Annotated in this window: 100 protein-coding genes and 1 pseudogene; 40 read left to right on the forward strand and 61 right to left on the reverse strand. The window is 64.6% G+C overall.

Features of this window, described 5'->3' with window-relative positions; genetic code table 11:
* Positions 1 to 568: 568 nt before the first annotated feature.
* The 4 genes from AB0L63_RS21575 to AB0L63_RS21590 all read left to right on the forward strand — a co-directional run bounded on the left by AB0L63_RS21575 (position 569) and on the right by AB0L63_RS21590 (position 2,256).
* Complete coding sequence (locus AB0L63_RS21575; protein ID WP_364503929.1) at positions 569 to 1,456, forward strand: helix-turn-helix transcriptional regulator; 888 nt, start codon at positions 569 to 571, stop codon at positions 1,454 to 1,456.
* Complete coding sequence (locus tag AB0L63_RS21580) at positions 1,453 to 1,650, forward strand: DUF397 domain-containing protein (protein ID WP_364503593.1); 198 nt, start codon at positions 1,453 to 1,455, stop codon at positions 1,648 to 1,650. Before AB0L63_RS21575 ends, AB0L63_RS21580 begins: the two co-directional genes overlap by 4 nt.
* Positions 1,651 to 1,662: 12 nt before the next feature.
* Positions 1,663 to 1,890: a DUF397 domain-containing protein gene (locus AB0L63_RS21585; RefSeq protein WP_364503596.1), complete on the forward strand. Its 228-nt coding sequence runs from the start codon at positions 1,663 to 1,665 to the stop codon at positions 1,888 to 1,890.
* Positions 1,891 to 2,058: 168 nt separating this feature from the next.
* A complete protein-coding gene (locus AB0L63_RS21590; protein ID WP_364503599.1) occupies positions 2,059 to 2,256 on the forward strand; it encodes a hypothetical protein in 198 nt (65 codons plus the stop codon).
* 55 nt (positions 2,257 to 2,311) lie between these two features.
* On the opposite strand, the gene AB0L63_RS21595 is transcribed toward AB0L63_RS21590, so the two are convergent.
* The 6 genes from AB0L63_RS21595 to AB0L63_RS21620 all read right to left on the reverse strand — a co-directional run bounded on the left by AB0L63_RS21595 (position 2,312) and on the right by AB0L63_RS21620 (position 10,334).
* Entirely contained in the window at positions 2,312 to 3,058 is a 747-nt protein-coding gene (locus AB0L63_RS21595; protein WP_364503602.1) for a succinate dehydrogenase/fumarate reductase iron-sulfur subunit, read from the reverse strand.
* 2 nt (positions 3,059 to 3,060) lie between these two features.
* Positions 3,061 to 5,001 (reverse strand): fumarate reductase/succinate dehydrogenase flavoprotein subunit, encoded by a 1,941-nt coding sequence (locus AB0L63_RS21600; protein WP_364503605.1) that lies wholly within the window; start codon positions 4,999 to 5,001, stop codon positions 3,061 to 3,063.
* Positions 5,002 to 5,031: 30 nt separating this feature from the next.
* Positions 5,032 to 5,862 carry a hypothetical protein gene (locus AB0L63_RS21605; RefSeq protein ID WP_364503608.1) on the reverse strand — a complete coding sequence of 277 codons (831 nt, stop codon included), beginning with the start codon at positions 5,860 to 5,862 and terminating at the stop codon, positions 5,032 to 5,034.
* A gap of 499 nt (positions 5,863 to 6,361) precedes the next feature.
* Positions 6,362 to 6,652 (reverse strand): hypothetical protein, encoded by a 291-nt coding sequence (locus AB0L63_RS21610; RefSeq protein WP_364503611.1) that lies wholly within the window; start codon positions 6,650 to 6,652, stop codon positions 6,362 to 6,364.
* 225 nt (positions 6,653 to 6,877) lie between these two features.
* Complete coding sequence (locus AB0L63_RS21615) at positions 6,878 to 7,972, reverse strand: alpha/beta hydrolase (RefSeq protein WP_364503614.1); 1,095 nt, start codon at positions 7,970 to 7,972, stop codon at positions 6,878 to 6,880.
* 406 nt (positions 7,973 to 8,378) lie between these two features.
* The gene (locus tag AB0L63_RS21620; RefSeq protein ID WP_364503617.1) at positions 8,379 to 10,334 is read right to left on the reverse strand and encodes an acyl-CoA dehydrogenase family protein; all 1,956 of its coding nucleotides are present in this window, start codon (positions 10,332 to 10,334) and stop codon (positions 8,379 to 8,381) included.
* Between the two features lie 384 nt (positions 10,335 to 10,718).
* Between AB0L63_RS21620 and AB0L63_RS21625 the strand changes: the two genes are divergently transcribed.
* On the forward strand, positions 10,719 to 10,952 hold the full coding sequence (locus tag AB0L63_RS21625) for a hypothetical protein (protein ID WP_364503956.1): 234 nt from the start codon (positions 10,719 to 10,721) through the stop codon (positions 10,950 to 10,952).
* On the opposite strand, the gene AB0L63_RS21630 is transcribed toward AB0L63_RS21625, so the two are convergent.
* Positions 10,934 to 12,115 (reverse strand): ATP-binding protein, encoded by a 1,182-nt coding sequence (locus tag AB0L63_RS21630; protein ID WP_364503620.1) that lies wholly within the window; start codon positions 12,113 to 12,115, stop codon positions 10,934 to 10,936. The genes AB0L63_RS21625 and AB0L63_RS21630 overlap by 19 nt on opposite strands.
* A gap of 169 nt (positions 12,116 to 12,284) precedes the next feature.
* Between AB0L63_RS21630 and AB0L63_RS21635 the strand changes: the two genes are divergently transcribed.
* From AB0L63_RS21635 to AB0L63_RS21645, 3 genes are all read left to right on the forward strand, one after another.
* Positions 12,285 to 12,551, forward strand: a complete 267-nt coding sequence (locus tag AB0L63_RS21635; RefSeq protein WP_364503623.1) for a hypothetical protein — start codon at positions 12,285 to 12,287, stop codon at positions 12,549 to 12,551.
* 401 nt (positions 12,552 to 12,952) lie between these two features.
* Entirely contained in the window at positions 12,953 to 13,615 is a 663-nt protein-coding gene (locus AB0L63_RS21640) for an NlpC/P60 family protein (protein ID WP_364503626.1), read from the forward strand.
* A 50-nt stretch (positions 13,616 to 13,665) separates the two neighbouring features.
* Entirely contained in the window at positions 13,666 to 14,085 is a 420-nt protein-coding gene (locus tag AB0L63_RS21645) for an RNA-binding S4 domain-containing protein (protein ID WP_364503932.1), read from the forward strand.
* 19 nt (positions 14,086 to 14,104) lie between these two features.
* Here AB0L63_RS21645 and AB0L63_RS21650 read toward each other — a convergent pair whose 3' ends face one another.
* The 5 genes from AB0L63_RS21650 to AB0L63_RS21670 form a co-directional block, all read right to left on the reverse strand.
* Positions 14,105 to 14,236 carry a hypothetical protein gene (locus AB0L63_RS21650; RefSeq protein ID WP_364503629.1) on the reverse strand — a complete coding sequence of 44 codons (132 nt, stop codon included), beginning with the start codon at positions 14,234 to 14,236 and terminating at the stop codon, positions 14,105 to 14,107.
* 66 nt (positions 14,237 to 14,302) lie between these two features.
* Entirely contained in the window at positions 14,303 to 14,692 is a 390-nt protein-coding gene (locus AB0L63_RS21655) for a hypothetical protein (RefSeq protein ID WP_364503632.1), read from the reverse strand.
* A gap of 56 nt (positions 14,693 to 14,748) precedes the next feature.
* Complete coding sequence (locus tag AB0L63_RS21660) at positions 14,749 to 16,431, reverse strand: fatty acyl-AMP ligase (RefSeq protein ID WP_364503635.1); 1,683 nt, start codon at positions 16,429 to 16,431, stop codon at positions 14,749 to 14,751.
* Complete coding sequence (locus AB0L63_RS21665) at positions 16,428 to 22,673, reverse strand: SDR family NAD(P)-dependent oxidoreductase (protein WP_364503638.1); 6,246 nt, start codon at positions 22,671 to 22,673, stop codon at positions 16,428 to 16,430. Before AB0L63_RS21665 ends, AB0L63_RS21660 begins: the two co-directional genes overlap by 4 nt.
* A gap of 65 nt (positions 22,674 to 22,738) precedes the next feature.
* The gene (locus tag AB0L63_RS21670) at positions 22,739 to 23,056 is read right to left on the reverse strand and encodes an acyl carrier protein (RefSeq protein WP_364503641.1); all 318 of its coding nucleotides are present in this window, start codon (positions 23,054 to 23,056) and stop codon (positions 22,739 to 22,741) included.
* Positions 23,057 to 23,233: 177 nt separating this feature from the next.
* Here AB0L63_RS21670 and AB0L63_RS21675 point away from each other — a divergent pair, with 177 nt between their 5' ends.
* A complete protein-coding gene (locus tag AB0L63_RS21675; protein WP_364503644.1) occupies positions 23,234 to 24,187 on the forward strand; it encodes an MBL fold metallo-hydrolase in 954 nt (317 codons plus the stop codon).
* A 28-nt stretch (positions 24,188 to 24,215) separates the two neighbouring features.
* Here the strand turns inward: AB0L63_RS21675 and AB0L63_RS21680 are convergent, their stop codons facing one another.
* Positions 24,216 to 24,854, reverse strand: a complete 639-nt coding sequence (locus AB0L63_RS21680) for a Uma2 family endonuclease (RefSeq protein WP_364503647.1) — start codon at positions 24,852 to 24,854, stop codon at positions 24,216 to 24,218.
* A gap of 590 nt (positions 24,855 to 25,444) precedes the next feature.
* Between AB0L63_RS21680 and fadD5 the strand changes: the two genes are divergently transcribed.
* Entirely contained in the window at positions 25,445 to 27,016 is a 1,572-nt protein-coding gene (gene fadD5, locus AB0L63_RS21685; protein WP_364503650.1) for a fatty-acid--CoA ligase FadD5, read from the forward strand.
* A 222-nt stretch (positions 27,017 to 27,238) separates the two neighbouring features.
* On the opposite strand, the gene AB0L63_RS21690 is transcribed toward fadD5, so the two are convergent.
* Positions 27,239 to 27,847, reverse strand: coding sequence for a TetR/AcrR family transcriptional regulator (locus tag AB0L63_RS21690; protein ID WP_364503653.1), 609 nt, complete (start codon positions 27,845 to 27,847; stop codon positions 27,239 to 27,241).
* Positions 27,848 to 27,967: 120 nt separating this feature from the next.
* Here AB0L63_RS21690 and AB0L63_RS21695 point away from each other — a divergent pair, with 120 nt between their 5' ends.
* Positions 27,968 to 28,678, forward strand: a complete 711-nt coding sequence (locus tag AB0L63_RS21695; protein ID WP_364503656.1) for a methyltransferase domain-containing protein — start codon at positions 27,968 to 27,970, stop codon at positions 28,676 to 28,678.
* Position 28,679: 1 nt separating this feature from the next.
* Here the strand turns inward: AB0L63_RS21695 and AB0L63_RS21700 are convergent, their stop codons facing one another.
* Positions 28,680 to 31,052, reverse strand: coding sequence for a lysylphosphatidylglycerol synthase transmembrane domain-containing protein (locus AB0L63_RS21700; protein ID WP_364503659.1), 2,373 nt, complete (start codon positions 31,050 to 31,052; stop codon positions 28,680 to 28,682).
* Positions 31,053 to 31,432: 380 nt separating this feature from the next.
* Here AB0L63_RS21700 and AB0L63_RS21705 point away from each other — a divergent pair, with 380 nt between their 5' ends.
* Positions 31,433 to 32,278 carry an SDR family NAD(P)-dependent oxidoreductase gene (locus AB0L63_RS21705; RefSeq protein WP_364503662.1) on the forward strand — a complete coding sequence of 282 codons (846 nt, stop codon included), beginning with the start codon at positions 31,433 to 31,435 and terminating at the stop codon, positions 32,276 to 32,278.
* A 1-nt stretch (position 32,279) separates the two neighbouring features.
* Here AB0L63_RS21705 and AB0L63_RS21710 read toward each other — a convergent pair whose 3' ends face one another.
* Together AB0L63_RS21710 and AB0L63_RS21715 are read right to left on the reverse strand one after the other, a co-directional pair.
* Entirely contained in the window at positions 32,280 to 33,047 is a 768-nt protein-coding gene (locus tag AB0L63_RS21710; RefSeq protein ID WP_364503666.1) for an SDR family oxidoreductase, read from the reverse strand.
* Positions 33,031 to 33,810, reverse strand: a complete 780-nt coding sequence (locus AB0L63_RS21715) for a 2OG-Fe(II) oxygenase family protein (RefSeq protein WP_364503669.1) — start codon at positions 33,808 to 33,810, stop codon at positions 33,031 to 33,033. Before AB0L63_RS21715 ends, AB0L63_RS21710 begins: the two co-directional genes overlap by 17 nt.
* Positions 33,811 to 33,885: 75 nt before the next feature.
* On the opposite strand from AB0L63_RS21715, the gene AB0L63_RS21720 reads away from it, so the two are divergent.
* Positions 33,886 to 34,128 (forward strand): GDSL-type esterase/lipase family protein, encoded by a 243-nt coding sequence (locus AB0L63_RS21720; RefSeq protein ID WP_364503672.1) that lies wholly within the window; start codon positions 33,886 to 33,888, stop codon positions 34,126 to 34,128.
* Between the two features lie 141 nt (positions 34,129 to 34,269).
* Here the strand turns inward: AB0L63_RS21720 and AB0L63_RS21725 are convergent, their stop codons facing one another.
* Entirely contained in the window at positions 34,270 to 35,754 is a 1,485-nt protein-coding gene (locus tag AB0L63_RS21725; RefSeq protein ID WP_364503675.1) for an AarF/ABC1/UbiB kinase family protein, read from the reverse strand.
* Positions 35,755 to 35,863: 109 nt separating this feature from the next.
* Here AB0L63_RS21725 and AB0L63_RS21730 point away from each other — a divergent pair, with 109 nt between their 5' ends.
* Positions 35,864 to 36,643 carry a GntR family transcriptional regulator gene (locus tag AB0L63_RS21730; protein WP_364503678.1) on the forward strand — a complete coding sequence of 260 codons (780 nt, stop codon included), beginning with the start codon at positions 35,864 to 35,866 and terminating at the stop codon, positions 36,641 to 36,643.
* A gap of 166 nt (positions 36,644 to 36,809) precedes the next feature.
* A complete protein-coding gene (locus AB0L63_RS21735; protein WP_364503681.1) occupies positions 36,810 to 37,763 on the forward strand; it encodes an oxidoreductase in 954 nt (317 codons plus the stop codon).
* A gap of 340 nt (positions 37,764 to 38,103) precedes the next feature.
* Here AB0L63_RS21735 and AB0L63_RS21740 read toward each other — a convergent pair whose 3' ends face one another.
* The 7 genes from AB0L63_RS21740 to AB0L63_RS21770 form a co-directional block, all read right to left on the reverse strand.
* Entirely contained in the window at positions 38,104 to 39,228 is a 1,125-nt protein-coding gene (locus AB0L63_RS21740; protein ID WP_364503684.1) for a nitronate monooxygenase family protein, read from the reverse strand.
* Positions 39,229 to 39,444: 216 nt separating this feature from the next.
* Positions 39,445 to 40,185 (reverse strand): methyltransferase domain-containing protein, encoded by a 741-nt coding sequence (locus AB0L63_RS21745; protein WP_364503687.1) that lies wholly within the window; start codon positions 40,183 to 40,185, stop codon positions 39,445 to 39,447.
* 66 nt (positions 40,186 to 40,251) lie between these two features.
* Complete coding sequence (locus AB0L63_RS21750) at positions 40,252 to 41,607, reverse strand: wax ester/triacylglycerol synthase family O-acyltransferase (protein ID WP_364503690.1); 1,356 nt, start codon at positions 41,605 to 41,607, stop codon at positions 40,252 to 40,254.
* Between the two features lie 144 nt (positions 41,608 to 41,751).
* The gene (locus AB0L63_RS21755; RefSeq protein WP_364503693.1) at positions 41,752 to 42,396 is read right to left on the reverse strand and encodes a class I SAM-dependent methyltransferase; all 645 of its coding nucleotides are present in this window, start codon (positions 42,394 to 42,396) and stop codon (positions 41,752 to 41,754) included.
* 308 nt (positions 42,397 to 42,704) lie between these two features.
* Positions 42,705 to 43,634 (reverse strand): DMT family transporter, encoded by a 930-nt coding sequence (locus AB0L63_RS21760; protein ID WP_364503696.1) that lies wholly within the window; start codon positions 43,632 to 43,634, stop codon positions 42,705 to 42,707.
* A gap of 295 nt (positions 43,635 to 43,929) precedes the next feature.
* Positions 43,930 to 45,609 carry a cutinase family protein gene (locus AB0L63_RS21765; protein WP_364503699.1) on the reverse strand — a complete coding sequence of 560 codons (1,680 nt, stop codon included), beginning with the start codon at positions 45,607 to 45,609 and terminating at the stop codon, positions 43,930 to 43,932.
* 841 nt (positions 45,610 to 46,450) lie between these two features.
* Positions 46,451 to 47,734 (reverse strand): MFS transporter, encoded by a 1,284-nt coding sequence (locus AB0L63_RS21770; protein ID WP_364503702.1) that lies wholly within the window; start codon positions 47,732 to 47,734, stop codon positions 46,451 to 46,453.
* Positions 47,735 to 47,840: 106 nt separating this feature from the next.
* Between AB0L63_RS21770 and AB0L63_RS21775 the strand changes: the two genes are divergently transcribed.
* The 3 genes and pseudogenes from AB0L63_RS21775 (at position 47,841) to AB0L63_RS21785 (ending at position 50,976) form a co-directional block, all read left to right on the forward strand.
* Positions 47,841 to 48,767, forward strand: coding sequence for a LysR family transcriptional regulator (locus AB0L63_RS21775; RefSeq protein ID WP_364503705.1), 927 nt, complete (start codon positions 47,841 to 47,843; stop codon positions 48,765 to 48,767).
* A gap of 336 nt (positions 48,768 to 49,103) precedes the next feature.
* Complete coding sequence (locus AB0L63_RS21780) at positions 49,104 to 49,955, forward strand: helix-turn-helix domain-containing protein (RefSeq protein ID WP_364503708.1); 852 nt, start codon at positions 49,104 to 49,106, stop codon at positions 49,953 to 49,955.
* Positions 49,956 to 50,214: 259 nt separating this feature from the next.
* Positions 50,215 to 50,976 (forward strand): annotated as a pseudogene (locus AB0L63_RS21785) (alpha/beta hydrolase).
* Positions 50,977 to 51,182: 206 nt separating this feature from the next.
* On the opposite strand, the gene dnaB reads toward AB0L63_RS21785, so the two are convergent.
* The 5 genes from dnaB to rpsF form a co-directional block, all read right to left on the reverse strand.
* Positions 51,183 to 52,565, reverse strand: a complete 1,383-nt coding sequence (gene dnaB, locus AB0L63_RS21790; protein ID WP_063042630.1) for a replicative DNA helicase — start codon at positions 52,563 to 52,565, stop codon at positions 51,183 to 51,185.
* 708 nt (positions 52,566 to 53,273) lie between these two features.
* Positions 53,274 to 53,726: a 50S ribosomal protein L9 gene (rplI, locus tag AB0L63_RS21795; protein WP_364503712.1), complete on the reverse strand. Its 453-nt coding sequence runs from the start codon at positions 53,724 to 53,726 to the stop codon at positions 53,274 to 53,276.
* A 16-nt stretch (positions 53,727 to 53,742) separates the two neighbouring features.
* The gene (gene rpsR, locus AB0L63_RS21800; RefSeq protein WP_040697505.1) at positions 53,743 to 53,994 is read right to left on the reverse strand and encodes a 30S ribosomal protein S18; all 252 of its coding nucleotides are present in this window, start codon (positions 53,992 to 53,994) and stop codon (positions 53,743 to 53,745) included.
* 90 nt (positions 53,995 to 54,084) lie between these two features.
* The gene (locus AB0L63_RS21805; protein WP_364503715.1) at positions 54,085 to 54,615 is read right to left on the reverse strand and encodes a single-stranded DNA-binding protein; all 531 of its coding nucleotides are present in this window, start codon (positions 54,613 to 54,615) and stop codon (positions 54,085 to 54,087) included.
* A gap of 84 nt (positions 54,616 to 54,699) precedes the next feature.
* The gene (gene rpsF / locus AB0L63_RS21810; protein WP_364389867.1) at positions 54,700 to 54,987 is read right to left on the reverse strand and encodes a 30S ribosomal protein S6; all 288 of its coding nucleotides are present in this window, start codon (positions 54,985 to 54,987) and stop codon (positions 54,700 to 54,702) included.
* 301 nt (positions 54,988 to 55,288) lie between these two features.
* On the opposite strand from rpsF, the gene AB0L63_RS21815 reads away from it, so the two are divergent.
* On the forward strand, positions 55,289 to 56,680 hold the full coding sequence (locus tag AB0L63_RS21815; RefSeq protein ID WP_364503718.1) for a hypothetical protein: 1,392 nt from the start codon (positions 55,289 to 55,291) through the stop codon (positions 56,678 to 56,680).
* Positions 56,681 to 56,850: 170 nt separating this feature from the next.
* Here the strand turns inward: AB0L63_RS21815 and AB0L63_RS21820 are convergent, their stop codons facing one another.
* From AB0L63_RS21820 to AB0L63_RS21830, 3 genes are all read right to left on the reverse strand, one after another.
* A complete protein-coding gene (locus tag AB0L63_RS21820; protein ID WP_364503721.1) occupies positions 56,851 to 57,468 on the reverse strand; it encodes a Tellurium resistance in 618 nt (205 codons plus the stop codon).
* A gap of 78 nt (positions 57,469 to 57,546) precedes the next feature.
* Positions 57,547 to 58,656 (reverse strand): DUF475 domain-containing protein, encoded by a 1,110-nt coding sequence (locus AB0L63_RS21825; protein ID WP_364503724.1) that lies wholly within the window; start codon positions 58,654 to 58,656, stop codon positions 57,547 to 57,549.
* Positions 58,657 to 58,867: 211 nt separating this feature from the next.
* Positions 58,868 to 59,443 (reverse strand): TerD family protein, encoded by a 576-nt coding sequence (locus AB0L63_RS21830; RefSeq protein WP_364503727.1) that lies wholly within the window; start codon positions 59,441 to 59,443, stop codon positions 58,868 to 58,870.
* A gap of 272 nt (positions 59,444 to 59,715) precedes the next feature.
* Between AB0L63_RS21830 and AB0L63_RS21835 the strand changes: the two genes are divergently transcribed.
* The 5 genes from AB0L63_RS21835 to AB0L63_RS21855 are packed head-to-tail and all read left to right on the forward strand — an operon-like array spanning position 59,716 to position 65,530.
* Positions 59,716 to 60,840 (forward strand): hypothetical protein, encoded by a 1,125-nt coding sequence (locus AB0L63_RS21835; protein ID WP_364503935.1) that lies wholly within the window; start codon positions 59,716 to 59,718, stop codon positions 60,838 to 60,840.
* A 49-nt stretch (positions 60,841 to 60,889) separates the two neighbouring features.
* On the forward strand, positions 60,890 to 62,101 hold the full coding sequence (locus AB0L63_RS21840; protein ID WP_364503730.1) for an HpcH/HpaI aldolase/citrate lyase family protein: 1,212 nt from the start codon (positions 60,890 to 60,892) through the stop codon (positions 62,099 to 62,101).
* On the forward strand, positions 62,098 to 63,522 hold the full coding sequence (locus AB0L63_RS21845; RefSeq protein ID WP_364503733.1) for a phosphoribosyltransferase family protein: 1,425 nt from the start codon (positions 62,098 to 62,100) through the stop codon (positions 63,520 to 63,522). The genes AB0L63_RS21840 and AB0L63_RS21845 overlap by 4 nt, the downstream gene beginning before the upstream one ends.
* Before the next feature lie 50 nt (positions 63,523 to 63,572).
* Positions 63,573 to 64,688, forward strand: a complete 1,116-nt coding sequence (locus AB0L63_RS21850) for a cysteine protease StiP family protein (protein WP_364503938.1) — start codon at positions 63,573 to 63,575, stop codon at positions 64,686 to 64,688.
* Positions 64,688 to 65,530 (forward strand): HAD family hydrolase, encoded by an 843-nt coding sequence (locus AB0L63_RS21855; RefSeq protein WP_364503736.1) that lies wholly within the window; start codon positions 64,688 to 64,690, stop codon positions 65,528 to 65,530. The genes AB0L63_RS21850 and AB0L63_RS21855 overlap by 1 nt, the downstream gene beginning before the upstream one ends.
* Before the next feature lie 120 nt (positions 65,531 to 65,650).
* Here AB0L63_RS21855 and AB0L63_RS21860 read toward each other — a convergent pair whose 3' ends face one another.
* The 4 genes from AB0L63_RS21860 to AB0L63_RS21875 form a co-directional block, all read right to left on the reverse strand.
* A complete protein-coding gene (locus AB0L63_RS21860; RefSeq protein WP_364503739.1) occupies positions 65,651 to 66,409 on the reverse strand; it encodes a hypothetical protein in 759 nt (252 codons plus the stop codon).
* Between the two features lie 105 nt (positions 66,410 to 66,514).
* Positions 66,515 to 67,282, reverse strand: a complete 768-nt coding sequence (locus tag AB0L63_RS21865) for an AIM24 family protein (protein ID WP_364503742.1) — start codon at positions 67,280 to 67,282, stop codon at positions 66,515 to 66,517.
* A gap of 3 nt (positions 67,283 to 67,285) precedes the next feature.
* A complete protein-coding gene (locus AB0L63_RS21870; protein ID WP_364503745.1) occupies positions 67,286 to 68,014 on the reverse strand; it encodes an AIM24 family protein in 729 nt (242 codons plus the stop codon).
* 11 nt (positions 68,015 to 68,025) lie between these two features.
* Positions 68,026 to 68,649 (reverse strand): AIM24 family protein, encoded by a 624-nt coding sequence (locus AB0L63_RS21875; RefSeq protein ID WP_364503748.1) that lies wholly within the window; start codon positions 68,647 to 68,649, stop codon positions 68,026 to 68,028.
* Positions 68,650 to 68,830: 181 nt separating this feature from the next.
* Between AB0L63_RS21875 and AB0L63_RS21880 the strand changes: the two genes are divergently transcribed.
* Positions 68,831 to 70,228 carry a TerD family protein gene (locus AB0L63_RS21880; protein ID WP_364503751.1) on the forward strand — a complete coding sequence of 466 codons (1,398 nt, stop codon included), beginning with the start codon at positions 68,831 to 68,833 and terminating at the stop codon, positions 70,226 to 70,228.
* Positions 70,229 to 70,295: 67 nt separating this feature from the next.
* Positions 70,296 to 71,903, forward strand: coding sequence for a TerD family protein (locus AB0L63_RS21885; RefSeq protein ID WP_364503754.1), 1,608 nt, complete (start codon positions 70,296 to 70,298; stop codon positions 71,901 to 71,903).
* A 37-nt stretch (positions 71,904 to 71,940) separates the two neighbouring features.
* On the opposite strand, the gene AB0L63_RS21890 is transcribed toward AB0L63_RS21885, so the two are convergent.
* The 3 genes from AB0L63_RS21890 to AB0L63_RS21900 all read right to left on the reverse strand — a co-directional run bounded on the left by AB0L63_RS21890 (position 71,941) and on the right by AB0L63_RS21900 (position 77,188).
* Entirely contained in the window at positions 71,941 to 73,638 is a 1,698-nt protein-coding gene (locus AB0L63_RS21890; RefSeq protein WP_364503757.1) for a glycosyltransferase 87 family protein, read from the reverse strand.
* Positions 73,639 to 73,851: 213 nt separating this feature from the next.
* Positions 73,852 to 76,071: a transglycosylase domain-containing protein gene (locus AB0L63_RS21895; protein WP_364503941.1), complete on the reverse strand. Its 2,220-nt coding sequence runs from the start codon at positions 76,069 to 76,071 to the stop codon at positions 73,852 to 73,854.
* A 697-nt stretch (positions 76,072 to 76,768) separates the two neighbouring features.
* Complete coding sequence (locus AB0L63_RS21900) at positions 76,769 to 77,188, reverse strand: DUF5318 domain-containing protein (RefSeq protein WP_364503760.1); 420 nt, start codon at positions 77,186 to 77,188, stop codon at positions 76,769 to 76,771.
* A 159-nt stretch (positions 77,189 to 77,347) separates the two neighbouring features.
* Here AB0L63_RS21900 and AB0L63_RS21905 point away from each other — a divergent pair, with 159 nt between their 5' ends.
* The 5 genes from AB0L63_RS21905 to AB0L63_RS21925 all read left to right on the forward strand — a co-directional run bounded on the left by AB0L63_RS21905 (position 77,348) and on the right by AB0L63_RS21925 (position 81,870).
* Positions 77,348 to 78,442, forward strand: coding sequence for a DUF1707 domain-containing protein (locus AB0L63_RS21905; protein ID WP_364503763.1), 1,095 nt, complete (start codon positions 77,348 to 77,350; stop codon positions 78,440 to 78,442).
* 6 nt (positions 78,443 to 78,448) lie between these two features.
* Entirely contained in the window at positions 78,449 to 79,258 is an 810-nt protein-coding gene (locus tag AB0L63_RS21910; RefSeq protein WP_364503766.1) for a DUF1707 domain-containing protein, read from the forward strand.
* A 273-nt stretch (positions 79,259 to 79,531) separates the two neighbouring features.
* Positions 79,532 to 80,050: an N-acetyltransferase gene (locus AB0L63_RS21915; RefSeq protein WP_364503768.1), complete on the forward strand. Its 519-nt coding sequence runs from the start codon at positions 79,532 to 79,534 to the stop codon at positions 80,048 to 80,050.
* A gap of 172 nt (positions 80,051 to 80,222) precedes the next feature.
* On the forward strand, positions 80,223 to 80,777 hold the full coding sequence (locus AB0L63_RS21920; protein WP_364503771.1) for a PadR family transcriptional regulator: 555 nt from the start codon (positions 80,223 to 80,225) through the stop codon (positions 80,775 to 80,777).
* Positions 80,770 to 81,870 carry an inositol-3-phosphate synthase gene (locus tag AB0L63_RS21925; RefSeq protein ID WP_364503774.1) on the forward strand — a complete coding sequence of 367 codons (1,101 nt, stop codon included), beginning with the start codon at positions 80,770 to 80,772 and terminating at the stop codon, positions 81,868 to 81,870. Before AB0L63_RS21920 ends, AB0L63_RS21925 begins: the two co-directional genes overlap by 8 nt.
* 262 nt (positions 81,871 to 82,132) lie before the next feature.
* Here the strand turns inward: AB0L63_RS21925 and AB0L63_RS21930 are convergent, their stop codons facing one another.
* The 6 genes from AB0L63_RS21930 to AB0L63_RS21955 all read right to left on the reverse strand — a co-directional run bounded on the left by AB0L63_RS21930 (position 82,133) and on the right by AB0L63_RS21955 (position 89,280).
* Positions 82,133 to 82,558 (reverse strand): GyrI-like domain-containing protein, encoded by a 426-nt coding sequence (locus AB0L63_RS21930; RefSeq protein ID WP_364503776.1) that lies wholly within the window; start codon positions 82,556 to 82,558, stop codon positions 82,133 to 82,135.
* Positions 82,559 to 82,568: 10 nt separating this feature from the next.
* A complete protein-coding gene (locus tag AB0L63_RS21935) occupies positions 82,569 to 83,027 on the reverse strand; it encodes an effector binding domain-containing protein (RefSeq protein WP_364503779.1) in 459 nt (152 codons plus the stop codon).
* Positions 83,028 to 83,495: 468 nt separating this feature from the next.
* Entirely contained in the window at positions 83,496 to 85,793 is a 2,298-nt protein-coding gene (locus AB0L63_RS21940) for a transglycosylase domain-containing protein (protein ID WP_364503782.1), read from the reverse strand.
* A 219-nt stretch (positions 85,794 to 86,012) separates the two neighbouring features.
* Positions 86,013 to 86,912: a carbohydrate ABC transporter permease gene (locus AB0L63_RS21945; protein ID WP_364503785.1), complete on the reverse strand. Its 900-nt coding sequence runs from the start codon at positions 86,910 to 86,912 to the stop codon at positions 86,013 to 86,015.
* Positions 86,912 to 87,856 (reverse strand): sugar ABC transporter permease, encoded by a 945-nt coding sequence (locus AB0L63_RS21950; protein WP_364503944.1) that lies wholly within the window; start codon positions 87,854 to 87,856, stop codon positions 86,912 to 86,914. Before AB0L63_RS21950 ends, AB0L63_RS21945 begins: the two co-directional genes overlap by 1 nt.
* A 122-nt stretch (positions 87,857 to 87,978) precedes the next feature.
* Positions 87,979 to 89,280, reverse strand: a complete 1,302-nt coding sequence (locus tag AB0L63_RS21955; protein WP_364503788.1) for an ABC transporter substrate-binding protein — start codon at positions 89,278 to 89,280, stop codon at positions 87,979 to 87,981.
* A gap of 168 nt (positions 89,281 to 89,448) precedes the next feature.
* Here AB0L63_RS21955 and AB0L63_RS21960 point away from each other — a divergent pair, with 168 nt between their 5' ends.
* The 4 genes from AB0L63_RS21960 (at position 89,449) to AB0L63_RS21975 (ending at position 93,572) form a co-directional block, all read left to right on the forward strand.
* Positions 89,449 to 90,291, forward strand: coding sequence for a DUF2786 domain-containing protein (locus AB0L63_RS21960; RefSeq protein WP_364503791.1), 843 nt, complete (start codon positions 89,449 to 89,451; stop codon positions 90,289 to 90,291).
* A 73-nt stretch (positions 90,292 to 90,364) separates the two neighbouring features.
* Positions 90,365 to 90,877 carry a TIGR04338 family metallohydrolase gene (locus AB0L63_RS21965; protein ID WP_364503794.1) on the forward strand — a complete coding sequence of 171 codons (513 nt, stop codon included), beginning with the start codon at positions 90,365 to 90,367 and terminating at the stop codon, positions 90,875 to 90,877.
* Positions 90,878 to 91,377: 500 nt separating this feature from the next.
* Positions 91,378 to 92,229, forward strand: coding sequence for a terpene synthase family protein (locus tag AB0L63_RS21970; protein WP_364503797.1), 852 nt, complete (start codon positions 91,378 to 91,380; stop codon positions 92,227 to 92,229).
* Complete coding sequence (locus tag AB0L63_RS21975; protein ID WP_364503800.1) at positions 92,139 to 93,572, forward strand: cytochrome P450; 1,434 nt, start codon at positions 92,139 to 92,141, stop codon at positions 93,570 to 93,572. Before AB0L63_RS21970 ends, AB0L63_RS21975 begins: the two co-directional genes overlap by 91 nt.
* A gap of 72 nt (positions 93,573 to 93,644) precedes the next feature.
* Here AB0L63_RS21975 and AB0L63_RS21980 read toward each other — a convergent pair whose 3' ends face one another.
* The 4 genes from AB0L63_RS21980 to AB0L63_RS21995 all read right to left on the reverse strand — a co-directional run bounded on the left by AB0L63_RS21980 (position 93,645) and on the right by AB0L63_RS21995 (position 96,156).
* Complete coding sequence (locus tag AB0L63_RS21980) at positions 93,645 to 93,794, reverse strand: hypothetical protein (protein WP_364503803.1); 150 nt, start codon at positions 93,792 to 93,794, stop codon at positions 93,645 to 93,647.
* A 360-nt stretch (positions 93,795 to 94,154) separates the two neighbouring features.
* On the reverse strand, positions 94,155 to 94,523 hold the full coding sequence (locus tag AB0L63_RS21985; protein WP_364503806.1) for an NADAR family protein: 369 nt from the start codon (positions 94,521 to 94,523) through the stop codon (positions 94,155 to 94,157).
* Positions 94,524 to 94,583: 60 nt separating this feature from the next.
* Positions 94,584 to 94,850, reverse strand: a complete 267-nt coding sequence (locus tag AB0L63_RS21990; protein ID WP_364503809.1) for a hypothetical protein — start codon at positions 94,848 to 94,850, stop codon at positions 94,584 to 94,586.
* A gap of 352 nt (positions 94,851 to 95,202) precedes the next feature.
* Entirely contained in the window at positions 95,203 to 96,156 is a 954-nt protein-coding gene (locus AB0L63_RS21995; protein WP_364503947.1) for an o-succinylbenzoate synthase, read from the reverse strand.
* A 556-nt stretch (positions 96,157 to 96,712) separates the two neighbouring features.
* Between AB0L63_RS21995 and AB0L63_RS22000 the strand changes: the two genes are divergently transcribed.
* On the forward strand, positions 96,713 to 97,009 hold the full coding sequence (locus tag AB0L63_RS22000) for a hypothetical protein (RefSeq protein ID WP_364503811.1): 297 nt from the start codon (positions 96,713 to 96,715) through the stop codon (positions 97,007 to 97,009).
* A 45-nt stretch (positions 97,010 to 97,054) separates the two neighbouring features.
* On the opposite strand, the gene AB0L63_RS22005 is transcribed toward AB0L63_RS22000, so the two are convergent.
* Positions 97,055 to 98,224, reverse strand: coding sequence for an acetyl-CoA C-acyltransferase (locus AB0L63_RS22005; protein WP_364503814.1), 1,170 nt, complete (start codon positions 98,222 to 98,224; stop codon positions 97,055 to 97,057).
* A 102-nt stretch (positions 98,225 to 98,326) separates the two neighbouring features.
* On the opposite strand from AB0L63_RS22005, the gene AB0L63_RS22010 reads away from it, so the two are divergent.
* Positions 98,327 to 98,830, forward strand: a complete 504-nt coding sequence (locus AB0L63_RS22010; RefSeq protein ID WP_364503817.1) for a helix-turn-helix domain-containing protein — start codon at positions 98,327 to 98,329, stop codon at positions 98,828 to 98,830.
* A gap of 249 nt (positions 98,831 to 99,079) precedes the next feature.
* Here AB0L63_RS22010 and ugpC read toward each other — a convergent pair whose 3' ends face one another.
* The 5 genes from ugpC to AB0L63_RS22035 all read right to left on the reverse strand — a co-directional run bounded on the left by ugpC (position 99,080) and on the right by AB0L63_RS22035 (position 105,065).
* On the reverse strand, positions 99,080 to 100,174 hold the full coding sequence (gene ugpC / locus AB0L63_RS22015) for a sn-glycerol-3-phosphate ABC transporter ATP-binding protein UgpC (protein WP_364503820.1): 1,095 nt from the start codon (positions 100,172 to 100,174) through the stop codon (positions 99,080 to 99,082).
* Between the two features lie 239 nt (positions 100,175 to 100,413).
* On the reverse strand, positions 100,414 to 101,646 hold the full coding sequence (locus AB0L63_RS22020) for a cytochrome P450 (protein WP_364503823.1): 1,233 nt from the start codon (positions 101,644 to 101,646) through the stop codon (positions 100,414 to 100,416).
* Positions 101,647 to 101,744: 98 nt separating this feature from the next.
* Entirely contained in the window at positions 101,745 to 102,581 is an 837-nt protein-coding gene (locus AB0L63_RS22025) for an enoyl-CoA hydratase (RefSeq protein ID WP_364503826.1), read from the reverse strand.
* Positions 102,582 to 102,678: 97 nt separating this feature from the next.
* Positions 102,679 to 103,530, reverse strand: coding sequence for an alpha/beta hydrolase fold domain-containing protein (locus AB0L63_RS22030; protein ID WP_364503830.1), 852 nt, complete (start codon positions 103,528 to 103,530; stop codon positions 102,679 to 102,681).
* Positions 103,527 to 105,065: an AMP-binding protein gene (locus AB0L63_RS22035; RefSeq protein WP_364503833.1), complete on the reverse strand. Its 1,539-nt coding sequence runs from the start codon at positions 105,063 to 105,065 to the stop codon at positions 103,527 to 103,529. Before AB0L63_RS22035 ends, AB0L63_RS22030 begins: the two co-directional genes overlap by 4 nt.
* A 133-nt stretch (positions 105,066 to 105,198) precedes the next feature.
* Here AB0L63_RS22035 and AB0L63_RS22040 point away from each other — a divergent pair, with 133 nt between their 5' ends.
* Entirely contained in the window at positions 105,199 to 106,944 is a 1,746-nt protein-coding gene (locus tag AB0L63_RS22040; protein ID WP_364503836.1) for a GAF domain-containing protein, read from the forward strand.
* On the opposite strand, the gene AB0L63_RS22045 is transcribed toward AB0L63_RS22040, so the two are convergent.
* From AB0L63_RS22045 to AB0L63_RS22060, 4 genes are all read right to left on the reverse strand, one after another.
* Positions 106,926 to 107,966, reverse strand: coding sequence for an LLM class F420-dependent oxidoreductase (locus AB0L63_RS22045; RefSeq protein WP_364503950.1), 1,041 nt, complete (start codon positions 107,964 to 107,966; stop codon positions 106,926 to 106,928). The genes AB0L63_RS22040 and AB0L63_RS22045 overlap by 19 nt on opposite strands.
* A gap of 13 nt (positions 107,967 to 107,979) precedes the next feature.
* On the reverse strand, positions 107,980 to 108,738 hold the full coding sequence (locus AB0L63_RS22050) for an SDR family NAD(P)-dependent oxidoreductase (RefSeq protein WP_364503839.1): 759 nt from the start codon (positions 108,736 to 108,738) through the stop codon (positions 107,980 to 107,982).
* 9 nt (positions 108,739 to 108,747) lie between these two features.
* Positions 108,748 to 109,380, reverse strand: a complete 633-nt coding sequence (locus AB0L63_RS22055; protein WP_364503842.1) for a nuclear transport factor 2 family protein — start codon at positions 109,378 to 109,380, stop codon at positions 108,748 to 108,750.
* Positions 109,381 to 109,445: 65 nt separating this feature from the next.
* Positions 109,446 to 110,600: an acyl-CoA dehydrogenase family protein gene (locus tag AB0L63_RS22060; RefSeq protein ID WP_364503845.1), complete on the reverse strand. Its 1,155-nt coding sequence runs from the start codon at positions 110,598 to 110,600 to the stop codon at positions 109,446 to 109,448.
* Between the two features lie 740 nt (positions 110,601 to 111,340).
* Between AB0L63_RS22060 and AB0L63_RS22065 the strand changes: the two genes are divergently transcribed.
* Positions 111,341 to 113,284 carry a fumarylacetoacetate hydrolase family protein gene (locus AB0L63_RS22065; RefSeq protein ID WP_364503848.1) on the forward strand — a complete coding sequence of 648 codons (1,944 nt, stop codon included), beginning with the start codon at positions 111,341 to 111,343 and terminating at the stop codon, positions 113,282 to 113,284.
* Positions 113,285 to 113,382: 98 nt separating this feature from the next.
* On the opposite strand, the gene AB0L63_RS22070 is transcribed toward AB0L63_RS22065, so the two are convergent.
* Complete coding sequence (locus tag AB0L63_RS22070) at positions 113,383 to 113,934, reverse strand: TetR/AcrR family transcriptional regulator (protein ID WP_364503851.1); 552 nt, start codon at positions 113,932 to 113,934, stop codon at positions 113,383 to 113,385.
* A gap of 585 nt (positions 113,935 to 114,519) precedes the next feature.
* Between AB0L63_RS22070 and AB0L63_RS22075 the strand changes: the two genes are divergently transcribed.
* Complete coding sequence (locus tag AB0L63_RS22075) at positions 114,520 to 115,314, forward strand: LLM class F420-dependent oxidoreductase (protein WP_364503854.1); 795 nt, start codon at positions 114,520 to 114,522, stop codon at positions 115,312 to 115,314.
* Positions 115,315 to 115,343 lie beyond the last annotated feature (29 nt).

Consider the following 115,343-nt stretch of genomic DNA (forward strand, 5'->3'; position numbering starts at 1 on the left):
GCGAGCGTCGCTATCGAATCCTGCGACGATCGCGACGCGCCCGGAGGCGGTAGCTTGCGTGACCACGGAGGGCGCCGCGAGCGTCGCTATCGAATCCTGCGACGATCGCGACGCGCCCGGAGGCGGTAGCTTGCGTGACCACGGAGGGCGCCGCGAGCGTCGCTATCGAATACTGTGCGTGCCCGGAGGTTTCACAGGCGGAGGGAAGAGGCACCTGATCCGCTCCGGGCACACTTCCAGCACACCATCTGCGGTGGGTTCCGAACAACGTCCTTCTTGGATATCCAAAGATTTGAAGCGAATTCCCAGCACAAAACCCAACCGGGAAGGGAGGATTCTCCATAGTGGACGAAACAGCCCTCTGCCCAAGCGAAGTGACGGGGAGCCGAGCTTGTGAGGTAGCCCCGGAGCAAACCCTTGGGTGAGCATCCGAGCCCGCGCCGTGTGCGACGGGCCCGGAGGCGCAAGCCTGCGTGACCGCGTAGGGCCCGGGATCGTCGCAGTTGAATACAGAACGGAGCGTGCTGTGTCAGCGAATTCGGCAAAAGCCTCGGAGACCTCGGACCGACTGTCGCCCGAGAACGCCGCCTCCACTCTACCCAGACGCCAGCTGGGCAGATATCTCCGGGACTGGCGCACCCAGGCAGGCCTGACCATCGCCGAGGCATCCAGGCTGATGGAGTGGGGCGCAAGTACGTTGCAGCGCTTGGAGAAAGGCCAGGCCGACCGCATTCGAACCATCGACATCCAAGAGCTGTGTCGCATCTATGGCATACCGGGCGAATTGTCCGACGGGCTGAAGGGCCTGGCCCAGCAAGCCGCCGTCAAGAGCTGGTGGCATGCCTACGGCGATCTCATCCCCGAAAACTTCGACGTCTATGTCGGGCTGGAGGCATCTGCCCAGCAACTCACCTCTTACCAGTCCGAACTCGTCCTCGGTCTACTCCAGACCGCCGACTACGCCAGAGCCCTCAATCGTCTTGGCTATCCGGACGATTCGGATGCCGAGATCGAGCGTCGGGTCCAATTGCGTATGCAGCGCCAGGCTTTGATCACCCGCAAGGTCGCACCGGCGACGGTGAACGTGATCTTGCACGAATCGGTTCTGCGCCGGGTGGTCGGTGGCGCCAAAGTGATGGCGGCGCAGCTACGTCATCTTGCCGATATCAGTACCCAACCCAATATCTCCCTGCGTATCCTGCCGTTCGCGGCCGGTGTTCCGCTCGGAGTATCCACCGGACCGTTCACAGTTCTCGAATTCGGAATCGATAGCAAGGGCCAGCCGGTCGAGCCGCCGGTGGTGTACGCAGAGGGCTTCACCGGGGATCTCTACCTCGAAAGACATGCTGATGTACGGCGGTACGATCGTGCGCACGAGTGCCTCCAGCGCTGCGCGCTGGATATTCAACCCAGTAGACATCTGCTCCGGCAGATAGCGAAGGAGTATATGGCATGAGTATGGATTTGGTTGGCGCGCAATGGTTCAAGAGCACCCACAGCGGTGCGGGCAAGGACTGCGTCGAGGTCGCCTTCCTCGCGGGCGGCCGGGTCGGCGTGCGCGACAGCAAAAATCCCGGAGGACCTGCCCTCGTCTTCAGCACGGGTGCATGGAAGGCTTTCACCACAGGTGTTACTGGCGGCGAGTTCTGAGGAGTTGCGGGCGTGAGCATCAATGAGGGTACGCAAGTGGACCTGACCGGCGCGGTCTGGCGTACGGCCGGTGCGGGCACGGGAAAGGACAGCGTGGAGGTGGCGCTATTGGATGCCGGGCACGTTGCGCTGCGCGACGGTAAGGACCCCGACGGGCCCGTCTTGGTCTTCACGCCCGGTGAGTGGGCCGCCTTCACAGCGGGTGTGCACGATGGTGAGTTCGACCGGCCAGAGTCCTAGTGTGATCGACCCGGTGCTGGTCTGCCCACCGGGTCGAGTCACGTCACGGCAGAGGCGCTTGCGGAGTCTGCCGTAAATGATCGGATGTGCTCGGGTAGATCACGAAATAGCGCAGATTCGACAACGAAATCGCGTTTACCGAGGGGTATTACGGGTAGCCAATACCTTGTGGACCGTGGGCTCAAGAGTTCCCATCCCCGGTACAAGAAACTGCGGCCGGACGATTGGGTGGAATGGCTGATCGTGGCACTGCTTTTCGCAGTGTCCGCCATCGGCGTATTCGTCCTGACCGGCTCGTTCCTCTCGGCACTTTTCGTCGGGGTGCTCGTGTGGGCCGTCGCCGTCGGTGTTGTCGCGTTGTTATAGGGGTGCGCGCACCGGCCGGGTTTCCTACCCCGGCCGGTGGTCCGTCAGCGATTGATCAGCGCCGGAAGAGCTTGTTGCCCAACCAGACCAGCGGATCGTACTTCTTGTCCGCCACCCGCTCCTTCATCGGAATCAGGGCATTGTCGGTGATCTTGATGTGCTCCGGGCAGACCTCGGTACAGCATTTGGTGATATTGCAGAGCCCGAGCCCCTGGTCTTCCTGAGCCAGATCGCGACGATCGGCCACATCGAGTGGATGCATCTCCAACTCGGCGATCCGCATCAGGAAGCGCGGACCGGCGAACGCCGCCTTGTTCTCCTCGTGGTCGCGGACCACGTGACAGGTGTTCTGGCACAAGAAGCATTCGATGCACTTGCGGAACTCCTGGGAGCGCTCCACATCGACCTGCTGCATCCGGTAGTCGCCCGGCTTCAGATCGTCAGGCGGTGTGAAAGACGGTATCTCCCTTGCCTTCTGGTAGTTGAACGACACATCGGTCACCAGGTCGCGGATCACCGGGAAGGTGCGCATCGGTGTGACGGTGATCAACTCCTCCGGCTGGAAGGTCGACATCCGGGTCATGCACAGCAGCCGCGGCCGACCGTTCACCTCTGCCGAACACGAACCGCACTTACCCGCTTTACAATTCCACCGCACCGCGAGATCCGGTGCCTGGGTGGCCTGCAGCCGGTGGATGATGTCGAGCACCACCTCACCCTCGTTCACCTGGACGGTGAAGTCGTGCAGTTTCCCGCCGTCGATATCACCGCGCCACACGCGGAATTTGGCGTCGTAACCCATTCCTACGCCTCGCCTTCCGTGGCCGAAACCGAACCCTCTGGATGGGAGGCGAGTTCGGCTGGGTTGTAATACTTTTCGAGCTCACTCAGATCGAAGAGCGCGAGCAGCTCGTCGCGCATCGGGATCTGGTCCTGCGGGGTGACCCGCACACCGGGCACCTGTCCGTCCGCGTCTGCGGGATCAATCGCGCAGACCAGCAACTTGTTGCGCCACTGCGGATCCATGGCGGGGAAGTCGTCGCGGGTATGTCCGCCGCGACTCTCGGTGCGCAAAAGTGCAGCCTGCGCGACACATTCGCTGATCAGCAGCATATTGCGCAGATCGAGGGCGAGATGCCAGCCCGGGTTGAACTGCCGATGCCCCTCTACCGTCACACTGTTGAAGCGGGTCCGCAGTTCGGCGAGGCGATCGATGGCCTGCCGCAATTCATGTTCCTTGCGGATGATGCCGACCAGATCGTTCATGGCCTGCTGCAGATCGGTGTGCACGGTGTAGGGGTTCTCCCCCGTCCCCTCGGCGGGCGGATCGAACGGCGCCACAGCGGCTTTCGCGGCCGCATCGATATCGGCGTCGGCGACCGCGGGGCGCTCGGACAGTTCTTCGACGTAGGTCGCGGCGCCGAGTCCGGCCCGCCGACCGAATACCAGCAGATCGGACAGCGAATTGCCGCCGAGTCGGTTCGAGCCGTGCATACCGCCGGAACACTCACCCGCGGCGAACAATCCGGGCACAGTCGCCGCGCCGGTGTCCGGATCGACCTCGATTCCGCCCATCACGTAGTGGCACGTCGGGCCGACCTCCATCGGCTCCTTCGTAATGTCCACGTCCGCGAGCTCTTTGAACTGATGGTGCATCGAGGGCAGCCGCCGGCGGATCTCCTCGGCGGGCAGTCGCGAGGCGATATCCAGATACACGCCACCGTGTTCGGTGCCGCGTCCCGCCTTCACCTCCGAGTTGATGGCACGGGCCACTTCGTCGCGTGGCAGCAGGTCCGGGGTGCGGCGGGCGGAGTCGTTATCGCGCAACCACTGATCGGCCTCTTCCTCGGTCTCGGCATACTGCCCCTTGAAGACCGGCGGAATGTACTCGAACATGAACCGCTTACCCTCGGTGTTCTCGAGCACCCCGCCGTCACCGCGCACACCCTCGGTGACCAGAATGCCCTTCACGCTGGGCGGCCAGACCATGCCGGTCGGATGGAATTGCAGGAATTCCATATTGATCAGCGTCGCGCCGGCCCGCAGTGCGAGCGCGTGGCCATCACCGGTGTACTCCCACGAATTCGAGGTCACCTTGTAGGACTTGCCGATACCGCCGGTCGCGAGCACCACGGCGGGCGACTCGAACAGCACGAACCGTCCGGACTCGCGCCAGTACCCGAACGCACCGGCGATCCGGTCGCCATCCTTGAGTAATTCGGTGATGGTGCATTCGGCGAAAACCTTGATGCGCGACTCGTAGTCGCCGGTCTGCGCGAAATCCTCTTGCTGCAGCGAAACGATCTTCTGCTGCATGGTCCGGATGATCTCGAGTCCGGTGCGGTCACCGACGTGCGCGAGCCGCGGGTAGGTGTGGCCACCGAAGTTGCGCTGGCTGATCCGGCCGTCGGCGGTCCGATCGAACAGCGCGCCATAGGTTTCCAGTTCCCACACCCGGTCGGGTGCCTCCTGGGCGTGCAATTCGGCCATGCGCCAGTTGTTGAGGAACTTGCCACCGCGCATGGTGTCTTTGAAATGGGTTTGCCAACTGTCCTTTTCGTTGGCGTTACCCATCGAGGCGGCGCATCCGCCCTCGGCCATCACGGTATGCGCCTTGCCGAACAACGACTTGCACACCACCGCGACGGAGAGACCGTGTTCGCGGGCTTCGATCACCGCGCGCAGTCCGGCGCCACCGGCACCGATGACGACGACGTCGTATTTGTGCCGTTCCACTTCTGGCATGGCCGCGAAACTCCTGGTTTGTGAGGGCGGTTAGTTGATGAACCGCAGATCCGAAATCGTGTCGCTGGCAACCAACATCACGTAGAAGTCGGTCAGCACAAGCGTGCCGAGGGTGGTCCAGGCCAGCGCCATATGCCGGGTATTGAGCTTGGAGACCTGGGTCCAGAACCAGTACCGCACCGGGTGGGCGGAGAAGTGCTTGAGCTTGCCGCCCATGACGTGCCGGCAGGAATGGCACGACAGCGTGTAGGCCCACAGCAGCACCACATTGCCGGTCAGCACGATATTGCCGAGACCGAAGCCGAAGCCGCCGGTCTTGCCGTGGAACGCGGTGATCGCGTCATAGGTGTTGATCAGCGAAACGAGGACGGCCACATAGAAGAAGTAGCGGTGCGCGTTCTGGATGATCAGCGGCAGTTTGGTTTCGCCGGTGTACTTGGCGTGCGGTTCGGCGACCGCGCACGCGGGCGGGGAGAACCACACCGCGCGGTAGTAGGCCTTTCGGTAGTAGTAGCAGGTCAGCCGGAACCCGAGCAGGAACGGCAGCACCAGAAAGCCCAGTGGCAGGATCGCCGGGATGTGACCGAACCATGCGCCGAAATGGCTGGAGCCCTCGACACAATCGCTGCTCACACACGGCGAGTAGAACGGCGTCAGGTAGTGGTAGTCGGGAACCCAATATGCCGTTCGCACATACGATCTGATGGTCGCGTAGATGACGAACGCGGCTAGTCCGACGGCCGTCGCCAGCGGTGGGATCCACCACCGGTCGGTGCGCAGTGTGCGCGTGGAGATGGCGGCCCTGGTCTTGCTGAAGACGCCGGTGCCCGTTTCCGGGGCGGCGGTCGGTGCGGCACTCACAGGTGGATGCCTCGCTGATCTGCTGTGCGGATGGTCTCCGCGACCTCCGCAATCGAATGTGATGCTGAGCACCATACGACACGTCAGCTATCGCTCGAGCGTGGTCCCGGCAAAGCCACCCCGCCTCGAGTGCCGTGATTTCTGCCACATTCAATCCAGGTTTGGTCGCCACGCGGGGTGGCGAACCAGCTATGAAGCCCTATTCATCGCCGCTCGCGGTCGTCTGATTCCGGACCCGCCGCGGCCGCGGATCGCGGGCGGTGAATCACTGCAGCCGTAATGCTGGAAATGCTTGCGCTGGTGCGCGAATGGGATCGCGACCCCGCCTGACTGGCTCGATGTCAACGATGCGGCAGTCGGGCTAGGGCAGCGCGTCGGCCTCGCGAACACAACAACTGAGTCGGGTACGTCCAAAAGCTGACGAGTTACCGACCGCCGGTCCGCGACGGAAGGTGCGGCGCGCCCGACGACCGGCAAAAGGTGCGGGGAGGCGGGGGTCTTACTTCGTGCGTGGGCGGGAGTGGAAGCCGAGGCCCTCGTCCTGTGCGCCCATCCACGCCGCCTCATCGGACTTGCTGTCGGGGACGTAGATCGTCTCGTCCCTGCGGCGGGCGACGATCTCCTGCGGCGGTGACTGGTCGAATTCGTCGGTGTCGATGACGAGGCGCTCGAGATCGTTTTCCAGTCGTCGCACCGAATTGGCGTCGCCGTAGTGGGAGCGCAGTGCGCCGATGGATTGCCGGAGCTGGCCGACCGCGTAGTGGAGTTCGGCTATTTCGCTGCGTGTCATCGATACCTCCTGTGTTACTTGGTGGACAGACGAACCCGATGGGTGGCGGTTGGCTCCATGGTTGGACCGCGCTCTACCGAGTCGTGTGACTCACCACACAACGTGATCTACAACACAGTACGTGAGAAATTGGGTTTTGGCTCATGGGCCCACAATCTGGGAAGTCCAGCGAACGTTGCCCGGTGTTGGTCATCGGGCCGTGGTGAGTCCCGATGGGCCGTCCGGTCAACTGGCAGTGGCGTATCCGGGGTCATGACCGTGCATGGCGGCGATGACCCGGTCGACGAGGGCGACGATGGACTGCGCGACCTCCTCGGCCCGCTCCAGATGCACGCTGTGTCCCGCGCCCTCGAGCCGGACCAGCTCGGAGCCCGCCAGTTGCGAGGCGAGTACCACCGAATGCGCGAACGGCACCACGATGTCGGCCGAACCGGCCAACACCAGCGCCGGAATGCTGCCGAGCCGGCGCAGCGACGCGCTCTCGTCGAAGGACATCAGCGAGGCCAGGAAGCTCGACATGGTGAGCAGCGGCGTGTCGTTCATCATCGCCGCGGCCACCGCGACCATGCGTGGATTCGTCCGCTTGGTGCCCATATTCGCCTCGCGGGCGATCGGCTCGAAGATCCGGCGGGAAAGCCGCTTGGAGGCCTGCATGAACCGGGGCGCCCGCAGCACCGCGACCTGCAGCGAGTTCACCGCGCGCCGATTCAGGAAACGACCGAGTCCAACCTCGGTGATGCCGTTGGCCGCACCGGCGATCAGGCCGACGCCGACCACCCGGGTGCCGATGGTCGCCGGGAACAGCCGGGAGTAGGCGATGGTGACCATCGCACCCATCGAATGTCCGATGAGGATGATCGGGCCGGTCGGCACGACCGACCGCAGTACGGCGTCGAGGTCGTGGCCGAGTTGATCGATGGTGTAGGTCGATGGATGGGCGATGCCGGATTCGCCATGTCCACGGTGGTCGTAGAACACCATGCGCACATCCGCCGACCCGCTGTGGTTACTCGCCCCGTCGGTTCCGCCGACTACCTTCCCGCTGTACTGACCCACCCCGTCGGCTCCGCCGACTACCTCCCCGCTGTACTGACCCACCCCGTCGGCTCCGCCGACTACCTCCCCCCAGTGCCGCAACAACTGATCGCGCAGGAATGACCAGGACTCGGCGCGCAGGCAGTGGCCGTGTACGAAGACGACGGTCAGGTGCGCGTCGTCGGCGCCGAAGGTGCGGACCGAGATCGGGGTGCCGTCGTCGGCCGATACCGTGATCCGGTGGCCGTCGTAGTCGGCGGCTCGGCGGGCAGTCGTCGTTGACATGAAGATTCTCCTGTGTCTGGGAGGACACCCTGTTCGGAGCGTTCTTGCCCGGTTGTCGCGCGGAATTCCCGCACCGTTAACGCGCCATACCGCCCGTTATGTACGCGTTGTCCAACTGACGCCGCTGATCGACATGCTCATGCCTGTGAGCTGGTCGATCGGTGTATCCGAGAACGAGTAGATCAGACGCTGGATTCAGGTAGACGTCCATGATCGACCGCTGTATTGCCTGGTATGGGGTAATTGATCGAATTTTCTAGAGTCCGCTAGAGATTGTTATCGAACGGCCATCGCCGCGAAGTATCGAAAGTATGTCGTGGTCTAGGAATTTTCCGAGATATGCGAATACTTCCAACGCGACGAGCCGCCACCCAAGAATGAGAGGCGGCTCGCGGTGGCTCCGCGCCTAGGTGCTCGCGTGGCTACGGGTCGACGGCAGGAACGGTCGCAGCAGGTTGGTCTCGGTCGATGGACCCATCTGCCATTCGGCGATCCACGGCCCGGTGCCCTCGCTCGGATCGAAGATGCCCTCCTCCAGCCACTCGTAGCGGCCGTCAAGGACATTGCGGGTGAGGGTGCGATCGTCGTCGTCGGTGTTGTCCCACAGCGCGTCGAACAACTTCTTCACCCGAATCCGCGCCTGCCTGCTGAAGGTATCGGCCAATTCCTCGGCGGCCTTGGCCTCCGGGGCACCCGCGTTCCGCAGTGCCTGCGCGCGCACGCAGGCAGCCGAGATCGCGAACAACTCGGCGCCGATATCGACGATGCGACCGAGGAAGTTCTGCCGGTATTCCAGACCCGCCTGCCAGCGCGCCATCCCATACATCAGAGATCTGGCCTGCTTGCGGGCGTTGCGCTCGACGAAGCGCACGTGCCGCGCCAGTGGCCCGAATTCGGCATAGGTCGTTGGCGCCGCACCCGCACCGACGGCCAGCTGCGGGAACCATTTGGCATAGAAACCACCCGCGCCGACCGCGGCCTTGGCCTTGGCCTTGAACTCCGCGTTCCGATCGACCAGCGCACCGGCGGCGGCCATATGCGCATCGGCCATCTCCCTGGCGATGAGCAGCCGCATGATTTCGCTGGAGCCCTCGAAGATGCGGTTGATCCGCAGATCGCGGACCAGCTGTTCGGCCCCGACCGCGCGCTCACCGCGGGCCTGCAGCGAGGCCGCCGTCTCGTAGCCGCGCCCGCCGCGGATCTGTACCAGTTCGTCGGCGATTCGGCAGCTCATCTCGCTGGCCCAGAGCTTGGCCAGGGCGGCCTCGATGCGGATATCGTTGCGGCCCTCGTCGCACATGGTGGCCGAGAGGTCGAGCGCGGCCTCGAGCGCGTAGGTGGTGGCCGCGATGAAAGAGATCTTCTCCCCGACCGCCGCGTGCTCGCCGACCGGCCGACCCCACTGCACCCGCTGCGTGCACCACTGCCTGGCGATCTTCAGCGACCACTTCGATGCGGCCGTACACAGTGCCGGGATGGCGAGGCGTCCCGCATTCAGGGTGGTCAGCGCGATCTTCAGGCCGTCGCCCTCGCGACCGACCAGATTGCGCTTGGGGACCCGGACATTGTGCAGCCGGGTCACCCCGTTCTCGATGCCGCGCAGGCCCATGAACGAATTGCGCCGCTCCACCGTGATGCCGGGCGAATCGGCCTCGACGATGAAGGCCGAGATGCCGCCGCGGTGGCCCTCGCTCTTGGGTATCCGGGCCATGACCACCAGCAATTCAGCGACCACGCCATTGGTGGTCCACAGCTTCACGCCGTTGATCTCATAGGCCTCGCCGTCCGCGGTCGGGGTCGCGGTGCTGGCCATGCGGGCCGGATCGGAGCCGACATCGGGTTCGGTGAGCAGGAATGCGCTGACCGCACCGGCCGCGCAGCGGGGCAGGAACTCGGCCTTCTGCTCATCCGTGCCGGCCAGTTTCAGCGGTTCGGGCACGCCGATCGACTGATGTGCCGAAAGCAGGACCCCGAGGCTGGGGTGTGCGGAGCCGACCAGCATCAGGGCTCGGTTGTAGCCGACCTGGGAAAGGCCCTGACCACCGTATTCCGTCGGGATCTTGAGGCCGAAGCAGCCGAGTTCGGCCAGCCCCTTGACGTACTCGTCCGGAATCTTGGACCCCGCCTCGATAACGCTGCCGTCGAGCGATTCGCAGAACGGTCGCAGCCGGGCCAGATAGGCCTCGGTGCGCGCGGCATCGGAGTCGCTGGGCTGGGGATAGGGGTGGATCAGCTCGAGCCGGAATCGACCGAGAAACATCTCTTTGGCGAACGATGGTTTGGCCCAGCTGGTTTCGCGGGATTCCTCGACCAGTGCGCGGGCCTGTTCTTCGGTGGCGTCGACTTTCGCGGTAGTCGCCATGCTGTCCTCCTCGAACGTGATCAGGATCACATAAGAGTGTAGGAGGGTTTGTTACCGGCCGGTAGATGTCAAGGTAGAGCGTTATCTATCAATTTCTAATGATCTTGATAGAGAGGCAAATGCATCGCTACCCCTGCCGCGCGCCGGGTGCCGGAATTGTCTCGATACCGAGCCTCGGATGAGGGGTAATGGGCTGAGACACGCCAGACGACGTGGTCCTTATTCCCTTGGAGGGTAGGGATGCTGTTACGGCCGGGCAGGTGTTCGCGGGGTATTCGATCGTGCCGCCCCTCGGTTGCGGCGGCATGGGCGCGGTCTATCTCGCCGAGGATCCGGTATTGCCGCGACAGATGGCGCTGAAGGTGCTCGCCGAACAACGCCTCGATGAAGCACGCCATTCGGCATCTGCAGGTCGACTACGGCGCCGCGGTCGACGGCATCTACGGACCGGAGACGCGCGCGAAAGCCATACAGTGGCCGGTATTCCGGGTCGCCGACGAGGCCTTCGGCAACCGATTCGCACCGGCACCATGGCATGCGGTGCCGTGCCGCCGCCCGCGGTGTATGCGCGCACGTGCGGCGGGGCCGCTCGCTTTCGGCTACACACCGCGCAGGTAGCGACCGAAGTGCGGCACCGTGAACCCGATGGTGCCGCGCGCGGCCGAATAGATCAGGCCCTTCTTGATCAAACCGTCGCGGGCCGGTGAGAGCGAGGCGGGTTTGCGGCCGAGTTCATTGGCCACCGCCGCGGTCGGCACCGGACCGTCGTCGCCCGCCAAATCGGCCATGGCGCGCATATATTCGCGTTCGGCCGGGGTCGCGCGCTCGTATCGGGAACCGAAGAATCCGACGGCCAGTTCCTCTTCGGCGCTCGGTGCCGCCACCGCAACATCCTCGGCGGTAATCGGGCTCTCCGGCGCCTGATCCCAGGCGGCCTTGCCGTAGGCCTGCACGAAATACGGATAGCCATCGGCCCGCTGGTACAACGCATCCAGCGCTTCCTCGGTGAACTTCACCTCTTCCCGCTCGGCCGGTGCGATGAGTGCTTGATCCGCCGATTCGCGGTCCAGCCGGTCGATGCGGTGGTAGCTGAAGAGTCGCTCGGAGTAGCTCTTCGAAGCCGACAGCACCGCGGGCAGGTGCGGCAGTCCGGCGCCGACCACGATCAAAGGCGCGGTGTCCTGGCTCAATTCGTGACAGGCGCCGCAGATCGCGGAGATATCGGCGGGACCGAGATCCTGCATCTCGTCGATGAAGACCGCGATGCCGACGCCGATTTCGCTGGCCAGTCCGGCCGCCTCCTTGAGCAGTTCGATCAGATCGATCTCGATATCGCCGGAATCGGCGCGGCCGGTGACCGCCGGCACGTCGATACCGGGCTGCCAGCGGTCCCGCATGCCCTTACCGGCGGTGGAGCGCAGCGCGAAAGCCTTGAGTATGCCAAGGAAGTCGTCGACGCGCTCCTGGTTGCGGTGTGCCATGGCGATGGCGCGGACGGCCATATGCAGTGCCGATGACAGCGGGCGGCGCAATTCTTGATCCGGGCGGGCCTCGATTTTGCCGGTGCCCCAACCACGGGTGCCCGCGGCGGAGCGAAGTTGGTTGAGCAGCACGGTCTTTCCGACACCGCGCAATCCGGTGAGCATGACGCTGCGTTCCGGCCGACCACACGCGATCCGCTCCAGCACAATGTCGAAGGCCGCGAGTTGCTTATCGCGCCCGGCCAATTCGGGTGGGCGCTGTCCGGCTCCGGGAGCATACGGATTCCGCACGGGGTCCATGCCCATACACCGTAGCGCGTCTCGCCAGCCGAATCTGGCCATATATACGATGTGTCCTAGATATCGCTAGCAAACTATCGCATTCTGGGACTTGCACTATTGCTGTCGCCGCGAAAGTCTCTACGCTGATGGCGGTTCGACGAACCGACCAGTACCGGAACGGAGGGGTATGTCCGAGGAACCACTCCCCACCACCGCCGAGGTGGTCGAGTCCTGGAAGGTTCCCTCCGGCGCCGCGGCGGCCGGCCGGATCCGCTCCAATATCCTGGCCGCGATCGATCGCGGCTTCGATGATCCACAGCTCGTCGCGGATCTCGCGGTGGGTCCGCTGGTAGTGGCGCTCGGTCAGCTCGAGGTCAGTCTGGCCGATGCGCGGCGGCGGATCGATGAGCTGGAGCGGGCGCTTGGTCAACAGGGCGCCGGATCCGACGAATAGCCGTCGATGGGATCACGAATCGGGTAGGCCCAGTGTCGCTTCCGGTCCGGACCTCGGTTCGATAACACGCGGCGTCGCGCCGATACCGAGTCGTGATCATCTGGGCGTGTCGCAACTGTTGCCGCTCGTCCTGGGATTTCTCGATGATCCGGGCAGATGCTGGTCTGTGCGCTGGACAACATCGCGTCATGGCCGTAATCTCTTCGTGACTTAGTGGAGTCTGTCGGTTCGGAAGAGAAGCGGCGCCACTGAGTTACCGCCAAAACGGCTGTCGGGGCCACCAATTCCGGCTGCCGTGCCGGGACCCAGAGATTCAACTGGGAGTTGGGGCCGTTCTGCCGGTCCGAACTCGACAGCTGACCCGGTCGGCGGGAGAGCAGAAGGATCGGAGACTCGGCTCGGTGGGTAAACACAGCTTGCAGCGGGAATCGCGGCTACCGAATTCCGTCAAGGGTGCGCTCGTCATGGGCGCGGTCGCCGCATCTACTGGTGCGATGCCCGCGATCCCCGCGATGGCAGCCACCATCAACATTCCAGGGATCGGTGATTTCGACGTCCCGGTTCCGCAGGAATTCGATCAGCAGGCCCAGGACCTGGGTAAGCAGCTCACCCAGGCGCTCTCCTCGATGCCTGCCGCGCCGGAGGCGGCCGCCCCGCAGGCCGCGCCGTCCCTTCCCGGCCTCCTCGCCCCGGTCATGCCGCAGATGTTCCAGCAGAGCACCGCGAGCGACATCGCGCTGGACGCCGCCAAGACCAAGATCGGCGCGCAGTACTCCTGGGGTGCCTCCGGACCGTTCAGCTTCGACTGCTCGGGTCTGGTCCAGTGGGCCTACAAGCAGGCCGGAATCGAACTGCCGCGCACCAGCTTCGAGCAGTCGCACGTCGGTGCTCCGGTCGCGTTCGAGAACCTGCGGCCCGGCGATATCGTGGTGACCAACGGCGGCGGCCATGTCGGCCTGTACGCGGGTGATGGCAAGCTGCTCAATGCGGTCCAGTCCGGTCAGCCGGTGTCCTACACCCCGCTGCGCCCCGACATGGTTGTGACGGCACGCCGTATGGTCTAAGGGTGGCACCTGCCCAACCGACCACCAAAACCACCCAAACCCAGGTCCGCGTGGACTCCTGGACGTGGGCGGTACGTCTTTTCAAGACCAGGTCCGCGGCCGCGCAAGCCTGCCGCGGCGGGCACGTCCGTGTGAATGGTGTTGCGGCCAAACCGGCCCAACCAGTGCGCCCCGGTGACGAGGTTCGCATTCGAGCCGGTGGCAGCGAACGCATTGTCATCGTAGAGCGCATTATCGCCAAGCGCGTCGGCGCTCCGGTTGCCGCGCAGTGCTTGATCGACCGCAGCCCCCCGCCGCCGACCCCGGAGATTCTCGCGTCCATGCCGCGCCGGGACCGCGGTTCCGGCCGACCCACCAAACGGGAACGTCGCGAGACGGACCGCCTTCGCCCCTCCGCCTCTGCGGATACTTTGCCGGTCGTCGGTGCCGAGCAGCCGCCGTCGCGGGCTGACCGTTGGGATTCCGGCTGAATTGGGCGTGCCCGGCGAGTTACCCGTGCCGCCCCGACAGCTCCAGTTCGCGCAGCACCAGAAACAACGCCGCGGCGGCCGCCGCGACCGTGACGGCGCCGAGTGCTGCGCGACCTGCATTCGCCGGATCGATCACCAGCGGCAGCGCCACCACGCAGCGCGAGCAGCGGTCCGCACAGTCCGAGCGTGATGACCAGGGCGAGGGTCGCGAAGGTCATTAGGGCATGGCGGCGATCTTCGCCGGAATGGCGATGTTCTCATCGGCCCAGTGGACGGCGCAGACGCGATGGTAGCCATCGGCGATCACCATGGGGACGCCGGTGCGGAAGTCGCCGCGCACCAGCAGGACCGGGGAGATCGACTGGCGATCATTGATCTTGACCAGATCGCGGCGGACATACTGATTGTCGGCCGACACCAGTTCTAGTCCGGCCGCTCGCAGGATGTCCTTGGCCTTTTTATGCACGATAGGTGCCGTGCGTAGGTGCGCTATCACGGCGTCGACGACATCCGGTGCGGCGAGCAGCTCCAGGTAGTCCGCTGCTGCGGGGTAGTCGTGTTCGTCCGGCAGGTTTTTCCATGTCACGGGGATGATTGCGGTCGCCATTGGCACATCATCGCGCCCGAGGTGGGCCAAGAGGAGGAGGTCGGCGGGTGTTTCCGCTACGGCTGGGTCAGGTGGCCCGCGCGGTAGAGGGCTCGGCATTCGCCGCGGCGCAGTTTGCCGCTGGAGGTCTTCGGGATCCGGCCCGGCTCGACCAGGACGACGGCCCCCGGTGTCACCTGATGCGCAGCCGCGATGGCATTGCGGATGCGGTGCGCCAGTTCCGTTCCGGTCGTCGCCGGGTCGGCGAGTTCGGCCACGACCACCAGATCCTCGCGCTGGCCGTCATCGTCGCCGAATGCGGTGACGTGGCCGACGCGTACCTCGGGCGCGCAGTCCGACACCGTGGATTCGATATCGGCCGGATAGTGGTTGCGGCCGTCGATGATGATGAGATCCTGGAGTCTGCCCGCGATATAGAGCTGACCTTCGTACCAGAAGCCGAGATCGCCTGTGCGCAGCCAGGATTCGTCGCTGTCGGACAAGGTGGCCCGAAAAGTCGCCGCAGTGGCGGCCGGATTGTCGCAGTAACCGGCGCAGACATTGGGGCCGCGGACCCAGATCTCGCCGACGGTGCCCGCCGCCAGCTCGGTGTGTTCGTTGGGCTGCACCACCACAACTCGCTGGCCGGTGGGGTAACCGCAGCCGACGAGCGGAATACCTTCCTGTGCGGTCTGTGCGCGGCCCTGCGCCAAGGCCGTACGGTCGAATCGATGGGCGATGGGTTCGTCCGACTGATCGCATACAGTGACCGAGAGTGTGGCCTCGGCGAGGCCGAAGCCCGGTGTGTGGGCGTGGTGCCGGAATCCGTAGGGGGCAAAGGTTTCGGTGAAGTCGGTGAGGGCGGCGGCGCGGATCGGTTCGGCGCCGTTGAGCAGTGCGTCGAGGTGGGATAGGTCCAGGCCCGCGCGTTCTTCGGGTGAGGTTGCCGAGACCGTCAGGGTCAGGCCGAAATTGGGGCTGGCGGTGACGCCGGCACGGAAGTCACTGAGGGCGCGCAGCCAGCGGATCGGGCGTTTCACGAATTCGGCCGGTGCCATGGTGACGCCCTGCACACCCGAGTAGAGCGGCAGTGAAAGGGCCAGGATCAGGCCCATATCGTGGAAAAACGGGAGCCAGGAGACAATGGGGTCGGTGCGCACCGCGGGCACGGCGGTCCATAATTGATCCAGTGCCGCAGCGAGATTGACAAAGGTTACTTCGACGCCCGCTGGGGTCCTGGTCGATCCGGAGGTGTACTGCAGATAAGCCGTCGCGGTTCGGGTGGGGTCGACAACCGGGTCGGGCGCTGGGGAAGTGTCGGTCGCGAGTTTCAGTACTCGGCCCAGGGCGGGACCCAAGATCTCGCTGGTAGTGGTGTCGGTCGCCGAGATCAGGCTCAACGCTGGTCGGGCATCAGCGAGCACACTTTCGAGCCGGGACCGGTTTCCATTGCCCATCGGCGGAAACAATGGCACCGCAATGCGATTGCTGTATAGGCAGGCGAGAAAGGCTATGACGTAGTCGATTCCGTGCGCACACAGAATCGCTACTCGGTCGCTGGGATCGGTTGTCGCCCTGATCCGTTGTGCCTGTGCACCCGCCGCGTGGTGCAGTTCTGCGTAGGTCAGCGTGACCGGAGCGCAGTCCTGTCCGCGATACCGCAATTCGGTGTACGCACTGTCGTTGGGCTTGGTCCGCGCCCACTCGGCAACCCGGGCGGCCAGCACGTTGGTCTGTCGCGTCGTATTCGGCGAGGTCACGGCGCCCCACCGGATTTCGCGGCGACTCGGTCGGCCAAAGCGGCACCGAGGGCGGCGATGGTCGGATGTTGGAACAGTTCCGCGGTCGAGATGCGGATATTGAGACGGGTTTCGAGGCGGCGGCGCATTTCTATGCCGAGTAGGGAAGTCAGGCCCAGTGTGTTGAAATCGGCTTCCGGGTCGAGATGGTGGGAGGGCACGTCCAGGGTTGCGGCGAGGATGGTGCGGATGGTCGCGGTGAGTAATTCAGTGGGATGGTGCAGGGACGGTGCGGGATTCGGCGGTGCGGGGTCTGCTGTCGACGGTTGGTCGGTGAGCAGGTTTCGCAGGCGGGTGGCGATCGGTTCGGACCCAGTGGTCGGCGAGTAGTCCAAGGCGAGCAGGTAGGGCTCGTTGTACAGCATGGTCTGGGCGAGCAATTCGGTGCCGCGCGGGATATCGAATGCGGAGATTCCGGCGCGTCGCAGATGGACCGCACCGCCCGCGTCCTCGGTGAGGCCCGAATTCCATACGCCCCAGCCGATGCTCAGTACGCGCCGACCCGGGTGGGCGCGGGCGAGTGCGTCCATTGCGGCATTCGCGCTGGCATAGGCGGCCTGTCCGGGTGCGCCGAGCGCACCGGTGGCCGAGGAAAAAAGCAGCACGAAGTCGGTTGGATCGATGGCGGTGAGTTCGATCAGATTGCCCGCGGCGATGAGTTTCGGTGCGAACATGCGGGTGAGTTGGCGGGTGGTGACGGCGTCGAACACGGCGTCTTCGAGTGCGCCCGCGGCGTGGACGACACCGCGGATGGTGGAACCGCATTCGCGAACATCGTTGAGCGCGTTGGCGAGATCGCTGCGGTCGGCGGCATCGCAGCGCACCACGACGATCCGGTCCTCCAGTCCGTCCAGGAGTGCGGGCACCGGTCTGGGTGCGCGGGTCAGCACCACGACATCGTGGGCACCGGCATCGAGCAGCCAGCGCACCGCGACCGAGCCGAGTGCACCTAGTCCGCCGGTGACCACGTAGGTGCCGTCGGGGTCGATCCGCGTCGGCGTGGTTGATCGGGGGCGGGAGTGGACGAAGCGGCGTGCGGTGAGGGCATCGGCACAGATGCGGAGCTCATCGGGGAGTGCATGCGCCGTGGTGGTGGCTTCGATCAGGTCACGCAGTCGGGTCACCGCGGTCGGTGACGCGTCGGTCCAGACGAGCCGTACGTCGCGGCCCGATTCGAGCTGCATAGATCGCACCAAACCGGCGATCGCCATCGGCGTGATCGTCTTACCCGGCGACGTCGAGCCGCGCTGCGTAGCGGACTGCTGGTGGTCGCCCACGCCGGGATCTGGGAGAACGATCGTCACAGAGGCTGTGGTGTCTTCGGATTGGACCCGTTGGAGCAGATCGAGCACTCGTCCGGTGGTGGCGATCACACTGTTCGCGGACTCGGTGTCATGGCTGGTGTGGGTCGCGCCGGATGCGGCGGGCCAGATCACGACGACTGCCGTCTTCCCGGTGCCGGAGCGTCCGGCGAGTACGGCGGAGACGATCGGACCGGCGGCATCCGGTTCGCGGGCAACCCGTTCGGTGGGCAGGGTGTGGTCGAGTTCTCCAGCAAGCTGGATGGCCAGTTGGGATTCGCCGATAACCAAGGCGCGCTGGGGATTCGTGGTTCGGTGGTGCTCGCCGCTGCGCTGCGTGGAATGGCGAATGTGCTGGAACGGGATCCACGTTTCATGGCGGAAAGGGCCGACCTGCGTTGTGGATTCGATCGTTGCGAAACGTATGCGGACACCCGACAGCGCGAGTACCGGGACGCCGTGCTGATCGGTGCCGATGATGTCACCGGTCAGCCCGGTCGACGATCGATCACGCACGAGCGCATGGGCTTCCAGCAGCACCAGCTCCGATTCGGCGGACAGCCACGCTCTTTCGATGCCGATCGGCAGCGCAATGGCATCGGCGGGTAGATAGTCCCAGCTCGCGGCGGCGAGCAGATGCAGACATCCGTCGAGGGTCGCCGAGCGCTGTAACGGCGCGGCGTCGAACCACCCCACCGCACAATCGGGTCCGGCCTCGATATCGCGCAGTGCGCGGAAGCCGGGGCCGAAGTCGAGTTGACGAGTGCGCAACGAGTTGTAGAAAACACTTGGCGTGAGCGCGCGCATGCGCCTGCGAGCGGCCCGATTTGCATCGACCACCCGCATCCATGCGACGATATCCCCGGGTGTGGGGTCACTGGCCAACCGTGCCGAAGCCAGCGTCCCGGCGCCTGTGACCTCCGCCTGCAATCTTCCAGCACCGCTGGCTCGATAGCTAACTGCGGACAGCGCGGCAAGCTCGGTCCGCTCATGCACCACGAAATCGGTGACCGTCCGCCCGTTCCCAGCCAGACCGATCAGCTCGAGCAGCCAGAAGACCGCAGGGACGGTCGGAACACCCTGCACGACATGATCGTGGAGATCGTCGGTGGAGGAGCCGGATTCGGCGATGAAGGCGGCCCCGCTCGAATCGACGGCATCTCGGGCGCGAGCGGCGTCGTTTCCGGTGGTGGTGTTCGGGTTGTGGATGTTTCGGCTACCACCGGTGTCGAGTCCCGTGGTCGAGTCCTGGACATTCCGGCTGCGAATGGTGTCGTGTCGGGTGACTGTGTCCAGGTCGTGGGTGTCTCGGCCGCGAATAGCGCCGAGTCCAGCTGTCGTGTTCGGATCGTGGACGATATCGAATCCGATGTCTGCGCCGAAGTCGGATACCGACGGGTTGTCGACAGTGCGGCCGTTGATGGCGGGATAGGTGACGCTGTGGCTGGTTGTACCGGGCTCAGTTGCGGTGTCGGGCTTGGTGGCTGGGACGTGGGCAGTGCCGGGTTCGGTGGCTGCCACGTTGTTGGCACTGGACCGGATGGCAGTGTCGCTGGTGGTGTCGGGATTGGTGGCGGTGTCGAAGTTGGTGGCGGCGACGTGGGGCGTGCCGGACTTGGTGGCAGCGTGGCGGGTAGTGCCGGATTTGGTGGGAGCGTCGCTGGTGGTGTGCAGCTCGGTGGCAGCACCGCCGGCGTTGGGGGGCTCGGACGCAGCGTCGTACGAGGTGCGGGGTTCGGTTCCAGCGACATTGGTGGTGTCGGGCTTGGTGGGGGTGCCGCTGGTGCCGGGGGCGAGCGTGGTGAGCAATGGGAAGCGGCGGTGCGCCCATTGGCGTGGCGGGGGTGGTGCGGTGACGGGGCCGATTGCGGCCCAATTTATCGGGCGGCCTTCGAGGTAGAGGTTGGCGAGACAGGTCAGGAAGGATCCGGCTTCGTCGTCGCGGGTGGTTACCGCGTGGGTGGCGTCGGCGAATTCGGGATACTCCCGGATGGCGGGTGTCAGCACCGGATGTGGTGCGATTTCCAGTACCGTTGCGAATCCGTCGTCGGCGGCTTGTCGCAGTGCGGCGGCCAGTTCGACGGTTCTCGAAGCGTTTTCGGCCCAGTAGACGGCATCCATTGTGGTGATCGTTTCGCGGCGGCGCGCCGTGGAGTACACCGGAACACGCGGTAACTGGGTGGTGAGTCCATCGAGCGCGTCAGCGAATTCGGGGACGAGCGCGCCGACCTGTGGGCTGTGTGCGGCGAAGTCGACCGCGATTCGATGTGCGAACATCTGCCTGCGCCTGGCCCGCCGGACCAGCGCATCGACATAACGTGGCGCACCGGAGATCACCACCGAACGCGGTCCATTGACGGCCGCGACCGCTACCGTCGCGTGCAGCGGCTCGACCAGCCGCGCCACTTCATCCGGTGTCGCCTCCAGTACCGCCATCGCCCCCTGACCGTCCAGCTGTGCCAGAATCCGGCTGCGCTGCACCACGACTCGGGCCGCATCCGAAAGCGATAACGCACCACTCACCGCGGCCCCGGCCACCTCGCCGAGACTGTGTCCCACCACCGCATCCGGTTCGACACCCCATGCGGCGAGCAGTTCGGCCAGTGCCACCTGGAATGCGAAGATCGCCGGTTGCACGTGTTCCGTTGCGCCAGCCCCGCTGCTCGCCGCACTGCCGAGCGCGAACCCGTTGCGTGGCGTCCACACTCGCCCTCCACCCGCGGCCGCAATCGCATCCGCGGCAGCGGTAACCGTTTTCGCGAATACCGGATAACGAGCCGCCAGCCCCCGCCCCATCTTGGCATGCTGACCACCCTGTCCGGAGAACAGGAACAACACACCGCCCCGCCGCCGCACCGAACCAGCGCCGATCACCCCACCACCTGACTTCCCGTATCCCAGCGCCCGCAACTGACCCACCGCCTCGTCCAGATCACGCGCAACCACTGCGGCGCGCGCATTCTCGGGTATCAACCGACCCGCAGCAGCCGCAAAACTCCGAAGAATTTCGCGTTCACCCATCTCCATGCCTGAGTAGCTCAGCATCGTCGCGTCCCGCACGCCCGCACGCGAGTCGTCACTGGCGCGCTCACGTGAACTGCGACTGGTCCTGTCACACCCAGAGTTACCAGCATCCTCTTGCGAGACGTTGGCTGTGGTGTTGTTCGAACTGCTGCTTTCGTGCGATGCGCGGCTGGAGTCGTCACGTGACGCGGTGCCCATGCCGTCGGGTGCGACCTTGTTGGTGCTGCCGTGCGTGGTGCCGGCTGTGTCGTCGCGTGTGGTGCTGCACGTGTATTCGCCTGTGGCGCCGCGCGTACCGTCGCCCTTGGTGTGGCTTGAGCTGTCGCTTGCGCCGCCGGTCATGGCGTCGGGTGTGGGCCTGTTGGTGCTGTCGCGTGTGGTGCTAATCGTGTCGTCGCCGATGGCACGGCGTGTGCCTTCGCCGGCGGCGCTCCTCGTGCCGTCGCGTGAGGTGCTGCTCATGCCGTCGTGCGCGGCGTTACTTACGCCGTCGCGCATGGCGGTGGTTGACCTGTTCCATGAGGCGTGGCTCGTGCCGTCCGATGCCGTACTGCTCGCGTCGGCCCTCTCGAGCAACTCGGCCCACCGTAGCGCGCGCGAGCGGAGCTCCGGGATGTCGCGAGCGGTGACCGGGAGCAGCACGGGCGGCTCATTGCTCCGATGATGCTCGGGTTCCAGACCACGCAGCACCACATGCGCATTCGTTCCACCGAATCCGAATGAGCTGACTCCGGCATGGCGTGCACGCACCGGTGTGTCGGTCCAGTGCACCGGTTCGGTGGGCACTCGCAGTCCATGTTCGGTGAGTTTCAGTAGCGGATTCTCGGTGTGGAAATTGATGGTCGGTGGGATTACGCCGTGCCGAATGGACAGCGCCGCCTTGACCATTCCGGTGATTCCGGCGGCCGCCTCCAGATGTCCGATATTGGCTTTGAGCGAGCCGATCCAGGTCGGTTCGGCAGCGTTGCCGACTACCGCGGCGAGCGCGCCCACCTCCACCGCATCACCCAATGGTGTTCCGGTGCCGTGGCATTCGACGTATCCGACATCATGTGGATCGAGTCCGGCCCGTGCCAACGCGGTGCGAATGGTGTCCTGTTGGGCTCGGCCGTTCGGTGCGTACAGCCCATTGGACCGCCCGTCCGAACCGACTGCTGTGCCGAGGATTTCCGCATACACCCGGTGTCCGTCCCGCAGTGCATCGGCGGTGCGCCGCAGCACCACCACGGTGCATCCGTCGGCGCGGGTATATCCGTCGGCCGCCGCATCGAATGGCTTGCACCGCCCGTCGGGTGCGAGGAATCCACCTTCGGCCAGGTACTGCGAGGTATGCGGCAGCAGTGTGAGATTCACTCCGCCGACGATCGCGAACGGCACCGCGTCATCGGCCAGCAGACGCACCGCGAAATCCACCGCGGCCAGTGAGGATGAGCAGGCGCTGTCCAGTACCAGACTGGGGCCGTGCAGGTCGAGGACATAAGAGAGTCGGTTGGCGATGATGCTGAGCGCCGATCCGGTGACAGCGTACGGCGCATCGTGCCCGTCGCGGCCCAACACCGCGATGCCGTGGTCGTAGGCGCCCGCACCGAATACCACCGCCGCCTCGGAACCTCTGGTGCGATAGCCGATTCCGGCATCGTCGAGCGCCTCGACCGTGACCTCGAGTGCCAGCCGCTGCTGCGGATCCATCAGCGCGGCCTCGCGACTGGAGATGGCGAACCAGTCGTTGTCGAACGCATCGACATCCGTGAGATATCCGGCGTGCCGCGTACCCGGTCGACCGGGCGGCGGTGCCCCGGTGGCATCGCGGCCACCGCACAGCATTCGCCAGAACTCGGGCACATTCGACGCGCCGGGCACCCGGCAGCCGATGCCCACGATCGCAACCGGCGGATGTGGACGGCCAGAGGCGAGCTGGCCTTTCCGATTTGGGGGCAAGGTGCTCATCGCATCGCGAGATACTCGACAAGCTGCTCGATGTCCGGGTGGTCGTAGAGGGCGGTGAGTGAAACCTCGACTCCCATGGCATCTTCCAGATGTGCCGTCAGCCGCGCCAGTTGTAGCGAGCTGAGGCCGAGATCGCTGAACGGCGCATTGGTCGAAACCGTTGCGGCATCGACATTGAGCAGGTCGGCGATGGCCGCGGTGGCAGCGCAGCGCAGCGCGGCACGTCGCGAACCGGATCTGTTCGAAACACCGTTGGCGACTGTTCGCAGGTCGCTCGAGACAACACCCTGCCCGTCCGGAAGACCAGGCCCCATCCGTCCTCCTCCCGTCGCCGGAGGGCTGCTGCCCCCACGCCGGTACCTCTGCAATTATGCCGTAGATATCGGCGCGATCAAGGTGTCCCTCGATCGGGAGCAGGCGGGCGAATTGTCCGGAATTATCCTGCATGCCCGGCTCTTTCGCGGTTTGCCGTGATCGCTTACGGTGGCACCGTGCCCGAATCCGGATCCGAGCGGACGCCCACCCTGTCGACCGTGCTGCGCTGCTGCACCGCGCTGGCGGCCACGCCGGGCCGACTGTTGCGGCCGCGTCGCCCCGACACCGCGTTGCTGTCCGGTCTGGAGCCGATCCCGCTGCCGCGGACCAAGGCGACCGTCGGGCTCACCGTCCTGATGCAAGCGCGCATGGCCGCTCCCACCACGATTGTCGCGGAGGGCGTGCGCAGCCTGCACGAATTGCCGATGAGCATGTCGGCCTATCTGATCGAACATCCGAAGGCGCGATTCCTGGTCGATCCGGCGCTGTGCGCGGGCGTGCACGATCGAGTGCTGCCCGAGCTGCCGTTCCCGGTTCCACTCCTGGTCGCGCCCGATAAGCCGGTGCTCGGGCTCGCGGACGCGCTGGCCGGCCACGATATCGCCGTCGACGCCATCGATTTCGTCCTGCCGACCCACCTGCACTGGGATCACATTTCCGGCCTGCTGGAACTGCCCGACTCCGTCACCGTCCGGCTACCTGCCGCTGAACGCGCCTGGGCGCTCGACGGCCCGCACGCCCCCGTCGGCGTTGCCCGCGGCCCCCTGCGCGGTCGCGCTTTCGACACGTTCGAACTCGACGGCCCGCCGGTGCTCACCTTCCCGCGCAGCCTGGACCTGTTCGGCGACGGTTCGGTGCTGCTCGTCGACCTCGCCGGACATACCCCGGGCAGTATCGGCGTTCTGCTCGCGGTCGACGACGGCACCCGGGTACTGCTCGCGGGCGACGCGGTGTGGAACAAACTCCAGGTCCAGCTGATCCGCGAAAAGGCGCCCATGCCCGGCCAACTCTTCGATGCCGACCGCGATGCCACCTTCGCCACCATTCACCGCCTCCACGCCCTACCCGACGGCATCGAAATCGTCGCGGCCCACGACTACGCCGCGGTCGAGGCACTGGCCGCGCGATAGCGATAACCCTCCTGATCAGGGTGGGAATTCAGTCGACACCCTCGTCGAGTTGCTGCCAAGTGGCGTGCACTTCGAACGGCACCAACGAGTCGATCGCGCTAGCAGAACGTTCCGACCGGGTGTGATGCCCAGCCGAGACATACTCTCCGGCGGAGTTGAGTGTCAGCATCTCGATCGAAATCGCGGGGCCGTCCTCATTGGCCATCCGGACGATCCAGTAGTGCTGGATCCCGAACCGGGCGTACTCGGCGCGTTTGTCGACCAGGTCAGCGGTGATCGTAGTTGGCGAGACAACCTCGACCGCCAGCACGGCGTCTGCGGCGGTCGGCTTCATCCGCCACTTCGGTCGAGGTTCATCGATGCAGCGGTAGACGATGACGTCCGGCCGCTTGTAGTGGAAGGGGACCTCCGAGACCAACATGTCGACATCCCGGTTGACCCGCAAGCACGGCTCAGCCGAACCGCGTTTGGCATGGCCGTCCAGCAGTGCCCGTTCGACATTTCGGGCTATCGCATTGTGATTCGGCGAGGCGGATTCGCAGTGGATGATCATCCCGTCTCTGATCTCGACATTGCGCGCCATGTCCTCGGGCATGGACAGATAACCGTCGATATCCACCGGCAGGATGTAGGTCTTCGGCACAGACCAGTCGAACGCTTCCGACACGGATGACCGTCCTTTGGTTGGTAGTCGACGTCATCGTAGGTCAGCGTGTTGCCTGACCTCGGTCGCGGTCACCCCTCGATGGACTGCGGTGGGCCTGTCTCGGCAACCGACGAGCCCTGGGCGTTCGGCCCAGAGCGCGCAATGTCCCTAGGCGACCACTTTCTCCGCCGAGTTGCGCGGTGATCAGTTCCTCCGCTTCGGCGACCATCCGGCCGATCAGTTCGGCGCAGGACGGGAGGTCGTGGATGAGGCCCTGGGCCAGGCCGGCCGACCAGATACCCGCATCGAGATCGCCCGCATCGAAGACGCGTCGTCCGCGGGCGTATCATCCGCTGTTCAACTTTTAAGTAAGCCCAGATTCGCATAGTCTTGCCCTCTGAATGTGCACGAGAGCCTAAATTGACACTCGTGATTATCGGTAAATGCGCAGCTATATGCGATTCTCTGCCCAAGACCCGTGCCGAGCAGATTAACAGCGATTCATATCTCGATCTCTTGCCGTTGCAATAAGTTAGTTGTTATTCTCTCAGTTCAGTCCGTCGACGCTGTCGGATACACCGGCGCACGGTTGGCGGTCCGAGAGGAGTGGCATGACCATCGGTGCACCGGCGCTCGACGAGCCGATCAGGTCGCGGCGCAACCACTGGAACAACCAGCTCGCATCGCATGCGCAGATGCGCCCGGACGCGGTCGCCGTGCGGTTCCGTGGTGTGGACACCACTTGGCGGCAGTTGCACAACCGTTCGCTGAAGTTCGCCGGCGCGCTCGCCCGCCGCGGCATCGGTTTCGGTGACCGGGTGCTGATCCTGGCGCTGAACTGTCCCGAATACCTCGAGGCCGTCTTCGGCATCAACGCACTCGGCGCCATCGCGGTCCCGGTGAACTTCCGGTTCACCCCGCCCGAGGTCGCCTATATCGTCGGCGATTCCGGCGCCAAGGCAATTGTCACCGACACCATGTTGCAGCCGTTGGCCACCGCCGTGCAGGGCCAGGCCCCCGAGCTGGCGATCTGCATCGTGATCGGCGGCCAGACCACCGATGCGGTGCTCGGCTATGACGATGTGCTGGCCGAGGGTGGTGAACCGCATACGCCGCTCGACATTGCCGAGGACACCCCCTCGCTGATCATGTACACCTCGGGCACCACCGGCAGCCCGAAGGGCGCGGTGCTCTCCCACGCGAATATGAATGCCCAAGCGCTGACCTGCATTCGGGCCACGGCGATCGATACCGATTCGGTCGGCTTCTGCACCTCGCCGCTGTTCCATATCGCCGGACTCGGCAGCCTCGCACCGTATTTCGTGCTCGGCGCCAAGACCGTGCTGCATCCGCTCGGTGCGTTCGATCCCACCGAATTCCTGGACGCCGTCGAGCGCGAGCAGGCCACCACCGCCTTCTGCGTGCCCGCGCAGTGGCAGCTGATCTGCGAGGAGCCGACGGTCAAACAGCGCAAGCTCGCGCTGAAGGTGCTCAGCTGGGGTGCGGCTCCGGCCTCCGATACCGTGCTACGGGCCATGGCCGACTGCTTCCCGGATGCGGTCAATGTCGCGGTCTTCGGCCAGACCGAGATGTCGCCCATTACCTGCGTGCTCGAGGGTAAGGACGCGATCCGCAAGCTGGGTTCGGTCGGTAAGCCGATTCCGACTATCCAGGCCCGCGTCGTTGATGATGCGATGAACGATGTCGCGCCCGGTGCGATCGGTGAAATCGTCTATCGCGGGCCGACTCTGATGCAGGGCTACTGGAATAAACCGGAGGCCACCGCCGAGGCCTTCGCCGGCGGCTGGTTCCACTCCGGTGACCTGGTCCGCGCGGACGAGGAGGGCTTCCTGTGGGTGGTAGACCGCAAGAAGGACATGATCATCTCCGGCGGCGAGAACATCTACTGTGCCGAGGTGGAGAATGTGCTCTTCGCACATCCGAAGATCCGCGAGGCCGCGGTGGTCGGACGCGCGCACGAGAAGTGGGGTGAGGTGCCGGTTGCCGTTGTCGCCCTTGTCGATCCGGATGCCGAGCTCACTCTCGACGAGCTGGCGCCGTTCCTCAACGCGAACCTGGCCCGCTACAAGCACCCCAAGGATCTGGTGATCGTGGGCGAACTGCCCCGCAATGCCAGCGGCAAGGTCGTCAAAGTGCAGCTGCGCAAGGACTATTCGTCCTGAGCTTGCCCGAATCGTAGACATCGGCGGCGCGCTGGCAGGTGAATGTCATTCGGCCCGGGGCTTCTTCGGCCGATGCTGGCCGGTTCGGTCGCGGCGAGCGGGGTGGTGCCGCGGCTGGCCCGTAAGCCCACGCCGCGTCGCTGGCAAACCTCGAATTGATCACCGCGGGCTGCCGCACCGCCGGCCAGGCGCTCGAGCTGAACCGCGCGTCGGTGTGACAGATCATCGGCCTGTGCGGCTGATCCGTCCGGTGTGCGATACCCGGCTCGTGAGACCGGGACCGACCAGATCTTCGAGGCGACGGTAGGTTTCGGCCGCGGGCAGCGGTGGCTCGGCATCCGCGATCGAGCCGAGCAGGCCGACGACGCCCCAGGACAGGAACGTCATCGTCACCGCGAATTCGTCGTCGTCCATATCGAGTCGGCCCGAAAGTTGTTCGGTGAGAATCTCTTCCACCATGCGCCGAGTCGAGCGCAGCAGCACCCCGGTCGCCCTGCGACCCAGTAGCGCCCGATAGACCTCCGGATTCGCCGATGCCAGTCGGAACAGCGTGTACAGCGGTGCGAGTGGTTCCGAATGTTGCGGTGCATCAGCATCATTCGCGGCCGATTCGATATCGGCCACCGCCGCGCGCAGGTACTCGGTACTGCTGACCAACAGCAGATCGTCCTTGTCCCGGAAGTGCGCGTAGAAGGTCGAGCGTCCGACATCGGCGCGATTCAGAATGTCCTGCAACGTGATCCGGTCATAGCCGCATTCGATCATCAGCTCGATCAGCGCCCGGTGCAGCAGGCTCTTGGTGCGCCGCACTCGGCGATCGGTGCTGGTCATCGGCATCCTCCGAACGCGAATACCGCGTTGTCGTACAAATTGTGCGAATCCGTTCGGAACGGCACGATATCCGCACTTTTGCTTCTGGTCGATCCGGTCATCTGGTCCGATTCTGAACATATGACCGGAAATGCACAACAGTCCACTAATGCATATGCTGACCGGAACTCTGAGATCGGCATTCTCATCACCAAACCGCGCGGCTATATCGCCCTGAAATCGGCCTTACTGCTCGGCCGCGTCGGGAGTCTGAATGCTCGACTCGTCGAGCTGACCGGTACCGCCCCGGGCGAGCACGCCGTCGATATCGGTTGCGGTCCGGGCCAACTCGTCCGGGCACTCGCCGATCGAGTCGGACCGGGCGGTCGAGTGATCGGCATCGACCCGTCCCAAGAGATGATCGACTACGCGACCGGCCGCATCGGCGCCTCGTCCAACTGCCGGCTCGAAGTCGGCGCCGCTCAGTCGCTGACCCTGCCCGATGCCTCGGTCGACGTGGTCACTTCGACCTTCGTCATGCATCACATTCCGCAGACCCAGCGCACAGCGGCGCTGGAACAGATGTTCCGGGTGCTGCGCCCCGGCGGCCGACTGCTGCTCGCCGATACCCACCCGACCGGAAAGGTGCTGCCGGCGGCGGTTCGGCTCATGTCCCGATTCGCCGCGCGCCGCACCGACGACCCGCACACGCCAGGACACCACGCGGATCCACTGGCGGCCATCGACATTCGCCGCTACCGCGAAGCGTTACGGGCAGTCGGATTCGGGGCCGTCGACTTCACCACGATCCCACCGACGACCGGCGTACTCATGGCAACCAAGGACGCCTGAGTCAGATCATGTCCCTCGATGTCATCCAGCGCATGGTGAACCAGCCGCAGAACACCGGTAGCCAGCAGGTGAGCACGCGGTAGAGCAGCACCGCGGGCACGGCAATGGTCGCGGGCAGGCCGAAGGCGGCGAGACCACCGATCAGCGCGGCCTCGACGGCGCCGACGCCACCGGGAGTCGGCGCGGCCGAGGCCAGGGTGCCGCCGATCATGGTGACGATGGTGACGGTGATGAACGACGCGCCACCGCCGAACGCCTCGACGCTGGCCCACAGCGCCAGCGCCTGGCCGATCGTGATGGCGCCACAGCCGAGCACGATCACCGAGAACCGCTTCGGATCCCGGGCCAGATCGCCGAGTTCGCCGAGCACCTCCTGCAACTGCGGGCGCACCGAATTGTTCAGCCAGCGACGCAGTTTCGGCACGAACATGAAGGTGCCGATAATGCCGACACCCACACCGGCGGCCAGATAGAGCACGGTGGCGTCGGGCACGAAATGCGAAAGATTCGCCGAAGTGCCCGCCGCCACGCTGAACAGGATCAACAGGCTGATGTGCGTGATCACCTGTACGGCCTGCTGCAAGGCGACGGCGGCGGTGGCCCGCACCGCGCCGAGTCCGCCCTTCTGCAGGAAGCGCACGCTCAAGGCCAGTCCGCCGACCCGCGCCGGGGTGGTGGTGGCGGCGAAGGTATTGGCGATCTGCATGATCACCAGATTGCGGAAGCTGACCAGGCGAGACGCGCAGGCCCACAGCGCCGCCGCTGCACCGACATAGGTCAGCGCCGAGACCGCCAGCCCGAGCAGCGCCCACCACCAGTTGGCGGTTCGCAGCTGCGAGAAGAAGGTCGGCACCGCGCTGATGAACGGGTAGGCGACGTAGACGAGCCCGATCAGCAGCACCAACTGGATGATCTGTTTGCGGCTGAACCGGGTGATCTGCTCGGCCTCGATCTTGTCCCGGCCCGTCTGCTTGCGCACCTCGTCGCGGGCCGTGGCGACCACCTCACCCCAATCCGGAATCGACTTCTTGATCCCGGCGGGCATGGCGGACTTGGTGAGTCGGCTCGCCGCGGTTAGCACCGTCTGCTCGCCGAGGGTATCGATGGCGGTGCGGACCGCGGCTTCCTTGCCGAAGACGGCGGTGGTCGAGACCAGCAACTGCGCGACATCGGACTGTCGCTGCTTATCGGACGCGCCGAATTCCGCATTGACGAATCCGTTGAACAGCGTGGCACCGTTCTCGATTCGGATCTCGGCGGGCCGCAGATCGCCGTGCGAGATCTGGGCGCAGTGCAGTGCGGCCAGCGACTTCCATACCCCGGCGAGCTCGTCATCGGAGGTTTCGTCGAGCGGCTTACCTCGAGGCATGGTGTGCGCGTACAGCATCCAGCCCCGCTCGAGTGCCGCGACGGCGACCTGTTCCACGGCGGCCAGACCCAATTCGCCGACGGCGATGGCCAGCAGCGCACGGTGCTCGACGACGCGGTGCATGGAGCCGTGCATTGCCGCGGTTTCGCTGCTGCGGAAGGTGAGCCAGCGCCACAGCTGGCGTAGCGCACCGAAGCTGCGCTGATTCTTGCCGAACAGCTCGACGGTCAACTCCCGCTCCGGACCGTCGATGGCCGCGGCGAGCACCAGCGGACCGCGCCCGGCGGGATGCATAACGGTGAATGCGGTGACGGTATGTCCGCGCCTGGCCAGCACCCGCACCGCCGCATCCAGCGGAACCTCCAGCGCCGGTGTGCCGACCACGAGCACGATCACCGCGCCGACCAGCCAGCCGACCGCGAGCCCGAACATGGCCCGTGCGGGCACCACCGTGCTGACCACCAGGTGGATCGGTGCGAATGCCAGCAGCAGGAACCATAGCCAGCGCCGCGTCCGGGTCGGCAGCCACGGACTGGATACGGTCAGCACCGCGGCGAGCATGGCGATCCAGCGCGGATCGTCCAGGAACTGCGACAGGAAGGTGTCGAGCCGATCCGGCACCTGCAGATGCCATTGCGGCGTGGACAAACCCGTTCCGGTGATCGATAACAGCAGGCCCGCGACCAATCCCGCGGCCGCATAGCCCGCGAGCAATTTCCACTGCCTGCTGATGATCAATTCGATGAGGATCGCGAACGGCAGCGCCAGAATCGCCATGCCGTAGACCAGGTAGACCAGATTGGACTGGTCCGGATTGAGGAATCCGACGATAGTCGAGACCGAACTCTCCAGCGCCAGCCACTCCGGCCGGGTGATCAGCGAGGCGGCGACCACCACGCCGACCCACAGTGCCGCGAGTACGACACGGATGATGTCACTGGTCCGCCGGATCAGCGGTTGCAGCAGGCTCCCGGTAACCGGGATATCCCGCCCATCGACTCGCATCTCGTGGCTCCGCTCCTCCGCCTCTCCGCGCCTTTGCCGGTCGTGGGCTGTGCCTAACTTACCGTTGCGGGCCGACGGTTCCCGGAATGGCTGAGCGCTGGGCTCACCGGCGAGTTACCCCGGTGTTCGTCCGCCCCCGAACCTTCGGCCGACGGGTTGGGTGCGGCGAGAGATTCGTCGCGGGCCGACAGTCGGCAGGTAGCTGAATTCTAGGGGTCCCCGGTGAGTTGCACATGTTCGTACTCGATCAACTGTTGCGTTCGCAGCACGATACACAGCAGCGCGAAGCCGCCGACTTACCGGTCAGTAGGCGGTCTTGCCGAATCCGTCCGTGCCGATGAGGATCAGGACGAATCAGCCAACGGCTTGGAAGGCGGGACATGGCAGCACAGGATCTATCCGGGAAGACAGTGGTGGTGACCGGCGCCAGCTCCGGCATCGGCGCCGAGGCGGCGGCGAAGCTGGTGGCGCGCGGCGCGACCGTCGCGGTGGTCGGGCGCTCGCCGGAACGCACCGCCGAGGTGGCGGCGCGGGTCGGTGCGGCGCCGTTCGTCGCCGATTTCGCCCGCTTCGACGAGGTGCGCAAACTCGCCGATCAACTCCTCGATCGCTATCCGCGCATCGATGTGCTCGCCAATAACGCCGGCGGCGCGTGGGCGAAACGCACCGTCACCGATGACGGCAATGAGCTGACCTTCCAGGTCAATCACCTGTCACCGTTCCTGCTGACTGCCCTGCTGCTGGATCGGCTGGTGCAGTCGCAGGCCAGGGTCGTCAATACCGCGAGCATGACCTACCGGATGGCGAAGCTGGACCTCGACACCATCAACGCATCGACCGGTTCGTTCAACCAGCTGGGCGTCTATGGCGCCAGCAAACTCGCCAACATCATCTGCACCAGGGAGCTGGCCCGCCGCACCGGAGGCACCGGACTGATCACCGTGGCATTCCATCCGGGCGCGGTCGCCACCCACGTCTACGACAATGCCCCGCTCGGGCTCGGCGCGTTCATCCGCTCTTCGCTGTCGCGGCCCTTCTTCCTCCGGGCCGATAAGGGCGCGGATCCGTTGGTGCACTTGGCGACGACGTCCGACGCGATCAACGGCAAGTATTTCCACCGGTTCGAGCTGGAGGAGCCGCGGAACGGGCAGGCGGTGGATGCGCAGCTCGCACAACGGCTTTGGACGATGTCCGAAGGGATCACCGGAACGGGTTCGGCGAAGTAGGTCAGTGGGCGTCCGCATCCAGAGCGTGACGCTTACCCCCGGTCTCCACTCCGACGGTGAAGATTTCGCCGCTCATCTCACCTCGATCGAGTTCGACAATGGCCCGTACCACCTGTTCGGTAGCCACCGACGCGGGAAAACCATTGGGCGCGATCGCATTCGCGCGCACCCCGAACTCCTCGAATTCGGCGGCGATATGCCGGGTCAGGTGGTTGAGCGCCGCCTTCGATGCCGCGTAGAGCGCCTGTCCGCCGGGGTACACCCGCGAGCCCGAAAGGCTCGAGACATTCACGATATTGCGATTTCGGGCCCGGTTCTCGTCCCCGGCATGCACCCAGCTCCGCTGCGCCAGGCGCGCCGACAATCGCAGCGGCACACCGACATTGACCGCGAAATGCGGATCGAACTCATCGAGCGCGGCATCGCCGTCGACGATGCCGCGCGGTTGAAATCGGCTGTGCGCGGCATTGTTGACCAGCAGATCGATATGCCCGAACCGGGCGAGTGCGAGATCGATGACGCGCTCGACCTCACCCGGGCGGGCCAGATCGGCCTTGATCATGAAGATCCGTGAATCATTTTCCGGCACCGGCATTTCCGGTTCGAACGGATCGACGAACCATTCGAGCTGTGACGGTGCGGCCGGGGTGCGGGTGCGGCAGACCGCGATGATGTCGTAGTCGGTGTACAGACCGCGGCAGAAGGTATCCCCTAGTACGCCACCGGCCCCGGTCAGCAGACATACCCGGCGTTCAGTGCCACTGCGCAATGCTGTCTCCTCCCCAGCGCCGCACCACATCGTCCTTCGGCCGATGCAGCCACATCACCACGCTATTGCGTGCGGTGGCGTTATCGCCGACGAACGTATGCCAGGAACGCGGTGTGCACTCGAACAGCAGCAGCGAATTGTCCAAGGGCGGAATCGTCACCGCGGGAACCGGATTCGTGCCGAGATGCGGGTACAGCGCGGTCTCGCCGCCATCGCCCGGCCGCCAGTCCGGATTGCCGAGATAGAACAGCACCGCGACGGCGCGCACCGTCTCCCGCGCGAAGACCTCCGGCGTTCGCGGGCCGGTCGCGAGATCCACGTCCGGATCCACGGTCCTGACCTCGCCCGGTCCGGGCGCGGAACCCTTGAACCAGGCGGGATTCAGATCATTGTGCGGCGATCCGGGCGGACTGCCCGGCGGATGGTGGTGCACCGCCCCTTCGACATCACCGGTGGTGGCGACCCCCGTCACCCGGGCGATCAGGTCATGCCATTCCCGCGAAAGGAACAGCGCCAGCGGCCCATCCCGCAGCCCCGCCAGCGATGCCCCGACCGCACCGTAATCTGCCGCCACCGATCCGAATGCCTCGGGTCGCTCCCGGCGCACCCGCGCCACCTCATCGGCGAGCCGCCCATAGAACTCGGGCACGAACACATCTCTGGCATAGATATGCGGAAACGGCTCGATTCGGCGAATCCAGCGCCGATGCGCGAACAAATCGGTGAACCACGGCGGCACCGCGGACTCGGCTACCCCTGTCAACGTCAAATCCCTCCCGAACAACCACGGCGATCCTATCGGCATACCCCGCCTACGTGGTCGGGACCTGATGGCATCGTGGCGCCGCCGCCTGTCGATGACGCCGAGCAGAATGCCAGGACTGCCGGGCTCGACGAACATTTCGCCGACATCTGTGCCGCCGCGGCGGCTCCCTATGTGCGCGTCCATCACCCGCTGCGCGACAGTGCGGTATGGATGCGTGAGGTGCGCGCGGGTGACGGGGCACATCCCGGCGCGGCCGGTTACCAGGAAATGGCCGCGCTCATCGGTCCGCGATGGCGAGAGTGGTTGGCGCGCTGACCGATCCGGATGGGCGAGTCGGGTGGCGGGCAAGATGATCGGGTCGAGGCCCGAGTGCTGGCCGAACCGCGAGACCAACACTGTCTCAGACGTGATGTCCTGGTATTCCCATGCCGTCCGGGCAGGTCAGCGCGGCTGTACTCAGCTGACAGATATGCGGCGCACGGCCGATTCGGCCCGCTTGCGCCGAGCCACCGCCAGATCGACCGGCACCGCGCCCTCCTCGACGGGCCGGGTGACCAACTCGTGCAGCGTCGGATGCCAGCGCCCGATCTCGTCGCGGAACGAACCCTCGGTCTCCAACTGACCGATCGCACCGATCAGCGTCAGCATGGACCGCGCGAACGGGGTGAAGCGCGCAGGCATGGTCCCCTGCCGCAATGCATTCGACAGCCGCGGATTCGTCACCCGCAGTACCTGTTTGCGCAGCCAGCGCATGGTGAACCGGTAACTCGCGTGCTGGAAGGGTTCGATGCATGGTGCGACCAGATGGAATAGATCCTCGGCATCGAGTACTCGGCCCGGTTCGCAGAAGCCGTGCCGCCGTGCTGCCGCCTCCAGTTCCGCAGGGCCGCCGTTGAACAGCGCATCGCAGTAGTCGAAGGCGAATTCGTCGAAACCCTCGGTGGGCCACGGTGTGCAGGCCCCGAAGTCGACGATGCCGAGTCGACCATCCGGCAGCACCCGGAAATTGCCCGGATGCGGATCGCCGTAGAGCAGACCGCTGCGAATCCAACTCGATGCCATGAACCCGACCAGCTGCATGCCGACCCGATCCCGCTCGGCGCGCGTGCCGTTGGCGATGACGCGCGGCAGCGGCGTACCGTCCAGCCATTCGGTGACGAGCACATCGCCGCGCTGTTCGATCACCCGCGGAATGCGGAAATCCGGATCGTCGGCATAGGCCGCGGCGAAAATCCGCTGATATTCCGCCTCGGCGGCATAGTCGAGTTCGTCGAGCACACTGGCGCAGATCGCCTCGGTCACGCCCTTGACATCCGCGCCGGGCACGAAAACCGTTGCCAGCATGGAGATCCGGCGCAGTTGAACCAACTCGTTGACGACCGCTTCCTTACCGCCGGGATACATCACCTTCACCGCGACGGGCGTACCGTCACGCCACACCGCGCGATGCACCTGGCCGAGCGAGGCCGCGGCCGCGCGCCGATCGTCGAATTCCCGGAAATACCAACGCCAGTTCTCCCCCATGCTCGCGGCCATTGCCGCGTGCACCGAACGCGGCAGCATCGCGGGTGCGCAATCCTGTAACCGGCTCAGCGCGATCTTGTAGGGTTCGGCGAGTGCCGGCGGCAACGCGAGTTCGTAAATGGCAAGCAGCTGACCGAGTTTGGCGGCACAGCCCTTCAGTTCGCCGAGCACCTCGAAGATGTGCTGTGCGGTGCGCATCTGGATTTCGCGATCGACCTCAGCGGCCGGTCGACCCAGTGCGCGCTTACCGACGCCCGCCGCATGACGGCCCGCGAAGGCGAGCGGCAGTGCCGCCAATTTCGCATTGCGAACCACGGTGCGAACCGGGGGTTTACCGTTCGATCTCATGGCGAACATGCGGGCGCGTCCAGTGGTCGAATTCTCGGCCGATCGACCGTCGCCACGCTGAATTGTCATGACTCACCTCACACTGCGCGCTGACCGGTGTAACACAGGTGCAGTCTCGCACAGGAGGGCATAGACTGTCTGGGACGTATTAGACACCGAGTCGAAAGGTGGCATCTCGATGGGATCCCGAACGGTAGTCGCCGACGTTGCCGATGAGCTGGCACGCCGGGTTGCCGCAGGGGAGTATCAGCCGGGGGATTTGATGCCGTCGGTCCGTCAGGTCGCGGAGGAGTTCGATATGAACCGCGCGACCGCGCAGTTGACCCTCGGTCGGCTGGAATCGTACGGATTCGTCGAGGCGCGACGCGGTAAGGGGTTCACGATCCGCGATGTCCGTGCGGCGGGCGGCATCGATGTATATCGGCACCTGTTCCGGTTCTCGGTTCCGATGCCGGATGTGGCGATCGAGATGTTCCACGACATCGTCGAGGTGGAGCGCGGCATCGTTATGGCGGCGCTGCTCGCCTACACCAGCATCGAACACAGGATCGACTCGGCCGAACTCAAGGCCGAGATCGATGTACTGGAGTCGCTTGCCCGACAGGATATTCCCGACTTCCAACAGATCCTCGCCATCGAGATCGGCTTGATCCGCCGACTGCTCACCGCACTCGGGCTGAGCATGCAGCGCGCGATCATGAACTCCATCGGCGAGATGGTGCTCGAGGTGCCCGAGGCCGTCGAGGCCTTCTTCGCGGGCGCGGCCGACCTCCATGTATTGGTATGGCGTGCGCTGGTCGCGGTGTGGGATTCCGGTTCCGGTCCGTCCGAGGCGCAGCTCGCGCTGTTCGAGGATCTGTTCGGGCTGTATCACGACAAGGTGATCGCCCGGTTCGAGGAATTGCTCGATATCGGGGCCGAGTGTGACGAGGACGTGGAGCACGCGGCGACCGCTTGATCGCCCTCGACTCCCCGGATTGCACTGTCTGGGTCATTACTGCGTCGGTGTCACTCGAGGCTGCTCTGGGGTGGTAGCGTTGCGGCCGTCAGGCAAGATCGCATGGATCGACTCACCGCCTGAGACAGCATGAGCACTCAGGCCGCTGATCAACCAGGAGGTCTCTGTGACATCGGTACCAATCCTGCCGCGCCGCTGGGCCATTGCGGATATCGCAGATCAATCCGGCAAGACCGTCGTGGTTACCGGCGCCAATAGCGGTCTCGGCTTGCGCACCGCCGAGGCATTGGCGAGCAAGGGCGCGCATGTGCTGCTGGCCTGTCGCAATCCGCAGAAGGCCGCGACGGCACTGGAAGCGGTGACCGCGGTTGCCGCTGGGCCGAAACCCGAAGTGCTGCAGCTGGATCTGGCCGATCTCGTCTCGGTCCGGCGGGCGGCCGAGCAGATCAACGACACCGTCGGCCGGATCGATCTGCTGATCAATAACGCGGGTGTGATGGCGGTGCCGCGCGCACGCACCGCTGACGGGTTCGACGCCCAATTCGGCACAAATCACCTCGGGCACTTCGCATTCACCGGCGCCATACTGCCCGCGCTCCTGCGCGCCGAACAGCCGCGAGTCGTGACCGTATCGTCGGTTGCCGCGTGGGTCGGCGTGATCAACTGGTTCGACCCGAATTGGCAGCGGATCTATCTGCGCTGGCCCGCCTACAGCCAGTCCAAACTGGCGAATCTGTTGTTCACCGCCGAGCTCGAGCGCCGGGCACGTGCGGCCGGATCGCGCCTGTGCGCGGTGGCCGCCCATCCCGGATTGTCCGCGACCCATCTCTACGACCGCAATGGTGAGAAGGGGGTGAGCGGCGTCTTGGCGGCGATCCCGCAGGCGACCCTGTTCGCGCTGGCCCAGCCCGATCGCATGGGCGCGTTGCCGCAGCTGTATGCCGCCACCGTGCCGGATGTGCGCGGAAACTCTTATGTGGGACCGGGTTTCGTGGTCGCCGGATATCCGCGGCGGGCGCTGCGCAATCCACTTGCCTACCGCCGCTCGACCGCGCGCAGACTATGGCAGCTCAGCGAGCAGCTGACCGGTGTGCGCTACGACTTCGCGATGAATTCCTAGGCGGCCCAGCGGGGGTCGGTATCAGCGCGGTGCCGCGGCGAAGGCGGCGAGCACGAGGGAGGTGACGATCGTCACCGCAAGTACGGCCAGTACCACCAGATTTCGTCGTTGCGGTCGATCGGCATGCTCCAGATTCGGACACTCCGGCCCGGTGTGTCCGCGACTTCCGCACCGAGGGTTGGTGCAGGGATACATGCCGACCTCCCAAAAACTGACGCGAACGCTCACACTGTAGCCGTACGAACCATCTTGTATACCGCGTGCGCTGCTGGACGGCTACCCAGCCACGGGGGCCGAAAACGCCGCCCCGGCATCGGCCGGGGCGGCGTCGGTGACGTTGTTACAGCGCGCTATTGAGCTTATTCAGTCGGTCGCACGCCTCCACGTACTCATTGACCAGCCGGGCGATCACATCGGCGGAGCGCTCCACCTTGTTCATCATGCCGACGACCTGACCGACCGGATTGAAGTTCACATCCTTGGCCGCCTCCGGATAGCGGTGCCCACGCTTGACGCCGTCCAGGGCCACCATCATCTGCAGCGGCATGGGCAGCGGATCCGGATTCTCCGGCGCCTCCCAGGCCTCGGTCCAGTCGTTCTTCAGCATGCGGCACGGCTTACCGGTCCAGGACCGCGAGCGCACGGTGTCGTGGCTGGAGGCTTCGATATAGGTCTGCATCTGCGCGGGCGGCACATTCGCCTCCTCGACGGTCAGCCACAGCGACCCGGTCCACGCACCCGCCGCGCCCATCGCCATGGCCGCGGCGACCTGCCGACCGTTGCCGATACCGCCGGCGGCCAGCAGCGGCATATCGCCGATGGCGTCGACCACCTGCGGCCACAGCACCATCGAGGAGATCTCACCGCAGTGCCCGCCGCCCTCGGTGCCCTGGCAGACAACGAAATCCAGACCGGCGCGCTTGTGGTTGAGCGCATGCTTCACCGAACCGCACAGCGCGCCGATGAGCCGTCCCGAGCCCTGGATCTGCTCGACCACATCCGGCGGCGGGGTGCCGAGGGCATTGGCGACCAGTTTGGCCTTGGGATGGCGCAGGATCACCTCGATCTGCGGTGCGACGGTGGTCGCGGTCCAGCCGAGCAGCTGGTTGTGGTGTTCACTATCGGGCAGATGCGGGACATTGTGGTCGTTGAGGAGCTTCTCCGCGAAGTCCCGGTGCCCTTGCGGAACCAGTTCCGCCAGTTTGGCTTCCAGCTGTTCGGGGGTCAGATCATCGATCCCTTTGCCCTCGTACTTCGACGGGATGACGAGGTCGACGCCGTACACACCGTGCACATGGTCGTCGAGCCAAGCCAGCTCGACCTCCAATTCCTCGGCGGTGAAGCCCACCGCACCGAGCACGCCGAGACCGCCGGCATTGCTGACCGCGGCCGCCACATCGCGGCAATGGGTGAAGGCGAAGATGGGGAATTCGATCCCCAGCTTGTCGCAGATTTCGGTACGCATGGCGTGCTGGTCTCCCTACTTGCTCAACAGCCGGATCACAATGGCTGACGAGTGCTGGAACGGGTTGCATATCGGGTCTCCGGCCCGCGCTGCCGATTCGGCCGTCTGCCGCAGATATCGCCATGACGCAGCGGTAGCTTGGTCAACAGGCGCGGTACCTGACCTCGAATGTAACACGTTCTAGTTTTCTTGCGATAGACGTTGCTTCCGAGCGAATCAGAGTTCTGCCGTGACGAGCCGGTAGCCCAGGTCGAGGTGGGATTTGTCGAGCAGCCCGGCATGCCGTCCGGCCCACGCGTCGGCAGCCAGATCGTCGCGGAGTCGGTTCAGTCCGTCCCGTAACAGCGCCGCCGGTGTCATCGCCAGCATCGACATGCCGGCGCGCACGGTCTCGTCCAGATACGCCTCGGGTCTCCGCCAGTACGCGCCACCGAACCCGTCTACGCAATCGTGCGGGACCGGGATCGGGGTGATCGATACGTCGCCGAGTAGGGCGGTGAGGCGCGGGAGCGCGACAGCCAGGCTCGCATCGGTATCGGCCGCGGCGGGCAGATAGTCACGGACCAGCCAGAATTCCCGGTAGACGGTGTGATCCCAGGTGAGGATGACGATGCGGCGGCGGGCGATCCGTTTCAGTTCGGCTATGCCGCGGTCGAGATCGGTCCAGTGGTGCACGGTCAGGACGGCCAGGGCGGCATCGACGGCGTCGGTGTGGATCGGTAGTTCTTCGGCGATCGCCTGGACCGCGGGTGCGGCGGCGGTCGGGCGTTGCGCGATCATCACCTCGCTCGGCTCGACCGCGATCACGGTGCCGGTCGGCTCGTAGGATCCGCTGCCCGCGCCGATATTGGCGATGGAGTCCATACCGCGCACAGCGGCATCGATGACCGCGGCGATCCGCGGATCCGGTTGTCGGGTCCGGGCGTACGTCTGTCCGGTGTCGTCGTAAAGAGCCATCTTCGCCCGCCCGTCGCCAGTCGATCGCCTCAGTGTATCGACCGGCGTGGCAGGCGATTCGACGGTTCAGGTGGCGGACTGCTCCAGGTCGGCCAGCGAATTCTCCAGGTGGTCGAGGAGGCTGTGTAGTCGCGGCACGCTGCGGCGGCAGCCGACGAGTCCGAAGTCGAGACTGTCGACATTGGTGGTGAGGGTGACGTTGACAGCCTGACCGTCGAACGGGATCGACATGGGGTAGGAGGCGTCCAGGCGGGCGCCGTTCCAGTAGTGCGGTTCCCTGGGGCCGGGGACGTTCGAGATGACGATATTGAACGGCGGATTCGTCAACGACAGCAGGCCGGGCAGCAGGGTCAGAGCCAGCGGGCTGAGCATCAACCCGGATAGCGCCATGGTCTGGATGGGGGAGAGCGAGTTGTAGACCTCTTTGCTGCGGCGCATCGATTCGCTCACCACGCGCAGCCGTTCGATCGGATCGGCGATATCGGTGCCGAGATTGCACAGAATCGCACCCACCTTGACGCCACTGCTATCGGTATCGTCCTCATCGGCCCGCAGCGAGACCGGGACCATCGCGATCAACGGCTTATCGGGTAGCGCATTATGTTCGATCAGATACGTGCGCAACGCACCGGCCGACATCGCCAGCACCACATCGTTGACGGTCGTGCCGGTCGCCTTCTTGACCTGCTTGACCCGCTCCAGCGGCCAGGACCGGACCGCGACCCGGCGGGCACCGCCGATCGGCACATTGAACATCGAACGCGGCGCCTCGAAGGGCATGGTCAACTGTTGCTGCACCAGCGCGGCGCGGGCTACCCGCAGCACGGCGGGCCCGGAATTGGCGGCCGACAACAGATTTCGGGCGATCCCGCCGAGCAGCGAGCCGGACGGTTCGGTCTTGCGTTTCGACCCGGGCAGATTCCACGGCACGCGCGTTTCGCTGGCCATGGGATCGTTCGTGAGTGTGCGTTGCAGCAATCGTTGTGCGGTGACGCCATCGATCAGCGCGTGATGCATCTTCGAGTACAGGGCGAAGCGGCCGTCGCGCAGCCCCTCCACCACGTGGATTTCCCAGAGCGGGCGGTGCCGGTCCAGTAAGGTGCTGTGCAGATCGGAGGCCAGCTCGAGCAGTTGCTCGAAGCTACCGGGACTCGGCAGCGCCGACCGGCGCAGGTGATAGACGAGTTCGACGTCTTCGGCCTCGGTCCACGCCAGCTGCGGCGCGCCGAGCCAGGTTGCCGGGCGCTTGCGGAAGGTGGGGTGGAATTCGTTGTCCACCAACAACTTCTCATGGGTTGTCCGAGCGAAATCGGGCCCGGCATCGTCTGGCGCCTCGAAAAGCTGTAGCGAACCCACGTGCATCGGGTGCTCGCGGGATTCGCCGAGCAGAAATACGGCATCGATCGGAGAAATGAGCTCCATGTCCTGTCGCCCCCTGACGACGGTGTGGTGCTGAGGTGTTCGGTGAAAGGAAATCGACCACGATGTCGGTGAGGATCCGCACAGCCATGTCCCCTGTGCGCACTCCCCAACCTTACGGAAAGGTGCGGATCCGCGTTCGGCGAATCAGCGATCCTTGACCAGGAACATATAGGCTTGGCGGCCCCGCTCGCCGGGATCCGGTTCGCGGACCATCCGGGCAGTCGGCGTGAATCCGGCTTGTTCGGCCAGCGTGGCGAGCCGATCCGAGGACCATCGATAGGCGGTTATCACCTTGTGGTCGAACGGTTTTACACCCGGGGCATCGGTAGCCTCGAAGTATGCGAGCAGCGCACGCCCACCCGGCTCGAGTATCCGATGAAACTCAGCCAACACCGCGGGCATTCGTTCCGGCGGCAGATGAATGAAGGAGTACCACACGAGAATTCCCGCGAGGGCGGCGTCGCCGATATCGAGATCTTCGAGCGCACCCTCGTCGAAATCGAGTGTCGGATATTGTGCCCGCGCCAATTCGAGCAGTTGGGGTGACAGGTCGATCCCGAAGATATCGAGGCCGAGGCCGGATAGGTGTGCGGTCAATCGGCCTTCACCGCACCCGAGATCGGCCACGCGACCGTCGGCTCGCACCAGTTCCGCGAATGCGCCGAGCATGGCACGGTCGAATGGCTGCGTCGCGAGGTGATCTTTGGCGAATTCCGCGTAGCGGATCGCCATCTCGTCGTAGGCGGCGCGGGTGCGCGCCACATCTGTGGGAACGGTTCGACTTGTCACCCGAACATCATGCCCTCCCGTCAGCTCTCATCGGGGATTCGATTGCGACGCGTCGCGATGGCATGCGACGCAGCCGTCGGGCGAGCTGCACAGCGGTATCGCAGGTGCCGAGCAGCTCGGCGCCGCCGCGACAAGGACTCTGTAGGAACACATTTCGTCGAAACCCACCGGGGTCGACATGGCCGCAGTGAAGGCGATCAACACCGCGATGGCGGCGAACGCGGGCGGCCGAGGCGGATCGGCTGCGCGCGGTGCTGTTGCAGATCATCGGCGGTGCCGGTCTGACCTTCAGTGCCGACTGAGAACGCTCAGGATTGGGTGACCGGCGCTGCGACCGGTTCCTCGACGGCGCGGGCGCGGGCGGTGCCGAGGATCGAGCCGAGAATGACCAGCGGGAAGCCGATGCCCATACCGATAGTCAACGGCTCGTCCATCAGGGTCACACCGAGCAGGATGGCTACCGCGGGATTGATATAGGTGATGACCGTGGCGCGGGCTGGGCCGACCTCGCTGATCAGCGCGAAGAAGATCAGGAAAGCCGCGACGGTGCAGATCACGGCCAGTCCGAGCACCGACCATGACGCATCTGCGGTGAAATGCGTGGGCCGACGCAGTGCGGTGAACGGTGTGTAGATCACCGTCGCGAGAATCAGTGATCCGGTGACCACACCGAGCGGCGGCAGATCGGCGAGCGCGCGATTGATGACGATCGGGCCGATGGCGTATCCGATGGTCGTCAACCCGATGGCGCCGATGGCGGCGGGCTGGGTCAGATCGATGTCGAAGCCGATCAGTGTCGCCACACCCGCGAATCCGATGACCAGGCCGATGGTGCGGCGCGCGTCGAAGCGATCGTGTGTGAAAGAGTGCGCAGGCCACAACTTAGCGCCGAGGCCCTGAACGGGTTTGGACAGAATCACCATTCCGATCAGCGGAACCGCGGCGAGCAGTAGCCCCACCGTCGAACTGTTCAATGTGGTCTCCGCGTACCCGATCAGCAACCAAGGCCCACTGATTTCGACCAGGGTGTACAGCAGCAGCGGACGCCAGCGCCGGAACACCGGTGCGAGGGCTCTGGTGTAGAGCGCGATCGGCAGCAGGATCAGCGAACCGAGGAAGGTCCGGCCGAATGCCACCACGACCGGATCGAAATCCTCGACCGCTATGCGGATCATCGCGTAAGGCACGCCCCAGATGACACCCATCGCCAGAAACAGCACCCACCCACGCTGCGTCATCGCTTCACCATCTCACCAGCCACCTGCTCACTTCCGATCGAATCGGAGCCTATACGAATACATCCCGTCACGGATGGCTGGAAGCCGCGCGGCGAATCAGCACAACGCGACCGCCCGCCGCCCGGCATTGTGGGACGTGCTCGTGCAGGTGGTCGGCTTGCGCAACGGCTCCGGCGTCGCCATCCAACGCCTCGACCGCTGGGAGCTCGGCCGACCTGCTATGGCGTTGTCCGACAAGGGATGTCGGCGCGAGCCCGCCACGGCGGCAGCCGTGCGGACCCGCGCTCCTGGTCGATCAGGGGTGACTAGTGGTCGGGGTCGTGGATTGCGTTGTCGTGGTGGTGGGTTCGGTGGTGGTCGGCTGCGGGGCCTGAGTCGTCGTGATCGTCGAAGTCGATGGTGTCGTCACTGCCGGAGTGGTCGTCGGCGGCGTCGTGGTTGTCGGTGATGTCGTGGTCGTGGTCGTCGGTGATGTCGTGGTCGTCGGCTGGCTCTTGACGTCCGTCTTTGCGGTGGTCGTCGGTGCCGTGGTCGTGGTCGTGGTCGTGGTCGTGGTCTTGTTTGGTTCGGTGGTCTTGGTCGTCGAGGTCGCTGCCCGGTAGGCGGCGGCGAGATCGGCCGACTCCGGCTTGGCGGTCTTGTCGACCGGTTGCCCCGCCTGCGCCTGCTTCGCCAGATGGGTGAGCCAGGCGGCCGCGTACTCGGCCGATGTCAGCGGCTTACCGTTGTCCGGGTTGGCGTCGCGCCAGTAGTCGAAGTGGTGACCGGTCGCATTGGGGCCGAGCGTGAGCTGGTAGGGATCGCTCATGATCACCGGGATGGTGTTCTGGTTCGTCACGATCAGACCGACGATCTCGTTGAACACCTTCTGCGGCAGATAGGCCAGCGGCGACATCTCGTTGGTCGAGATCGATTCCGCCTTGGCCGGAGTCTTCGGCGTCTGCCCCGGCTTGTATTCCGGATCCGAAACCCTCAGCAGCACTTGAAGAAACGTTTCATCGCTCTGCATCCAGTTCGGCTGCGACTGGATATCCGCGAATGCCGCCATCGCGATTCGGCCGAGGACAACGGCGACGTCCTGTCCGGTCGCCGGGGTGAGCCCGTCGCGTTCGAGTACGTCGACATTCAACTGCCTGCCCACATTCACCGCCAGCTGCAGCAGTGAAATGTTCTGCGGCGCCGAGCACGTGAGATCGCCGTCGGAGCAGAACGACGCGATCTTGCCGTTCAGCGCACCGAAGTCGCCGCTGGTACCGGGCAGTGCGCCCTGGCCCGACGCGGTATTCCTACCGTTCTGATACCTCTGGTCGAAACCGTCGGGATTGCTGTACGGATCCTTCGCGCCTGGGAACGGACCCTCGCCCGCCGAACGTCCGGCGTCGGCGAGGATGACGACACCGACGACATCGGCCGGATCGACGATGCCGTAGCCACCATCCTTATCGGCGGCCTGATGGCCGATCGTCTTGGCGACGCGGCGCACCACATCGGCGCCCTCGCTGTAGCCGACGATGGAGAACTTGGTATCCGGGCAGGCCTGGGCGATTTCCCGCATCACCTGTTCGGTATTCGCGACGCCTGTGTTGACGGCATCCTCGTAGGTGTCCATATTCGCCGGATACGCGATGTAGACGGCGGCATACGAGCCGGGATCGACAGCGTTGGCCGGTGCGTTGACCACCGGATCGACCCATTGGCTGCTGTGATCACCGGACAGCGCCGCGGGCAATGCGTTGCCATTGGCATCGACCAGCATCTTCGTGGTCGCGGCGTCCGGCGTATCCCGACGGCCGGCGACCGATATGGTCACCATGTCGTGACACTCCGTGACGGACGCCCGCAGGCGTGTATCGACGGTTTCGTGCGTCGATGTCAGTGCCACGGACGCGGCGACAAGCGCCGCCACCCCCAATGCCGCGGGCGCGACGACGGCCGAAGCCATTCGATGGCGCGCGAAGAACTCCCGAAGAGCCATGTCCCGTTCCCCAATCCAAAAACCGACAAGTGGACGGACAAGGCCTCCCGACAGGCCATGCGTCTTGAAGAACGTCGGGCTCGAGGGCCGGATCGTTACACAAATGGTTACGATCCAGCCGAGTTATATATCACTATTCAACGGCACGCTCGATATAATTACGCTATTTAACGACATGGTCGCTGTGGTGGTTCCGTGCCGTCAGCGCCGATCCGCTCACAAAGTGGGCGCGCCGGCCGGTCGACTGCTCAACCAGCGTCCCGGCGGCCAGATAGAGGCCATATCGCTGCTGCGCGGCGAGCCCGTGCGGATATTCCCGTCCCAGGTCAGACCTGTCAGGCCCACGGCGGCTTTGTTTTCACTGGGCTCATTTCGTCGGCACGGAAATCCGCTGGGCGCTATCGAATCCGGCGACCATTGTCGCGTATCTGGATGGATGTGGGCCGCCAATTCTTCGCCCGCTACGGCCCATCCGCCTGATTCTGTACTGGGGTTCGCATCTTCCGGGCCCTGGACAGGTTCTGATCGCTCATCGCGTGCAATGGCTCGGTACGGCTCCAGCGATTGTATTCGCCAATTCAACTGGGTGTGTCAGTTGCGGGTGGTGGGCGGCTCCAGCGATCGTGCTGAATTCGGTTCGGGGCGAGAGTGATTCGAGCGGGGCCGGAGTGAGCGGGTCCGCGCTTCCGGTGATCACGTGCACCGGTCCGAGATATTGCGCGAGCTTGGTGGCGAGTTCGCTGCGCCAGCAGGTCCGAAACCGCTCGGTTGCCAACTCGATCGCCTGCTCCCCGAGCTGCCCCTCCGGAAAGTGGAAGTACAACGACAGCGTGATGAACGCCTACACGTCGCCGGAGAGAACCGCCTCTTCATTCGACGGAATCGGGCCGGTCGGTTCGGGCGTCGCGACCTGCCGCGGCAGCAGGAACGGCGTGCCGAGAAGCAGCACCCCAGCCAGCGCAATAGCCGCCCGCGGACTGCTGAACTGTGCCAGCAGACCCCACAGCACGGTGAGGGCCGCGATGCTGATGCTGGTGGTGATAGACCACGCGGCGAGGACCCGGGCTCGGCGATCGGCAGCGGTGTTGTTCAACCGATAAGTGGCGAGGACAGGGCTGAATATGCTCGCGCAGATGATCAGCCCGAACTCGGTAACCATCACGGTCACCAGCCCGATCCAGCCCGGCTGGACGAACGCCAGTCCAAGGGGCCAGCAGGCACGCAGCGTGCCGAAGACCCGCAGCACCGTTGATTCGCCGAAGCGGGCGGCGACGCGACGAGCCAGTCGCGACCCGATCAGGCCACCGATACACGGAACGGCGAATGCCAGCCCGTACTCCCAGACCGGGAACCCCAAATGGGCGAGCATCAGTACCGACAACAGCGGCTCCGCGGCCATGATCAGCCCGTTGACCAGCATGGTGTTGACGAAGAACCGACGCAGCGTGTGATTGGTGAGGATGTAGCGCCACCCCTCTGCGATGTCGCTCCACCGACGCGTTGGGGCCGTCCTCGGCTGCGGGGGCTGCTCGGCTCCCCCGATCGCGGCGATGCCGAGCGCCGAGAGGAGGTAGCTCACCGCATCGACGACAACGGTGGTTACCGGCCCCAACAGTCCGATGGCGGCGCCCCCCACCGGCGGTCCGATGACCGTGGCCGACCACGTGGTGGACTCGAAACGACTGGTGGCCACCAAAAGCCCGTCGGCGGGGACGATGGTCTTCAGGTATGCGCCACTGGCGGCGGTGAACGCGATCTTCGCCGCCGCGGTGACGATGGCGACCACCAACAGTTGTGCGAACGACAACGCACCCAGACCGTAGGCGAGCGGTATGGACGCCAACGCTGCGAAGCGGATCAGGTCCGTTGCGATCATGACCGGTCGCTTGGTGCGAAACTCCATCCATGGCCCGAGCGGGACCGCCAGCAGCGCGCCGATCGCGAGCCCGGATGCCGACAAGGCCGCGACTTCCGCCGAACTAGCGTTCAAGACGGTAATGGCAACTACCGAAAACGCTCCGAACCCGAGACCGGTCCCGTAGGCGCTGACCGCATAGGCGGCCCACAACCACCCGAACGCTCGACCCAGGTTCGCGCTCCGCCACATATTCAGCACCCGCTTCACATCCCGTCTGTTGTCCGGGAGATTGAAGCCGGTTGACGGGTGCCGGCACCAACAACGAATCACACGGAGTGTCACAACTTTTCGTTGTGGGAGTAGGTTTGCGCGCGTGGATTTCGATGTGGTTCGTACCTTCGTCGCGGTTGCCGAGACCGGCCAGTTCCAAGCCGCAGCCGACGATCTGGGCATCAGCCAGCAGGCCGCGTCCAAACGAGTGGCCACGCTGGAGCGTGAACTCGGCGTTCAGCTTTTCGCGCGGATCGCCAGGGGGGTGCGGCTCACCGTCGATGGGCAAGCATTGCTACCGCATGCCCGTGAACTTCTCCGTGCCGCCGAACGCGCCACAGCGGCTGTGACACCGGGACGCAGGGCCCTGCGGATCGATGTCGTGAGCCGCAGGATCGCACCCTCCGGTGTCCTTTACGCCTTCTACCAGCAGCACCCCGATATCGAGCTCGATGTCATCGCCCTGGCCAACGCAGACGCGGAGTCGGCGCTGGCCGAAATCAGTGCCGGCACTGTCGATGCCACCTTCAGATCGCTACGCGGCCGCAAGGTTCCGGACGGACTGCGGTCCGCGCGAGTGATCGACGACCGGCACGAACTGCTGGTCGGCCCACGACACCCATTGGCGAACGCCAAGACCGTGACGTTGGCCGAACTCACCGATCACCCCATCTGGATGCCCGGCATGTCCGACGCCGAACCGATCGGCTACTACCACGATCTGGCGACCGGGTTCGGACTCACCATCGACACGATCGGGCCGATGTTCGGCGTCGAAGCGCTGCTCGCCGAACTCGCGGACTCGACCCAACTCGCCACCTTCGTCTGCGAAGGCTCCCGATACCTCTGGCCGGAAAGCTACGACCTGCGCCGAATCCCTGTCGTCGACCCCACTCCGGTCTACCCGCTCTCGGTGATCTGGCGAGCAGACAATCCGCACCCTGTCCTCGCAAACTTCCTCGACTACCTCCGGGCCAGATACGAGACGACGTCCAGCGACGACGTCTGGACCCCGGACTGGGCACGCTGAAACGCTATCCGAAGAAGTCGTACAGGGGAGCGCGACAAGATCGGGCTGTTCCTCGGCGAGATAGTTGCCGCTGTCGGGGATCTCGATGGCACGCACGTCGGTTGCTCGCTCGGCGCGACTGCCGAGGATGTCGGGGGCGCGAAAAGTGCAGTGCGACAACGGGTATCGTCAGTTTCAGATACGACCGGCCGTCCTCGATGTCCTGCGCCCCGGGAAACCGACGCCGGTGCTCGATGGATACCTGCGGCAATCGCACCAACAAGCGCAACCCGCGGGCACGGGAGATGCCTACGTCGGCACGGCCGATCGGCCGGCCACCGCTCGTAACATGGTGGCATGCCTGTCGAGTCAGTTCGGGTCGCCGCGAGTGTGGTCGATATCGCGGTCCCGTCCAGGGCGGGCGGTCTGCCGGGGGTCAGCATGGCCGGGTTCCGCGGTTACGCGGATGGCCTCGTCGATTTTCAGATGGTTCCGTATCCAGCGCTCACGATATTCATCGATTTCGGTGACGCACTCCTCATCGATGGCGTCAGCGGTGACCGCAAGCGCGGCAGCATCGTCGTGGGTCTGGCCCCGTGCAGCTTTCGCGGATGCGGACGAGACGTCGATCTACTACAGATACGGCTGTCGCCGGTGATCGCCCACGCGGTGTTCAGCGTCGGTTCGGAACTGGGCGGGGCGGCGGTCGCCCTCGCGGATCTTTGGGGGCCCGAAGCCCGGCGAATCCAGCAGCAGCTGCACGCGGCCGGGTCGTGGGACGACCGGTTCGCGATCGCGCAGTCCGCGATCGCTCGGCGGCGTGCGGCGGGCCGGGCAGTTGATCCCGAGGTCGCATTCGTGTGGGGGCAGATGATGCGGAGTCGAGGGCGAGTGCGGGTCGAGCGGCTGGCCGACGAGGTCGGATGGAGCCGTAAGCGGCTGTGGTTCCGGTTCCGAGACCAGATCGGTCTCACGCCCAAGCACGCCGCACGGCTGGTCCGTTTCGACCACGCGGCGCACCGCCTCGCCGCAGGGCACAGCGCCGCCCTGGTAGCGGCGGATTGCGGCTTTGCCGATCAGTCACACATGCATCGGGATGCGATGGCCTTTGCCGGGATGACGCCAACGGCCGTGGCGGAGGCGCCGTGGCTCGCGGTCGACGATATCGCATGGCCTACCACGAAGCAGGCACTCCCACTCGAAGGCTGACCACCGGGCGGAACATTTCGCCAAGACACCCGGCGATGCGTCGGCGCATGCTGCGGTCATGTTCGGAAAAGCTCCGCTGGGTACCCGCTTCCTCCGGGACACCGTGGACTGGGAGGCCCTGACCGACGATCAATTGATCGCCGTGCGTGCGAAGACCAACCGCATGGCATCGTCTCGCCTCGCGCGAATCGTCACCGGCCTGCCGGACCGTCGTGCCAGCATTACGGAAACCACGATCGATCTTCCCGGCCGCTGTCTGATGCTCCGGGTCCACCGCCCGAAGAACGCGGACCGAACGTTGCCGCTGATCGTCTCGTTCCACGGTGGCGGTTTCATCGCGGGGACCGCCGCGCAGAACGACTGGCTCAACAGCCACCTCGCGGCCTGCTGCCCGGCGGTGGTCGTATCGGTGGAATACCGTCTCGCCCCGCAACACCCGCTGCCCTAGCCGATCGAGGACGGCTACGACACGCTCGTCCGGCTCGTCGAAGACTCCATCGATTGGGGCATCGACCCCGCAGCCGTCGCGGTCATGGGTGAGAGCGCGGGCGGGATGATCGCCGCGCTCATTGCGTTGCGTGCCCGCGAAGACGGCCCGCCGCTCCGCACCCAGGTGCTGAACTACCCGGCCACGGACTGGACCGAGACCATGACCGCCTACCCCTCGATCGCGGAAAACGCCGATAACCCAACGCTTTCGCTGTCTCGATTGCGCACCGGTCGCAAGCTGAGCCTGCCGCCGACACTCGACCCGCGCACCGTATCTCCGCTCAAATTCGAGAATCTCGCCGATCTGCCACCGACACTGGTCGTCACCGCCGCGCTGGATCCGGTGGCCGACCACGGCCGCCGGTATGTCGAACGGCTTCGCGCGGACGGCACCAATGCCCGTCTGAGCTGCTACCCGAAGGCCACCCACACTTTCCTCAGTTTGCCCGGCCTGGTCCCGGCCGCCCGACCCGCGCGCCGCGAGATCCTCGCCTTCCTGCGCGACTGTTTGCAAGGCGGCAGCAATCAGTGAGAACTCATCGGATCTGCGCCGCCGCCCGGGTGACTACGTCGACGGAAACTTCCGGGTGCTTCCCGCACGCTGGCCAGCCGTGATATTTGCCACGATAGTTCGGCAAAGCGCCATTTTTCCAGAATTCAATCGCGATTGTCCGATTTGAAAGAAGAAACCTGACGTGCGGTTCCATTCGTTGAACTATCCGGGCTGTGAGAAGAATGTCAACCGCGGGCCATATCCACAAACCGGCTCAAATGCAGTTGGTGCGCAACCGTAATCGTGGCAGTCGGACCGTTACGATGTTTACCCACGATGAGGTCGGCTTCACCACCGCGCGGGTCATCTCGCTCGAATGCGTCGGGCCGATGCAATAGGATGACCATGTCCGCATCCTGTTCGAGCGAACCGCTTTCGCGAAGGTCGGACACCATCGGACGCTTATCTGTTCGCTGTTCGGGACCACGGTTCAGCTGACTGATGGCGATCACCGGAACTTCGAGTTCTTTGGCGAGCAGCTTCAAATTTCGCGAGAAATCCGAGACTTCTTGCTGTCGAGATTCGACCTTTTTACCCGAGGTCATCAACTGGAGGTAGTCCACCACAACGAGTTTCAGATCGTGGCGCTGCTTGAGCCGCCGCGCCTTCGCGCGAATCTCCATCATGGTGAGATTCGGTGAATCATCGACGAACAGCGGCGCCTCGCTGATCTCACTCATTCGCCGCGCCAATTTCGTCCAGTCGTCATCACTCATTCGACCCGAACGCATATCGCCCAGTTTGATTTTCGCTTCGGCGGAAAGCAGGCGCATTACGATTTCCGTGCGACTCATCTCCAGCGAGAATATAACGCTCGCCAAGCCATGCTTAATCGAGCAACTCCGCATGAAATCCATTCCAAGGGTCGATTTCCCAACGCCAGGTCGTGCCGCGACGATGATCATTTGGCCGGGGTGCAGGCCGTTGGTGAGTTCGTCGAGTTCGGTGAAGCCGGTGGGGACGCCGAGGGAGATGCCGCCGCGGGAGGCAATGGAGTCGATTTCGTCCATCGTCGGCTGCAGGAGTTCCTCGAGTGGGAGGAAGTCTTCGGTGGTGCGGCGTTCGGTGACCTCGTAGACCTCGGCCTGGGCGCGGTCGACGACCTCGGCGATGTCCTGGCCGTCGGCGCCCGCGTAGCCGTATTGGACAATGCGGGTGCCTGCCTCGACGAGGCGGCGCAGAATCGCCTTCTCGGCAACGATTTCGGCGTAGTACCCGGCGTTGGCGGCGGTGGGGACGGTCTGGGTGAGGGTGACCAGATAGGGCGGGCCGCCGATGCGCTTGAGTTCGCCACGGCGGTCCAGACCCGCGGCGACGGTAACCGGGTCGGCGGGTTCGCCGCGGCCGTAGAGATCGAGGATCGTGTCGTAGACCGCTTGGTGGGCCGGGCGGTAGAAATCGCCGGGGCGCAGCACCTCGACGACATCGGCGATCGCGTCCTTGCTCAGCAGCATGCCGCCCAGCACGGACTGCTCGGCCGCCATATCGTGCGGGGGCTGCCTGCCGAAGTCCTCCCCGGGCGGTTCGGGCGGGTAGTCCGTATGCCCGCGGTCATCGGTGGTGGTCACCAGACTCGACCGTCCTCTCTCGCCACTTGCAGGCCGCTCGAAAACGCCTACCCGCCGACCCGACTGATCACTCGTTGTACTCCCGGGCTACGACACATTCGGCAGCGCACCGCGGTCGAGAGACCTCGCCGGCGGGCCTCACCTGCGGTTCCAGCAAACCGCCGTGACAGGTGCCGAATCATGCCGTTCCGGGTGGTGTGTGCATGATGCTGCGACGAACCTAGGCGACCCAACGGGCAGTCGCCAAACCGCACTGTGTACACACCTGTGGATAAGTTGGGGACTGTTTACCCGATGTTGTGCACCCCCTGTGTACAACTTGGGGAAAACCCAGGTCGCGCGGCTCAAACACGCTGATAAATATCGATTTCTTGATTTATCCACGTGTGGATGAATGAAGCGTCGGCGTGTCGGTTTAGTTGAACAGCCGGGCGTGTTGGGGGTGAACAGCGCGTTCGGCAGATATGGCGTGGATCACATTGCGTCCGGTTGGTTTTCGCGGCGATCCACAAGCTGAATAACCGGTGGTAGAGCCGATAGCGGCGAGCCGCGGAGAATGGTCCGGATCACCGTTCCGGCCATTTCGCAAACTTTGGGCTATTTCGGCGCGGGGCATAGTTCGCCCAGGCAGCGACCACACAGTGGATCGATGCCGCACGGTCGAAGGCCACCCTTGTGCCGAAGCGCAAGAGTGGCCTTCGAAGGACCTCAGTTCGCGGCGACCTGCAGGTCGAACTTCGCGACCACATCGGGGTGCAGGTGCACCACGACGTTGTGCTTGCCAACCGTCTTGATGTGCGACTTCGGCAGCTCGATGCTGCGCTTGTCGACAATCGGCCCACCGGCCGACTTGATGGCGGTGGCGACATCGGACTGGGTGACCGAGCCGAATAGCTTGCCGGTGCCCGCGGTCTTGACCGACAGCGAAACCGACTCCAGGCCCTCGATGGCCTGCTTCAGCTCATTGGCGTGATCCAGGTCGCGCACCTTGCGCGCGTCCTGCGCCCGACGGATGCCCTCGACCTGCTTCTGCGCGCCACGGGTGGCGACGATCGCCAGGCCGCGGGGCAACAGGTAGTTGCGGCCGTAGCCGTCCTTGACCTCCACGGTGTCACCGGGGGCACCGAGGTTGTCCACATCAGCAGTAAGAATCAACTTCATTGCGATGCCTCCCTTCTCAGCGAGCCGTCGACACGTAGGGCAGCAGGGCCACCTCACGCGAGTTCTTCACGGCAACGGCGACGTCGCGCTGGTGCTGCACGCAGTTGCCGGTGACCCGGCGAGCGCGGATCTTGCCGCGATCACTGACGTACTTCCGCAGCAGGGCGGTGTCCTTGTAATCGATATTGACGGTGCCGGACTTGGCTTCCTTGCAGAAGGTGCAAGCCTTCTTCTTCAGCACCTTTTCGCGCGCGGGCGCTTTAGGCATGGTTACTCCGTAATCAATGATGGGCTGATCGTTTCGAGCGACCGGCAAGCAGTCGCTACGAGAACAGATTCAGGCCGATGTGAGCCGTTCTCAGAACGGCGGTTCGTCGTCTACGCGGCCGCCCCCGAAGGAGCCCGCCGCGGGTGCGCTGCCCCACGGGTCGTCGCCGGCGCCGGAACGGCTGCTGCCGCCACCGCCGGTCGGAGCGAAGTTGCCACCGCCGCCACCGGAACCGAAGCCGCCGCCCCCGCCGCCGCGGCTGGCCTTGGCGACCTTCGCGGTGGCGTAGCGCAGCGAGGGACCGACCTCGTCGACCTCGAGCTCGACGACCGTGCGCTTCTCACCCTCGCGGGTTTCGTAGGAGCGCTGCTTCAGTCGTCCGCTCACGATCACCCGAGCGCCTCGGGTCAGGCTTTCGGCGACATTCTCCGCAGCTTCACGCCAGATGTTGCAGCGCAGGAAAAGCGCTTCGCCGTCTTTCCATTCATTCGAATTACGGTCGAACACGCGGGGAGTCGATGCGACGGTAAAATTCGCCACCGCAGCGCCCGCGGGCGTGAATCGAAGTTCGGGATCAGCCGTCAAGTTTCCGATGACGGTGATGACCGTGTCGCCTGCCATGTGGTTCCTCCTGCTCGGTATGCAGTCCGCAGTGCACTCGCTTTTGCGTTAGAGCCTAGAGACAGGCACCGACGCAAACGAGGGTCACTTGCCGTGGCGCAGAACCTTGGTGCGCAGCACCGACTCGTTGAGACCCAGCTGGCGGTCGAGCTCGCTCACGGTGGCGGGCTCGGCGGTCAGATCGACCACGGCGTAGATGCCTTCGGCATGCTTGGCAATCTCGTAGGCGAGCCGGCGGCGGCCCCAGATGTCGACCTTGTCGACCTTGCCGCCATCGGTCTTGACGACGCTCAGCATGTTGTCCAGCGACGGACCAACAGTGCGCTCGTCCAGGCTCGGATCGAGGATGACCATCACTTCGTAATGACGCACGGACCAATCACCTCCTGTGGACTAGGAAACGGCCACGGACGGTCCGTGGCAGGAGGGTCGTTGCGTCAGCAACCCGACAAGGCTACATGAACGCCCGTTGAGCAGCGAAAGCTCCCCACGATTACCTTCGCAACATCTGATTTCACAGGCACTTGGGTAACTCGCCGGGTTCGTCGAGCACTCGACCCAACGACCGACCACCGGCCCGCAACGACTATCGAGGCTCCTACGACCGGCAAAAGGCTCGGGGAGGCGGGGGAGCCGTGGGTGCGGTCTGCCTCCGCCACCTAGTCTTGACGTCATGTCGACCCGACCGGCCGCCGGCGACGTGATCGCGGGCCGCGTGCAACGCACAACAACGCTGGCCGCGGTGGTGGTGTTGCTGTGCGGGTTCACGTTGGCGCTCGCGTATGCGAACAAGGCGCGGTGTGCGGGTGCGCCGTTCGTCGAGAACGGTCGCAGTGCGATCTTCGATGTGATCAAGGATTCGGATGTCTGCTATTCCGATATCCAATTCCTGTGGCTCGGGCGCGACATCGATCAGCACGTCTTTCCGTACCTCGACGGCGGCATTACCGATGACGGCACGCTGACCGGTGGCGCGGTCGAATATCCCGTGCTCAACGGCCTGCTGATGTGGCTCGGTGCGGTCGGCGCCGATAACGACGCGGAATTCCTACTGCATTCGGCACTGCTGCTGGCGCCGTTCGCCTTGTTGACCGCGTTGCTGCTGGTCCGGCTGGCCGGGCGGGCGGCGCTGCTGTGGGCGGCGGGGCCGCCGCTGGTGCTCTACGCATTCCACAACTGGGAGCTACCCGTGGTCTGCATGGCGGTCGCCGCGGTGTACGTGGTGACCGCCATGCCCCGATATTCATTGCGTACCAGGGGAATTCTGGCCGCCGTACTGCTCGCTGTTGGTTTCTGCCTCAAGCTGTATCCGGGCATTTTTGTGCTGCCATTGCTGGCCTATGTGCTCACCGGCGGTCCGCGCGATAAGTATGATCGGACGCCGACGCGGTTCGATGTGCGCGGTGCCTTGCTGACCGCCGGTGCGGCCATCGGCACGGTGGTCGTGGTGAATCTGCCGTTCGCACTTGCCGGTTACGACGGCTGGCGCGCATCGATTACCTTCCAGCAATTGCGCCAGGCCGATATCACCACGAATTCCATTTGGTACTGGGGACTTCGGCAGCTGTTCGCGCAGGATGCCCATGGCGAGAACGCATTTCAGCACGCGGTCTCGATCATTTCGCCGACGCTGGTGCTGACCTCCTTCGCGCTGGCAATGTGGTTGGGCTGGAAGCGATTCACGATGACCGGTACCTTCCCGTGGATCGGGGTCAGCGGCGCGATGCTGTGCGGATTCCTGCTGTTCCACAAGGTGCATTCGCCGCAGTACACCCTGTGGTTGGTGCCGTTCATGGTTTTGCTCGAGGTGCCGTGGGCGGCGATCGGCGCGTATCTGATTGCCGATGCCGCGATCGGGATCGGCGTATTCCGGTATTTCTATTCGATCGGATCCGGCAACTCGGTCGATTCGATGGAGAACGTCGTGCAGTTCGGCGTCTGGGGACGCGCCGCCCTTCTAGTGGTGTTCTTCTTCCTGTTCGTGCGTGCGGTGCCGCGCGGATTTCGACCGGAACCGCCGCCGATACCGCGGTTCGAACCCGGCAGCCTCGTCCCGGTGGCCTAGTACCGAATTCCACCCGCTCCACCCACGGGTGCTGCTGCGGTTGCCGTGATCCGCGCAGAGTTATGCCATGACCTCGCAGAACGCCGCCGCCGGACTGCTCGGCAAGGTGTTCGCATCGTGTTGTCCGGCGCCCGTGGTCGAGCAGCGCGGGCCAGTGCCCATGCGCTGAATTACTTCCTGGCGGCGTGCCATGTCATGCCCCAGTTGTACGCCTCGTCGAGCGCGCTCTGCGCACCATTGATGTAGTTCACTTCGCGGTGCACGGTGATGCCTGTGCCCTGATTCTGCAGCAGCGCGATCGCACAGGACCGCGCACCGTCCACCGGGGAGTCCAGCCGGACTTCGATCTGCGGACCGGAGGTGGGGTACAGCGTCGCCACCCCGTCGGCCGCGGCCCAGTTCGGTACGCCCTCGTAGATGAAGGCGAAGATCAGAATGCGCCGGAACACCTCGGGCCGAGCGAGATTGATATGCATATTCTCGCCGCTGGCCGACGCGCCGCTGCGATCGTCACCCTCGAGCAGGATGAACGGTTCGGATTGCAGCGAACCGAAGTTATTGCCGATGGCCTGCACCACACCCTTGGCGCCACTGGACAATTCGTACAGGCAGCCCAGGTCCAGATCGACCGCCTTGGAGCGGCGGAAGAAGCCCTTGGGACCACTGGACCAGTTCAGGTTGACCCGCATGGTGCCCTGCTGATCACCGGGTTTGGTGAGGATGATGCTCGGCGTGGCCTTCGACAAGGTCACCTTGGACCGGTTCACGCCCGGAGTTTCGTTCGACATCGCCATCCCCCTTGGGAAAGAGAAGCGGCAGCGGCTGGAGGCCGCTGCCGCTCGAGTTCTTGGGCTATCCGCCGGAATTCAGGCTACCGGGGTGACCTCTCGCGCGGTCTCCACTTCGGGGGTGTCCTCGCCCCGATTCCGAATGATGCTGGTAATGAACGCCGCGCCGATGAACGCCACGCCCACGAGACCGGTGACGAGCTCGTTGACGTGCACGCCGATCGAGACGAACAGGATGACCGCCAGCGCGCCGATCGCCCAGTGCGCGCCGTGCTCCAGATATACGTACTCCGACAGCGTGCCCTTGCGCACCAGGTACACAGTGATCGAACGGACGAACATGGCGCCGATCAGACCGAGGCCGAGCGCGATGATGATCGGGTCGGAGGTGATGGCGAAGGCGCCGATGACACCGTCGAAGGAGAACGACGCGTCCAGCACCTCGAGGTACAGGAACAGGAAGAATGCCGCCTTGCCCGCGGCCTTGACCAGCTGGGACGGCCCGCCGTCCGCGGATTCCTCGAACTCCTCGGTGTGGAACAGCGAACCGAGCCCGTCCACCACGATATAGGTGATCATGCCGAGCAGACCGGCGACCAGGACGGTGGCGCGCTCTTCGTCGCCCGCGATGAATTCCGCGGTGAGCACCAGGCCGATGCTCGCGACGACCACCGAGAGCATGTCCAGCTTGCCGAGTTTGGCCAGCGGCTTCTCCAGCCAAGACAGCCAGGTGATTTCGCGTTCCTCGAAGATGAAGTTCAGGAACAGCAACAGCAGGAACATGCCACCGAACGCGGCGATCTGCGGATGCGCGTCGGTGAGCAGCTTCTCGTAGCTGGGGCTGCCGTCCGGGAAGACCAGCGCGTCATCGGCGGGCGGGTTCAGCGCCAGATCGAACGCCTTCACCGGGTTCAGGCCCGCGGTGATCCAGACGATCGCCAACGGGAAGACCAACCGCATGCCGAACACGGCGATGATCACGCCGACGGTAAGGAAGATCCGCTGCCAGAACTCGTTCATGCGCTCGAGTACGGTGGCGTTGATCACCGCATTGTCGAACGACAGCGAGACCTCGAGGATGCCGAGGATGGCGGCCAACGCCAGCGCCGTCGGCCCGCCGTACAGGAACGCCACGATGAGCGATACCACCGTGACAACGATGGACATGCCGAATATGCGCAAGACCACGCGGAGACCCTTTCCGTGCGGCGGTCGAATGCTTGTCCGAGCGCGCCATTGCCGATGTAACCCGAGGGCCGAATCAACCCGCGGTCGCATTGTTGGTTCCAGCGTGGTTGCGGAACCGTCGACTGTCCAACGGAGCGGCGGGGCGAATCGTTCCGCGGACGTGTGTACAGGGGGCTCCCGTCGCCGAGCCCCCTGTAATAAGCAGCACGTCTTAGACGTTCACACCGTAGTCACGGGCGATCCCCGCCAGACCCGAGGCGTAGCCCTGCCCGATGGCGCGGAACTTCCACTCGGCGCCGTTGCGGTACAGCTCGCCGAAGACCATGGCCGTCTCGGTCGAGGCGTCCTCGGACAGGTCGTAGCGGGCCAGCTCGGTGCCGTTGGCCTGGTCGACAACGCGGATGTAGGCGTTGCGCACCTGGCCGAAGGACTGCTGACGGGTGTCCGCGTCGTAGATCGACACCGGGAAGAAGATGCTCTCGATCGTCGGCGGCGTGTTGGCCAGATCGACCTTGATCACCTCATCGTCGCCTTCACCGTCACCGGTCAGGTTGTCACCGGTGTGCTCGATGGTGCCCTCGGGCGACTTGAGGTTGTTGAAGAAGATGAAGTGCTTGTCGGACACGACCTTCTTGTCCGCACCGGTCGCGATCGCACTGGCATCGAGATCGAAGTCGGTGCCGGTGGTCGTACGAATATCCCAGCCGAGCCCGACGGAGACAGCGGTAAGGTTCGGCGCCGCCTTCGTCAGCGAGACATTGCCGCCCTTGGACAAACTGACACCCATGCGGGGTTCCCTTTCATTAGACGTCTGTGTTTCCCAGCACTGTCCGAATCGCCGGGTACGCCATACGACAGTAGTAGGTTTCGGCAATCTTGCGTAGGAAGTGGTGCATCCCTCGGGGAACCGGAACATCTCGTTCGCTTGGGCCGAGCCGAGGCGTGTACACCGCCTAACATCGGGGCGTGGCAGGCCGTAGACATGGATGGTTCCGGTCGTCCGGGCGCAATGAATGGATTGCACAGGCTCGGTCGACGGTGGCGGCCGCGTTCCTGGATATGGATCGGCGGCAGAGCGTCGCCGAGGCGGCTGTGCACGCCAGTGAACAGGTGTTCCCGGAGCGACGGATGGGCGCGAAATGGGAACCCGTGCGCAGCAGGTGCTATGACGCAGCGGGCGCGTATCTGACGTTCACCGAGGAAATGGATAACGCCGAGCGCGACGACACGTCGATACCGCAGGGGCCGGCACGAGTGGATCCGCTGGCGCGGCAGTTGGCCGACGCGGCCCGTGCTGTCGACGAGTTCTATCACGGTAATCAGTCCCAGCTCGAACAAGCCGTCGCGGTGCTCGGCACGGTGCCGCAGTTCGCGCAGCAAGTGAAGATCGTGGCGGCGGGCGTGCGCGGGCAGGCCGCCGAATCCGAATACGCTGGCTACCCCTCGGTGCGTCAGCACGCGGCGGCGGTGGATGAGTCGCTGCTCACACTGGAGGCGCTTGGTTCCGAGGTGCCCGCCGCGCACATCCGGGAGGCCGCCAACCGCTTGGAATCGGCGACGAAAGCTTTGGTAGAAGCCTTGGCGCAGGCGCCATCTCGGGCCGTGGCGGCGGCCAACGCGATCACCTCGGTTGGCACCAGATTGGCCGCGGTGCGCACCCGTGGCGACCGGCTGGCACCGGCCTACTCGGAGTTGCTCCGGGAGTTCAATGCTGCGAGTTCGGCGGATCTGGCTAACAATGGGCAGGAAAGTCAACGGGCCATCGAGGCCGCGGACGCCGCCCTGGTGCGGGCGCGTGTGGCGGCGGCCGAAAACAATCCGGAGTCTGCGCTTGATCTGACCACATCCGCACGGGGGTACCTCACCGAGGCCGAACAGTTGATCGACGCTGTCACCAAACGGCTGACATTGCTGCGCGAGGTCCGTGAGAATCCGCAAGAGAGGGCCAAGGCCGTACGATTTCGGCTGCGGGACGCACAAATGCTCGCGGTGAGCCGCGGGCTCGTCGGCGAATGGGGATCTGTGCTCGATGCGCAGGTGGACCGGATCGATCGAATCACCGAAAACCTGTCGGGACGACACCCCGACTACTGGGCCTACGTGGCCGAATTGGATACCGTCGCGGAATTCGTTGGCGGGGTAGTGGATCGAATGAGAAAACAAGCAGGACCACGACGAGAATGAGACCAGGGTTTATGCGGCCACCGCTATTAGGGATGAGGACAGCGAAGCGATGACCGCGGGCATCGTCGTCCGGCAACAGGTCTCCCTGCGAAAGCAATTGCCACTGCGCCATTTTCGCCAGTTGCATGGCCCGGAGGCGCGGCACCTGTTCCATCGACAACCGGAACCGTTCGGCGATGAGGCCGACCGGGAAATTCTGGCGATCGCGCTCGGCGCCACGCTGTATGCGCCCGCGACTCGTCATGATCTCGCCTTGACGATAAGTAAGCGCGCCGCGCGTGGCGTGTGTTCGATGGTCATCGATCTCGAGGATGCGGTCGCCGATCACGAGGTGGAATGGGCCAAACAACAGGTCGTCGCGACGCTGGATCTGCTTGCCGAGAGCGAGGATCCGAATCCGCTGCTATTCGTCCGGGTCCGCGATGCGGATACCGTGATCGAAATCGTCGAACAGCTCGGCGCCGGGGCCGCGGCACTGACCGGTTTCGTCTTTCCGAAATTCGACAGTGCGAGCGGTCCGAAATATCTCGCCGCGCTCGAGGTGGCCGCTGAGCGGCTCAGTAGGCCGGTCTACGGCATGCCCGTCCTCGAATCGCCCGCGCTGGTGCATCGCCAGACCCGGGATCAGGAGCTGACCCGGATCGCGACGCTTTTGGCCGAGCATCGGGATCGGATACTCGCGGTGCGTATCGGTGCGACAGATATGTGCTCGACCTTCGGTATTCGGCGGGACCGGGATCTGACCATCTACGACGTCCGGGTGGTCGCGGATGTCATCGCCGATATCGTGAACTACCTGGGGCGTTCGGACGGTACGGGTTTCGTGATCACCGGACCGGTCTGGGAATACTTCGCCGATCACGAGCGGATGTTCCGGCCGTTGCTGCGGACCGCGCCGTTCGAGGAGTCCGATGCGGTGCCGTTCCGCCGCTATCTGGTCAGTCGCGATTTGGACGGGCTACTACGTGAGATCACACTGGACCGGGCCAATGGGATCCAGGGCAAGACGGTCATCCATCCGTCACATGTGGCGGCCGTCCATGCGCTATCGGTGGTGACCCACGAGGAGTACTCGGATGCGCTGGACATTCTGCAGGTCGATGTCGGCGGGGTGGCGGCGTCCGGATATCGGAACAAGATGAACGAGATGCGGCCGCATCGCAGTTGGGCACGGCAGACCCTGCTGCGGGCCAGGGTTTTCGGTGTCGCGAAGAAGGGTGTTTCGTTCGTGGATCTGTTGACGGCGTTGGTGACTGAATGAGAATTGATCCCTGGGCGACAACGAATTTGGGTTTCGAGTTGCGGCACGAGCGGTCGCACGGTGGCGGATCGGTTGATGTGCTGCCCGCCGAATTGCCCATCGGCACCTTGATTCAACCCGGACTGCGGCGTAATCCACGCCGTGCGCACCTGTTGGTTTCGACGGTGCTCGGGAAACATCTGCCGACCGATCCGCGGGTGGTCCTCGGTGCGGGCAATCGACTAGGCGATCTGGTGCGTGACGTGCTGGGCGATCGTGAGGCCGTGGTGCTCGGATTCGCCGAGACCGCAACGGGTTTGGGGCACTGCGTGGCGGCCCGGATCGGAGCCGGATGCTATCTGCATTCGACCCGCCGCGAGGTGCCCGATGCGACTACCTTGACCGGCTTCGAGGAGGGGCATTCGCACGCCACCTCGCATCTGCTGCAGCCCGCGCCCGCGGATATCTTCGTCAACGATCTGCCGCTGGTGCTCGTCGACGACGAGATCTCCACCGGTGATACGGCGATCGATGCGGTGCGGGCACTGCACGCGTTCTCGCCGCGTTCGCATTATGTGCTGGCGTCGCTGGTGGATATGCGGACCGAGAGTGATCGGGCACGATTCGAGGCGGTGGCCGAGGAGTTGGGTGCGCGGATCGATACGGTGTGTCTGGCGTCCGGGCGTACTTCGCTGCCCGAAGATCTGGTCGAGACGGTGTCGTCGATGCCCGATCCGGAATTGAATCCCACTGCGGCGCAGCGTGGTTCGTTCGATCGAGTCGAGTTGCCGTGGCCTGCTTCGGTACCCGAGGGCGGTCGGCACGGGATTCTGCGGTCCGATACCGTCGCGTTCGAGGCGGCGCTCGCGCGGGCCGTGGCGGCATTGCGGGTTCGTCTCGCCGATGGTTTCGCTGGTCGGCCCGCGATTGTGCTCGGGCATGAGGAGTTGATGTACCTGCCGCTGCGGTTGGCGGCCGAGCTCGCCGATACGGGGATTCCGACGCGATTCCAGACGACGACTCGCTCGCCCGCGTATGTGCTGGATGAGCCGGGTTATCCGTTGCGGCGCGGATTTCGGTTCATCGCGCCCGAACCGGGTGAGGTGGAACCGCGGTATCTCTACAACGCGCACTGGATCGATGATGCGTACTTGGAGCTGCCGGCGCTGGACGAGGGGCCGGAGCTGAGCGAGGGGGCCGTGGATGATGCGGGACTGACGGAGGCCGCTGCTGTGCGTTCGGTCGCAGCCGGGCCGGTGCTGGTCGTCGTCATCGATACCCCAGCCGATACCGATGAACTGCTGGTCGAGGGCGGCCTGATCGATGTGCTGACCGCATCCGGTGACGATGTCGTCTTGGCAGTGCTGCCGGGCGCGGATCCGCGGCTGTTGCATGCCGAACGGACCGATGCCCCGTCGTCCGCCGAACCGAGCGTGTTGTGAGGTCGAACGCCGTGCCGGAATCGAATATGTCTGCGCGATCGGCCTTGGACCTGCCCATCCCGCTGCACGGCCCCGCCTTCGGATCGTATGCGGCCGAGGAAGTTTCCTGGCTGCTGAAGGACCTGTCCGACCTCGACCTCGAGGCCGATGTGGCCGAGCGGGAGCGCCGGATCCAATCCGGTGCCGCGCATTATGCGGAATCGCTGCCGATCGAATATCAGCCCGACGCGGCATATCGCTCGCTGTTCGACGAGGTGTTGGCCGAGAGTGCCGAGCGGCTCGCGCTCGCCGTGGCGACGGTGTCGGAACTCGTTGTCGCCGAACGTGGTACCGATATCGTGCTGGTCTCGCTGGCGCGGGCGGGTACGCCGGTCGGGATTCTCATGCGGCGGTGGTTGTGGTCGCGCGGGGCCCGTCTCGATGTGCCGCACTATGCGGTATCCATCGTGCGTGATCGTGGTATCGACACCGTCGCACTGGATTATCTTGCCCGGCACCATGATCCGGCGTCGGTGGTATTCGTGGACGGCTGGACCGGCAAGGGTGCCATCACGCGCGAACTCACCGAAGCGCTGGACGCCTACCACGCCGCGGGCGGTGCCCGATTCAATGACGAGCTCGCCGTGCTCGCCGACCCAGGATATTGTGTGCGCACCTACGGCACCCGAGACGACTTCCTGATCGCTTCCGCCTGCCTGAATTCGACAGTATCCGGACTGATTTCGCGCACCGTGCTCAATGACACGCTGATCGGCCCCGGCGATTTCCACGGTGCGAAGTTTTACCGCGAGCTGGCAGCCGACGATGTATCCGGCCGCCTGCTCGACACCGTGACCGCCGCCTTCGACGCGATCCGGGATCGCGTACCCGCCGAATTGGCCGCCGTGCGCGCCGACGACCGGATACCGACCTGGACCGGCTGGGCCTCGGTCGACAAGATGCGCGCGGAATACGGCATCACCAGCGTAAATTTCGTGAAACCCGGAGTCGGCGAAACGACTCGGGTGTTGCTGCGGCGGCTGCCGTGGCGGGTGCTGGTGCGTACGGCGGACGCACCAGAACACGCGCATATCCGTCTGCTCGCCGCGGCCCGCGGCGTCCCGGTCGAGGTCGTACCCGACCTGGCCTATTCCTGTATGGGATTGATCAAGGATGTGCAGCAGTAATGCATTTGCGAAAACTACGAAGACATGCGCTGATCGCTACCGATCTCGACCGGACAATGATCTACTCGCGCAACGCTTTCCACGCAGCCACCGACGTGCCGACGGTCTGTGTGGAACACCTCGAGGGCGCGCCACTGTCGTACATGACCACCACCGCCGCCTTGCGAATGCAGACCCTGGCCGAGCCCGCCGTCGTCATCCCCACTACCACTCGGACCATCAAGCAGTTCGAACGTATCCAATTGCCCGGCGCCCCTTGGCGGTACGCGATCACGAGCAATGGCGGGAACATCCTGGTCGACGGCGTGCCGGATATGCGCTGGCGCATCGATATCGACGCGCAGGTGCGCGCGAGTGGCGCGACGCTGTCGGAGGTGAATACCGAACTGCGTGCGCGCATCGATGATTCCTGGGTTACCAAATTCCGGGTCGCCGATCATCTGTTCACCTACGTGGTGGTGCAGCCCAAGGAAGTACCCGACGGCTTCCTTGCCGAATGGGATGCCTGGTGCCGCCCGCGTGGCTGGTCGGTTTCCCAGCAGGGCCGCAAGATCTACACGATGCCCCTGGTCGTCTGTAAGAGTCACGCGGTGCGCGAAGTCCGCCGCCGCCTGGTCGAAAGCGGCGAACTCGCCGCCGCGGCGGTGACTCTCGCGGCGGGTGACGGTGCACTCGACGCCGAGATGCTGCGTGCCGCGGACTCCGCCATCCGCCCGCGCCATGGCGAACTCGAACAACTCAACTGGACCCACCCCAACCTCACCATTACCCGCGCCTCCGGAATTCTGGCGGGCGAGGAGATCATCAATTGGTTCATCAAGGCCGCGCCGGACGCCACATAGCCGACCCTTTGGCGGAAATGGGGGCCTTCGCGGAGCGTTTCGGGCTGGTGTCGAAGTCCTGACGGCGGCACCCGACAGACCCGCGTCGGGTGGTCGACGAGAGGGCAATGCCGTGACCGGTCAGCGGTTGCGGGTGCGGTTGAGCCAGTCGAGGGCGTCGCGGAGGGTTGGGGAGTGGTCGAGAGCCGGTGGTTGGTAGGGGTGGGGATCGGCTGCGGCGGGGTAGGGGTCGGACTGATCGGATGCGTGGGGCTGGTTGAGATAATGATGATTCGATGCGGGGGGATAGAGCTCCGACTCGGTGCTGGGGTGGTTCGGGCGGGGTAAGGACGGATTCGTGGGGAAGGAGAGCTTCGGCGCGGATTGTGGCGGCGTTGCTCGGGGCGCGAAGTGGTCGAGTAGGGAGCTGGAGGTCCCCTTGTCGGGGGCGAATGGGACTCCGGTGGAGAGCGCGCGCAATCCGAGGGTCAGCATTTCGCCGACCATGCTGATGCCGATGGAGAGGGTGGTGGGGCGGGCGTCGTGGTGCATGCCCATGCTGGTGCCGAGAGCACTGATGGCGAACCCCGCGACCATCGAGACGGCCCAGACGATGACGGTCCGCACGGTATAGCGCTGCCACAGATGGCCGTCGCGGGTGAAGATGCCGATCGTGGTGCCGCGCAGCGCGCCGAAGGCGAGGCCGACGCCGCCGCTGATGATCAGCCAGATGACATCAGTGCCGTTGAGGTCGGCGACCTTGGTGAGGCTGTAGCCGCCGATCGCCAACAGGACGACCGGGGGGCCGAAGGTGTCGCGGGCGTTCATCGGTTCGCCATAGAACCGCTTTACCACCAGCGCGATGACCGCGACGATCGCGATCACGAGTCCGATACTCATAGTGCCTCCCAACATGATGTCTGCTGTTGGGAAGCTATTCGCCGATCCGGGCGTGCCGAGTCCGCCGAAAGGAGTACCTCGGGGATGATCCTCGGGTCATCCGGTTCAGTAATCGTGCTGCTGAGCGCCCAATTGCTGGGCGATGACGCCCTGCAACCGCTGCAGGCCGCCGACGCTCATACCGCTCTGCAGTTGCCCCTCGATGGTGCTGACCAGCGTGGAATCGCTGAGGATCTTCTCACTGGATTGGATGAGAACCGTTCCGGCCCCGGTGAAGTCGAATTGGCGCTCCTCACCGGAATTCACTCCGAAGCGCGCCGCACCGCTGGCCAGGAAGCCGGTGATCCAACGCTGGTCGTAGTGATGACTGGGCGACGGGCAATCCGCCCAGCCGACAAGGGCTTCCGGATCCACCCGCAGCGGCGGCTCGGCGAACATGACCGGGCCATTGGAGGAGGCCAGGAATTTGCCGGTGCCGATGAGGGTGAGAAATCCGGGGACGATGGACTGATTCAGCGACAGCCCCGGCTCGAAGGCGAGCAGATTGGCGGCGCGAACGGTGAGGTTGCCATTGTCCTCGAGGTCATAGGAATTGATGTCGTAACCGCGGTCGCCGATGATCAGCTTGCCGTGGCCCTCGGCGATCACATAGTCGCCGGTGAACAGTGGTGCGGAGAACTGCTGCGAGACCATATGCAGCAGGTCGCCCGGCAATCCGTGGGTGAGCATCTGGAACCGCATATCGCCGTAGTATGCGATCATCGCGCCCTTGCGCATGAACCACGGTTTGTTCAGGTCGATGCAGTAGGCGTAGCTGTTGCCCGGAATATTGTCGCTCTCACCGAGATTCAGCGGATTCAAAATTTCGGTCATGATTCACAACTTCTCTTCCGAGGCCTGCACATACACGACACCTTGTCCGAAGCAATGCAATTGCATCGCCTCTCCGGAACCGCGACCGACGGCATCGCGCCAGCTCAACGCCGTCTTCAACTCGGTCTGCACATTGCCATAGGCAGCGACGAAGGCCTGCGGATCCACCACGATCTGCCCGGAGGTCGGGAGGTTTCCCCCCGATGGACCCAGCGGGCCACCTACCGGCAGCTCCAGGAATCCGCCATGTGCGAGCAGCACCGCCGCCCCCTGTCCGGACAGCTGCGTGGTGAACATGCCCTGACCGGTAAGCGCACCGCTGGCGGCACCGCGCAGCGCACCCATCAGTCCACCGCCGCCACCGCCGCCCGAACTCATCACGGACACAATCGAACTCTGCAGCCCGGCGGTATTGGCCAGCAGTCGCGAGGCCTCGACACGCAGCACCGCACCGGGCTGCATCTGCACCACATGCACTTCCAGCCCGGCGAACCCATAGTGCACCTCGCCATTGCCGGTGGCCAGCATGGTGCGCTCGTGCTCACCGGCCATCATCCGACCGGCCATGCGCATGATGCCGCCACCGCCCATACCGGGTGCCGCTCCTGGAATCTGGTGCGGTGCAAAGGAAATATCGCCGGTGTAGAACAGCATCGCGCCGTTGCGCGCGACCACACCACCCGCCATCCCGGCATCGACTTTGACGACCTTACTGTTGACCTTCTCGAACATCGCTGGCCCCCTTATCGTTCCGCCGGCTGGATCAACACCAGGCCCTGACCGTCGAAGCGCAGCGAGAACGCCTCCCCGGCATCCTGGCCGACGAAGGTGCGCCACGAAACATCGGTCACGAAAGACTGATTGAGATTGCCCCGACAGGCCACGAAGGCATCCGGATCCACGATCAGCGGATACTGCGGCGAAACCTCCAGGTGGATCAGCGGCCCACCCGCCGAAAGCAGTGCCACCTGGCCCTGCCCGGTCACCGTGGTGGTGAACAGACCGGCACCCGATGACGCACCGCGCAGACCAGCGAAACGCACATCGGTGCGCAGGTTTCCGCCGAAGCACAGCAGCTGCTGCGATTCGACCTGCAGCGTCTCGTTATTCAGATTCACCACGCTGACGTACTGACCGTTGACCGCGAAGAAGACCCGGCCGTTGCCGCTGCATTCCATCAACGACAGTTTCTCGCCGGTGGCACGCCGCTTGAGTCCGGCGAGTACGCCGTCGCCGCCGCCGAAACCGGCCGACTTGAACTGCACATTTCCTTCGTAGGCGACCATCGAGCCGGAAATCGCGCGGATACTCGATCCGGCGAGGTGTGCCTCGATCACCTTTTTCGACTGCTCGAACAGTTGCGCCATAGGGGTTTGCCTGCTGTCTGGTAGGGGAACACGGGTATATCGCCCACCGTTCCGACCGCGTTTCGCCACCCTAACCGATCTTGCAACACTCGAATGAGCCACGGCGACCGACACTTCGGATCGTGTTCGGCACGTTTCTCGTAGAGTGGCACCGTACGCACCGACAAGCGAAGGGTCGAACTTGTCCGCAACACTCGCCAAGGGTCAGAATGGCCCGCTGGCCACCAATGACGTGGTGATCTCCGTCCAACTGACCGCACCGGCGGATCTGTCCGCGCTGCTGGTCACCGAGTCGGGGAAGGTCCGTTCCGACGCGGACTTCGTCTTCTTCAATCAGCCCACGGGCCCGGGGGTGAATCTGCAGCCCGCACCGGCCGGGCAGCCCGCCTCGCTGGCGGTGTCGCTGAATGCGGTGCCCGCGGACATCGCGCAGATCCGCGCGGTGATCACCCTGGACGACGCGACCAGCAGTTTCGGCCGCTTTCCCGCGCCGACGGCGCTCGTGTCGGATTCGGCGGGTAATCAGTTGTACGAGTACCGCATCGACGGTTTGAACACCGAGTCGATCGTGATCGCACTCGAGCTGTACCGACGCCAGAGCGAGTGGAAGGTGCGCGCGGTCGGCCAGGGCTACGCGGGTGGTTTCGCTGCGCTGGTCACCGATCACGGTGTCACCGTCGACGAGTCTCCGGCCGCGACACAGGTCCCGCCGCCACCGACCTACCAACCAGCCCAAGCCGCCCAGCCCGGACCGGGCTACCCGCCGCCGCCCCAGCCCGCATACCCGACGCAGCAGCAGCCGCAGTACCCGCCGACACAGCAGGGCTATCCACAGGGCGCACCCGGCTACCCACCGCCCGGCCAGGGTTATCCGCCGCCGCCCGCTCCTGGCGGTTACGCGCCGCCGCCTGCCCAGCCCGGACCGGGCCAGGGTTATCCGCCGCCCGCCCAGCCCGCCGCGCAGCAGCAGCAGCCCAGCGAGATCAGCCTGAGCAAGGATCGTCCGGTCAGCCTGGTCAAGGGGCAGCGGGTCACCCTGCGCAAGGAGGGCGGCACCGCGCTGACCTTCGTGAAGATGGGGCTGGGATGGGATCCGGTGCGCAGCCGCGGCATGTTCGGTAACCGGACCGTCGATGTCGATCTCGACGCGTCGGTGGTGATGTTCGCCGATATGAATGTGGTGGATGTCGCCTACTACGGCCAGCTGACCTCCAAGGACGGTTCGGTCCGGCACCAGGGCGACAACCTCACCGGTGAGGGTGAGGGCGACGACGAGGTGATCCTGGTCGACCTGACCCGTATCCCGGCACATGTCAGCACGCTGGTGTTCATCGTGACCTCCTACAAGGGCCATACCTTTGAACAGGTCCAGAATGCGTTCTGCCGCTTGGTCGATGGCGCCAACAATGCCGAGCTGGCTCGGTATACCCTCGCCGGTGGTATGCCGTTCACCGCGATGGCCATGGCCAAGCTGTTCCGGGTCGGCAACGATTGGAAGTTTCAGGCGCTCGGCGAAGGCTTCCAGGCCAAACATCCCGGTGAGGCGGTCCCACAGCTGGGCCGGTTCCTGGGGAATTGAGCTGGCGTAGCGACTGCTCGCAGGTCGTTCTAACAGATACAATGCACGAAACAACGGGGCGGACAACGTGATTCAGCTGAAGGCCGGTCAGAACCTGGTCCTGACCGGCGATATCGTTCAATTCAGCGCGAAAGCCGGGGTTGCCCTGGATGTTTCGGCGCTCGTGGTGGCGGAGAACCTGCGGGTCTTCGATACCGGCGATTTCGTGTTCTACAACCAGACCGAGACCGCGGGGGTGATGCTGTCCGGGGACAGCGTCACCATTCGGCTCGCCGAGGTGCGCGCCGACGCCAAGGCGGTGCTGTTGGTGGTCAGCGCCGAACCGGCCGCGCCCGTGCCGTCGGGTGGGCTCGGTGCGGTCACCGCCGCACTCGCCGTGGACGATGTCGCTACCGCGGAATTCGCGATCAATCCGTCGGCGGGGGAAACCGCGCTGATCTGTCTCGAAGTGTATCGGCGTGGAACCGACTGGAAACTGCGCGCGGTCGGTCAGGGCTATGCGGGTGGGCTTGCCGTGCTGCTCACCGCGCACGGCGTCGAGGTCGACGAACCGGCGACACCGCAGTCCGGACAACACAGCGTGGCCGATCTGCGGGAAGCCGATCCCGTCGGCACCGCGGGTGGTCAGGACACCATCAGCGGTCCCGACACCTCCCGGGCCGCGGGCCCGGCGCCGCTCGAGGTTGCGCACGGACTCGAACGCCTGTGGATGATCTTCGAGGATGCCGCGCGCTCGGCCGCCGCGCTCATCTCCGCACGTGATTACGCCATGCAGCGGCTGGATCAGGAACTCTCCGTGGCGGTTTCGGATCCGGCGACCAGGAACACCCCCGCCGCCGAAGAAGCCAGGCAGACCGCGCAGCGTCGCTGTGACGATCTGATCGCCGCGGCGGAGGGTAACCACCTGCGCGATAGCGAAGCGCTCATGCGCGAACTCGCCGACGCCGATCGGCAACTGCCGCCGTCGCTGGCGACCTGGGATTCGCCCGCCTGGGACGGACAGCCGACGCCGAGCGACGGCATTCGGCTCGGCGAGCTCTACGCGAATGAACGTGGGCCACTGCGCATTCCGTACTGTGTGCCGGTGCCGCTGACCCGCCCGCTGTGGATCGATACCGAATCCTCCGCGGCTGCGACTCCGGTCGTCGGAGCGGTGCTCGCGCGGCTGCTCGCGGCCGATCCCGGACGGCGCACCCTGGTCGACATGATCGATCTGACCGGTGCGTTCAGCCAGCTCGTCGGTCCGCTGACCCCGGTGCTGAACGGTCCGCCGATTACCGACTTCGGCGATATCTCACCGCGGCTGCAGACCCTGGTCGAGGCCGCCGACCTGGCCGAATTGGCCTATTCCAGTGGGAATTTCACGCCGCCGACCGAGCACCGGGTACTGCTCGCCGCGGACTTCCCGCACGGGTACCAGACCGCGGATGCCCAGCGCATCGCGACGCTGCTGGTGCGCGGCGACCTGATCGGGCTGTCCACGGTGATCGTCGGCACGGACGAATCCGAGTCCAGCGACCCCGCGGTGGCGATGCTCGCACAGTCCTGCCGTCATCTGCCGACCGTGGACGGCACCCCGCTGTTCGATCCGTGGACCGGCAGCGCGTGGCAGCTGGATCTGGACCTGCTGCCGCGGGAACCGGCCAGGCAGGCGCGCTACCTGCGCACCAGCTGACCGCGCGCCGACCCTTCGAGCGCCCTGCAAGCAGTCGCTAGCGGGGGGCAGGCTTGGGCCGCAGCGCCTCCGGCAGCCAGGCCAGCAGCGGGTCCGGCGCGCGATCGACGATGCCGCCGATCGGATCGTCGACGAAATCGCGCCGGACCAGATCCTCTTCCGGTCGGTAGATCTGCCGAATGATCAAGGCGCACAGCGCCAGCACCGCGATATCGCGCAACAGTACGGTGCCGGTGAACCATTGCTCGGGCAGCCCCTTGCGGTCCAGGCCGAGGTAGTAGAACATCCGCGGCACCCAGACCAGTGCGTCGATGGTCATCCACGCCAACAGAATTCGGCGATGCGGCAGCGCGAGCACGGCCAGCGGCACCAGCCACAGCGAATACTGCGGGCTCCACACCTTATTGGTGATCAGGAAGGCGGCGACAACCAAGAAGCACAGCTGGGCCAGGCGCGGTCGGCGCGGAGCGGTGAGCGCGATATAGCCGATCGCCGCACAGGCGGCGACGAATACCAGCAGCGACACCAGATTCAGGATGGTCGGCGCGTCGCCGTGTCCGATCTCGCCGTCGAATCCGGCCCAGCCGGTGAACGAGGTGATGACGTTGTAGATGGAATCCGGATCGGCATGCCGAGTAGTGTTGAGCCGGAAGAACTCCCGCCAACCTTTGGGATAAAGCAGTGCGATCGGCAGGTTCACCACCAGCCAGGTGACCGCCGTCGCCGCGACGGTCACAGCGGCCGCGCCGAGCGGTCGGGCGCTGAGAAACTGTATGCGATCCGGGGTTTCCCGCAGCCAGGTCAGCGCGGTGCGCCCGCTGTTGATATCGCTGCGCCGGAGTCCGAGCCACGCGCTCGGCACCCGCTGGAGTGGGTCGGCGCGCAGGCACAACACCACGATCGGCCCGAGCAACAGTAGTGGATAGAGCTTGGCCGCGCCGCCGAGGCCGAGCAGCGTGCCCGCGAGCAGTGGCCGTCGGCGGGCCCAAGCGAGCAGGCCGGTGGCGGCGAAAGCCGTTGCCAGCGCGTCGAAATTGGTGAACGCGTGCACGATCACCAGGGGTGAACAGGCGACCAGCGCGGCATCCCAGATCCGCCGTCCCGCCAGTTGCGCCGAGCCCCACACGGTGACCAGCCAGGCGAGGGCCAGACCGACCGCCACCACATTGAAGTAGATCACCACCTGCAGCGCACCGGGCAGCGGGGAGGCATCCCAGGTCTTGGCGACCTGCATCGCCGCGTACTGGTAGAGCCCGGACAGCACCGGATACTCCATGTACCTGGTCTCCCGGCCGCCGTCCGGGGTCTGCTCGGTCCACTCCTTCTTGTACGGGAAGGCGCCCTCGTTCAAACGCTCCGCGCCGTAGAGCGGCACCGTATCCGAGTAGCACATGGCGATGTACTGGCGGCCATTGTTCCAGTCGAGGGTGAGCGAACCGTCGGCCGCGGTCGTCTGCTGGATGCAGCCCGCCTTGCTCGCCCAGCCGAGCGCCAGGAAGACCAGCGCGAAGGCGAGCAGCACCCGCATCGGCGTCCAGAACCGGACCCGGCCGATGAGCGCATGGTCACCGACCGGGCCGCCGACGACCGAGCTCAGCTGCGCGGCCAGGGAATCGTTGCGGCTGGGCCGATCTCGGCCGTCGGCCGAGCGCAGATCCGGTGCCAGCGGCGCGGGCGCGACATAGTGTGCCTCGCTGGAATGTGGCGCGCTATCCACCAGTTGCTGATCGGTCACGCCACCCGAGGCTACCTGCCGCACAATACGGCGTGCGGATCGAGTAGGGGTGGTGGTTCGGTGTGCGTCGCATTCGGTGCGGCCTGCCGGTCTGAATGCAACCGCTATACGGTGAGCTCCGACGAGCGCCGCGCTGACAAGAGCCAGTCCGCGGAAACCTCTGGACAGCCGCAGCGTGCTGTCCAGAGGTTTCCGCTATCTCGGCATCCGAGGCTACCGGGTGCGTGTCGGTTGACCGCCGTTGCCGTTGCCGTTGCCGTTGCCGTTGCCATGGCCATTCCCATTACCGCCGGATTGCGGTGACCCGGTGGCGGAGGGTATCGATCCGTCAGGGTTCGCCGTCGGCTGCCCCGGTAGCGGCGTCGAATCCGACTGCTGCTGCTGCTGTTGTTGTTGTTGCGGTTGGCGCTGCTGGGTCTGCGGCTGCACGCCGGGGATCTGGATCGGTCCGAACGGGGTGTCGATGGTGTTCGGGACGATCTGGATCGGCGGCAGCAGCGGCGCCTCCACCGTGGTCGACTGCGGGGTGAACGGTGCGGACCAGGCGGGCACACCGGCTTGGCCCTTGATCGGGGACGGCTTCGGGAAGGTTTCCTTGGGGGTGCCCTCCAAGGCACCGTCCATGGTGGCCTTCCAGATGTCCGACGGCAGACCGGAGCCATAGATCATGCCCCCGCTGTAGTTGCGCAGCGGCGAGTTATCGATGGAACCGACCCACACTGCGGTGGACAGCGATGGCGTGTAGCCGACCATCCACGCATCCTTGTTCTCGCCGGTGTCGAGCAGCTGGGCGGTACCGGTCTTGGTCGCCGACTCGCGGCCGTTGGCCAGGTTGTGATTGCGCGACCATGCAGCGATCGGCTTCATCGCGTCGGTGACATTGTCGGCGACCGCCGCCGAGACCCGCCGTTCACCGGCCACCTCACCGCGGTCGAGCAGCACCTGACCGTCAGCGCTCACCACCTTGGTGATGAAGTGCGGTGCGTGGTAGACGCCAGAGGCGGCCAGAGTCGCGTAGGCGGAGGCCATATCGAGCACCCTGGCCTGGTACTGACCGAGCACGATGCCGTTGTTCGGCGGGGAGCCATCCGGCTCGACCAGACTCTTGCCGACACCCGGAATGGTTTGCGGGATGCCGAGGTTGTGCGCCATATCGGCGATCTTCTGCGGACCGTTCTGCATGTCCAGCTCCATGCGGTAGAAGCTGGTGTTCAGCGAACGCTTGAGCGCTTCGGCGATGGTGCAGGTGCCGCACTCTGCGCCTTCGACGTTCGTGATCTTGATGCCGTTCACGGTGATCGGCGAACTGTCGTACATCTCCGACAGCGGTTTGCCCAATTCCAGGTTCTGCGCAAGACCGAAGACCTTGAACGAGGATCCTGGCTGCAGACCGGCATTGGCGAAGTCGTAGCCCTGACCGTCGTCGCCGCCGTAGTAGGCGCGCACCGCCCCGGTCTTCGGATCCACCGAGACCACCGCGGTGCGCAGCTGTTCCGGCTCGCCCTGCATCTTCTTCTGCGCGGCGTCGACAGCGGCCTGCTGTGCCTTCGGATCGATCGTGGTGGTGATCGACAGACCCGCGGTATTGAGCTGCTGTTCGCTGATGCCCGCGGCCGCCAACTCCTTGAGCACCTGGGTCTTGATCAGCCCCTCGGGCCCGCCGTCCAGGCTCTTGTCCTTGGTGGTCGCCACCGGGACCACCTGCGGGAACTGCTGGGCCTTACGGTCTTCGGCCTTCAGGTTGCCGCCGTCGACCATGCCGTCGAGCACATAGTTCCAGCGGAACTTCGCGCCCTCGGGATTCTTCTCCGGATCCAGGCCGGAGGGCTGCTGGATGGTGGCGGCAAGCACCGCGCCCTCGGCAACGGTCAGCTCCGAGACCGGCTTGGCGAAGTAAGCCTTGGCAGCGGCGTCGATGCCGTACGCACCGCGACCGAAGTAGATGGTGTTGAGGTAGGCGGCGAGGATTTCGTCCTTGCTCCACTGGCGCGCCATCTTCGCCGAGATGACCAGCTCGTGCATCTTGCGGGTCAGCGAGTGTTCGTCGCCCACCAGCGCGTTCTTCACGTACTGCTGGGTAATCGTGGAACCACCGCCCGCGCTCTCCTTGCCGAGGGCTTGATCCCGGGCGGCGCGCATGAAGCCGGAGACCGAGAAGCCCGGGTTGGTGTAGAAGTCCCGGTCCTCGGCCGCGATTACCGCATTGCGCACATGCGGCGGAATCTGGTCGATGGTGACGTCGGTGCGGTTGCCCTCCGGCGGCACGACCTTGCTGATCACCGAGGTGCCGTCGCTGGCGAGGATGGTCGCGACCTGGTTGGTTTTGAGGTCACCCGGTTGGGGTACCGAAACCGTGGTGTAGGCGATCAGGAAGACCGCGCTCGGCACCACGATGGCCAGGGCGAGCAGGACATAGCTCACCCGGCGCACGATCCGCCACGGCGATTTCTTCTTCGCGCCCGGACGGCGACCGCCCGGTCCGCCGGAGCCACCGTTGCCGCCGTTGCGGCGCGGCGGCGGTCCTGAGGGCGGCGCGCTCGCGGTCGCACGGCGCTCGCCGGTGCTGGAACCGGAGCTATTGGGGCGCCGGGGGCCGGGACGATCCTGGCCTGGTCGATCCTGGCCGGGCCGCGGGCTGGCCGGACGGGGACCGGTGGGCGGGCCAGAGCGGCGGTTGCGTTCGGCGCCGGCGTCGGTCCGCGAACCGGGCTGTCGATTCGGGCGCTCGATCTTCTGCGTGGACTGCGCGCCGGCCGGTGCGTTGTTGGGTAGTGGCCTGCCCTGCGGCGGACGCCCCTGTGGCTGCGGACCCGGCCGGCGCGGCGGCTGCGGACCTCGCGGCTCACCGGGATAGCCGCCGCCCTGCGGTGGCCGCGGACCACCGGGACCCGGCCGACCGGGCGGTGGTCCGGCCGGTCGCTGACCGGGATACGGATTCGGAGGCTGAGGTGAACTTCGCTGAGTCCGGCCGCCGTGCGGTTCATCGCCGTAGGGGGAAGTCTCGTAGGGCGAATTCACTGACAAGATCTCCATAACTCGTAACGGTCTGCGGGGCGCGATGCGGCTATTATCGCCGCGGCGGACGTGTCGACGCTGCGCGTGTCACCCGACGGGCAGATGACCTGGCACATCATTCGGCTGCGGAGCGCCGGTTGGCCCTGGTGCCGGTGCGCCGCCGCGTCGGCGACGGAGCGGTACCGAGCACATAGGACTGCACCAGATGATTCCAGCTGCAGCTCCGGCATACCTCGACGACATGGACCGAGAACTCTTCGCGAGTCTCGGCGAGGCGTATCAATTCCTCTGGTGTGCGAGCCGAACCCGACATCGGGCCGAGGCCGTCGCCGTAGACCCACGATACGAGCGTCAACTGCTCTTTTCGACAGATGGGGCATGTGACCTCGCTCCCCCGACCGTGGAACTTCGCCGCACGTAAAAGGTAGGGATTGGCATCACAAACCTCGGCGACATCGACACGTCCCGCATAGACGTCAGCGAGCAGCGAACGACGCCGCAGAGCGTAGTCGACCACCTGTCGCTGAATTCGCACGAGAACCAGAGTAGCGGTGCCGCGCGTGGGCCGCGCTGGGCTGTGCGGGATCGACCGACCGGTATTCATTACTGAACTGGGGCGTTACCGGCATCGGCGAACTACGATTCTTCTGTGTCTCCCGCTACATCCGGGCGGTCGACGGCAGCATCCGGACGTATGCGCGCGCGTGACCTCGACCGCGCCAATGCGTCCAGTGTGCTGGATGCGGCGTACGCCGAAGGGCAGCTCAGCGCCGATGAATATCGCGATCGTACCGCCCAGGCCGAGACCGGCAAGACCATCGCCGACCTCGACCGTCTCACTCGCGATCTCCAGATTCCTTCGGCTGTGCGCGATCTGGTATCTGGTGCGCCGGCAGCGCCGCGAAACCCGTTGCGCCGCGCCGGATTCACGGGCCGTTATCCCGATCACACCCGCGCCAGCGACGCCGATCGCGACACCACCGGACAGCTACTCGACAGCGCCCGCCGGGACGGTCAGCTCACTGAGGAGGAGCATCAGACCCTCGGCGAATTGGCGCAAGGAGCCAAGACACTCGGCGATTTGGCCGACCTGGTCGATGACGTGCAACGGCCGACCGATGCCCCGCTGCCGCCGACGCCACCTCGATCGAATCGCCGACGCTGGTATGTGATCGGTGTGACCGCCGCCTCGGTCGGTGCCGCTGTCGCCGCTTTCGTGCTGACCAGCGGCGCCGCGACGCCGGATGCGCCACCCGCCGCACCCGTCGGCGCCGCCGCGCCCGATCTCGGTGCGGTGCAACCGGTCGTGGTGGCGACGCCGAATCTGCTCACCCGCGAGGGCCTTACGCACTTCCTGGACAAATACCGGGAGAAGTTCGGTGATCTCCAGGCCGATGAGCTGACGCTGTTCAGCGATTACGCCACTGTCGCGCGCGCGGTGCCTGGTCAGCCGAATCGGCAGGTCCGCTACGACTTTCGAGGCGGATTCGCGCAAAGTGGTGCCGCTGTCAGCCGCAAGACCGATACACCCGCCGCCGATCTGGCGCAACTGGACGTCGCCGCGGTGTCCGGCGTGGTGGCAACCGCGCCCGCCACGTTGAAGGTGCCGAACGGAGTTGTCACGCATATAGACGTAGCGGTCGACGCCAGCGGCAGCTATAGCTCCGATGGCATCGCGAGGGGGGCGACGATCGTGCGCATCTTCGCCGGCAACCAATTCAACGAATCCGGGTACATCCTGCTCACTCCGGCGGGGCAGATTGTTCGCGCCTGGCCGTTCAAAGGGTGATGGTTGATGGCGACGACGCGCTATGGCGGAATCCGGGCCCGCGATACCGATCGAGCCGATGTCTGCGGACTGCTCGACGCGGCGCTGGCCGATGGTCAGCTCACCACTGACGAGCACACCGAGCGCACCGCGAAGGCAATGCGCGCCAAGGCATTCGGTGAGCTGGACGAGCTGATCGGCGATCTGCAGATTCCGCGAAACATGGTGGATGCCCCGGTGATTCGAGTCGATCGTCGTCGACCGCGGCGTTGGCTCGCGCCCGTGGTATGCATCGCCGGTGCGGCGGTCGTCGGTGCCGCCGCGGGCGGCATCGCGAGCTGCGCGCCGGGCGGGTCCGCAACGTTCGGGTGGTCCGAACATGTGCCGGTGCTCACCACTGGTACTGGCCTCGCGTACGTCATCGCCGAATATCGCGCCGAATTCGGCGATACGAAGGTCGACGAGGTCACCCTGTTTCCCGACTACGCGCTCTTCGAGCGGCAATCGAGGGCGGATCCGACCGTGACCGTCAGATATCGCTTTGACGGCCGCTTCCACGACTACAGCACAAATAATGGCCGCAAGGCCGATGTGCGCACTTTCGATCTCGCGAGCGTCGATGTGCGTGCGATCGCCGGGCTGCTGGCCGGTGCGCCGCAGTCGATCAAGACACCGGGCGGCGTCATCACGCACGCCTCGATCGAATTCCCGGCCGGTGGCCGCAGCGATTCGGACCCCACGGTCGCGATCTACGCGAGTAACCAAGCGGGTGCGTCGGGTTATCTGAGAGCGACGGTAACCGGGGAGCCTCTGCAGGTCTTCCCACCCAGCCGCTGATCACCCGCTATGACCGTAATTCGCTGGTCCGCCGGCAACTGGGCGCGCTAGCGTTGCTCGTTCGTATTCGACCCGATGTACACCCCGAGGAGGTGGGGCGGGATGACCGCGCCGCAGACCGCCGTCCCGCACGACGTCCGGGCTGTTCAGTTGTCCCAGGTCCCGGTCTGATCTCTCTTCGTCCGGCGTTCGTGCCGCGAGCCATGCGGTTCGCGTGACGGTGGTGCCGTGTCCGAAAACGGGCCTGAACCATACGAATACGGAGAATCCGAGTTGAATTTCCCCATCGATTGGCGCACGCGCGTCGAAACCGATGCCGATATTCCCGCGATCCACGCGATCAACCAGGCCGCCTTCGAGCGCGTCGATGAGGCGGATCTGGTCGACGCGCTGCGTGCCGACCCGGCCTGGCTGGACGGACTGTCCATCGTCAGCACGCTGCCGGACGACACTCCCGTCGGCCACGCGCTGCTGACCCGCTGCCACATCGACACCACGCCCGCGCTGTGTCTCGGACCGTGCGCGGTGCTGCCCGAATATCAGAAGTCCGGTGCGGGTGGCGTCGCGATCCGGGCCGTGCTCGCGGCGGCGGCGCACTTGGGCGAGGCATTCGTCATCGTGCTCGGGCATCCGACCTATTACCCGCGCTTCGGCTTCGGGAAGGCATCCGAGTACGGCATCGGTCTGAGTATCGAGGTGCCGGATGAGGCGTTGATGGCACTGACGCTTGATCCGGCGCGCCCGCTTCCGAGCGGCACGGTTCGCTACGCCGCGCCATTCGGTATCGACTAGCGATAGCTCACCGACGGTGGGACGGCCCTGGTCCGTTCCACCGTCGGACCAGCCGCTACCTGCGCAGACCGTGCTTTGTATCGCAGACCACTATGCACGTTTATATCGCTCCGATATAGTGGAAAATCGCATCCATCGGTTAGGTCTGCACACAGTCAGGGGGTGAAGCCCGATGCTCGAGCTGGCAATCCTCGGGCTGCTCCTCGAAGCGCCCATGCACGGATACGAGCTGCGCAAGCGGCTGACCGGTTTGCTCGGGCCGTTTCGGGCCTTCTCCTACGGGTCGCTCTATCCGACGCTGCGTCGCATGCAGACCGATGGGCTGATCGCCGAGGAGAACATCGCGGGCGTCACCCGTCGCGCGCGACGGGTCTATCAACTGACTGCGGTCGGGCGTGAGCGTTTCACCGAACTGCTCGCCGATACCGGACCGCAGAACTACACCGACGACGGCTTCGGCGTCCACCTGGCATTTTTCAGCCGCACCCCCGCGGAAGCGCGGATGCGGATTCTGGAGGGCAGGCGACGGCAGGTCGAGGAGCGCCGAGAGGGTCTACGGGAGGCGATCAAGAAGGCCAGTGGCTCGCTGGATCGCTATACCCGCCAGCTGCACCAGCTCGGTCTGGAATCAAGCGAGCGCGAAGTGCGCTGGCTCAACGAGTTGATTGCGGCGGAGCAATCGACGAAGGCGGCACCACAGAAAGAGGGAAATATCGGCCATGAGTGAAGTCAACAGGGCTGAAAACGCCACCGAAGTCCGCGTCGCCATCGTCGGCGTGGGTAACTGCGCTTCCTCGCTGGTCCAGGGCGTGCAGTACTACAAGGACGCGGACGAGACCTCCACCGTCCCCGGCCTCATGCACGTCAAGTTCGGTCGATACCACGTGCGCGATGTGAAATTCGTCGCCGCGTTCGACGTCGACGCCAAGAAGGTCGGCTTCGACCTGGCCGAGGCGATCTTCGCCAGCGAGAACAACACCATCAAGATCTCCGACGTACCGCCGAGCGACGTCGTCGTGCAGCGCGGTCCGACGCTGGACGGTATCGGCAAGTACTACGCCGAGACCATCGAGCTGTCCGAGGCCAAGCCGGTCGACGTCGTGCAGGTGCTGAAGGACAACAAGGTCGACGTCCTGGTCTCCTACCTGCCCGTCGGCTCGGAAGAGGCGGATAAGTTCTACGCCCAGTGCGCCATCGACGCGGGCGTCGCCTTCGTCAACGCGCTGCCGGTGTTCATCGCCTCCGATCCGGTGTGGGCCGAAAAGTTCACCAAGGCAGGCGTTCCCATCGTCGGTGACGACATCAAGAGCCAGGTCGGCGCCACCATCACCCACCGCGTGATGGCCAAGCTGTTCGAGGACCGCGGCGTACAGCTCGACCGCACCATGCAGCTGAACGTCGGCGGCAATATGGACTTCAAGAACATGCTCGAGCGCGAGCGCCTGGAGTCGAAGAAGATTTCCAAGACCCAGGCCGTCACCAGCAACCTGAAGAAGGAACTGGGCGCCAACGATGTGCACATCGGCCCGTCCGATCACGTCGGCTGGCTCGACGACCGCAAGTGGGCTTACGTGCGCCTCGAAGGTCGCGCCTTCGGTGATGTGCCGCTGAACCTGGAGTACAAGCTCGAGGTGTGGGATTCGCCGAACTCTGCGGGCATCATCATCGACGCGGTGCGCGCCGCGAAGATCGCCAAGGACCGTGGCATCGGCGGCCCCGTCCTCCCGGCCTCGGCCTACCTGATGAAGTCCCCGCCGAAGCAGCTGGCGGACGACATCGCGCGTGCTCAGCTGGAAGCATTCATCATCGACAGTGTTTAATTTGCAGCGCCTGCGGCGCTGCGTGTTCGCGGCCCCCTAGTGGCTTGCGTCCGAGCGGCCGAGACATACGACTGGAGTCGTATGCGCTTCGGCCACTCGGCTGTGTTTGATGGCCGCGCCGCCGGCTCGGACGCAAGCCGGGCCGCGAGCGGCGCATGCTCGATCTCGCTTCCCTCGAAACCTGTGGTTGTGGTGAGTAGTTGCGATTCAGGTCCGGGTCACGAACTTTCGTGTGCCCGGACCTCAATCGTGGTCGAGCGCATCAGTCGAGCGAGACGTAGACCTCCACCGAGGTGGGCCCGGTGTACCGCTCGATTTCCGCAGTGTGCGAGCGGGTGATGGTGCCGGCGCTCTCGGCCTTGCGGACCTGTGCCCATGCGGTGCGCAGCAGATCATAGGGCTTATCGGAGACAACGAATCTCGCGTAGCGCCCGGCCGGGACACGGGTGAGCACATCACCGGCATCCATATCATCCATCTCGGCGATCTCGTAGCCCAGAATCGCGACGGCGTGATCGTTCTGGCCGATATAGGCCGCGACCCGCGGCACATTCTTCTCCCGCGCCAGATAGCGGTCCCAGGTGAAGTTCACCAGGTCCAGGTCGCGGGCGGTCACCTCGCGTCCGGCCAGCGGGACGGTGAGTCCGGCGACCAGGCTTGCGTCCAATGTGACAATTTCGAAGTCCACAGCTGTCTTCCTAACCGTCGACCGGTTCGTCTGCCAGCGCCACGAATACCTCGGCCGTGCGCGCGTCCGGATAATGTTCCACGTCACCGGTATAGCCGCGCACCAATCGTCCGGCGGCCTCCGCATCCCACACCGCGCGCCAGATGGTCACGATGGTGTCGCCGAGATTGTCGCCGCTGAGGGTGAACCGGGCGAACCGGCCCGCGGGCACCCGTGCCAGCACATCGCCCGGTAGCAGATCCGAGAGGGTGTGGCAGCGGTAGCCGACGATATGTGTCAGGTAGGAGTTGATCTCCGGCGCGTGGTCCACATACGCGGTCGTCGGCGGGCCTGGCAACGTGCGGGCCAGATTGCGTTTCCACGCCTCTTCGACCTTGGCGCGGCGCGGTCCCTCGACCGCGAGCGCCGGGCTGCGCAGCACTGTGCCCGCCACGAGCGTCTCGGGACGTTCAACGACATTGAAATCCACCGGCGTGCCCCTATGTCTAGTCTGTCTCCAATTGGCGGCGCTCCGGGTCCCCGTGGCCACGAAAGCTACTTCCGGGCCTGACGCTCGCGCCGCGTATCGTCGCCCGAGCGCTTATCCTTCCTCATCGATCTCGCGATGTCGGCGTCGGCCTGGTTACGGTTCCGGCGCGCTCACCTCACTCTGGCAAACGATGCTGCCACGTCATCCGTTCCCATGGCCCCAGTCGACGGACATTCATAGCGAACTGAACACGAGCAAGTCGACAGCTCCAGCGCAACCCCGCGGAGCGAGTCTTACGAGCGAGGAGTTCGCGGCCCGGCTCGCGTCGGAGTCGTCGAAGCGCATGCGACGAAGTCTCGAGTCTCGACGGCGCCGCTAGCGACTGCTTGCAGGTCGCTCGAAAGGGGCAGTCGCGAGACAGCAGGGGGCCGCGAACACGCGGCGCCGCAATCAGACACAGCCAAAGATTCAGCCGGGCAGCGGAATGCTGAGTCCGGGGAAGATTTCGACTTCTTTGGGCTGCTGCGGGGCGGGTGGGATGACGATGACCGGTGCGGGGGCGGAGGTGGAGGTGGAGGTGGAGGTGGAGGTGGAGGTGGAGGTGCTGGACGGCGGATTCAGGATGTCGTAGCTGCCGCCGGAGGGTTTGCTGCTCACACTCGGCTGGCTGCTCGGCGATGCGGCCGGGAACTGCTCGATCGGCGTGCCGTCGAGTGCACCGTCCATCACCTGCTTCCAGATATCGGCGGGCAGGCCGGAGCCGTAGATATCGGTGCCGCGCGCGGTTTCGATCGGCTGGGACTGTTCGGTACCGACCCAGACCGCCGTGGACAGCGACGGAGTGAAACCGATCATCCACGCGTCTTTATTCGCTTTCGACTCACCGAGTTGGGTGGTGCCGGTCTTGGCGGCCGAGGGCCGACCGCCGGACAGGCTGTGCCCGTTTGAATATGCGGCGATCGGGATCATGGCTTCGGCGGTGCTGTCGGCGATACTGCGCGGAATGCGCTGCTGGCCGACCGGGAGTTGCCTGCCGACCTGTTGGTCGGGAACGCCGCGATCCAGCAGCACCCGGCCGTCGCCCGCGACCACCCGCTGCACGAAGTAGGGCTGGTGATAGACACCGGAATCGGCGATCGTCGCATAAGCCGAGGCCATATCGATGGGGCGAACCAGGTACTGGCCGAGCACGATTCCGTTGAGCGGTCGCCCGCCGTCCTCGGTCAGCGCCTTACCGGCAACGCCCGGAATCTCTTCGGGGATTCCGGACTGATGGGCGGCATCGGCAATGGCCTTCGGTCCGTCGAACATCGACATCGTCAGTCGATAGAAGCTGGTGTTCAGCGAGCGCTTCAATGCCTCGGCCATGGTGCATTTGCCGCATGATTCGCCGTCTGCATTGGTGATCCTGGTGCCGTGATCGGTCACCGGTGAACTGTCGAGCACCCGGGTGAGCGGAATGTTCTGCTGCAGTGCCGCGATCACCGCGAAGACCTTGAAGGCGGAGCCGGTCTGCAGTGGCGCCTGCGCGAAATCGAAGCCGATACCGTCGGCGCCGCCGTAATAGGCGCGCACCGCGCCGGAACGCGGGTCGACCGAAACCACCGCGCTGCGCAGTTCCGGCGGCTGCGGGCCGAGGCGATCGTGGATCGCGTCGAGTGCGGACTGCTGGGCCTTGGCATCGATGGTGGAGGTGATCTGCAATGCCCCGGTATTCAGTTCCCGCTCGCTGATGCCGGCGTTGCGCAGTTCCCGCAGCACCTGGGAGCGGATCAGGCCCTCCGGGCCGCGAGCCTCGGTGACGTCCGGGATTTCGGTAATTGGGACGATCTGCGGAAATACCGTCGCATCCCGATTGCCCGGTGCGAGCGCGCCCATCTCGACCATGCCGTCGAGCACGTACTTCCAGCGCGTGGTCAGATCGGAGAGGTGGGTTTCCGGATCCAAAATCGATGGGGTACGGATGACCGCGGCCAGCACCGCACCTTCGGCGAGCGTCAGTTCCGGCACCGACTTGTTGAAATAAGCCTTAGCGGCCGCCGAGATCCCATAGGCGCCGCGCCCGTAATAGATGGTGTTGAGGTAGGCGGCGAGGATGTCGTCCTTGCTCCACTGCCGCGCCATTTTGGCGGCGATGATCAGCTCGCGCATCTTCCTGGTCAGGGTGCGTTCGGAGCCGAGAAAGGTATTCTTCACATACTGCTGAGTAATGGTGGAGCCGCCGCCCGCATCCTCTCTGCCGAGCAGATTGTCCCGGGCGGCGCGCAGGAATCCGCTGGCCGAGTAGCCGGGATTGGTATAGAAGTTGCGGTCCTCGGCCGAGAGCACCGCAGTGCGCACCGGTTTCGGCACCTCCGACAGCGGTACCGGAATCCGATTGCCATCCGGCGGAACGACCTTCGCGATCACCGTGGTTCCGTCGGCGGCGAGGATGGTGGCGATCTGATTGGTCTGCACCGCATCGGGATCCGGGATTTCCGCGCTCCAGTAGACCAGCACGAACAGCAGGGACGGCATCGCGACAAAGATGATGAACAGGGCGAGCAGTAGCCGTCGGAAGCGCTCGCCGCGGGTGCGCTGTGGCCGATCCGGTGTCGGTTGCGGCCGAGCCGATTTCGCCGAGCCGCGGGGTCGGGACCTGTCCTTACGTCGTGCCGTGCCGGTGTTGTGCTCGCTGAACCCCGCGACCGAGGCATAGGGCGCTGGCATCGGTTTGCCCCGGCGACTGCCGCCGCGTCGCCGCTTGCCGAACGAGCTCACGATCATCTCCTCCCGGAGCGTCGGTAAAACTCACCAGGACACGATCGGAGACGGGCTTCGTACGGACGGCCACGCCTCCCCGCCGAAGTGTATGTGGTGCAGGCGCGGGTCTCGACCGTATGGCGCGGGTAAATCAGGTGCTGAACAATCCATCGTCAGTGACCACGACGGAGCGAGTCTTACGAGCGAACCCGCCGCGCCGCAGGCGCGGCAATCAAACACAGCCTAGCTCTTGACACCACCCGCGGTGAGACCGGAGATGATGCGGCGCTGGAACAGCAGCACCATGATGACCAGCGGAATCGTGACCATCGTGCCCGCGGCCATAATCGCGGCGTAGGGCTGCACCAGCGGATTGTTACCGGAGAAGCGCGCGATCGCGACGGTCACCGGTTCGGTCTTATCGCTGGAGAGCAGCCGGGCCAGCAGATATTCATTGACCGAGGCGATGAACGCCAGGATCGCGGTGGTGAATACCGCTGGCGCCGCCAGCGGCAGCATGACCAGCCGAAAGGCCTGCATCTTGGTCGCGCCATCGATGCGGGCGGCCTCCTCGAGTTCCCACGGCAGTTCGGCGAAGAACGAGGCCAAGATGTAGACGGTCATCGGCAGCACGAACGAGATATTCGGGATGATCATCGCCTGGTATTCGCCGATCCAGCCGAGGCTGGTGAACAGCTGGAACAGTGGGGTGACCAGCACGACCACCGGGAACATCGACGCGGACAGGATGAGCCCGGAGACCAGGTATTTGCCCTTGAAGGTGAGCCGCGCCAGTGCATAGGCGGCGAGCACACCGAGCACCAGCGCGACCACCGTGGTCACCGCGCCGATGATGGCGCTGTTGACCAGTGCCTTGCCGAAGTCGTTGCCGCGGCTGGTGTCGAAGGCATTGCGGAAGTTCTCGAAGGTGACGTGGGTGGGCCACGGAGTGTTGTCGAACGTGTAGTCCGGATCGCGGAATGCGGTGACGGCCATCCAATAGAACGGGGCCAGACCCCACACCAGCACGATCAGCGCGCCTAGATACAGCCGCACCGAACCGAGGCTCTTGGTCCACGGCGCCGGTGCCGCATTCTTTTGGGCCGCGGGCCTTTGGGTGGTCACGGTGGTCACGGTGGTCATCAGTGGGCCTCCCGCTGTTCTTCCTGGGTCCGAACGGCATTGGCGCCCAGGACCTTCACCAGTAGGAACGCCACCGCGAAAATCAGCAGGAAGGTGATCGTCGACAGTGCCGCCGCACTATTGGGACCCTGGCGGACCTGTTCGACCACCAGTGCCGAAATCGGGCGGGTGGACGGGTTGCCGAGCGTCATGATCGCGGGCAGGTCGTACAGGCGCAGTCCGTCCATGGTGCGGAACAGCACAGCGACCAGCAGCGCCGGCTTGAGCAGCGGCAGCGTGATCTGGGTGAAGCGCTGCCAGGCCGAGGCACCGTCGACCTTGGCGGCCTCGTAGACATCGGCCGGAATCACCTGCAAACCGGCCAGCAGCAGCAATGCCATGAACGGCGTGGTCTTCCAGACATCGGCGACGATGACCGCGAACCGCGCGGGCCAGGCCTGCGAGGTCCACAGGATGTGGGTGCCGAAGATCCGGTTCACCACGCCGTCGTACTGGAACATGAACTCCCACAGCCGAGCCGTGACCGCGGTCGGAATCGCCCATGGCACCAGCACCGCCGCGCGCAGCAGGGCCCGGCCCTTGAAGGTCTTGCCCATGACCATGGCCATGCCGAGGCCGAGCGTGGCCTCCAATGTCACCGTGATCACCGTGAAGAACAGCGTCACGCCGATGGCCAGCCAGAACTGCGAGCCGAGATTGCCGGTCGGGCAGGACACCGTCTCGCCGCCCGCCTGACACTGCTGTAGCAGCCAGTGCGTGTAGTTCGAAAAGCCCGCGCTGCCGCCCTCGACGAACATGCCGGTCGCCGGATCGAGTCCGGGATCCTTCTGGAACGACATGTACAACGCGCGGAAGACCGGATAGCCGACGATCACCGCGAGGGTGATCAGCACGGGCGTGACGAATAACCACGCCTTGCCGGAACGCCGCAACTCCAATGCCAAGGTGCCACCGAATCCGCGCTTCGTCGGCTGATCGCCGTCGCTCGGCACGCGAGTGGCCGTTCCCGAAGGATCCGACACCGTTTCTCTCTCCTACGGGGTGGTCGGGTCCGCTCTTGTGTTCGCTACGATCCGGCTGTCTCGATGCCCTTTTGCATACCGTTGATCGCGTCGTCGACGGACTTGGTTCCGTTCAACGCAGCATAAGCGTTGTCCTGGATGGCTTTCGACACCGCCGGGTAGAACGGTGTGACTGGGCGCGGTACCGCGTTGGCGATCGAATCCTTGAGCGCGGGCAGGTACGGCATCTTCGCGATCAGCGCCGGATCGTCGTACATCGACGCGCGCACCGAGGGCAGCGCACCGGCCGCGACGATGTGCTGGGCGTCCTCGCTGATCAGGTAGCGCAGGAAGTCCAGCGCGGTGGCCTTGTTCTTGGAGAACGCGCTGATCGCCGCGTTGTAGCCGCCAAGGGTCGAGGCGCCGACGCCGTTCTCGCCGGGCAGCGGCGCGACGCCGAACTTGTCCTTGACCGCGGAGGATTCCGCACCCGCGTCACCGAAGGTGGACGGCCAGTTGCGCATGAAAAGCAGTTTGCCGGTATTGAAGGCGTTGGCGCTCTCCGGCTCCTTGAAGGTGATGGCTTCCTTCGGGATATCGCCGCTCTTGTAGGCATCGACGAGCACCTTGAGCCCGGCTCGCGCCTGCGGGGTGTTCACGGTCGGGGTCTTGCCGTCCGCGCCGACGAAGGTGCCGCCGTAGGCGTTGATGGCCTCGGCCGCGTTCACCGTCAGGCCCTCATACGGCGCCAGCTGGCCCGCGTAGCAACCCATATTGTTCTGCTTGGCGATCGGGCACTGCGCCAGCATCTCGCTCCAGGTCTTGGGCGGATTCGGCACCAGATCCTTGCGGTAGAACAGCAAGCCGCCGTTGGTGTTTCGCGGTGCGGCATAGAGGGTGTTGTTGTAGGTGGCGCTGGCGACCGTCGGGGACAGCAGTGCCGAGGTGTCGATGGAGAAGGTGTCCTTCAGCGGCTGAATCCAGCCCTTCGCGGCGAATTCCGCGGTCCACGGCACGTCCAGGGCGACCACGTCGTAGGTGGACTGCTTGGAGCGCATGTGCTCGACCAGGTCGTCGTACTGCTGCGAGGCGTCGTTGGACTGCTCTTTGAAGGTGACCTGCTCATCCGGGTGCGAGGCGTTCCAGCGCTCGATCAGCTGCTTGACCGCGCCGGTTTCGGTGGTGTCCTTGCCCTCGACGTAGGTGATCGGGCCGCGACCGGTGAGGTTCTGGCTGGCTGGATTGCCGCCGTTATCGCTGGAGCAGGCACTGGTGAACGTCGCCGTGAGCAGCGCAGCGGAGGCAGCTGCCAACGCCGCTCGTGGTACGAGCGACGAACGTAGAGATGTCACCTTTTTCAAAGCCATCGCGAACACTCCAAGATCGAGACGTGAGCAGCAGCACACCCGGCAGGTGCACAAGGCAAGATACATGGTTGTTATATGTGACGCGCCGATTGTGCTCGTAACAGGGGTTGTCTCCGGGGGCCGACGCCATCGCCGCGATGTCATAGTCGCTCGTTAGGCTGGCTATCGATGACTTCGCCGAATGCGGTCCCCGACCGGATGCTCACCCGGATCGGTGGGTTGCTGCGCCAAGCCGAATCGACCGATAACGAGCACGAGGCCGAGGCCTTTCTGGCCGCGGCCCAACGGTTGGCGACCAGGTCATCGATCGACCTCGCGGTCGCCCGCGCGCATACCGCCGGACGTGAGCGCAGGCCGACGCCGATGCAGCGGATGATTCCGATCGGCGAATCCGGCAAGAAGGGGTTACGCACCTACGTGCAGTTGTTCGTGGCGATCGCCGCGGCCAATGATGTGCGCTGCGATGTTGCGCGCACGTCGACGCAGGTCTACGCGTATGGCTTCGATTCCGATATCGATACGTGCGAAGCCCTCTACGCCAGTCTTCTGGTGCAGATGGTGCGTGCGTCGGATCAGTACATCAAATCCGGACAGTATCGGTCGGCCACCGTCGACAAGATCGTCACGGAGAAACGCTGGGGCCGAAGGGTACAGCGGCGCGTGCAGGCGCCGGTTGCGGCGGTTACCGCGCGGCTGAACTTTCAGATGGCATTCGCCACGCGGATCGGCCGTCGCCTGGCCGAGGTGAAGGCGGAGGTGGAGGCCGAGGTGGTGCCCGAAAACATCGCGACAGGTACGGCATTGGCCCTGCGCAATAAGGAAATCGAGCTCACCGACTTCTATACGAAGACCTCCGATGCCCGCGGTACCTGGCGCGGTCCGCAGGCGTCGGCCGGACATTCCGCTGCCGCCCGGCGTGCGGGTGATCGGGCGGGGCGAGCCGCGCGGTTGGGGACCTCGCCTGAACTCGGTACCGCGCGTGGGCAATTGCCCGTTGGTGAGGTGACGTGAGCGGGCCGGCGACGGTTTCGCTGTGGGCGTCTCGGTACCGGATCGACGGGTTCGAGCGAATGAGGTCGCGGCGGTGAGTGCGCGAGACAGCCAGCGCGCCAAGGTATATGACGCCGAGCAATTGGTGCGAAGTGTGTTCGATCGAGCCGATGAGAACGGCAATCGCACAGTAGAGCTCTACGGTTCACATCTCACGTTACCGATCGAGCGCCGCTTCGCGTCGGTCGAATCGGTGCAGACCTACGCCGACAAGGTGCTGAACCTCAATTGGGTTCGGGCGCAATGGGACCGCGCCGCGATACCGGTCCGGGTCCGCTCCCGCGCCGGAACGACCGCCGCCCACTACGAGACCGCGGACGCGGTACTGGCCGTTCCCTTGCATACCGGTGCGACCGCATGGGCCCTGCGCGAACTGGTAATCCTGCACGAACTCGCCCACCATCTCGAGTCCGCCGCCGCATCGGTGGCACCCCACGGCCCCGAATTCTGTGGCCGCTACTTGGATCTCGTCGACGGCATAATCGGACCGGAAGCCGGGCTGGTCCTGCGGTCGAGCCTGCTCGGCTGTGGTGTTCGACTGAGCTGAGGTCGCTGCACCGCTCGGTCGCGCCGTGTCTGCCGGTGGCGCCCGGCGATTGCCGATGAGCAGCAAGCGCGTGCGGAGTTCCGGACGTATGTCGGTCGATCGCGGCGGGGCTGGGCCGACGTGGCGCAAGGCGGCAACGCTGCCTTCCCCGAGGTGGCGACAGCAACGGTCTCCCGTGCGGGAAACAGGGTGATAAAAACGCTGCGGTTCTGGACAGCATGACGTCAGTGTGCAGGCGCAGCCGGTACGTACACACTCGTTGCCAGCACCGGAGAGGAGTCCTTGTGATGTACCCCGACCGTTCAGAGCCGGCAGTTGGTAGCAGCACGCCCGGGGGCGTCGACTCGCCGGCCGGCATTTTTCTGCCATTTCCGGTCGATATCAGTCCCGATCTGGTGAGTGCACGGCGATCCCACGACGAATGGATGGTCCGGCACCGACTGCTCTCCACCGACGACACGAGGGCATTGGCACAGTACCGCGACACCGACTTGCCTCGGTTGGCGGCGCTGGTGTGGCCTTATGCCCGCGGCGCCGATCTGGAGCTCGGATGCGACGTGGTCGGCTGGACACTGGTGTTCGACGACTGGTTCGACTCCGGTCTCGAGTTGCAGTCCGTCAACGCGGTAACCGACATGCTGATCAACGTACTCAGCCAGCCGAAGCGGCCGGTCGCACGATCTGCCCCTCCGCTGGTGCATGCCTTCAGCGATATCTGGTCGCGGTGTAGCGCGGGCATGCCGGCATCCTGGCGCCGCCGCGCGGCGCACAACTGGGAGTTCTATCTGTGCGCCAACATGCACGAAGCGACCGAACGCGGGCTGGGCCGGATACCGTCACTCGACCACTTCTTGTGCCTTCGCCGGGGCACGGTCTGCCTGGAGAACTATCTCGACCTGTGCGAACGACTCGGCGGGTTTCACGTGACTCCCAAGGCATTTCACACACCTCAGCTACGACAGTTGCGCCGCTTGGCCGCGCTGATCCCGGCGCTCACCAACGATGTGGTCACGCTGCCCAAAGAGGAAAACGCCGGCGAGGTCAACAACCTGGTGCTGGTGCTGGAACGACAACATGGCTGCCATCGCGGCGAGGCGCTCGATGCTGCCCTGAAGTTCATCGAGGAAAAGGTCGCTCAATTCATCGCACTGACGGCAGACATACCAACCCTGGCCGATCGATACCGCCTTCCAGCGCAGGAACAGCACCATATCAATCGTTATGTGGACGCGCAGCGTCTGTGGATGGGAGGTTTCGAGGAATGGTCACGCCAGACCACGCGATACACGAATCAGCCGACAGAGACGGAACCGAAGCGGCAATCGAAGGCGATGCTGAGACTGGGGGCCTGATCCCACGCTTCGCCGGTCGGCGGTTGCCCCTGGCCGGCCATGCCATCGCATTCGGAAGGGATCCGCTGGGATTCCTGCAATCCGTCCGCACCGAAGGCGATATCGTGCGGCTTCAGCTGGGCCCCAAGCAGTTCTACCTGCTCAACTCGCCGACAGTGATACGCAAGGCATTGGTCGAGGATGCGGCGAAATACGGTAAGGGCCTGTTGTTTCAGCGGGTACGCCCGCTGCTCGGCAATGGGCTGGTCAACTCCGAAGGCTCCTTCCACGCACGGCAGCGTCGGCTGATGCAGCCCGCGTTCAATCGCAAACACATCGCGCACTACATCGAATCCATGAACCACCTCGCAGCGTCGCTGTCGGCTCGTTGGCACGACGGTGAAACCGTCACCCTGACCGACGATCTACACCGGCTGAGTTCGGACGTGATCGCCACGACCATGTTCCCGGATATGTCGAGCCGACCGATCGTCGAGGAGCTGCAACGTTCCCTGGCTATCGTGTTGCGCGGGGTGATCATCAGGACATTGGTTCCCTACCAGTTCTGGGAATTCCTGCCGACGCCCGGCAATCTGAACTACCAGCGCGCGATCAGCCGGCTACGGAGCGCGACCGGCGAGCTCATCACGGCAGCGCGAGCCGGGGATGTCGAACCGGACGGACTGCTGGCTCTCTTGGTAGCCGCGCGGGATGCCGAAACCGGCGCCGCGATGACCGACACGCAGTTGTTGGACGAGGTCACTACGTTGTTCGCGGCCGGTACGGAGACCGCGTCGGTCACACTCTCATGGCTGTTCTACGAGCTTGCGGGTCACAGCGACATCGAGGCGCGCTTGCACGCTGAACTGGATGAGCACCTCTCCTCGGATCGCATCGATGCCGACACTATCTATCGGCTCGATTACTGTCGTCGCGTGATCGAGGAAACGCTCCGGTTGCACACACCGACCTGGTTCCTGAGCAGACGTGCTCTCGACACGGTACAGCTGGACGGCTGGGTGATACCGGCCGGTGCCGAAATCATCTACAGTCCGACGACGATGCATCGCGACCCGAAACTGTTCGACGACCCGATGCGATTCGATCCGGACCGATGGCTGCCCGAACGCCGCCCCAGCGCCGCGGATGGTGCGTTCATTCCGTTCAACCTCGGCATTCGCAAATGCATCGGCGACCACTACGCGATGACCGAGATGATCGTGACAACAGCCACGATCGCACGTCGGTGGCGACTGCACAGAATGCCGGGACAAACTGCCCGCGAACACATTTCCACCACTATTCATCCCGGAAATCTCCGAATGCGGACAGCGTTACGACAGTCGAGCACGACAACGGCATGACACCAGGCGAGGGCCAGCCGGGAAGTATCTTTGCCCCTGCCGCGAGGGTAGACGTGACAGAAGCAGCGGTCGTCACTGGTGGGCGCGTCGATGCTCACCGACCAGGCTCAGCCCGACCAGGATGGTGACCGGGCCGTTCTTGCACAACACCGCGTCGGTCAATTCGAACAATGTCTCGGCCCGCGCAGTGAGGCAGTCACGGAACGAACGACGAAACGACACAAGGTCATTCACGTATATAGGTGTGTCGGCTCGACCGCCACCGACGCATGGGCACACTTATAGACACGGCTACCGCTTCTTGCTTCAAGTTCGTGCGGAAACCCGAAGATGATGACGCGGTAGCCGTTTCGCGTCGCTGTGACACGCCGGATAACACAGCGAAACATATCGAATGGCAACATGTTTCGCCGGGCCAGTGCCACGCTCGCGACAATCCACAGTCCAGGAATGACAAATCGCCGGCCAACACGCCCCAACGCCGCCCAGCCCGGAGGTTGAATCTCGAGCTGAGAGCGCATCTGAGAACTCGAGGAGCCACCCGGTTTCTGTCACATCCCGATCGAGGCTCGGCCTGTTGCGTCATGGCTCGACCTTTGGTGCAGCTCGCAGTGTCGCGCGTGTCTCCATCAGTGCGAATCCGAGCAGGTTCAGTCCCTTCCAGCGGGTCGGATCCTCGGTGCGTGGATCGTCGGCGGCCAGTCCGATGCCCCAGATCCGATCCACCGGGCTGGCTTCTACGAGTACCCGGTCGCCGGTATGGAGAAGGAAGCGCTGAAGTTCCTCGTTCTGACCGAATTTGGCGATGTTTCCGGTGACAACGATCGCGTAGCGGTGTGTCTGCCAGAGCGTTTCATCAAACCTGCTGATCCGGCGGCCCAAAGACTTGGCCTCTCCTGGATGCCCTGCCGCCAGCACCTGTTCTGCGATCGCCGTGTCCCCGAACAGCATCGCCTTCTCCACATCATGAAATGTTCGGCCGTTCGGAACGCGAGCCCGTCGACGGTGAACTCACTGGCCAGGCAGAAAGCTGTTGTTGTAGTCGAACAGCCGTTCGGCCAGCTTTTCGAGGCCAACGAACAGCCTGAACCAGTGCGGCCATACGTCGTCGTTTCGGGTGGACAGGACGCCGTGGTCAGCGCGAACTGCTAGCGACACCACCCATTCGACATCCTCGGCCGGCGCCTTGTAGTGGCGCATCAACTGGGCAACGTGGTCCGGGTTCTGAGCGGTTACGCCGCTCTGCTGATGACGGCTCGGATACCCGTTGTTCCTCAATGGCCACGCTCATCGGCTGAGTTGACCAAGGTCGGATAACGCCAGTCACGAAGAAGCAGAACACAATTCGCACGGCCGCGTCGAGGCCGCAAACATGCGACTGCTCGAGTGAGCACAGAAACCAACAGGGCAAGACTCCCGGAGAGCGGCTCGCAGCGGTTTCCCATGGATGCGCCGGTGACACGAGTATCACCCGGCAACCGTGGAGGAGCTGACCGCCACCCTCGAGCAGATGCCATGCCGTATTCGCCATAGCAAACGAGTTTCACTGTCCCCAACCTTCGCGATACGGATCGTCGAGGCTGGTGAAATGGTCGGTTCGACCGGACCACCGTTTGTCCAGCCTCGATCATTAGGCCAGTGCGCGAACTCGGGTCAGCCGGTCTTCCCACCAGCGGGTTCGGGCCGGGTCGGGGTGGCGGTAGTGCTCCATCAAGGCCGGGGCGGGTGTGGGTGGAGTCCTCGGGACCGGCATGAAGCCGTCGACCGGGCGGAGTGATTCGGGTACGAGGTCGCCCTCGAAGAGGGACAAAGTGCCCAGGCCGCAAGCGAATTCGAGGTCGGGGAGGGCGCCGGCGAGGGCGAGTTGGGCGGCCAGGCCGACGCTGGTTTCCAGAGCGGAGGAGACCACGCACGGCAGTCCGGCGGCCGTGGCGACCTGGAGGGCGCGGCGGACACCACCTAGTGGGGTGCATTTGAGTACCGCGATATCCGCGGCTCCCGCTACCGCGACGCGCAAAGGATCCTCGGCGCGGCGGATGGATTCGTCGGCGGCGATTCGGACATCGACACGGCGGCGGACCGCGGCCAGCTCCTCGATGGTGCGGCACGGTTGCTCGACGTACTCCAAACCACCGGCCGCACGGTCGATTTGCTCGATATGTGTCACAGCGGTTTCGACATCCCAGACCCCATTGGCATCGACCCGAACCGATCCCTTCGGCCCCAGTGCGTCCCGGACCGCCTCGACCCGCGCCAGATCCTCGGCCAGCGAATCGGGATGATCGGCAATCTTCACCTTCGCGGTGCGGCATCCGGACCCGGTCACAATCGCATGCGCCCGCTCCGGATCGACGGCGGGCACCGTGCAATTGATCGGAATCCGTTCGCGCACCGGCTCCGGCCACCCCACCGTCGCCTGCTCCACCGCGGTCGCCAGCCATCCAGCGGCCTCCCGATCGTCGTATTCGGGAAACGGGCAGAATTCCCCCCAACCAAGCGGACCTCTGATCAACATCCCCTCGCGCACTGTGATGCCACGGAACCGGGTCCGCAGAGGAATGGCGTAGACGAAGGTTTCGCTCATCACCGTGCAGCCTAGCGAGCCCGGTGTCACCGCCCGCGCGGTGCGCCTGCCGTAGCTGGCAAGGACATCGCAGGCCGGATCGGCGAATCGTTCGCGCACCGCATTCGACCACCGCGCCGCCTGGGGTGGGCTGCTGTCCGGCTGAACTCCTGTCAAGTGCCTGTCGCCGTTGGGATCGGCAATCATGGTGCGCTCGGAGGCGGGCCGCCCGCGTGGCCGACTGCTCGTCGGCCGCGTTCGGTGTTTCTGCTGCTGAGGATGGTGGTGGTCCACCGCGACGAGTTGGTTGGCCGCATAGCCGCAGTCTCGCGCTCGACCCGGTGATCATATTGCTGCACGTGAATCGGCGAAGTCGGGCCGAAGTACACCGCATTGGTGCCTCGGGGGCGGCGCGGCTGCGTGGGTGCGGGTACCAGGGTGCGGTGCCTGGACGCGTTGGTGCGCGTGCTCGTCGTACCGAGCACGGGCGCGCCGGGATGTGCGAGCCCGATCGACCGGTCATGCTGGGGGTGTGCGGTCGAGTCGGTGGAAGCTGCGGCTGGCGAATGCGATCAGAGTGGTGCTCGGGTCGGTATTCGCGGTTGGGTTCGGCTGGCTGGTGGCTGCTTTCGTGCCGCTGTACGAATTCCTCGGGCGTGGCGCGGATCCCGATGGGGGTGTGCGCTATCTGCCGGTCGCGTATTGCGTTGCGTGGGTTGGTATTGCGGTTTCGATCGTCGCGGTGGGCGTTATGGTCGCCGGGAAGATTCGTTACCGACGCCGGATCGCATGGACACCATTGGTGGCGGTGCCATTGATTGTCGAGTCATGGCTGCTCGGCTTTTTGATTGCGGTGGTGCTGGTTTCTATCTGAGTCCGCGGCGCCGATCCGGGACCGGTGCCGCGGCACTCGGGTGACTCAGAGCCGTTCGATAATGGTGGCGTTGGCCAAACCGCCTGCCTCACACATGGTTTGCAGACCGTAGCGGGCACCGCGCTCCTGCATGGCGTGTACCAGCGTGGTCATCAGGCGCGCCCCGGAAGCGCCGAGCGGATGACCGATGGCGATGGCGCCGCCGTTCACATTCACCCGCGACATATCCGCACCGGTATCGTGCGCCCAGGCCAGTACCACCGGCGAGAACGCCTCGTTGATCTCGACCAGATCGATATCCGAGAGCTGGAGTCCGGCGCGCTGCAGAACCTTTCGCGTCGCCGGGATGACAGCGGTCAGCATGAGCAGCGGATCGTCACCGGCCACCGCGAAACTGTGCAGCCGGGCCAGGGGCTTCAGCCCGAGTTCCTTGGCGCGTTCGCTGGTCATGATCAGCACGGCGGCGCTGCCGTCACTGACCTGGCTCGCGGTCGCGGCGGTGATCTGCCAGCCGATTTCCGGGAAGCGCGCGGCCATGGCCGCGTCGTAGTAGGCGGGGCGCAGTTTGCCGAGGGTTTCCAGGGTGCTGCCGACCCGGATGCCCTCATCGGTTTCCAGCCCCGCGATGGGCGCGAGTTGACCGGCGAACGAGCCGTTCTTCGTTGCCAGCGCCGCCTTTTCGTGGCTGCCGAGGGCGAATTCGTCGAGCTGGTCGCGGGTCAGTCCCCAGCGGGCGGCGATGAGTTCGGCGCTGATGCCCTGGGATACCAGCCCTTCCGGATAACGCTCGGCGAAGCCGACGCCGGAGAAGTCTTCGGATCCGATCATGTTCGCGCCCATGGGAATCCGGCCCATGGACTCGACACCCGCCGCGACCACGATGTCGTACGCCCCGGCGATCACGCCCTGGGCGGCGAAATGAATGGCCTGCTGGCTGCTGCCGCACTGACGATCGACCGTGGTCGCCGGGACCGATTCCGGATAGCCCGCGGCCAGTGCCGCACGCCGGGTCATATTGGCACCTTGTTCGCCGATCTGGGTGACGATGCCGCCGATCACATCGTCGATGAGCGCCGGGTCGATGCCGCTGCGGTCGACGACCGCGCGCAGGCTGTGCGCGAGCAGGTCCACCGCGTTGACGCTGTGCAATGCCCCATTCGGCTTCCCCTTGCCGATCGGCGTACGTACCGCTTCGACGATAACCGCGTCTCTCATTGTGGTCCCTTTCGAACCGCGAGCCCGGCTCCTCTGCCTGACTCTAGTGGCTTATAGTCAGGATAAACGCCTGGATATAGTCGACTCAAGCCAGTTATCGCTATGATGTTCGTCATGGCAGCCGTGATGGAAGGACCGTTGGCCGATCTGAGTGCGTGGAAACCCACAGAATGCTCGATCGCGAAGGCAATGGACCTGATCGGCACTCGCTCGGCGATCCTGATCCTGCGCGAGGCCTACTACGGCACCACCCGCTTCGACGGTTTCGCTGCCCGGATCGGCATCACCGACGCCGCGGCATCCGGCCAGCTCCGCAAGCTCACCGAGGCGGGACTGCTCGCCAAACGGCCGTATCAGGACGCGGGCAAACGGACTCGCCATGAGTACGTGCTCACGCATATGGGCCGCGATCTACTGCCCGCGGTGCTCGCGCTCATGCAGTGGGGCGATGCGTACCTACAGCCGGGACCCGCACCGTTGCTGCTGGTCGAGGAGTCCAGCGGCGCGCCGGTCCGGGTGCAGGTGCGCAGCGAAACGGGTCGCGAGATCGACTTGGAGGAACTCGGGGTGCGACTCAACCCCGAATATTCACGCCCGGCGAAGTAGTCCGCTCGGGCGGTGACCACCGCGGCGAAAGTGCCGTGGGCGCCCGCATTCGGTCGCCGACGCATTATCGGCGATCCGGGAGCCGAGCGTCATCGCATGACCGAGTCGCGAGCCTACGTCCGGCCTGCCCGGTCCCCAGCACCGCTATCTTCATCACCCGCTCCGCGCGCCGGTCGTCGAGTTCACGAACAGCGGTTACGCAGCGCGCTATATTCGGCGCTTGGCGAAATCGGTACCTGGCACCGGGTTTCAGGACAGGCGGCGGCCGTCGACGGCGGAGAAGAAGTAGGTGTGTTCCGCCGCGACCGACAATTGCACCCGGGTACCCTTCCCCGGCGGGTTGCGCCAATCGGCCCGCGCCACAATGGTTTCGCCCGCGCCGTTCGTCGCGCCCTCGGCAATTGTGCGGCCGTATATGTACGCGTCCGAGCCCAGCTCCTCGACGACATCGACTTCCATCTGGATGCCCGACTTGTCCGGCGCCGCACCGATTTCCAGGTGCTCGGGCCGTACGCCGACCACCACCGAACCCTCGGCGGCATCCTCGACCGAGCGCGGCACCCGCAGGGTGGCACCGCCGAGCTCGACCGCACCATCGGCGACCGGCAGGGTGAACAGATTCATCGCAGGTGAACCCATGAATCCGGCGACGAAGACATTCGCCGGATCCCGGTACAGATCGCGCGGTGTCGCGCATTGCTGCAGCAGCCCGTCCTTGAGCACCGCGACCCGATCGCCCATGGTCATCGCCTCGACCTGGTCGTGCGTGACGTACACGGTGGTGGTGCCGAGGCGACGTTGCAGCTGGGCGATCTGCGTGCGGGTCTGCACCCGCAGCTTGGCATCCAGATTCGACAGCGGCTCGTCCATCAGGAAGACCTGCGGCTGGCGCACAATCGCCCGGCCCATCGCGACGCGCTGGCGCTGACCGCCGGACAGCGCCTTCGGCTTGCGGTCCAGATACGGCTCGAGGTCGAGCAGTTTGGCCGCCTCCAGCACCCGCCGCTCCTTCTCCGCCTTGGCGACCTTGGCGAGTTTGAGCGCGAAGCCCATATTCTCCGCGACGGTCATATGCGGGTAGAGCGCGTAGTTCTGGAACACCATGGCGATATCGCGTTCCTTGGGTTCGGCATGGGTGACGTCGTTGGCGCCGATCAGAATGCGTCCGTCGTCGACATCCTCGAGTCCGGCGAGCATTCGCAGCGAGGTCGACTTACCGCAGCCGGACGGACCGACCAGCACGAGGAATTCCCCGTCGGCGATCTCCAGATTCAGCTTGTCGACGGCGGGTTTGGCCGAGCCGGGGTAGAGCCGGGTCGCGCTGTCGAAGGTTACGGTGGCCATGCCGAATCACATCCCATCACCGGCAGGAACGTGCCGGACGATCCGAGTAAGGGGTCGAGCGGCGATATTACTGGATACCTGGTGATCACGTGCTCTCCTGGTGGATTTCGGGCTGGGACCTTCGGCTGCCGCTCGATCGAATTTGTGCATGAACCCTGCTCGGCCCCGGCCAAGGACGTTCGGGCCTAGGGAGGTGCGGCGGAAAGGTCTGGCCGCTTCGGATCGAATCGAGGTGCGCTTCAGCTGCTCAGTCGCACGGGGAGGTGCTCGAGACCGCGGAAGATATCGGCAGGGGTCCCGTATTTCCATCGCAGATCTTCGGCTGAGTATGCCAGCGCGAGAGCGGGAAAGCGTCGCAGTAATGTGCCGATGGCGACCTCTGCCTCGATCTTGGCGAGTTGCGCGCCGAGGCAATGGTGAATTCCGTGGCCGAAGGCCACATTGTCGTGATCGGTGCGCGTGATGTCGAGTGCGTGTGCATCCGGAGTGCGCTCGTTGTCGCGGTTGGCCGAGGCGAGGGCCACGGAGACCACGCTGCCTGCCGGGATTGGCGTCCCCGCCAGGGTAATGTCCTCGATCGCGAAGCGCGGCGTGGCTCGCTCGACGGGACCGTCGTAGCGCAACAACTCTTCAATAGCCCCAGGCAACAGCTCTGGTTCCGCTTGCAACAGGGCGCGCTGGTCAGGGTGGCACAGCAGGGCGAGCGTCCCGTTGCCGATGAGGTTCACAGTTGTTTCATGACCGGCGACGAGGAGAAGCTGCAATGTGCCGAGTAATTCCTGCTCGCTGAGCCGGTCCTGTTCGTCGGCGGCGCTGATCAGGGCGCTCACTAGGTCGGGCTGGTCATCGATGCCGCCAGTGGCCTCGGTCCGGGACCGCCGGTGCGCGATCAAGTCGATCAGGTACTCGTTGATGTTCGCGCGTGCCCGGCGCAGGAGCTGCAGACCGTCCGGGGTGAGCGGGGGCGCGGTGAGCGCCTGCGTCCACGTGCGAAAAGAGTATCGATCCGCGGCCGGCACGCCGAGTAGTTCACAAATGACGGTTATCGGCAATGGGAACGCAAGTCCAGCGATGAGGTCTACCTCGACCTCATCTGCCCATGCATCGATCAGACCGTCGGCGATCTGCTGGATTCGAGGCCGCAGGCCATCGATTCGGCCCCGGGTGAACGCCTTGGTGACGAGCGTTCGAAGACGGGTATGGTCAGGCGGGTCGGAGGCGAGCATGTTTTGTCCGATTCGTCCTCCGTCCTCGGTCACCAGCCCCAGATCACGCATCCATGGCGGCGCGTTGCGGGGATCCTTCGAAAGCCGCGGTTCGCTCAGCGCGGCGCGGACATCGTCGTAGCGGGTGACAAGCCATACCTCGAGGCCCATCGGCCCGCTCACCCGGTGAACCGGCGATTCTGCACGCAATTGCGCGTACACAGGGTACGGGTCGTTCCGGAAGGCATCGTCGAATATGTCGCGCACGGTAACCTCACTAAGATCCAGATATCGATGGCTATGATCCAGAAGCCAGGAAAAGACTTCGGTGGGCAAGATGGACGGTCATGCAACCACGATCAGGCTTACCGGCGCTTATCTGCTCTAATTCTATCGGCGCCCTGCGGGTGTGTGAGACGGCCATATCGCGCGAGGTTGTTCGCATGCCCGAGATTATGCAGGGAAATCGCAGAATCCAGCGCAGTCGAGAATCCCTGGGCATCCAGGCCGCGATTAATCGCTTCCTTTGCCAGCCTGAGACCGAACTCGGGTCGTTCGGCAATGGTTGCGGCGAGCGCAAGCGTAAATTCATCGATTTGCTCGCGCGGCACGGAGTGGTTGACCATTCCAGTCAGTTTGGCTTCGTCGGCGGTCATCGATCGTCCAGTGAAGAGTATCTCTTTCGCCTTGCGCGCGCCCATTTCCCAAAGATGCGCGAAGTACTCGACGCCGTTTACGCCGAACGCCGTCACAGGATCCGAGAAAGTTGCATCATCCGTGCAAACAACGATGTCCATCGGCCAAAGTAGCATCAAACCACCGGCAATGGTCCGTCCTTGTGCTTGGGCGATTGTCGGTTTGGGTATGTCACGCCAACGTCGACACAGTCCGAGGTATGCCTCGCACTCGAACGCGTAGTGGCCCTCGATTCCATCTGATTCCAGGCCGGCTTGTAGCGTTGCCACGGGTCCGCATGGCAATGAGAAGTCCGCGTCGAGGTCGTGACCCGACGAGAAATCGGGCCCGTCCGCGGCAAGGACGATAACCTTCACGGTCGGGTCGGCCGCTTGTCGCGCAAACGCACGGTCGAGTTCATACAACATTTTCGGGCTTTGCGCATTTCTGATCTCGGGTCTCGCCAAAATAATCCGTGCGACTCCCGGCGCCGGTGATTCGATGCGAATGGTTTCCCAGTATTCCATCTTTCACACTCTCATAAATTCATCAAAGGCCGGCGACGTCGCGTCGCGCACTGATCGATGGCACTAGTGATCGCGACTGTGTGGTCTCGTTCAAGGATCAGCGGTCGGCGGTGAGGAAGCTGACGATCGTGTCGACCGCGCGTTTCGACTCCGGCGCTCGCGGCAGGGTCAACGGGAAGGCATGTGGCGCTCCATGGCAGACCACCGCAGTAGCGTCGCCACCGCTCTGGTTCACCTTGGTGACCAGTCGAGTCGAGTCTTCCAGCATCACTTCCCGATCGCCGACGACCGCCAGCAGGGGCGGAATGCCCGCGAGATCTCCCCATAGCGGCGAGGCGCGTGGGTCGGTGGGTGCGGCGCCCTGGAGGTAGTGGTGTCCTTTGTGGATCAGCGCTTCCGGGCCGAACATGGGTTCGTGATATCGGTTGTAGACGTGTGACAGGCCGGTCATGGCCAGGTCGGTCAACGGCGACAGCAGGACCACGCGGTCGGGTTGGCGGGAATCGGCGCGCCTGGCAACTATCGCCGACAGGGCAAGAGCTCCGCCGGCGGAGTCGGCCACAACCCAGAGACGGCCGGAAGTGCGAGCACGCACGTATTCGATCGCGTTGATGGTGTCCTGGTGCGCGGCTGGGAACGGAAACTCCGGCGCCAACCGGTAGTGGAGAAGATAGCCCTGCGCGCCGGTCCGGTCGCAGAGCCGATCGATGAGGCGTCGGTGGCTGTCGTCGACGCCCAGCACGAAACCGTTCCCGGGGACGTACAAGATCGAATCTTCGGTTCGGCCGGTGCCCCGCGCCTCGATGCCGAACTCGGCCACAGTCTGGACCGTTGCGATGAGTTTCGCCCTGACCAGAGTCTTTCTGGCCTTGATCGGATCATAGTTTTGATTGAATCGGCGTTTGAACAGGCGCATGATCGCCGATGCGCACCGCAGGTGAGTGCTCATTTCACTGATCCGACGTCCGATCGGAGTGCGCTTTTCTGGATCTTGCCGACCGATGTGCGCGGCAGCGCCTCGATGAATTCGACCATCGATGGCACCTTGTAGGCGGCGAGTCGTTCGCTGCAATAGTTCATGATCTCGTCGGCTGTCACCGCGCACCCCTCGCGAAGGACGACTACCAGCTTCACCGCCTCGTCGCGGATATCGTCGGGCACAGCGACCGCGGCCGATTCGAGGACCGCTGGGTGTTCGTCGACCACGCGCTCGATTTCGGCGGCGGAGATGTTCTCTCCAGAGCGCTTGATGATGTCGCGTACTCGATCGGTGAAGACGATAAATCCGTCTTCCCGAGCGCGAACGAGATCTCCGGTCCGTAGCCATTCGCCGCTCAAGACCTCGCTCGTCGCGGCAGCGTCGTTCAGATAGTGGCTCATCAGCGAGACTCCAGGAATGCCTTGCACCATGAGTTCGCCGGTTTCCCGAGGTGCCGCGTCGGAACCGTCCTCGGCGACAATCCTGATCCGAGCGGCGACGGGACGTCCGACGGTCGTGCTGTCCCGGGCGCCGATCAGCGGGTTCATCAGCGGTGGGGCGATGGTCTCCGTCATGCCGTAGATCTGGATGAGCGGACAGTTGAACCGGTCTTCGAACTCGGCGAGTTCGGCCGGTGTCAGATTCTGGCCGAATATCACCGCCCGAAGGCGGCTTCGAGCATCCGACACGTACGAAGGATGACGCAGGATCATTCGGGCCGGCGACGCGAATAGGCTCGCGAGACTGGCGTCGTGCCGACGCACTTGCGCTGCCCATCCGGAAGCGGAGAAACGGTTGGTGACCGCAAGCGAGGCTCCGGTGACGAGCGCGGACATGGCGCAGTAGTACTGGGCGTTGGCATGGAACAGCGGCAACACCACCAACCAGCGGTCGTCGGGTCTCATCCGCAGATGCTGGGCAACGACGTTGCCTGCATGCAGATAGTTTGCGTGGGTGATGACGACACCCTTCGGCTTGCTACTGGTGCCAGAGGTGTAGAGCACCGCCGCCACGGCCGATGGGCCCAGCCCGGCTGGCGGCGCGGATATCGTGCGAGCTGCGGCCGAAGCGCGCAAATCGAAAGCCGCACCGGTCGTGACGATCTCGACACTTCGGCCGGCCGAGGATGCACGCACCCGCTGGGCTGTCTCCTCGTCACACACGACCACCTTGCTCGACGAATGACTCAGCATGTGTGCGAACTCGTCGCTCGTCGCACGGGGATTCATCGGTGCGATGACAGCTCCGAGGAACGCGGCGCCGAACCAGCAGGAAAAGAAGTCGCGCCCGTTGGGCAGGGCAAGTGCGACGACGTCGCCCTGCGCGACGCCTGCGGAATACAGGGCTGTCGCGCCGGTGGTGGCCAGATCGTGCGCGGCGGCGTAGTCGAACTCTTCGATGCCGCTCTCATTCTCGAAGCGAAGGAAGGCAGCCTCTGGTGTCGCGGCCGCTCGCTCGATCAACAGCGTGCCGATGGTGTGAGCGCCGAAGGGCAAATGGTGCACCGTACTGATCTCCTCGTTCGCGGACGGTGCATCAACGGTAGGTGCGAGTTGAGCTCGTTAGTATGGCTCAGCGAGACACATTCGAGCCTTATCCATCGGCTGGATGAGACAATCAACGGCAGGAGAGTTGCGGGTGGGTTCCACCGACGATGCCGATCGGGACCTCCAGGCAGGTGGCAGTGGGCACGCCTACTCCGCACTCGTCGAGATCGGTACGCAGATCCAAAACCATGACGTTGCGCTGCAGACAGTCTTTACGACCATCGTGGAGCGGACCGCTGGGCTGGTGAGCGCGGACGTCGCGTGGCTAGCAGTATTGGACGAATCGGTGAAGGCGTTGCAGATCGTGGCGGCGACGGGCCACCGTCACCCGGCTTTCACCGCGATGTCGGTCCGACTGGGAACGGGCCTCGGCGGTGTGGCCCTGGCGCAACGGCAGACCATCAGCGTGCTGGATTACCGAAGTGACCCGCATCCGACCCCGGCCGGGGTCCGGGAGGCGGTGGAGGCGGAGCACTTGGTGTCATTGGTCTGTGCGCCGATGTTCCGCGCCGACCACATGATCGGCGCCCTGTATGTGGGTCGACGTCGCCGCGCCGCGTTTTCGGAGGCTGATCGCGACCTCGCTTCGGCGTTGGCGACGCAGGTGGCGATCGCGATCGAGAACAGAGACACCCGCACGCAGTTGGAAACCAGCAATACGCTGCTGGCGGCGAAGAACGAAGTGCTCGAGCAGTCCGCAGCCATCCATGAGCGATTGACCGCGGCGACGTTGCGCAACGTGGGTGTCGCAGATATCGCCCAGTCGCTGACCGAGTTACTGGCTCGGCCGCTGGAGCTGGAACAAGACCTCGCGGAGCCATTCGCGCATTGGTACGGCGGTGCGGCCGAATCCGGCGTGCCCCGGGAAACCCGGCGAATCATGGCAGGCGACACCGATCTCGGAAGGCTGACCATTGTCACCCAGCCACCGCTCACCGACATCGAATGGCGTGCTGTCGAGCACGGACTCACCGTCTTGGCGGTCGAGCTGCTCAAGCAATCGGCCCGCCGCGAAGTCGAATGGCGTTTGGGCGGAGAACTCCTCAGCTCGTTGTTGAGCAGTCCCGGACAACTCGATCACGCCATGGTGCGTCGAGGCGCACGATTCGGCGTCGACCTCACCCGACCACATCGGGTGATCCTGCTCGAGCCGATCGACGACCATCCGCTGGATATCGCCGAGGTCCAAGCCGCCCTGTACTCAGCGGCCCGCGCGGCCGGCCTGCCGGAACTTCCCCGGCTGGTCACAACCGTCGGACCGACGAGCGTCATGGTCGCGTTGCCGACCACGCCAACCGACCCGGTTACCGAGTTCGTCCAGGCGATACACGTGCGGTCGAAACTTGCGAACAAGGTCATCATGGGAATCAGCCGTGCGGGACACGATTTCACCGGTGCCCGCACGGAGGCAGACGCGTGTGCTCGATTCGCCAGGCTCGCCGGTAACCAGCGACCGACGGTAAGTGCCGACGACATCGGACCGATGAGGTTTCTGTTCGCCCTGACAGACGTATCCCCCGTCAAACAGTTCGTTGCGGAACAGCTGGATTCGATTCTGGTCGACTACGGCCCCGACAGTGAACTGTTCCGAACACTACGTGTGTATCTCGAATCGGACGGACACCACCCGACGATCGCGTCCCGGTGCACCATTCACAAGAACACAGTCAAGAGCCGCATAGCCCGTATTTCGACGGTACTCGGCCGCCCACTGAACGATCCGCAAGTCCGATTCGAACTCCGCCTGGCTCTTGGACTTCACGACTTTCTGTTCACCATCGGACGTCTCACCGACGACGATGGCAACAAACGACCTCGCTACCGGACGAGCAGTTGAAGACGTTCGGTCAGCCGGAGTCGACCGATTCGGTCGGCTCCGATGGGCCAAATCGTCAATGCTGTCGCACCCGCCTCCGCGAAAGCGGCAAGCCGCTCCTGCACATAGCCTTCGGGGCCGATCAACGAGATCGAGCGCACCAATTCATCGGGAACCGCCCTGGCCGCCTCCGCCTTCCTGCCACTCAGGTACAACTCCTGGATGCGCTGTGCTTCAGCGACATAGCCATAACGCTGGGTGAGCTGAAAGTAGAAATTCCGCGATCGAGCGCCCATCCCGCCGATGTACAAGGCAAGCAGCGGCTTTACTCGATCGATGTACGGCGCAGGATCATCGACGATCGCGGCCGGGGGCGAAGCGTAGATTTCGAGCGGTCCCGACATCGGATCTCGATTACGCAACCCTGCGGTCAAACAATCACCCCAGACCTGCTGCGCCTTCTCCGGGCAGAAGAAGATCGGCTGCCAGCCCTCGGCGATTTCAGCTGCGAGCGTGACGTTCTTGGGACCAACTGCCGCCAGTACAATGGGAATCCGTTCGCGGACAGGATGATTGATGAGCTGGAGTGGTTTACCCAGGCCGGTCCCGCGACAAGCAGGTAGCGGAATCTGATAGTGCGATCCGTTATAAGTCAGCGGCTCGCGCCGCCAGACGCGGCGGCATATCTCGACCACTTCCCTGGTTCGGCCGACAGGGGCGTCGTAGGCCACACCATGGAATCCTTCGATCACCTGCGGGCCGGAGGCGCCGAGACCGAGTATGAATCGCCCATGCGACAGATGGTCCAATCCGGCCGCCGTCATTGCCGTGAGGGTGGGCGTTCTCGTATACAACTGCATCACGCCCGACGCCAACTGTATCGCCGAAGTCCGGGCAGCCAGATACCCTAAAGCGCTCACCGCATCGAATGAATAGGCTTCCGGAACAACCACGAGGTCAAGTCCCGCGGTCTCGAGGTCGCTGATCTCTGCGGCCAGGGTGTCGAACCCACCGGAGTACTCCGCCGCCATACCGATACGCAGGCGTGCCGAACTGTCAGCCATTGCCACGCCCGAGCCGAGCGCCGCCGTCGATACGAATGGTCTCACCGTTGATCATCGGATTCTCGATGACGTGCGCCACCAGATCCGCGAATTCCGCAGGCGCTCCGGGACGGACCGGATGTGGAATATCCGCCGTTACCGCATCCTGCACATGTGCAGGCAACCTACGGAACATCGGGGTATCGAACGGTCCTGGCGCGACCGTGACCACGCGGATAGCCGCGTCGGCCAGATCACGCGCGAGCGACAAGGTCATACCGGCTACACCCGCCTTGGATGCCACGTAGGCGGCCATACCTGCGGGTGCGTCGCATCCTGCGATGGAACCCACATTGACCACGACGCCCCGCTCACCGTTGAGCGGGAGGTAGCCAGCCATCCGCTCCGCTGCGAGACGGAGCACATTGAATGCACCGACAAGATTGACCCGGACCACATCGGCGAATTGCTCGAGCGGTAGGGGACCCGAGGCACTCAGCGTGGGCCCGACGCGATCAATTCCAGCGCAGTTCACCACGGCACCCAGTGGCCCGAATCTCTCGGCCAGGTCCAACGCTGCAGCCACATCGGCCTCCAGGCAAATATCCCCGGTGACCTGATGGACGGCGACACCCGTCGCGGGTTCCAGGTCACCATTGTGCGTATCGAGCACGACAACAGTCGCCCCTCGCATGGCGAGTTTGTCCACCACGGCTCCGCCCAGACCGGACGCTCCACCAGCCACCAGTACCGAGCAATCTGCGATATTCATTGCGGCCGATCACTTCCCGGTCGGGTGGGCGTGCCTTGCGCGGGCAGCGCCCCACAGATCGGCGCCCTGCATCGGAATAATCGGTACGTCGAGCAGGCCGGTGCCCTGGTACACCACGTCATGCGGTGCGCGCTGACCGACCGAGATGTGATCGGGCGGCAGGTCGGAGCTTGGGGGAACGACCACTTCGCGGCCGGCTTCGACGACCGTCTGACGATGCAGGATCCGCCAGGCCCCCCGCTTCTCGAAGACGTCCACGTAGCGGCCCTCCAGTTGCTGGTCTATAAATCGCCCGGAGCCGTCGTTCATCGGAATATGGTGCAGTACATACCATTGGCTTTCCACAAACGCGCGATTGCCGTCGAGGTCGATCAGTGGATTGGTGATCGAGTGCTGCGAGTTGGCGATCTGGGCGAGCAGCGGCACCACATAGTCCGCGAAGTCGTGAGCGTTTCCGTTGTAAAACCAGTGAATGTCGGTGCCATCCGGGTGGTAGCAGGATTTGAACAGGTCGATATCGCAACGGTCAGCGGCGCGCGCATATCGATAGAGGACGTCTCGGATGGCCTCCTTGTCCTCCAATGCGGCGATTCTGAGCTCGAGTTGATCCATGTATTCGGGTGAATTCTCGGCGAATGTCATGTTCGGCATCTACTTCCTATAATTCAAGGTACTGTTCCGGTATATCTGCCATTGCGTCGAAGACTTTACAACGATCTCGCGACTATCTCTTTCATGATCTCGTTTGTTCCCGCGTAGATTTTTTGAACCCGGGCATTGGCGTAGAGTCGGGCGATCGGATATTCGGCCATGTATCCGTACCCACCGAAGACCTGCAAGCAGCTGTCGATGACTCGGCACTGTTGCTCGGTCAGCCACCACTTGCACATCGCCGCACCGACAGCATCCAATGCTCCGGACCTGAACCGAATAACGCACGAATCGAGGTAAACTCGTGCGGCATGTGCCGCGGTGGATGCTTCGGCCAGCACAAACCGAGTGTTCTGCATATCCATCAAACATTGGCCGAACGCCAGTCGGTCCTTGGCGTACGAAACCGTCTCACGCACCGCGACCTCCATCGAGCAGACCGCCGTTGCCGCAGCGATGAGACGCTCCCTCGGCAGTTGCGCCATGAGCTGCGCGAATCCTTCACCTGGCACACCGCCGAGCAGGTTCTCTGCAGGAACTTCGACATCGTGGAAGAACAATTCCACCGTATCGTGCGAATGCAGACCGAGTTTGACCAGGTTCCGGCCGCGCTGAAATCCCGCAGCGTCGCCCGGCTCGATGCATATCAGCGAGATCCCTTTCGCGCCCGCAGTCGGATCGGTCTTTGCTACGACGAGGATCAGGTCGGCCAGTGCGCCATTGGAAATAAATGTCTTCGATCCGTTGATGACATAACGGTCGCCCCGCAGGCTCGCCCGTGTCCGTAGCGATTGCAGATCGGATCCCGCTGACGGCTCGGTTATCGCGATCGCGGCAACAATTTCACCTCTCGCCATTTTCGGCAGCCAGTGCTGCCGCTGCTCAGGTGTCCCATACTCGAGAATGTAATGCGCCACAAGGGCATGTACGAGATGCCCCCATTCATTTCCTGGACGGGCCACCTCGGCCTCGACGATCGCCAGATCGTGCGCGATGTCTCCACCTCCTCCGCCGTATTCTTGTGGAATGGAGCAACAGAGCAAGCCGCACCGTCCCGCTTCTTCCCATACCCAACGGTCGACCGCACGTTGTCCGGTGAACTTCAATCGATTCGGCTCCATGTGCCGGTCGTAGAAATGCCCGGCAAGCTCGGTGAGCTCGCGAACTTCGGTGTCGTGCCAGGGCGGAATGTACCCAGCTGCCGCGGCCATGCCACATCCTTTACGAAGTTGCCGGTGACTATCGGCGGGAATTGGATTCGGTCTTCGAACAATATGGGGACAACCGGCCGTCTGCTATGTCTCGCCGGGACAATCAATCTCCGTATTCGGTGTCGAAACGAGACACCGTAGTTTCTCGACCGGCCGGGGGCGGGATCGGTAACTCAGGAGGTTTACTGCTCGAGCCGCCCGGCAAGTGGCTCCGGCCCGGCCCGTCGAGTGCCGACCGAGTGATCAGGATCGTTGCCGACACGAGGTACCGCGAGAGCGGCAGGACGCGGTCGATCAGCGGTGGCAGTGCAGCGCGCGGCTGAATCTGCGCTCGTCGCCGCGAAGACGCGACCTGGGTCCTGTTGAACCCGATCCGATTCGGGTTCGGAATGCCGGGAGCGCGGTTTGCCGTCCGGGATCGGCGGTCCGGATTCAGTGATGTTGGTATCGGCGCGCGTTCGGTCTATGGCCGCCTGTGGTCACAGTGCGGTCATCAGCGGTGTTCGGTCCGCGACCACCTGCTTGCTCACCGTCGCCTTGGGGTTCCCACCGGGGGCGGGTCCGGGACGGTGTCGCGGTCATCGAGCATGAGATAGATCAGGATCTGCCTGGTCAGCCCGATTCCGTTGTCCCGGGGGCGGAACGATCTGCGGGACAAGGGCTTTACGCGCTGGCCGACTAGTCGTATGTTGGCCAGTATAGAGAATGTTCACCGACATAGCGTGAGGTACGTGATATAGATGCAGTGGTTGACGTACAAAACAAACGAGGGCGACCGAGTCGGTGTGCTGTCAACGGATGCGATCTATGCCCTAGCTCCCGGGGTCGCCTTGATCGATTTGATCGGATTGGGAAGCGACGGGCTGCGTGAGGCTGGTGAGCAGGCGCTACGGAACCCGGCTGCCGTGATCGCATTGGACGCTGTGCAACTGCGGCCTCCCATCCCGAACCCGCCCGCAGTCCGCGACTGCCTATGCTTTCTCGACCACATGCGAAACTGCCAAGAAAGCATGACCGGTAATCGCGTGCTCAAAGACGCCTGGTACCGGATCCCGGCGTTCTACTTCGCGAATCCATCCGAGGTGCTCGGGCCCTACCAGGACGTTCCCATTGCGCCCGGAAGCGCCTGGCAAGACTTCGAGCTCGAAATCGCGGCGATCATCGGCGTTGGTGGCCGGGACCTCTCCGTGGCGGAAGCAGAACGGGCGATCATCGGCTACACCATCTTCAACGACTGGTCGGCGCGCGATCTGCAGATCCTCGAGGGGCAGCTGGCGATCGGGCAAGGAAAGGGCAAAGACAGCGGAATTACGCTCGGTCCGTGGTTGGTCACTCCCGACGAACTCGAACCCTACCGCCGCGACGGGCAGTTGAGCCTCGACGTTGTCGCCGAAGTCAACGGTGAAAGGATCGGCTCCGGATCGACCGGAGCGATGGACTGGACATTCGCCGAAGTGATCTCCTACGCCTCGCGCGGCGTCGCACTTCGTCCCGGCGATGTGTTCGGCTCGGGCACCATCCCCACGTGCACCTTGATCGAGCACCTGGACATGGCCGATCCGAAGTCGTTCCGCGGATGGCTTCATGACGGTGATGTGGTCACTTTGCGAGTGCAAGGTTTGGGCACTACACGCCAGACGGTCCGTTCGACTCCTGCTCCGCATCCGCTGCCTGCCAGGCTGAATCCGGATGCGAAACCTGCTGCCCGTCGCGTGAACAAAGCTCCGGCACGCATACCGTTCACCCGGGGACTGCACGAAGTGGGTAAGGGGGTCTGGGCGTGGATACTGCCGGATGGCGGGTACGGATGGAGCAACGCGGGCCTGATCGCTGGAGACGGCGAGTCGTTGCTGGTCGACACACTGTTCGATCTGGCGCTGACCCAGGAGATGTTGGCCGCGATGCGGCCGATCACCAATTCGGCTCCGATCCTCGACGCCGTGATCACCCATTCCAACGGCGATCACACGCACGGTAATCAGTTGCTCGATCCGTCGGTTCGGATCATCGCCGCCGTGGGTACCGCGGACGAGATAGCCCACGAGACGCCGCCGGAAATGCTGGCGATGACCCAGGTCGCCGACCTCGGCCCGCTCAGCACATACGCGCGGGACCGTTTCGGATACTTCGACTTCGGCGGCATCACCCTGCGCAACGCCGATCTGACCTTCGAGCGGAAGCTCAGCCTGGATATCGGCGGCAGACCGGTGAAGGTACTGAACCTGGGACCCGCCCATACCGAGGCAGACGCCGTTGTCCATGTCCCGGATGCCGGTGTGCTGTTCGCCGGTGATCTGTTGTTCATCGGATGTACCCCCGTCGCATGGTCCGGGCCGATCGCCAACTGGATCACCGCCTGCGACACGATGATCGCTCTGGATGCGCCGACAGTGGTGCCGGGGCACGGCCCGGTCACCGACTCCGATGGGATCCGCGCAGTTCGCGGATATCTCGTGTTCATATCGGAGCAGGCGGAGGCCGCCCACGCCAAGGGCATGTCCTTCCAGGAGGCCGCCGATTCCATCGACCTCGGGGAGTACGCCGATTGGCTGGACGCCGAGCGCGTGGTCGTGAACGTCTACCGGCGATACCGTGAACTCGACTCCGAGACACCTGAGATCAGCGTGATGGATCTGGTGCGGATGCAGGCTGAATGGCACGTGCGCCGCAATGCGCGACCGTGACGTCCAGCATTCGAAACCAGCTCTCGCACAGCGTCATTCCAGCCGGAATCCCATCGATCCTTTGCGGCAATAATGGGCAGCGGCAATGGATTCGCCGGTCAGCGAGAACCGCTTTCCAGGAGAGTTGTCTTCAACAACTCGCTCAGTTGGTCGACGGCATGCTCGATATCGACTCGATCGGGTGCCATCGCGCTCTGCAGGTGTATGCCGATAGCCGCGCCGACGAGAACTATCGCAAGGCCTTCGGATGTCACGGTGCCGGGCAGCTGGACATAGGTGTCGATCCACCGCTTGGTGAACTGCCGCAATCGTTCGTGCAGCGCCACGTACTTGTCGTGGATCGGAGACGCCGGATCTACAGCCTCGACGTACAAAGTCACGAACAGAAGTGAAACCCGTGCCATCGAGAACTCTTTTACCCGAGACAGGAGATCGTCGACCAGTGGTGCATGATCCAGATCCCCCTCGGTCGATGCACCGAACAGCGACTCCGAAGCGTAGTCGACTACCGCGGCGAGCAATCCTTCCTTGTTGCCGAAGTGCCACGGTATCGAGCCCCGACTGATGCCGGAACGTGCCGCGATGTCCGCGAATGTTGTTTGCTGATACCCCTTTTCGACAAACAATGTGGATGCGGCATCGAGCAGCATGTTACGACTTTCGCGTGTGGTTTCTGCGCGTCGATCGGGCACTCGGACCCCTTTCCGTCCGGCTCCGACAACCGAAACCTAGTCCCACCCACTGACCGGTCGACCAGCATACTATATGTCAAGCAGCATAGCGCGTAGCGGGAGGTCAGGCATGGAATGGCCGATCAAGAGTCACCATGCCGAGCTGTGATTTCGCAGGTGCGCGGCCGGATATCGGGCGCCCGACCCTCGGGTAGACCACGGGCAGAGCCCGTGGTCTCTCGCTGACCCAAACTTTGTTCGGACGTGGCCGATCCGGCTCGTGCACACGTTTCGCCCAGTCGCAGGAGCGCCTCGAGGCCAGTCGGGCGCTCCGGCCGATCTCCGGCTTCTTCGTCAGCGCTCCGAATGGGGGCACCCGCTGGCAACCGCCGATCGACCCGGCCACCGTGGTCTGCAATGTGGTCCCGGCCCTGATCCTGCAGGTGGTCGGCGATACTCGCACCGCCTATCGAGGAACCCTACAGCGACTTTGTGAATAAGGTTGCATAAGTTCAGGAGAACGGAACCAGATCGAGCGACGACGAAACGACGAGGAGCATGCTCATGACCCGACCGGTTCGAATCGGCGTACAGCTACAGCCCCAGCACGCCCCCGACTACGGACTCCTGCGCGACGCCGTACTGCGCGCGGAGGACGCGGGCGTCGATATCGCCTTCAACTGGGATCACTTCTATCCGCTGACCGGCGACGCCAACGGGGCACATTTCGAATGCTGGACCATGCTCGGCGCCTGGGCCGAGCAGACCGAACGGATCGAGATCGGCGCGCTGGTCAGCGGCGGCGGTTACCGCAATCCCGATCTGCTCGCCGATATGGCGCGCACGGTGGACCACATCAGCGATGGCCGACTCATCCTCGGCATCGGCGCCGGCTGGTTCAAGAAGGATTACGACGAGTACGGCTACGAGTTCGGCACGCCGGGAACCCGGCTGGCGCTGCTGAAGGCGAATATGGCCCGGCTCACCGCCCGGCTGAAGAAGTTGAATCCGCATCCGACCCGCCATATCCCGATCCTGATCGGCGGCGGTGGCGAGAAGAAGACACTGCGGCTGGTCGCGCAGTACGCCGATATCTGGCACACCTTCGCCGACCTCGACGCGATCGCGCACAAGAACAAGGTGCTCACCGAGCACTGCACGGATATCGGCACCGATCAGGCGAGGATCGAGCGTTCGGTGCAATGGCCCGGCGCGGAGCGGGCAGCGAGGTTCGTCGAGGCGGGGGTGAGTCTGTTCACCATCGGTGTGAGCGGGCCGAAGTTCGATCTGAGTGAGGTCGAGCGGGCGGTCCGTTGGCGTGACGAAGTCAATCCGGAGCCGGTCAGAGGTCTGGCCTGACCCTGGTTCGGACCGACGTGCTGGGCGGG

It is taken from the genome of Nocardia sp. NPDC051990 (assembly GCF_040680755.1).
Lineage (GTDB): Bacteria > Actinomycetota > Actinomycetes > Mycobacteriales > Mycobacteriaceae > Nocardia.

Coding starts and splice junctions, on each gene's coding strand:
- AB0L63_RS21805 (WP_364503715.1), bottom strand. CDS start 54,615: ATGGCAGGCGACACGGTCATCACCGTCATCGGAAACTTGACGGCTGAT.
- AB0L63_RS21615 (WP_364503614.1), bottom strand. CDS start 7,972: ATGTCAACGACGACTGCCCGCCGAGCCGCCGACTACGACGGCCACCGG.
- AB0L63_RS21745 (WP_364503687.1), bottom strand. CDS start 40,185: ATGGCTCTTTACGACGACACCGGACAGACGTACGCCCGGACCCGACAA.
- rpsR (WP_040697505.1), bottom strand. CDS start 53,994: ATGCCTAAAGCGCCCGCGCGCGAAAAGGTGCTGAAGAAGAAGGCTTGC.
- AB0L63_RS21600 (WP_364503605.1), bottom strand. CDS start 5,001: ATGCCAGAAGTGGAACGGCACAAATACGACGTCGTCGTCATCGGTGCC.
- AB0L63_RS21730 (WP_364503678.1), top strand. CDS start 35,864: ATGGGATCCCGAACGGTAGTCGCCGACGTTGCCGATGAGCTGGCACGC.
- AB0L63_RS21630 (WP_364503620.1), bottom strand. CDS start 12,115: ATGGACCCCGTGCGGAATCCGTATGCTCCCGGAGCCGGACAGCGCCCA.
- AB0L63_RS21905 (WP_364503763.1), top strand. CDS start 77,348: ATGCGCGCGCGTGACCTCGACCGCGCCAATGCGTCCAGTGTGCTGGAT.
- AB0L63_RS21945 (WP_364503785.1), bottom strand. CDS start 86,912: ATGACCACCGTGACCACCGTGACCACCCAAAGGCCCGCGGCCCAAAAG.
- AB0L63_RS21690 (WP_364503653.1), bottom strand. CDS start 27,847: ATGACCAGCACCGATCGCCGAGTGCGGCGCACCAAGAGCCTGCTGCAC.
- AB0L63_RS21780 (WP_364503708.1), top strand. CDS start 49,104: ATGCCTGTCGAGTCAGTTCGGGTCGCCGCGAGTGTGGTCGATATCGCG.
- AB0L63_RS21610 (WP_364503611.1), bottom strand. CDS start 6,652: ATGACACGCAGCGAAATAGCCGAACTCCACTACGCGGTCGGCCAGCTC.
- AB0L63_RS21955 (WP_364503788.1), bottom strand. CDS start 89,280: ATGGCTTTGAAAAAGGTGACATCTCTACGTTCGTCGCTCGTACCACGA.
- AB0L63_RS21750 (WP_364503690.1), bottom strand. CDS start 41,607: ATGGAGCTCATTTCTCCGATCGATGCCGTATTTCTGCTCGGCGAATCC.
- AB0L63_RS22030 (WP_364503830.1), bottom strand. CDS start 103,530: ATGAGCACTCACCTGCGGTGCGCATCGGCGATCATGCGCCTGTTCAAA.
- AB0L63_RS22060 (WP_364503845.1), bottom strand. CDS start 110,600: ATGGCCGCGGCAGCTGGGTACATTCCGCCCTGGCACGACACCGAAGTT.
- AB0L63_RS21705 (WP_364503662.1), top strand. CDS start 31,433: ATGGCAGCACAGGATCTATCCGGGAAGACAGTGGTGGTGACCGGCGCC.
- AB0L63_RS21960 (WP_364503791.1), top strand. CDS start 89,449: ATGACTTCGCCGAATGCGGTCCCCGACCGGATGCTCACCCGGATCGGT.
- AB0L63_RS21840 (WP_364503730.1), top strand. CDS start 60,890: ATGACCGCGGGCATCGTCGTCCGGCAACAGGTCTCCCTGCGAAAGCAA.
- AB0L63_RS22075 (WP_364503854.1), top strand. CDS start 114,520: ATGACCCGACCGGTTCGAATCGGCGTACAGCTACAGCCCCAGCACGCC.
- AB0L63_RS21580 (WP_364503593.1), top strand. CDS start 1,453: ATGAGTATGGATTTGGTTGGCGCGCAATGGTTCAAGAGCACCCACAGC.
- AB0L63_RS21940 (WP_364503782.1), bottom strand. CDS start 85,793: ATGATCGTGAGCTCGTTCGGCAAGCGGCGACGCGGCGGCAGTCGCCGG.
- AB0L63_RS21910 (WP_364503766.1), top strand. CDS start 78,449: ATGGCGACGACGCGCTATGGCGGAATCCGGGCCCGCGATACCGATCGA.
- AB0L63_RS21695 (WP_364503656.1), top strand. CDS start 27,968: ATGACCGGAAATGCACAACAGTCCACTAATGCATATGCTGACCGGAAC.
- AB0L63_RS21670 (WP_364503641.1), bottom strand. CDS start 23,056: ATGGGGCCTGGTCTTCCGGACGGGCAGGGTGTTGTCTCGAGCGACCTG.
- AB0L63_RS21975 (WP_364503800.1), top strand. CDS start 92,139: ATGGTCACGCCAGACCACGCGATACACGAATCAGCCGACAGAGACGGA.
- AB0L63_RS21655 (WP_364503632.1), bottom strand. CDS start 14,692: ATGGCGACCGCAATCATCCCCGTGACATGGAAAAACCTGCCGGACGAA.
- ugpC (WP_364503820.1), bottom strand. CDS start 100,174: ATGGCCACCGTAACCTTCGACAGCGCGACCCGGCTCTACCCCGGCTCG.
- AB0L63_RS22005 (WP_364503814.1), bottom strand. CDS start 98,224: ATGAGAGACGCGGTTATCGTCGAAGCGGTACGTACGCCGATCGGCAAG.
- AB0L63_RS21865 (WP_364503742.1), bottom strand. CDS start 67,282: ATGACCGAAATTTTGAATCCGCTGAATCTCGGTGAGAGCGACAATATT.
- AB0L63_RS21625 (WP_364503956.1), top strand. CDS start 10,719: ATGAAGCACGCCATTCGGCATCTGCAGGTCGACTACGGCGCCGCGGTC.
- AB0L63_RS21925 (WP_364503774.1), top strand. CDS start 80,770: ATGAGTGAAGTCAACAGGGCTGAAAACGCCACCGAAGTCCGCGTCGCC.
- AB0L63_RS21815 (WP_364503718.1), top strand. CDS start 55,289: ATGTCGACCCGACCGGCCGCCGGCGACGTGATCGCGGGCCGCGTGCAA.
- AB0L63_RS21985 (WP_364503806.1), bottom strand. CDS start 94,523: ATGCTGTTCGGGGACACGGCGATCGCAGAACAGGTGCTGGCGGCAGGG.
- AB0L63_RS21595 (WP_364503602.1), bottom strand. CDS start 3,058: ATGGGTTACGACGCCAAATTCCGCGTGTGGCGCGGTGATATCGACGGC.
- AB0L63_RS21995 (WP_364503947.1), bottom strand. CDS start 96,156: ATGAGCGAAACCTTCGTCTACGCCATTCCTCTGCGGACCCGGTTCCGT.
- AB0L63_RS21830 (WP_364503727.1), bottom strand. CDS start 59,443: ATGGGTGTCAGTTTGTCCAAGGGCGGCAATGTCTCGCTGACGAAGGCG.
- AB0L63_RS22050 (WP_364503839.1), bottom strand. CDS start 108,738: ATGAATATCGCAGATTGCTCGGTACTGGTGGCTGGTGGAGCGTCCGGT.
- AB0L63_RS21870 (WP_364503745.1), bottom strand. CDS start 68,014: ATGTTCGAGAAGGTCAACAGTAAGGTCGTCAAAGTCGATGCCGGGATG.
- AB0L63_RS22025 (WP_364503826.1), bottom strand. CDS start 102,581: ATGGAATACTGGGAAACCATTCGCATCGAATCACCGGCGCCGGGAGTC.
- fadD5 (WP_364503650.1), top strand. CDS start 25,445: ATGACCATCGGTGCACCGGCGCTCGACGAGCCGATCAGGTCGCGGCGC.
- AB0L63_RS22010 (WP_364503817.1), top strand. CDS start 98,327: ATGATGTTCGTCATGGCAGCCGTGATGGAAGGACCGTTGGCCGATCTG.
- AB0L63_RS21875 (WP_364503748.1), bottom strand. CDS start 68,649: ATGGCGCAACTGTTCGAGCAGTCGAAAAAGGTGATCGAGGCACACCTC.
- AB0L63_RS21765 (WP_364503699.1), bottom strand. CDS start 45,609: ATGGCTCTTCGGGAGTTCTTCGCGCGCCATCGAATGGCTTCGGCCGTC.
- AB0L63_RS21620 (WP_364503617.1), bottom strand. CDS start 10,334: ATGGCGACTACCGCGAAAGTCGACGCCACCGAAGAACAGGCCCGCGCA.
- AB0L63_RS21860 (WP_364503739.1), bottom strand. CDS start 66,409: ATGAGTATCGGACTCGTGATCGCGATCGTCGCGGTCATCGCGCTGGTG.
- AB0L63_RS21760 (WP_364503696.1), bottom strand. CDS start 43,634: ATGACGCAGCGTGGGTGGGTGCTGTTTCTGGCGATGGGTGTCATCTGG.
- AB0L63_RS21740 (WP_364503684.1), bottom strand. CDS start 39,228: ATGCGTACCGAAATCTGCGACAAGCTGGGGATCGAATTCCCCATCTTC.
- AB0L63_RS22070 (WP_364503851.1), bottom strand. CDS start 113,934: ATGCTGCTCGATGCCGCATCCACATTGTTTGTCGAAAAGGGGTATCAG.
- AB0L63_RS21920 (WP_364503771.1), top strand. CDS start 80,223: ATGCTCGAGCTGGCAATCCTCGGGCTGCTCCTCGAAGCGCCCATGCAC.
- rplI (WP_364503712.1), bottom strand. CDS start 53,726: ATGAAGTTGATTCTTACTGCTGATGTGGACAACCTCGGTGCCCCCGGT.
- AB0L63_RS22055 (WP_364503842.1), bottom strand. CDS start 109,380: ATGACATTCGCCGAGAATTCACCCGAATACATGGATCAACTCGAGCTC.
- AB0L63_RS21845 (WP_364503733.1), top strand. CDS start 62,098: ATGAGAATTGATCCCTGGGCGACAACGAATTTGGGTTTCGAGTTGCGG.
- AB0L63_RS21725 (WP_364503675.1), bottom strand. CDS start 35,754: ATGACAATTCAGCGTGGCGACGGTCGATCGGCCGAGAATTCGACCACT.
- AB0L63_RS21820 (WP_364503721.1), bottom strand. CDS start 57,468: ATGTCGAACGAAACTCCGGGCGTGAACCGGTCCAAGGTGACCTTGTCG.
- AB0L63_RS21835 (WP_364503935.1), top strand. CDS start 59,716: ATGGATCGGCGGCAGAGCGTCGCCGAGGCGGCTGTGCACGCCAGTGAA.
- AB0L63_RS22065 (WP_364503848.1), top strand. CDS start 111,341: ATGCAGTGGTTGACGTACAAAACAAACGAGGGCGACCGAGTCGGTGTG.
- AB0L63_RS21855 (WP_364503736.1), top strand. CDS start 64,688: ATGCATTTGCGAAAACTACGAAGACATGCGCTGATCGCTACCGATCTC.
- AB0L63_RS21700 (WP_364503659.1), bottom strand. CDS start 31,052: ATGCGAGTCGATGGGCGGGATATCCCGGTTACCGGGAGCCTGCTGCAA.
- AB0L63_RS21635 (WP_364503623.1), top strand. CDS start 12,285: ATGTCCGAGGAACCACTCCCCACCACCGCCGAGGTGGTCGAGTCCTGG.